General features: G+C 48.0%; 103 protein-coding genes, 3 rRNA genes and 1 riboswitch (1 of these 107 cut by a window edge). Of the genes, 83 read left to right on the forward strand and 23 right to left on the reverse strand.

Features of this window, described 5'->3' with window-relative positions:
• The 4 genes from NSQ20_RS02665 to NSQ20_RS02680 form a co-directional block, all read left to right on the forward strand.
• On the forward strand, positions 1 to 66 hold the 3' portion of the coding sequence (locus NSQ20_RS02665; protein WP_036672166.1) for a DUF1629 domain-containing protein. 753 nt of this gene lie to the left of the window's left edge; the window shows 66 of its 819 coding nt (coding positions 754–819); the start codon falls outside the window, past its left edge; its stop codon occupies positions 64 to 66.
• A gap of 28 nt (positions 67 to 94) precedes the next feature.
• Positions 95 to 523: a GNAT family N-acetyltransferase gene (locus NSQ20_RS02670; protein ID WP_036672164.1), complete on the forward strand. Its 429-nt coding sequence runs from the start codon at positions 95 to 97 to the stop codon at positions 521 to 523.
• 318 nt (positions 524 to 841) lie between these two features.
• A complete protein-coding gene (locus NSQ20_RS02675) occupies positions 842 to 1474 on the forward strand; it encodes an NAD(P)H-binding protein (protein WP_036607440.1) in 633 nt (210 codons plus the stop codon).
• 202 nt (positions 1475 to 1676) lie between these two features.
• Entirely contained in the window at positions 1677 to 3356 is a 1680-nt protein-coding gene (locus tag NSQ20_RS02680) for an NAD(P)H-hydrate dehydratase (RefSeq protein WP_340031759.1), read from the forward strand.
• Positions 3357 to 4236: 880 nt separating this feature from the next.
• Here NSQ20_RS02680 and NSQ20_RS02685 read toward each other — a convergent pair.
• The 4 genes from NSQ20_RS02685 to NSQ20_RS02700 form a co-directional block, all read right to left on the reverse strand.
• Positions 4237 to 5889 carry a methyl-accepting chemotaxis protein gene (locus NSQ20_RS02685; RefSeq protein ID WP_036607433.1) on the reverse strand — a complete coding sequence of 551 codons (1653 nt, stop codon included), beginning with the start codon at positions 5887 to 5889 and terminating at the stop codon, positions 4237 to 4239.
• A 26-nt stretch (positions 5890 to 5915) separates the two neighbouring features.
• A complete protein-coding gene (locus NSQ20_RS02690) occupies positions 5916 to 6923 on the reverse strand; it encodes a BMP family ABC transporter substrate-binding protein (protein WP_339196780.1) in 1008 nt (335 codons plus the stop codon).
• Positions 6924 to 7291: 368 nt separating this feature from the next.
• A complete protein-coding gene (locus NSQ20_RS02695; protein ID WP_340032983.1) occupies positions 7292 to 8902 on the reverse strand; it encodes a gamma-glutamyltransferase family protein in 1611 nt (536 codons plus the stop codon).
• A gap of 124 nt (positions 8903 to 9026) precedes the next feature.
• Positions 9027 to 9926 (reverse strand): glucose 1-dehydrogenase, encoded by a 900-nt coding sequence (locus NSQ20_RS02700; protein ID WP_036607429.1) that lies wholly within the window; start codon positions 9924 to 9926, stop codon positions 9027 to 9029.
• Positions 9927 to 10081: 155 nt separating this feature from the next.
• Between NSQ20_RS02700 and fosB the strand changes: the two genes are divergently transcribed.
• Both fosB and NSQ20_RS02710 read left to right on the forward strand, forming a co-directional pair.
• Positions 10082 to 10501 (forward strand): metallothiol transferase FosB, encoded by a 420-nt coding sequence (fosB, locus tag NSQ20_RS02705; RefSeq protein WP_036607427.1) that lies wholly within the window; start codon positions 10082 to 10084, stop codon positions 10499 to 10501.
• Positions 10502 to 10636: 135 nt separating this feature from the next.
• Positions 10637 to 10840, forward strand: coding sequence for a hypothetical protein (locus NSQ20_RS02710; RefSeq protein ID WP_338707659.1), 204 nt, complete (start codon positions 10637 to 10639; stop codon positions 10838 to 10840).
• A 120-nt stretch (positions 10841 to 10960) separates the two neighbouring features.
• Here the strand turns inward: NSQ20_RS02710 and NSQ20_RS02715 are convergent, their stop codons facing one another.
• The gene (locus NSQ20_RS02715; protein ID WP_340031760.1) at positions 10961 to 12211 is read right to left on the reverse strand and encodes a helix-turn-helix transcriptional regulator; all 1251 of its coding nucleotides are present in this window, start codon (positions 12209 to 12211) and stop codon (positions 10961 to 10963) included.
• 184 nt (positions 12212 to 12395) lie between these two features.
• Here NSQ20_RS02715 and NSQ20_RS02720 point away from each other — a divergent pair, with 184 nt between their 5' ends.
• The 17 genes from NSQ20_RS02720 to NSQ20_RS02800 all read left to right on the forward strand — a co-directional run bounded on the left by NSQ20_RS02720 (position 12396) and on the right by NSQ20_RS02800 (position 30231).
• On the forward strand, positions 12396 to 12590 hold the full coding sequence (locus NSQ20_RS02720; protein ID WP_340031761.1) for a hypothetical protein: 195 nt from the start codon (positions 12396 to 12398) through the stop codon (positions 12588 to 12590).
• A 121-nt stretch (positions 12591 to 12711) separates the two neighbouring features.
• Positions 12712 to 13722 (forward strand): 3-oxoacyl-[acyl-carrier-protein] synthase III C-terminal domain-containing protein, encoded by a 1011-nt coding sequence (locus NSQ20_RS02725; RefSeq protein WP_340031762.1) that lies wholly within the window; start codon positions 12712 to 12714, stop codon positions 13720 to 13722.
• Complete coding sequence (locus NSQ20_RS02730) at positions 13661 to 15049, forward strand: ATP-grasp domain-containing protein (protein ID WP_340031763.1); 1389 nt, start codon at positions 13661 to 13663, stop codon at positions 15047 to 15049. The genes NSQ20_RS02725 and NSQ20_RS02730 overlap by 62 nt, the downstream gene beginning before the upstream one ends.
• Complete coding sequence (gene lysA, locus NSQ20_RS02735) at positions 15050 to 16336, forward strand: diaminopimelate decarboxylase (RefSeq protein WP_340031764.1); 1287 nt, start codon at positions 15050 to 15052, stop codon at positions 16334 to 16336. It abuts the gene before it with no gap.
• An 18-nt stretch (positions 16337 to 16354) separates the two neighbouring features.
• A complete protein-coding gene (locus NSQ20_RS02740; RefSeq protein ID WP_036672144.1) occupies positions 16355 to 16615 on the forward strand; it encodes an acyl carrier protein in 261 nt (86 codons plus the stop codon).
• Positions 16615 to 17493 carry a hypothetical protein gene (locus NSQ20_RS02745; RefSeq protein ID WP_340031765.1) on the forward strand — a complete coding sequence of 293 codons (879 nt, stop codon included), beginning with the start codon at positions 16615 to 16617 and terminating at the stop codon, positions 17491 to 17493. The genes NSQ20_RS02740 and NSQ20_RS02745 overlap by 1 nt, the downstream gene beginning before the upstream one ends.
• 20 nt (positions 17494 to 17513) lie before the next feature.
• Entirely contained in the window at positions 17514 to 18470 is a 957-nt protein-coding gene (locus NSQ20_RS02750) for a 3-oxoacyl-[acyl-carrier-protein] synthase III C-terminal domain-containing protein (protein ID WP_340031766.1), read from the forward strand.
• Between the two features lie 15 nt (positions 18471 to 18485).
• Positions 18486 to 19208, forward strand: coding sequence for a hypothetical protein (locus NSQ20_RS02755; RefSeq protein WP_340031768.1), 723 nt, complete (start codon positions 18486 to 18488; stop codon positions 19206 to 19208).
• Positions 19208 to 20365 (forward strand): acyl-CoA dehydrogenase family protein, encoded by a 1158-nt coding sequence (locus NSQ20_RS02760; RefSeq protein ID WP_340031769.1) that lies wholly within the window; start codon positions 19208 to 19210, stop codon positions 20363 to 20365. The genes NSQ20_RS02755 and NSQ20_RS02760 overlap by 1 nt, the downstream gene beginning before the upstream one ends.
• A complete protein-coding gene (locus tag NSQ20_RS02765; protein WP_340031770.1) occupies positions 20358 to 21326 on the forward strand; it encodes a hypothetical protein in 969 nt (322 codons plus the stop codon). The genes NSQ20_RS02760 and NSQ20_RS02765 overlap by 8 nt, the downstream gene beginning before the upstream one ends.
• Positions 21327 to 21344: 18 nt before the next feature.
• Positions 21345 to 22733 (forward strand): MATE family efflux transporter, encoded by a 1389-nt coding sequence (locus NSQ20_RS02770; protein WP_036672133.1) that lies wholly within the window; start codon positions 21345 to 21347, stop codon positions 22731 to 22733.
• 27 nt (positions 22734 to 22760) lie between these two features.
• Positions 22761 to 23942: an arginase family protein gene (locus NSQ20_RS02775; RefSeq protein ID WP_340031771.1), complete on the forward strand. Its 1182-nt coding sequence runs from the start codon at positions 22761 to 22763 to the stop codon at positions 23940 to 23942.
• A 2-nt stretch (positions 23943 to 23944) separates the two neighbouring features.
• Positions 23945 to 24922, forward strand: a complete 978-nt coding sequence (locus tag NSQ20_RS02780; protein WP_211084218.1) for a hypothetical protein — start codon at positions 23945 to 23947, stop codon at positions 24920 to 24922.
• A 25-nt stretch (positions 24923 to 24947) separates the two neighbouring features.
• Positions 24948 to 26255, forward strand: a complete 1308-nt coding sequence (locus NSQ20_RS02785) for an insulinase family protein (protein ID WP_340031772.1) — start codon at positions 24948 to 24950, stop codon at positions 26253 to 26255.
• Positions 26248 to 27471: a pitrilysin family protein gene (locus tag NSQ20_RS02790; protein WP_340031773.1), complete on the forward strand. Its 1224-nt coding sequence runs from the start codon at positions 26248 to 26250 to the stop codon at positions 27469 to 27471. Before NSQ20_RS02785 ends, NSQ20_RS02790 begins: the two co-directional genes overlap by 8 nt.
• A gap of 34 nt (positions 27472 to 27505) precedes the next feature.
• On the forward strand, positions 27506 to 28312 hold the full coding sequence (locus NSQ20_RS02795; protein ID WP_036672121.1) for a 4'-phosphopantetheinyl transferase superfamily protein: 807 nt from the start codon (positions 27506 to 27508) through the stop codon (positions 28310 to 28312).
• A gap of 107 nt (positions 28313 to 28419) precedes the next feature.
• Positions 28420 to 30231: a S9 family peptidase gene (locus NSQ20_RS02800; RefSeq protein WP_340031774.1), complete on the forward strand. Its 1812-nt coding sequence runs from the start codon at positions 28420 to 28422 to the stop codon at positions 30229 to 30231.
• 128 nt (positions 30232 to 30359) lie between these two features.
• On the opposite strand, the gene NSQ20_RS02805 is transcribed toward NSQ20_RS02800, so the two are convergent.
• Together NSQ20_RS02805 and NSQ20_RS02810 are read right to left on the reverse strand one after the other, a co-directional pair.
• Positions 30360 to 31394: an aminoglycoside phosphotransferase family protein gene (locus NSQ20_RS02805; protein WP_340031775.1), complete on the reverse strand. Its 1035-nt coding sequence runs from the start codon at positions 31392 to 31394 to the stop codon at positions 30360 to 30362.
• Positions 31395 to 31415: 21 nt separating this feature from the next.
• The gene (locus NSQ20_RS02810) at positions 31416 to 32390 is read right to left on the reverse strand and encodes an SMI1/KNR4 family protein (RefSeq protein WP_340031776.1); all 975 of its coding nucleotides are present in this window, start codon (positions 32388 to 32390) and stop codon (positions 31416 to 31418) included.
• Between the two features lie 212 nt (positions 32391 to 32602).
• On the opposite strand from NSQ20_RS02810, the gene NSQ20_RS02815 reads away from it, so the two are divergent.
• Both NSQ20_RS02815 and NSQ20_RS02820 read left to right on the forward strand, forming a co-directional pair.
• On the forward strand, positions 32603 to 33310 hold the full coding sequence (locus tag NSQ20_RS02815; protein WP_100526959.1) for a helix-turn-helix domain-containing protein: 708 nt from the start codon (positions 32603 to 32605) through the stop codon (positions 33308 to 33310).
• A complete protein-coding gene (locus NSQ20_RS02820; protein ID WP_340031777.1) occupies positions 33285 to 33689 on the forward strand; it encodes a DUF6516 family protein in 405 nt (134 codons plus the stop codon). Before NSQ20_RS02815 ends, NSQ20_RS02820 begins: the two co-directional genes overlap by 26 nt.
• Before the next feature lie 112 nt (positions 33690 to 33801).
• Here the strand turns inward: NSQ20_RS02820 and NSQ20_RS02825 are convergent, their stop codons facing one another.
• Both NSQ20_RS02825 and NSQ20_RS02830 read right to left on the reverse strand, forming a co-directional pair.
• Entirely contained in the window at positions 33802 to 34833 is a 1032-nt protein-coding gene (locus NSQ20_RS02825; RefSeq protein ID WP_036607380.1) for a ribonucleotide-diphosphate reductase subunit beta, read from the reverse strand.
• A gap of 209 nt (positions 34834 to 35042) precedes the next feature.
• The gene (locus NSQ20_RS02830) at positions 35043 to 37361 is read right to left on the reverse strand and encodes a ribonucleoside-diphosphate reductase subunit alpha (protein WP_036607378.1); all 2319 of its coding nucleotides are present in this window, start codon (positions 37359 to 37361) and stop codon (positions 35043 to 35045) included.
• Positions 37362 to 38134: 773 nt separating this feature from the next.
• Between NSQ20_RS02830 and NSQ20_RS02835 the strand changes: the two genes are divergently transcribed.
• A complete protein-coding gene (locus tag NSQ20_RS02835; protein WP_036672111.1) occupies positions 38135 to 38461 on the forward strand; it encodes an MTH1187 family thiamine-binding protein in 327 nt (108 codons plus the stop codon).
• A gap of 180 nt (positions 38462 to 38641) precedes the next feature.
• Here the strand turns inward: NSQ20_RS02835 and NSQ20_RS02840 are convergent, their stop codons facing one another.
• Positions 38642 to 39685 (reverse strand): PsbP-related protein, encoded by a 1044-nt coding sequence (locus NSQ20_RS02840; RefSeq protein WP_340031778.1) that lies wholly within the window; start codon positions 39683 to 39685, stop codon positions 38642 to 38644.
• 414 nt (positions 39686 to 40099) lie between these two features.
• Between NSQ20_RS02840 and NSQ20_RS02845 the strand changes: the two genes are divergently transcribed.
• The 6 genes from NSQ20_RS02845 (at position 40100) to NSQ20_RS02870 (ending at position 45313) form a co-directional block, all read left to right on the forward strand.
• Positions 40100 to 40204: a hypothetical protein gene (locus tag NSQ20_RS02845; RefSeq protein ID WP_017690880.1), complete on the forward strand. Its 105-nt coding sequence runs from the start codon at positions 40100 to 40102 to the stop codon at positions 40202 to 40204.
• Between the two features lie 43 nt (positions 40205 to 40247).
• Positions 40248 to 40355 carry a hypothetical protein gene (locus NSQ20_RS02850; protein WP_017690879.1) on the forward strand — a complete coding sequence of 36 codons (108 nt, stop codon included), beginning with the start codon at positions 40248 to 40250 and terminating at the stop codon, positions 40353 to 40355.
• 263 nt (positions 40356 to 40618) lie between these two features.
• Positions 40619 to 40930 carry a hypothetical protein gene (locus NSQ20_RS02855; RefSeq protein ID WP_017690878.1) on the forward strand — a complete coding sequence of 104 codons (312 nt, stop codon included), beginning with the start codon at positions 40619 to 40621 and terminating at the stop codon, positions 40928 to 40930.
• 1103 nt (positions 40931 to 42033) lie between these two features.
• Entirely contained in the window at positions 42034 to 42630 is a 597-nt protein-coding gene (locus NSQ20_RS02860) for a sigma-70 family RNA polymerase sigma factor (protein WP_338707668.1), read from the forward strand.
• The gene (locus NSQ20_RS02865) at positions 42627 to 43610 is read left to right on the forward strand and encodes an anti-sigma factor (RefSeq protein ID WP_340031779.1); all 984 of its coding nucleotides are present in this window, start codon (positions 42627 to 42629) and stop codon (positions 43608 to 43610) included. The genes NSQ20_RS02860 and NSQ20_RS02865 overlap by 4 nt, the downstream gene beginning before the upstream one ends.
• A 191-nt stretch (positions 43611 to 43801) precedes the next feature.
• Complete coding sequence (locus tag NSQ20_RS02870) at positions 43802 to 45313, forward strand: HD domain-containing phosphohydrolase (RefSeq protein WP_340031780.1); 1512 nt, start codon at positions 43802 to 43804, stop codon at positions 45311 to 45313.
• A 4-nt stretch (positions 45314 to 45317) separates the two neighbouring features.
• Here NSQ20_RS02870 and NSQ20_RS02875 read toward each other — a convergent pair whose 3' ends face one another.
• Positions 45318 to 45971: a phosphatase PAP2 family protein gene (locus NSQ20_RS02875; RefSeq protein WP_036607365.1), complete on the reverse strand. Its 654-nt coding sequence runs from the start codon at positions 45969 to 45971 to the stop codon at positions 45318 to 45320.
• A 240-nt stretch (positions 45972 to 46211) separates the two neighbouring features.
• Between NSQ20_RS02875 and NSQ20_RS02880 the strand changes: the two genes are divergently transcribed.
• From NSQ20_RS02880 to NSQ20_RS02895, 4 genes are all read left to right on the forward strand, one after another.
• Positions 46212 to 47627: an ATP-binding protein gene (locus tag NSQ20_RS02880; RefSeq protein WP_340031781.1), complete on the forward strand. Its 1416-nt coding sequence runs from the start codon at positions 46212 to 46214 to the stop codon at positions 47625 to 47627.
• Positions 47628 to 47835: 208 nt separating this feature from the next.
• Positions 47836 to 48993: an MFS transporter gene (locus NSQ20_RS02885; protein WP_235193865.1), complete on the forward strand. Its 1158-nt coding sequence runs from the start codon at positions 47836 to 47838 to the stop codon at positions 48991 to 48993.
• Between the two features lie 255 nt (positions 48994 to 49248).
• Positions 49249 to 49935: an oxidoreductase gene (locus NSQ20_RS02890; RefSeq protein ID WP_340031782.1), complete on the forward strand. Its 687-nt coding sequence runs from the start codon at positions 49249 to 49251 to the stop codon at positions 49933 to 49935.
• Positions 49936 to 50083: 148 nt separating this feature from the next.
• Positions 50084 to 50458, forward strand: coding sequence for a RidA family protein (locus tag NSQ20_RS02895; protein ID WP_127551150.1), 375 nt, complete (start codon positions 50084 to 50086; stop codon positions 50456 to 50458).
• 112 nt (positions 50459 to 50570) lie between these two features.
• On the opposite strand, the gene NSQ20_RS02900 is transcribed toward NSQ20_RS02895, so the two are convergent.
• Positions 50571 to 51329 carry a tryptophan-rich sensory protein gene (locus NSQ20_RS02900; protein WP_017690869.1) on the reverse strand — a complete coding sequence of 253 codons (759 nt, stop codon included), beginning with the start codon at positions 51327 to 51329 and terminating at the stop codon, positions 50571 to 50573.
• Positions 51330 to 51556: 227 nt separating this feature from the next.
• On the opposite strand from NSQ20_RS02900, the gene NSQ20_RS02905 reads away from it, so the two are divergent.
• Together NSQ20_RS02905 and NSQ20_RS02910 are read left to right on the forward strand one after the other, a co-directional pair.
• Entirely contained in the window at positions 51557 to 52522 is a 966-nt protein-coding gene (locus NSQ20_RS02905; RefSeq protein ID WP_340019104.1) for a bile acid:sodium symporter, read from the forward strand.
• A gap of 72 nt (positions 52523 to 52594) precedes the next feature.
• Positions 52595 to 52789, forward strand: a complete 195-nt coding sequence (locus NSQ20_RS02910; RefSeq protein WP_340019105.1) for a hypothetical protein — start codon at positions 52595 to 52597, stop codon at positions 52787 to 52789.
• A 90-nt stretch (positions 52790 to 52879) separates the two neighbouring features.
• Here NSQ20_RS02910 and NSQ20_RS02915 read toward each other — a convergent pair whose 3' ends face one another.
• Complete coding sequence (locus NSQ20_RS02915) at positions 52880 to 54508, reverse strand: response regulator (RefSeq protein WP_340019106.1); 1629 nt, start codon at positions 54506 to 54508, stop codon at positions 52880 to 52882.
• Positions 54509 to 54513: 5 nt separating this feature from the next.
• Complete coding sequence (locus NSQ20_RS02920) at positions 54514 to 56343, reverse strand: sensor histidine kinase (protein WP_340019108.1); 1830 nt, start codon at positions 56341 to 56343, stop codon at positions 54514 to 54516.
• A 143-nt stretch (positions 56344 to 56486) separates the two neighbouring features.
• On the opposite strand from NSQ20_RS02920, the gene NSQ20_RS02925 reads away from it, so the two are divergent.
• From NSQ20_RS02925 to NSQ20_RS02975, 11 genes are all read left to right on the forward strand, one after another.
• Positions 56487 to 57368 carry a sugar ABC transporter permease gene (locus NSQ20_RS02925; protein WP_036607341.1) on the forward strand — a complete coding sequence of 294 codons (882 nt, stop codon included), beginning with the start codon at positions 56487 to 56489 and terminating at the stop codon, positions 57366 to 57368.
• Positions 57368 to 58204, forward strand: coding sequence for a carbohydrate ABC transporter permease (locus NSQ20_RS02930; RefSeq protein WP_340031783.1), 837 nt, complete (start codon positions 57368 to 57370; stop codon positions 58202 to 58204). The genes NSQ20_RS02925 and NSQ20_RS02930 overlap by 1 nt, the downstream gene beginning before the upstream one ends.
• Positions 58205 to 58806: 602 nt before the next feature.
• Positions 58807 to 60105: an ABC transporter substrate-binding protein gene (locus NSQ20_RS02935; RefSeq protein ID WP_036607334.1), complete on the forward strand. Its 1299-nt coding sequence runs from the start codon at positions 58807 to 58809 to the stop codon at positions 60103 to 60105.
• 434 nt (positions 60106 to 60539) lie between these two features.
• Positions 60540 to 61106, forward strand: a complete 567-nt coding sequence (locus tag NSQ20_RS02940; RefSeq protein ID WP_340032984.1) for a TetR/AcrR family transcriptional regulator — start codon at positions 60540 to 60542, stop codon at positions 61104 to 61106.
• 60 nt (positions 61107 to 61166) lie between these two features.
• Positions 61167 to 63170 (forward strand): alpha/beta fold hydrolase, encoded by a 2004-nt coding sequence (locus NSQ20_RS02945; protein ID WP_340031784.1) that lies wholly within the window; start codon positions 61167 to 61169, stop codon positions 63168 to 63170.
• A 93-nt stretch (positions 63171 to 63263) separates the two neighbouring features.
• The gene (locus tag NSQ20_RS02950) at positions 63264 to 64211 is read left to right on the forward strand and encodes an aminopeptidase (RefSeq protein WP_340031785.1); all 948 of its coding nucleotides are present in this window, start codon (positions 63264 to 63266) and stop codon (positions 64209 to 64211) included.
• A gap of 624 nt (positions 64212 to 64835) precedes the next feature.
• Positions 64836 to 65255, forward strand: a complete 420-nt coding sequence (locus NSQ20_RS02955) for a chemotaxis protein CheW (protein WP_169480758.1) — start codon at positions 64836 to 64838, stop codon at positions 65253 to 65255.
• A 227-nt stretch (positions 65256 to 65482) separates the two neighbouring features.
• Positions 65483 to 68686, forward strand: a complete 3204-nt coding sequence (locus NSQ20_RS02960) for a DEAD/DEAH box helicase (protein WP_340031786.1) — start codon at positions 65483 to 65485, stop codon at positions 68684 to 68686.
• Positions 68687 to 68732: 46 nt separating this feature from the next.
• Complete coding sequence (locus NSQ20_RS02965) at positions 68733 to 69545, forward strand: hypothetical protein (RefSeq protein WP_340031787.1); 813 nt, start codon at positions 68733 to 68735, stop codon at positions 69543 to 69545.
• Positions 69546 to 69952: 407 nt separating this feature from the next.
• Positions 69953 to 70927 (forward strand): M15 family metallopeptidase, encoded by a 975-nt coding sequence (locus tag NSQ20_RS02970; RefSeq protein ID WP_340031788.1) that lies wholly within the window; start codon positions 69953 to 69955, stop codon positions 70925 to 70927.
• Between the two features lie 234 nt (positions 70928 to 71161).
• The gene (locus NSQ20_RS02975) at positions 71162 to 71563 is read left to right on the forward strand and encodes a RidA family protein (protein ID WP_076332718.1); all 402 of its coding nucleotides are present in this window, start codon (positions 71162 to 71164) and stop codon (positions 71561 to 71563) included.
• Between the two features lie 642 nt (positions 71564 to 72205).
• Here NSQ20_RS02975 and NSQ20_RS02980 read toward each other — a convergent pair.
• Entirely contained in the window at positions 72206 to 73276 is a 1071-nt protein-coding gene (locus NSQ20_RS02980) for a copper amine oxidase N-terminal domain-containing protein (RefSeq protein ID WP_340031789.1), read from the reverse strand.
• 249 nt (positions 73277 to 73525) lie between these two features.
• Here NSQ20_RS02980 and NSQ20_RS02985 point away from each other — a divergent pair, with 249 nt between their 5' ends.
• A complete protein-coding gene (locus NSQ20_RS02985; protein WP_340031791.1) occupies positions 73526 to 74002 on the forward strand; it encodes a GNAT family N-acetyltransferase in 477 nt (158 codons plus the stop codon).
• A gap of 47 nt (positions 74003 to 74049) precedes the next feature.
• Positions 74050 to 75120 (forward strand): Gfo/Idh/MocA family oxidoreductase, encoded by a 1071-nt coding sequence (locus NSQ20_RS02990; RefSeq protein ID WP_047840275.1) that lies wholly within the window; start codon positions 74050 to 74052, stop codon positions 75118 to 75120.
• A gap of 93 nt (positions 75121 to 75213) precedes the next feature.
• On the opposite strand, the gene NSQ20_RS02995 is transcribed toward NSQ20_RS02990, so the two are convergent.
• The gene (locus NSQ20_RS02995) at positions 75214 to 75582 is read right to left on the reverse strand and encodes a hypothetical protein (protein WP_091038319.1); all 369 of its coding nucleotides are present in this window, start codon (positions 75580 to 75582) and stop codon (positions 75214 to 75216) included.
• Positions 75583 to 75679: 97 nt separating this feature from the next.
• Complete coding sequence (locus NSQ20_RS03000) at positions 75680 to 78262, reverse strand: UvrD-helicase domain-containing protein (protein ID WP_340031792.1); 2583 nt, start codon at positions 78260 to 78262, stop codon at positions 75680 to 75682.
• A gap of 349 nt (positions 78263 to 78611) precedes the next feature.
• Here NSQ20_RS03000 and NSQ20_RS03005 point away from each other — a divergent pair, with 349 nt between their 5' ends.
• Positions 78612 to 79427 carry a zinc ribbon domain-containing protein gene (locus NSQ20_RS03005; protein WP_036668598.1) on the forward strand — a complete coding sequence of 272 codons (816 nt, stop codon included), beginning with the start codon at positions 78612 to 78614 and terminating at the stop codon, positions 79425 to 79427.
• A 73-nt stretch (positions 79428 to 79500) separates the two neighbouring features.
• On the forward strand, positions 79501 to 80307 hold the full coding sequence (locus tag NSQ20_RS03010) for a TrmB family transcriptional regulator (RefSeq protein WP_036613206.1): 807 nt from the start codon (positions 79501 to 79503) through the stop codon (positions 80305 to 80307).
• A 269-nt stretch (positions 80308 to 80576) separates the two neighbouring features.
• Here the strand turns inward: NSQ20_RS03010 and NSQ20_RS03015 are convergent, their stop codons facing one another.
• The gene (locus tag NSQ20_RS03015; RefSeq protein WP_036613203.1) at positions 80577 to 81272 is read right to left on the reverse strand and encodes an NUDIX domain-containing protein; all 696 of its coding nucleotides are present in this window, start codon (positions 81270 to 81272) and stop codon (positions 80577 to 80579) included.
• A 79-nt stretch (positions 81273 to 81351) separates the two neighbouring features.
• On the opposite strand from NSQ20_RS03015, the gene NSQ20_RS03020 reads away from it, so the two are divergent.
• Positions 81352 to 81654 (forward strand): hypothetical protein, encoded by a 303-nt coding sequence (locus NSQ20_RS03020; protein WP_017690846.1) that lies wholly within the window; start codon positions 81352 to 81354, stop codon positions 81652 to 81654.
• A gap of 239 nt (positions 81655 to 81893) precedes the next feature.
• On the opposite strand, the gene mscL is transcribed toward NSQ20_RS03020, so the two are convergent.
• Positions 81894 to 82388, reverse strand: coding sequence for a large conductance mechanosensitive channel protein MscL (gene mscL / locus NSQ20_RS03025; RefSeq protein WP_036613199.1), 495 nt, complete (start codon positions 82386 to 82388; stop codon positions 81894 to 81896).
• A 271-nt stretch (positions 82389 to 82659) separates the two neighbouring features.
• Positions 82660 to 82759, forward strand: a riboswitch (purine riboswitch).
• 300 nt (positions 82760 to 83059) lie between these two features.
• On the opposite strand from mscL, the gene NSQ20_RS03030 reads away from it, so the two are divergent.
• The 3 genes from NSQ20_RS03030 to NSQ20_RS03040 all read left to right on the forward strand — a co-directional run bounded on the left by NSQ20_RS03030 (position 83060) and on the right by NSQ20_RS03040 (position 86559).
• Positions 83060 to 83647 (forward strand): xanthine phosphoribosyltransferase, encoded by a 588-nt coding sequence (locus NSQ20_RS03030; protein ID WP_036613196.1) that lies wholly within the window; start codon positions 83060 to 83062, stop codon positions 83645 to 83647.
• A 1-nt stretch (position 83648) separates the two neighbouring features.
• The gene (locus NSQ20_RS03035; protein WP_036613194.1) at positions 83649 to 85010 is read left to right on the forward strand and encodes a nucleobase:cation symporter-2 family protein; all 1362 of its coding nucleotides are present in this window, start codon (positions 83649 to 83651) and stop codon (positions 85008 to 85010) included.
• Between the two features lie 457 nt (positions 85011 to 85467).
• Positions 85468 to 86559 (forward strand): DUF418 domain-containing protein, encoded by a 1092-nt coding sequence (locus NSQ20_RS03040; protein ID WP_051447297.1) that lies wholly within the window; start codon positions 85468 to 85470, stop codon positions 86557 to 86559.
• A gap of 96 nt (positions 86560 to 86655) precedes the next feature.
• On the opposite strand, the gene NSQ20_RS03045 is transcribed toward NSQ20_RS03040, so the two are convergent.
• Together NSQ20_RS03045 and NSQ20_RS03050 are read right to left on the reverse strand one after the other, a co-directional pair.
• Entirely contained in the window at positions 86656 to 86994 is a 339-nt protein-coding gene (locus NSQ20_RS03045; protein ID WP_036613192.1) for a membrane protein, read from the reverse strand.
• 192 nt (positions 86995 to 87186) lie between these two features.
• Positions 87187 to 87462, reverse strand: a complete 276-nt coding sequence (locus NSQ20_RS03050; RefSeq protein ID WP_036613189.1) for a hypothetical protein — start codon at positions 87460 to 87462, stop codon at positions 87187 to 87189.
• 399 nt (positions 87463 to 87861) lie between these two features.
• Between NSQ20_RS03050 and NSQ20_RS03055 the strand changes: the two genes are divergently transcribed.
• From NSQ20_RS03055 to NSQ20_RS03095, 9 genes are all read left to right on the forward strand, one after another.
• Positions 87862 to 88050 carry a hypothetical protein gene (locus NSQ20_RS03055; protein ID WP_017690840.1) on the forward strand — a complete coding sequence of 63 codons (189 nt, stop codon included), beginning with the start codon at positions 87862 to 87864 and terminating at the stop codon, positions 88048 to 88050.
• A gap of 133 nt (positions 88051 to 88183) precedes the next feature.
• Positions 88184 to 88945 carry a type I methionyl aminopeptidase gene (gene map, locus NSQ20_RS03060; protein WP_100526981.1) on the forward strand — a complete coding sequence of 254 codons (762 nt, stop codon included), beginning with the start codon at positions 88184 to 88186 and terminating at the stop codon, positions 88943 to 88945.
• A gap of 565 nt (positions 88946 to 89510) precedes the next feature.
• Positions 89511 to 90563 (forward strand): cytochrome c oxidase subunit II, encoded by a 1053-nt coding sequence (gene coxB / locus NSQ20_RS03065; RefSeq protein ID WP_047840266.1) that lies wholly within the window; start codon positions 89511 to 89513, stop codon positions 90561 to 90563.
• A 32-nt stretch (positions 90564 to 90595) separates the two neighbouring features.
• On the forward strand, positions 90596 to 92485 hold the full coding sequence (ctaD, locus tag NSQ20_RS03070; RefSeq protein WP_047840265.1) for a cytochrome c oxidase subunit I: 1890 nt from the start codon (positions 90596 to 90598) through the stop codon (positions 92483 to 92485).
• Positions 92482 to 93108, forward strand: a complete 627-nt coding sequence (locus NSQ20_RS03075; RefSeq protein ID WP_047840264.1) for a cytochrome c oxidase subunit 3 — start codon at positions 92482 to 92484, stop codon at positions 93106 to 93108. The genes ctaD and NSQ20_RS03075 overlap by 4 nt, the downstream gene beginning before the upstream one ends.
• A 3-nt stretch (positions 93109 to 93111) precedes the next feature.
• Positions 93112 to 93432, forward strand: a complete 321-nt coding sequence (locus NSQ20_RS03080) for a cytochrome C oxidase subunit IV family protein (RefSeq protein WP_036613178.1) — start codon at positions 93112 to 93114, stop codon at positions 93430 to 93432.
• A gap of 108 nt (positions 93433 to 93540) precedes the next feature.
• Positions 93541 to 94464, forward strand: a complete 924-nt coding sequence (gene ctaG, locus NSQ20_RS03085; RefSeq protein ID WP_076329705.1) for a cytochrome c oxidase assembly factor CtaG — start codon at positions 93541 to 93543, stop codon at positions 94462 to 94464.
• Positions 94465 to 94498: 34 nt separating this feature from the next.
• The gene (locus NSQ20_RS03090; protein ID WP_076329706.1) at positions 94499 to 94963 is read left to right on the forward strand and encodes a DUF420 domain-containing protein; all 465 of its coding nucleotides are present in this window, start codon (positions 94499 to 94501) and stop codon (positions 94961 to 94963) included.
• 142 nt (positions 94964 to 95105) lie between these two features.
• Entirely contained in the window at positions 95106 to 95477 is a 372-nt protein-coding gene (locus tag NSQ20_RS03095; RefSeq protein ID WP_340031794.1) for a hypothetical protein, read from the forward strand.
• 110 nt (positions 95478 to 95587) lie between these two features.
• On the opposite strand, the gene NSQ20_RS03100 is transcribed toward NSQ20_RS03095, so the two are convergent.
• Positions 95588 to 95917 (reverse strand): hypothetical protein, encoded by a 330-nt coding sequence (locus NSQ20_RS03100; RefSeq protein WP_340031795.1) that lies wholly within the window; start codon positions 95915 to 95917, stop codon positions 95588 to 95590.
• A 200-nt stretch (positions 95918 to 96117) separates the two neighbouring features.
• On the opposite strand from NSQ20_RS03100, the gene NSQ20_RS03105 reads away from it, so the two are divergent.
• The 12 genes from NSQ20_RS03105 (at position 96118) to NSQ20_RS03160 (ending at position 110318) form a co-directional block, all read left to right on the forward strand.
• Positions 96118 to 96831, forward strand: a complete 714-nt coding sequence (locus tag NSQ20_RS03105; protein ID WP_036613234.1) for a hypothetical protein — start codon at positions 96118 to 96120, stop codon at positions 96829 to 96831.
• An 89-nt stretch (positions 96832 to 96920) separates the two neighbouring features.
• Complete coding sequence (locus tag NSQ20_RS03110; RefSeq protein ID WP_036613231.1) at positions 96921 to 97310, forward strand: GntR family transcriptional regulator; 390 nt, start codon at positions 96921 to 96923, stop codon at positions 97308 to 97310.
• 15 nt (positions 97311 to 97325) lie between these two features.
• Positions 97326 to 98222, forward strand: coding sequence for an ABC transporter ATP-binding protein (locus tag NSQ20_RS03115; protein WP_047840261.1), 897 nt, complete (start codon positions 97326 to 97328; stop codon positions 98220 to 98222).
• Between the two features lie 20 nt (positions 98223 to 98242).
• A complete protein-coding gene (locus tag NSQ20_RS03120; RefSeq protein ID WP_340032985.1) occupies positions 98243 to 99145 on the forward strand; it encodes an ATP-binding cassette domain-containing protein in 903 nt (300 codons plus the stop codon).
• The gene (locus NSQ20_RS03125) at positions 99138 to 100433 is read left to right on the forward strand and encodes an ABC transporter permease (RefSeq protein WP_076329709.1); all 1296 of its coding nucleotides are present in this window, start codon (positions 99138 to 99140) and stop codon (positions 100431 to 100433) included. Before NSQ20_RS03120 ends, NSQ20_RS03125 begins: the two co-directional genes overlap by 8 nt.
• A 570-nt stretch (positions 100434 to 101003) precedes the next feature.
• Positions 101004 to 101348, forward strand: a complete 345-nt coding sequence (locus NSQ20_RS03130; protein ID WP_036613160.1) for a DoxX family protein — start codon at positions 101004 to 101006, stop codon at positions 101346 to 101348.
• Positions 101349 to 101440: 92 nt separating this feature from the next.
• A complete protein-coding gene (locus NSQ20_RS03135; RefSeq protein ID WP_036613157.1) occupies positions 101441 to 101866 on the forward strand; it encodes a MarR family transcriptional regulator in 426 nt (141 codons plus the stop codon).
• 1084 nt (positions 101867 to 102950) lie between these two features.
• On the forward strand, positions 102951 to 104171 hold the full coding sequence (locus NSQ20_RS03140; protein ID WP_076319467.1) for a TraB/GumN family protein: 1221 nt from the start codon (positions 102951 to 102953) through the stop codon (positions 104169 to 104171).
• A gap of 539 nt (positions 104172 to 104710) precedes the next feature.
• Positions 104711 to 106263, forward strand: a 16S ribosomal RNA gene (locus NSQ20_RS03145).
• Positions 106264 to 106570: 307 nt separating this feature from the next.
• Positions 106571 to 109496, forward strand: a 23S ribosomal RNA gene (locus tag NSQ20_RS03150).
• 79 nt (positions 109497 to 109575) lie between these two features.
• Positions 109576 to 109692: ribosomal RNA gene (rrf, locus tag NSQ20_RS03155) — 5S ribosomal RNA — on the forward strand.
• The 16S, 23S and 5S rRNA genes sit together here, the layout of an rRNA operon.
• Before the next feature lie 272 nt (positions 109693 to 109964).
• Positions 109965 to 110318, forward strand: coding sequence for a FlxA-like family protein (locus tag NSQ20_RS03160; RefSeq protein WP_036614240.1), 354 nt, complete (start codon positions 109965 to 109967; stop codon positions 110316 to 110318).
• A 158-nt stretch (positions 110319 to 110476) separates the two neighbouring features.
• Here the strand turns inward: NSQ20_RS03160 and NSQ20_RS03165 are convergent, their stop codons facing one another.
• Complete coding sequence (locus tag NSQ20_RS03165; protein WP_340031796.1) at positions 110477 to 111829, reverse strand: MATE family efflux transporter; 1353 nt, start codon at positions 111827 to 111829, stop codon at positions 110477 to 110479.
• A gap of 162 nt (positions 111830 to 111991) precedes the next feature.
• Here NSQ20_RS03165 and NSQ20_RS03170 point away from each other — a divergent pair, with 162 nt between their 5' ends.
• The 5 genes from NSQ20_RS03170 to NSQ20_RS03190 all read left to right on the forward strand — a co-directional run bounded on the left by NSQ20_RS03170 (position 111992) and on the right by NSQ20_RS03190 (position 115332).
• Entirely contained in the window at positions 111992 to 112726 is a 735-nt protein-coding gene (locus NSQ20_RS03170; RefSeq protein ID WP_036614235.1) for a class I SAM-dependent methyltransferase, read from the forward strand.
• A 230-nt stretch (positions 112727 to 112956) separates the two neighbouring features.
• Positions 112957 to 113202 (forward strand): RNA polymerase sigma factor, encoded by a 246-nt coding sequence (locus tag NSQ20_RS03175; protein ID WP_305955709.1) that lies wholly within the window; start codon positions 112957 to 112959, stop codon positions 113200 to 113202.
• 81 nt (positions 113203 to 113283) lie between these two features.
• Complete coding sequence (locus NSQ20_RS03180; protein ID WP_305955708.1) at positions 113284 to 113535, forward strand: sigma-70 family RNA polymerase sigma factor; 252 nt, start codon at positions 113284 to 113286, stop codon at positions 113533 to 113535.
• A complete protein-coding gene (locus tag NSQ20_RS03185) occupies positions 113532 to 114815 on the forward strand; it encodes a hypothetical protein (RefSeq protein WP_036614232.1) in 1284 nt (427 codons plus the stop codon). The genes NSQ20_RS03180 and NSQ20_RS03185 overlap by 4 nt, the downstream gene beginning before the upstream one ends.
• A 58-nt stretch (positions 114816 to 114873) precedes the next feature.
• Entirely contained in the window at positions 114874 to 115332 is a 459-nt protein-coding gene (locus NSQ20_RS03190) for a DUF523 domain-containing protein (RefSeq protein WP_036614230.1), read from the forward strand.
• The last annotated feature ends 11 nt before the right edge of the window (positions 115333 to 115343 follow it).

Genomic DNA, 115343 nt, shown 5'->3' on the forward strand with positions numbered 1-115343 from the left:
CCTGTATATATCCCGCCGGTTTTGCTGTTGAAGTCTTGGCATGTGGTTGACAGAATAAAAGAATAATTTATTTTGTTGGAGAGGGGCACAATTCATGGATCATGTGAATATTGAACACACACCACCCGCAGCATTGGAGTATCTTGCCCTGCGGCAGATCGCGGGTCTTAGTCCAATGAGCAGGGAAGGGGCGGAGATTGGACTACCGAATAGTCTGTTTGCCGTATGTCTGCGTGAAGAGGATATGTTGGTAGGTATGGGGCGAGTGATTGGAGATGGCGGTTGCTTCTTTCAGGTCGTTGACATTGCCGTACACCCGGATGTTCAGGGAATGGGTTATGGAAAGCTGATCATGAGCGAGATTATGAATTATCTGCGTGACGTTGTGCCTGCTCGCGGTTTGGTCAGTCTGCTGGCGGATGTTCCGGCTGATCGTCTGTATGCTCAATTTGGATTTGAATATACCAGCCCAAAATCGGAGGGCATGTGGTGGAGGCAGGGAGAAGAAGGGCCGACTGCCTAGCGGAATGAAAACTGAATTTTGATGCGAGACTACACTTCATATGATTATGAAATCATCTCCGTATAGCCGCATTAGCGGCTTTTTTACATGAACCGTATTGCTTGATGGGGAGGAGAGGGGATGCTTCTGAATGGCGGTGTTTCCTTCGATCACGCAGTGAAGATTGTTTTTCTACATATAAGCTGTAAGAGATAGGTTTACAAGATGTCACATCCGGTTTAAGATGGCGTGAGCCGTTTAAGGTATATAACAATAGGATTAAGTATTAAAATAACGGTAAGTTGATGAAATGATATCTACAGAAAAGAGGGAATTCATATGAAAGTAGCCATTTTTGGAGCAACCGGAGCGATTGGCAAGATGATACTGTGGGAGCTGATGGATCGTGGGCATGAAGTGACAGCGGTGGTGCGTGACCCTTCGAAGGTTGAGATGGTTCATGAGCGTTTGCGTGTAGAACAGGGAGATCTGCTTAACCCGGATCAGGTGGCTGATTTTGCAGCGGGTCAAGAAGTGGTTGTGAGTGCATATGGACCGAAGTTCGGTGGAGAAGAAGAGATGCTGGAAGTGACACGTTCGTTGATCGAGGGTGTGCGCCGGGCAAAAGCAGGGCGTCTGGTTGTAGTTGGTGGAGCGGGAAGTTTGCTAACCGATTCCGGTGATATGCTGATGGATACGCCGGGATTCCCGGAAGAAGTCAAACCACTGGCAAAAGCACATGCAGAAGCATATGACCTGATTGAAGCATCAGGTATTCACTGGACCTACATGAGCCCTGCTGCGACAATCACAACAGGACGTCGTACAGGCCAGTTCCGGGTTGGCATGAACCGTGTGATTACGGATGATATCGGGGAAAGCTCGATTTCCGTTGGCGATTTTGCAGCGGCTTTGGTGGACGAACTGGACGATCCGCAATTTATCCAAGCACGGTTTACGGTAGGTTATTAAGAGTAGACAGGCTTTGGAATGGATGATTTAATCTGAAGGTCTCGTACACGGATCGATAGAGCTTCCAATGATGCATGAAGCGCATCATGGTAACTATATGAGGTAAAGGGAAAGATAGCGATACACATACAGGATACAGCGTTTAGGTGCGATGTTGTTGCTTATAGGTATGAGATGAGCTTGTCACGGGGAGGGATGAACGTTGTTTATCGTAACCGCTGAACAGATGAAAGCTGTGGACGAGTATACCATTCATCAGCTCGGTATTCCGGCAGCAAGTCTAATGGAGAATGCAGGCCGCGCCATAGCCGAGGAAGTCATCAAGCTGTGCCGGGAAGGGCAGGCAGAAGGCCGGCTTGTGGATTCAGGGCAGCTTGGCTATAGCAGCCAGACCGATGCGAGGCGGGCACACACCGGGCCCGGCGATCGGCAAGGTTATGGTGGCGACATCATCGCCGATCCGGCGCTGGTGATGGAGCGCCCGGGAGATCAGCAGTGGTACATGCTGATCGGCAAGGGCAATAATGGCGGCGATGGGCTGGTGGCCGCGCGCCATTTGGTTGAAGCAGGGCTTGGCGTGACATTAGTCTACGCCGATGCCCCTGATGCACTGCGGGGCGAAGCCGCAGTGCAACGGGATGCCGCCGCGAAGCTTGGCATCCCTGCTCTTGTCCACGGGCGCGAAGCCGTGGACTTCAGCCGGTGCACAGGCATCGTGGATGCGCTGCTGGGCACCGGCTCGCGGGGAGCGCCGCGCGGAGCTTACGCGGCGCTGATTGAGGCGGCGAACGACAGCGGCAAGCCGGTCGTGTCCGCCGATGTGCCAAGCGGGCTGGACGCCGACACCGGAGAGGTGTACAAGCCCTGCATTCAAGCCCGGGTGACCGTATGTCTCGCGCTGCTTAAGCGCGGGCTGGTGCAGTACCCGGGTGCTTCTGCTGCGGGGCGCATTGTGGTGCGCGCCATCGGCATTCCCGCGCGACTTGCGCCAGAGCATGGCCCCTCGGTCCGTCTGCTGACGGACGAGGTGCTGCGCGGTGCGCTGCGCGTGGATACAGGCCGCCTACGGGCACCGGACGGCCACAAGGGCACCTACGGCCACGTACTGTTGGCCGCAGGAAGTCTGCCGATGAGCGGCGCTGGCCTGCTCTCGGCCAAGGCCGCGCTGCGCGCAGGCTGCGGGCTCGCCACATGGGCGCTGCCCGCGGCATTGCTGCCGCATGTCATCGGCACCGTGCCCGAGCTCATGCTCGCTGCCGCCGCCGATGGCGAAAGCGGAGAGTGGAACGCGGCTTCCGCCGACGCCGTGCTGCGTCTCGCGGAGAGCCGCGACGTGCTCGCGACCGGCCCCGGCCTCGGCCGCTTCAAGTGCGACACAGACTGGCTGCGCCGTCTGTGGCAACATACGGATCGTCCGCTCGTCATCGACGCGGACGCCCTCAACATGCTGGCAGACGCTGGCCCACATGGGCCTCGCGACTGGGGCCAGCGAAGTGCGGCGACAATTCTGACGCCGCACCCTGGCGAGATGGGCCGACTGCTGGGCATGTCGACCCCAGAGGTGCAGCGTGACCGCATTGGGCACGCTGCAAAATACGCCCGCGAGCAGGGCGTGACCCTTGTGCTCAAAGGAGCACGAACGGTCATCGCAACGCCGTCCGGCGAGGCGTACATCAACACCACCGGGCACGCCGGCATGGCGACTGGCGGTGCCGGAGACGTATTGACCGGCATCATCGCCGGTCTGCTTGCCCAAGGGCTCAGCGCGGAGCAAGCCGCCGCGTTCGGCGTATATCTCCACGGACAGGCCGCTGAACGTGCAGCACTGCTGCGCGGTGACCCATCATCCCTGCTGGCCGGAGACATCATCGACGCACTGTGAGGATAGGGCAGGTGTGGGACTAGCTTATGGTTTTGGGTTACTGTCTATGACTAATCATTTCTAAACTGCAAGTGATCCAACGAACTAGCGCACCAGCGCATTAAAAGTAGATGAGTGCACGATGTCCATTGCTCAGTGCTCACTACCCAATTCCCAGTGCCCTAACGAACCTGATACACCTTATACCACGGTTTACATCGAGGAGCAAAAGCTAACGAACCTCATCCACGTTATTTCTGTGTATTTCAGATAAAACACCTGAAAAACCGGACTAAATTAGTGAATAGAGTGCCTGAGATTCGTTAGGTTTTATAACATGCAATTAATGGCCCAATAAGGTTTGCTCAGTTCGTTAAACGTTTGGATCTGAAATGTTGATGCCTTGTTATCTATATAAGTTGATCTAAAGAATATTTACACTGGACACTCCGGTGACAGAACAACCTTCCGATCGCTGTTATCCCCAGTTTTTTCTTTTATAAATTAGGAAATCCGGGGATAGCATATGCTTCCGAAGCGGCTTTCTTTCAAGAAGCTTTTAGGCGAAGTATATGCTTCTGAGGCAGCTTCTTTCAGACAACTTTTAGCTCCGCTTTTTCAGGTTCTTTCTGTCTTCTCCGTTTCGTGTAAATGTTTAGTTCAATTTATATACTTTCATATCTTTGAAACGAATTAATGGTTGGATGAAACAATGATTAGTACTGAAAAGGGGAGCCCTGTCATGATGCATGACGGAGGCTCCCCTTTATTTGTTTGTATGTTCACGCTACCTAATCCTGGCTCGGCTATAACCTGCCCATAACATGCCTATAATCTGCATCTAACCTGCATCTCAACTACATCTGAACTACGTCCAACCCAAAATTCTCCGGCATCCTGCTTACAGACGGAATCGCAGCAATTCCTGATGCATCTCTGCACTAATATCACGCAATGTCTTCACCTTGATACTTGCATCAGCGAAGGAACGTTGTTGTTCCGACGTGGAGGCGGTAATCTCTTCACTGCTGGCAGCCGACTGCTCGGTGATGGCACTGATATTTTCGATGGCTTGTTGCACCTGTGTACTGAGTTCATTGGAGTGTTGCATGTCCTCAGCAAGCTGATGGATACCCGTACTAATGCGCTCCACACTTTCACGAATAGCAGAGAAGGATTCGCGAGTCTGGCCAGTGGCTTGTTCCTGTTCGCCGAATAACTGCATGCTTTGTGCTACAGAGTTCTTCACCTTGTCCATGGAGGTTGTGATCTCGCCCACAGCCGCATAGATATGTTTGACCGATTGCGCAGATTGTTCGGCGAGTTTGTTCACCTCGCCCGCAACAACAGCGAAGCCACGTCCGGCTTCTCCAGCGCGAGCAGCCTCTATGGAGGCATTTAACGAGAGCATGGTTGTTTGTTTGGCAATCTCTGATACATATGCCGTCATCGTAGTGATTCGAACCGCGCTTTCTTCCAGTTCCCGCACCGTTTGTTCCACCTCGGCCATCGCCATACGATTCACTTCGGCCAAGCGGAGTTGCTCCGCTACAGCCTTATTACCTTCCTCAACGGTAGTTAATACTTCACGACCATCGATTACCGATTGGGAAGTGGCCTCCAGATTGCTATTGAAGGTAGACTGCATTTTGTCCACAACCATCACTGTTTCACTCAGATCCTCGGCAATCTTTTGACTGCCAATTGACAGTTCCTCCGTGGTGCGGGATACTTGCTGCACAATCGCTTGGGCTGTATCATTACCGCGGTCAATATCTTGTGCCATCAGATCGACACGATGACCCGCTTCACCAATCGACTGAATAATGCCGCGGATATTATGAGTCATGGTACCGAAGGAACGACTCAGGTCATCGAGTTCATCTTTGCCCCGAGCTTCCGGTAATTGTCCGGTCAGGTCACCGTCCGCAATTTGTCCAGCGGCGTCTTTGAGTGTTCGAATACGCTTGGCAATCTGACGTGAAGTATACATATTAAACAGCATCACGGCGACGAGCAATACGATAGCTCCTGCCAGAGCGGCTTGCCACGTTTGCTGAATGTCACGTTCCAAATCGACGGTATATTGATCATAACGATCCCGAGTCATCTCATCTAACGAATAGATATCATTCTGTATGCCCCGAACCCGAGTGCTGTAACGTTTCGCTTCCGCACTGTTCATCGCACTCATCGCTTCGGTGGCTCCCTGGTTGAGAGCTTCTAATTTTGTCTCGATGGACTGAATAAGTTGTAACTGCTGATCTGTTTCGAGCAATCCGTCCGTAAGCTCCTGAATCATCGTTTGGCCTTCATCCAGCAAGCGAAGCACGGCGTCCTGGTTTCCTGCTGTCATGGAGAATGAGTAGACATCCAGCGCTTGCTGGGTCTGAATCTGATTGGCGTTCAGTTCACTCACCTTGAGCATGGCTGGTACCAGATTTTGATTTTTGGCATTCATGTTGAGCAATTGCATGATAATATAAGCGACTAGCACAAGGCATAGAAGTAGTGAAATTAGAGCATTAAGTATCAGTTTTCCCTGTAGTTTCATATGCGTACCTCCTCGTATCCGATGGGTTATTGATCAAGCGTAATTTTGATTTGACCGGAAGAGATCTTAGCCTTCAGATCTTCGAAGGTTTGCTGTTGTTCATCACTGAGCGTGATATTATGTAGAGCAGTCAGACCCACGGCGTTCTCCGCCAGCCCCTCCACGATTTCCTTTTGAGGGAAGGTATGATTGTTTTTAACAAACGTGTTAACGGCATTGTAGATAGAGACATCCACATTTTTCAGCATGGACGTAAGAATGGATTTTTCCGCCAAAAAGAATTGATCGGTATCTACACCGATGGCGTATTTCCCTAATTTCTGAATCTCCGTCAGTGCGCCTACGCCTGTGAGACCGGCAGCAACGTAGATCACGTCAGCGCCCTTTTCCTGAATCATCTCTGCAGCCAGTTGTTCACCCAGCTCGGCATTGCCAAAGTCCCCTGCGTAGACGACATCAACGGTTGCATTCGGCTTGACAGCCAGAACACCTTGTTTAAAACCCTGCTCGAAATTACGAAGGACCGGTATCTCTATTCCACCAAGGAAGCCAACATGATCTTCCGTTGAAGCCATAGCGGCAATAACACCTGCCAGATAACTTCCTTCTTCCGCCCGGAATGAAATGGAGGCAATGTTAGGCAGTTCGGACTGACTGTCAATCATGAGGAACTGCTGGTCAGGATATTTGGCTGCAACTTTCTCCATATCCGCTTGGACAGCATCACTCAGGCCGATAACCAGATCGAATTTGGCTTGCGCAAACTCTTCAAATGCAGCTTCGGCATTGTCGCCCGGTTCACGATAGTCAAAGACAATGCTTTTCTCATTTCTGGCCTGAACCAGTCCATCAAAAGCAGCATCATTAAAAGAACGGTCACCCAGACCCACTTCCGTAAGCACGATCCCAACCTTTGTTCTTGTGTCTGTTGCCGTTGTTGTATTGTTGGCTGAACATGCCCCCAGGATCAGTACCGTCAGGATCATCATTATGGTGAGACCTAGACCTGCGCGTCTGTTCTTGTTTGTTTTCATGTGTTGGTACCCTCATTTCTGTAGTCGCATTTTTCTGTTTTGCGTGATTCCTTAGCTCCAGGGAAGTACGTGTGCATGATGACACGTATGGTGAGGATTTCCCTTTATCTATATCGGTCAGAAAGGCACTGTGATTTATGGTATGTAGTGAAAATTTACGAAAAAATAAGTATTTTTCATGAATTACACATTATTTTTACATTTCTCTGGTTAAAAGGGTACATAAATATCTACAGTATGTTGTTTACTGATGTTAGAAGTCGAAAAAAGGCACAACAGAGATGACATGAATCATCTCTGTTGTGCCTTAAAATTTCACCCTATACGGATGATAAGGTGATCATCCTATTATAAAAATGACGCGAGTTTTACCAAGCCGCAATCGAGCCATCCGCTCGGGTTTCCGTACCCCCGCATAATACGCCATTGTCCGGGTTGCGCCAGATGATCTGACCGCGTCCAAACTGGGATGGATCGAGTGCCACTTGAATATCATGTCCTTTGCGGGCGAGTGCCTGAGCGATATGCTGCGGGAAACCCGGTTCCACGAGAATTGTTTTGCCCTTCGTCCACTGCCAGCGCGGAGAATCCAAGGCGGCCTGTGGGTTCAGGTGATAATCGATCGTATTCATAACCACCTGCACATGACCCTGTGGCTGCATGAAACCACCCATGACACCGAATGGCCCAACCGCTTCGCTGCCACGGGTAAGGAACCCCGGAATGATCGTGTGATACGTTCGTTTGCCTGGCTCTAGGGCGTTCGCATGATTAGGGTCCAGTGAGAAGTTGTGTCCACGATTCTGCAAAGCAATCCCTGTTCCCGGAACAACGAGCCCAGACCCGAAGCCCATATAGTTACTCTGGATAAACGAAACCATGTTGCCTTCACCATCAGCCGTAGCCAGATACACCGTTCCACTTGCACGTGGATCACCTGCCTCAGGTGCTCGTGCGGTATCACCAATGAGTTTGCGCCGTTCTTCCGCGTATGCCTCGGACAGGAGTTCCTCCACCGTCACACCCATTTTGCGTTCTTCAGTAATATATTTCTCTCCGTCGGCAAATGCCAGCTTCATAGCTTCAAGTTGCCGATGATATGCCAGAACGGATTCTTTCTCGTCAAAATCATATCCCTTCAGGAGATTAAGCGCCGCGAGAGCAATCAATCCTTGTCCATTCGGCGGAATCTCCCATACATCGTAACCACGATAGGAGACGGAGATGGGATCAACCCACTCCGGCTGAAAAGCCTTCAGATCTTCGTGAGTCAGATAACCACCGTGCTCTGCCATAAAGGAGTGAATGCGCTCTGCCAGTTCTCCTTCGTAAAAGTCTCGCGCTTCGCTCTCGCCAATCTGGCGCAAAGTCGCCGCATGATCCGGCGAGCGCCACATCTCTCCAGCTGCGGGAACACGCCCGCCTGGAGCAAATGTCTCAAACCACGCACGCCCTGCCTCCGCATCACCCTGGCGTGCATAGATCTCGGCTGCCCTTGCCCAGTGGCGGGCCAGCCCAGGCGCAAGCGGATAACCTTCCTCCGCATAGCGGATGGCCGGTTCCAGCGCTTCCGCCAGCGTGAGCCGCCCAAAACGGCGGCTCAGCTCAGCCCAACCCGCCGGTGCGCCAGGCACCGTCACCGGAACAACCCCAAGCTTCGGCATCTCCGTATGGCCTGCCGCTTGAAGCGCCTCAATGGATATGCCCTGAGGCGCAGGGCCGCTGGCATTCAGGCCATGCAGTTTGCCCTCGGTCCAGACGAGGGCAAAAGCATCGCCTCCAATGCCATTGGACGTTGGCTCCAGCACCGTGAGTGCTGCCGCAGTTGCAATGGCGGCATCGATGGCATTGCCGCCTTTTTTCAATACATCCAGACCAGCTTGTGCAGCCAGTGGCTGTGACGTGGCGACCATGCCTTGTTTCGCATACACAGGCACGCGGTAAGAGGGATACGGTTGGTAGAGTGGATCGAAGTTCATCAGGTTGTTCAGCTCCTTGTCGCTAGATGTCAGGCTCCGGCATAACCGGATCATACTCCTAACCCTCTTCGCAACTGGACAACCGATATCCTGCCACACCTGCCAAATCCAACCTGACATCAGCCTATGTCGTTACCATATCGCCGCCATTTACATGAATGCATTCACCTGTGACGTAGGATGAATCGCGGGAAGCGAGATAAACGTAGGCTGCCGCCAGTTCGTAAGGCTGACCAGCTCGACCCATGGGTGTATCTGTTCCAAATACCTGTACATCCTCAGCGGAGAAACTGGCAGGGATGAGCGGTGTCCAGATGGGTCCCGGGGCGACGGAATTCACACGGATTCCCTGTGCAGCGAGCGATTGGGCGAGTACACGAGTCAGCGATACGACGGCTCCTTTGGTAGAAGAGTAGTCGATCAGTTGAGTGTTACCTTTATATGCTGTAATGGAAGCCGTATTGATAATGGAGGCACCTCTGCACAGATGGGGGAGAGCGGCCTGAATCAGAAAGAAATAAGCGAACACATTGGTCTGAAAGGTGTGATACAGCTGTTCTTCTGTAATATCAACGATGCTTGGCTGCACATACTGTACGCCATGATTGTTGACCAGAATATCGATCTTCCCGTAGGTTTCCATGGTTGTGCGAATGACGGCTTCACAGTTTTTCTTTAAGCGGAGATCAATCTCGATTAAGAGACAGCGCTGTCCCAGTTCTTCGATCCGTTCACGAGTCCTTTCGGCATCTGTCCGTTCATATAGATAAGCAATGACGATATCCGCACCTTCCTTGGCAAAAGCGATGGCGGCCGCCCGGCCGATTCCACTGTCACCACCCGTAATAATGGCAACTTTACCTTGGAGTTTGCAGCTACCGATATAGGCAGGATCTTCACTGATCGGTTCAGGCACCATCAGGGTTTCCAGACCAGGTTGCTGGTCCTGATGCTGGGGTGGAAACGCCAGCTTTTGCTCCTTGCATACCGTTTTCTCACCATAAAAAGGATAGACAGGATTCATTCGCTTTACATCCTCCTCGAACGTTCATTGATACGGATAACCTATGCATTCGCCCAGAAGAAGGTGCGGGGGGAAACAGCAGAGCGGTTGTTTTTTGCACAGAATATACCATAATAAGGATAGATCCTTAAATCGATGGAGGTGTCAGGAGCCACATGAATATTCAAGGAATTAATCATTTGTGTTTTTCCGTATCCAATCTGGAGCGGGCTATTACCTTTTATGAGCAGGCTCTCGGTGCCCAAATTCAGGTGAAAGGACGCAAACTGGCGTATTTTGAGCTTGCCGGTCTGTGGATTGCCCTGAATCAGGAGGATGTTATTCGCAACTATACGGAACGAACCTATACCCATATTGCATTTACCGTTACAGAAGAGGAGTTCGACGCGTCTGTGCAGCAGCTGCGAGCAGCGGGGGCAGACATTCTTCCCGGAAGGCCAAGAGATCCGCGGGATGCATTATCTGTTTATTTTACCGATCCGGATGGTCATTTGTTTGAACTGCATACAGGTACGATGAAGCAAAGGCTGGATTATTATCGCGAAGACAAAGATCATATGACCTTTTATACGTGAGTTTCATGTGCAAGTAGAGGTAAATGGTAATTAACGTATTTAAAGTCATTGCAATTATCCGTAAAATACGTCTTAGGTTGCCAGGAATCGATGGTGGACTATGCTACCCGATTATAGACATGAGGAGAGATGAGCATGGAGAGTAAAGGAAGCAAATTCGTTACAATGGCAAGTGAACTCTGCATGGTTACCATCATGCTTCTACCTTTTATTGCAGGACAGCTTCATGTTTCGGGAGCACATGCAGGATCGGCTAAGTTTAGTGGTCAGCAGGGACAAAAGCATGCCGTATCTACGGAAACGCTGCTGGAGCTGAATGATCCTGTACCTGTTCGATGAGATTGATCCTGTGCCCTTTCACCGTGGATTCCCGGAAGTGGGGTCCCTGTTCAGAGACCCTAAAATCCATCTGTTCATTTCCCTATGTCCTCAGTTGTTAGATGAAGAAGGTATCCGCTTTTATTTGATAAATGACTTATAATCTTCGTAGTTCATTTTACGCTCTTGCAGGCTTAGCAGGAGGAGTTGATGACTGATGTCAGCCTCGCGATTTGCAGAGATGCGTTTAAGCAGATCGTGACTCATTCTTAAAAAGTAATAACCTTCATTGCTGTTGTTTTTCTCATGAAATACAATACCCAGCAAGCGATACAGTTTTGCACGAAGCATCCCTTCATCTTGCTTATCCAGCAGTTGGAGGGCTTCTTTGATGATGGCCTCTGCCTGTTCTGGCTCACGCTGTTCCAAATAAACTTTACTGATTTCCTCTAATATGGAAGCCTTCTTGTGGGGAAGATTGCGTTTATCGTAAATTCGTGCGCATTCATCCAGCAAGGGGAGGGCTTCTTTTTTTTGCCCCATATGAAGCTGGATCACGGCGAGGTTGTGAAGTGCCAGAACGTAGGATTCGCTGCTCGCCTGTTTATAGGCCTGTACGGATCTCTTGGTCCAGTCATAACTTAACAGCATGTGTCCGTCCTGTTCGGACATATAATAGGCTTTGCCCAAACCCAGCGTAATCTCGCCATACAGTTCCGGTTGTCCGGCCATCTGGGCTTCCTTCTCCGCTTTGAGATAGTAGTTTAACCCCTCATTCACATTGCCTAGTCTTAAATGAGTTGTGCCAAGAAAGGTCAGCGATTGGATGTGTTCTTCCTGTAGATGTTTGAGTCTGCTGCTGTACGTATACGCCTGTTCATAATGTTTCCGGGCAGCATGAAACAGCTCTGCATGAAAAGCCGCTCTCCCCATTTCCAGATAATATTCAACAATACGTTCCCTGTCCCCCGTTCGAATGACCGTAAATGCTGCGTTTTCCCCTTCATCCAAGGCTTGTCGATAATCCCCAAGTCTGTTGTGACTTCGCAAAATGAGCAGGTAGGCTTCAGACTGATCCGATGTATCCTCCGTCAGTGTCAGCACTTTACGAGCTATGCGGATGCAGGCAGAATCATTCTGCTCGGCGTAACAGGCTTTGGCCTTTTCCAACACAGCCTCACCAATATCCGAATCTGTCGATACACTTCCTCCCAAAAAAAACTCCATGGGTGTATTGAGCCTTCTGGCAATAATTTTCAAAATACGCTGCGAGGGAACGGCCCTGCCTTTTTCGATAAGGCTGATGTAAGAACGCGTCATATCCTCACCTGCCAGTTGCTTCTGAGACAGTCCAAGCTGCTCCCGGATTTGCCGGATTTTGGGTCCGAGCATGATCGTTCACCGTCCCTTGAATATAGTTTGATTGGAATGGAGATGTGATTGGTATGTTGGGTCCATCGAACGTGCAGAAGCAGGGGTAAGGAGAGTGAGAGGTTCATTTACCTCCATTTACAGTTTAAATCCAATTTGGGAGATTATAGAATCAGAGTATCCAAGATGAAAGGAGGAGATATGAATGGTCATTAAAGCGACTCCCATTACACTGGAGCAACTGAAGCGCAAAGAAGTTGAAGCAGCACAATTGGAAACGAGTGGACTGGGCGAGGCACGTGAAGTCAGTGCACGCGCGGTATCCGCTCGCGCAGTTGAAGCACGTGCTGTTTCGGCTCGTGCTGTAGCAGCTCGTGCAGCAGCGGCGGCTCGTGCCTGATTTTTCCTACTTACTTATTGCATTACGCTAGATTCATAGATGGGAGCTTCTGCGGAAGCTCTTTATCTCCCTATATTTCAGTGAGATTCGTACGTTAGTGATAACGAGGTGTCTGAAGCCGATGCATATCAAGCAAATATGGTCTTACATTCCGGAGCACATTGTGCCGATCAGGGAACTGAACGAGGTGCTGGGACTCAATAATGCCCAGACGAAGGTACTGGAAAAAATTCATGGTTTGAAACAGGTTCGGCAAGACAGGGATGGAGATCTGGCTTCGTTGCTTGGGCGCGTATTAACCCAGGTGGTAAATAACCCGGAGATCGCTCCCAACTCGATTAAGTATATCATTTATTGCCACACAATTCAGGAAAATTTCCCCTTTCCTATGAAAGTTTTGCAAGTCCTGAAACGGGCTTACGGGTTGCAGCATGCCATCGCGTTTTCGCTTACGCAGCAGAACTGTGCATCGGGCTTAATTGCCCTGAATGTTGCCGAGACATTGCTGCCTTCATTGGAAGCGGATGATCATATTTTAATTTTGACAGGTGAAAAAACCTTTAGTCCCGTTGTGCAATTGATCCCCAATACCACCGTGATGGGAGAGGCATCAGCCGCCGTGCTGGTGGGTAACAAGGGCAACGGAAGTCGTGTCGTCGGACTCACGAGTGTTACCCTGGGCCAATTCTGTAATGTACTAACGGGAACCCCGCAGATTCTAAGGGAGTTTCAGGAAATCTACACGCCTCGGTTATGTGAAGCCATTGTTGCAGCCGTGGAGCAGGCGGGTCTGACGCTGCAGGATATTCGATACATCGTCCCACACAATGTGAATCTATCCTCGTGGAAGAAGGTGGCTATCCGTTTATCCTATCCCCTTGAACGCATATATACGTCCAACGTACAGGAGATCGGACATTGTTTTTGTTCGGACCCATTTATTAATCTGCAAGCCATTCTAGAGCAGAAGTTGTTGCAACCAGAGGAGTATTATCTGCTTGTTACAGTCGGACTTGGGGTTACATTCAGCGTAGCAGTGATGCAGTATGCAGGAATAGGAGGGGATGGCCTTGACCACCGTATTGACGGATTTTTCGAGCAAGCTCAAGTGGGCGTTAACGGGCCAGCATGACGTTTCTTTTGTGTATCTTAACAATTTTGAGGTAGAGGAGTACTGGAGTGAAACGGGCATTCTCAAGCTGCCCTCATTAAGCATAGGCTCGGCTGCGGATGTCGTTAATCGGATGGAGGAACTGGGTGTTTTCCTCGCCGGAGAGAACGATATTATCCTGCTCAAGGGGCCGCCGAATCAGGGATTCATGGCAGATGCACAGGCGCTTGGGTTTGGTCGCTCCCGATGCATAACGGTGGAGCACAATGATCCGGCACTGAACATTACCGCGAATCTTCTGAATTGTCCAAGGACAATGGACAAGCTGCGAGAGCTGTCAAAGGTTGCTGGAACGAATGTTTATCTGGTTCCCTTTGGAACCTCGGATCAGGAAGAGGAATTCTCCCGACGGACCGGCATTCAGCTGGCTGTTCCATCTTCAGATATCTTCCGCAAGGTGAATGACAAGGGGTATTCCCGCCGTCTCAACGCGGAGCTGGGCATTCGCCAGATTCCAGGTGTTGAGTGCACGTCTTTGGATGAACTGGTGTCTGGTTTCGATCAGCTAAAGGCCGTTCTAGAGCAGGGTGGACGCCTTGTGCTGAAGGATTCCATGGGTGTATCAGGCAAGGGAATTACCGTCATCACCGATGAAGCCAGGTTTCACAAATGCATGAGTATGCTGGAGAAACAGGCAAGCAAAAAGGGAATACGGCAAATCAACTACGTGCTTGAGCAATGGATTGATAAAATCTGTGACCTGAATTACCAGATTCTCATCGATCGCTCCGGCGGAGTTGAATTTCTTGGCGTCAAGGAATCGTTGGTAGAGCAAGGCGTGCATCAGGGGCATCTCATGCCTTCGCGGCTCAACGATGTTCAACTTGAGGTTATTCGTGAAGCGGCCATGCGAATTGGAGTAGCTCTGTATCGAGATGGATACTACGGCATTGCCGGCATGGACGCCATTCTGGACGAGGACGGTACAATCTGGCCCAATCTTGAGATTAATGCCAGGTTTAATATGTCTACCTATCAGACCAACATTCAGCATCAATGGCTGCCCGAAGATCAATGTGGATTGGCGAAAAAATATACGCTCCGGCTCAATCACCTGCTGGAATACGGAGTACTTCGTTCCCGGTTGGGTACGTTGATGTTCGAACCGGAACGCGGCGAAGGATTATTGATTAATAATTTTGCCACAGTCAATGCGGCATTCAGAAGTGAGGGGACCTTGTTCTCCGGACGTCTGTATGGCGTGATTATTGCGTCCTCCCCTGAACGGCTGGGAGTGATCGACGAAGCAATAGAAGCCGTCCTATCTTCCATTAACGAGGTGATGTGAGTGTCTAAGGAATATCAGATTCAGCATTTGCCTGTTTCGGACATCGCCGAGAGATTCGGGACCCCGCTGTATGTATATGACGGGGATGTGTTGCAGCAGGTGTATCAGGAGCTTAGAGGATTGCTTACGCCTCAAGTGGAGCTGTTCTATTCATTGAAGGCCAATCCCAATATTTCGATCGTACACATGCTCCGGGAGATGGGAGCACAGGCAGAGGTATGTTCCCTGGCCGAATTGCATACGGCTGTACAGGCTGGAGTAGCAGCAGAAAGCATTATTTTCCTTGGACCGGGAAAAAGCGATGACGAGATTACGGCATGCATACGTCTGGGCATATATGCGATCGTGTGTGAATCGTTTCAGGAGCTGGAGCGCATAGAGATCATCGCTGCAAGTGAGGGGCGAATCGTGCCAGTGGCGCTGCGAGTGAATCCATCTTTTTCTGTCAAAGGCTCCAGGCTGACCATGGGTGGCAAACCACGTCAGTTTGGTATGGATGAACAAAGTGTGCTCCAGGGAAAAGAGCAGTTCGAGAGCTTCTCCCATGTGGAGATCATGGGACTTCACGTGTACATGGGAACCCGCATGTTGGATGTAGAGCCGATCGTTCAGAATACCCGTCATATTCTGGAATTAGCTGATCGAATCGAGAACGAGCTGGATATCACGCTGCGTATGGTCGATGTAGGCGGGGGATTGGGCGTGCCCTACCATGAAGGTGAGCAGTTCCTATCCATAGCCGCACTGACAGAACAGTTGAATCCAATGTTCGAATCGTTTCGGCATAGTCATGCCAACACCCGGCTGTTCATGGAGCTTGGGCGATATCTGGTAGGCACCTGCGGTATGTTGGTCAGTCGAGCCCTATACGTCAAGCAATCGTATGGAGAGCACTTCGTCGTAACCGATGGTGGAACGAACTGCCATATGGCAGCGGTGGGCACAGGTTCTTACGTGAAGCGTAATTTTCCGATTGCCTCCCTGACGCGTTATGGTGAGTCCCCTGTAGCCGAATACAATATTACGGGTCCCTTATGTACGCCGAATGATGTTGTTGGGAAACGGGTATTGCTTCCTCCTGTTGAACGGGGCGATCTAATCGGTGTTTTTCATTCGGGAGCCTACGGACCAACGGCTTCTCCCACACACTTTTTGAGTCATGGAAGTCCGGCGGAAGTGCTGATTGTCGCTGGGGAGGCTCACTTGATCCGTGAGCGAGATACTCCGCAGGATCTACTGTCCAAGCAACGCTTGATTCAAATATCCCATACGGCAATAACCAATTGATGAGGAGAGATGATGATCATGACAACTGCAGTATTGCTTGAAGAGATCAAAGGTGCCCTTGCTGAAGTGTTGAATACGGAAGCCAGGGAGGATATTCAATTAAGCACATCTTTATTTGACGAACTCTATCTGGATTCGACCTCTGTTCTGGAACTGCTGATGACGCTGGAAGACCGGATTGAAGGTCTGGAGATTGACCCGGATGATCTGGAGCCCGATGTATTTGATACGGTAGGCTCCCTGGCTGCTTATATTGAGAAGCAGCTCATTGCGGCCTGATGGCTTCGCCTGTTGCCATACGGGAGATGGGAGTCAGGTTGTTCTCGGAGAAGAAGCCTCCGTTCGAACATCCGGAACTGCTGCGATTTCATCAGGATATGCTTGCAGGTACTCCGATCAAGTACGACGTTCAGCTTTTGCAGGGGCGTAACAACAATGCCTATCACGAGATGAGTGTGGAACTGCTGGAGGAAACGGGACTTGATCGGGTTATGCAGGATGTGGATGTGCTACTGCTGGCATACAATTTTCCGAATACCCGCCCAGATATATCAATTGTGAATTATTTGATGGATCGTTATCAGGCTCGCTTTATCAGTTTTGCTGTAAATGATCTTGGTTTTGGTGCTCCTTTTGCGGCGCTCCACATGCTTCAGCACTATCTGGGTAGAGAAGGTTACATGAAAGGCATGCTTCTGGTTATGGACCAGACGGCTCTCCCCTATGAAACGATGGAACTTGTTTCACCGCCTGGACCGGACACGGCTGCAGCAATATACCTTGATCGGATGACAGGCGTAGGACCTTCCCTGCTTGGGGTAGAGATGCGACATGCCGAGAATTCCATAGCCGATACTGCGGAGATGGTACTGGATCGATTATGTGCCCAGTCATCCATTCACCGGAATCAGATTAACCTGCTTATCCATCCTGATCTGGAGCAGCAGTGCAATCAGGCTGTCTGGTACAGCGAATGTGGATCGAAGAGCAATTATGATCCATCGCGCTGGAGTGCAGCGCCATTCTTCGCATTACAGGAGTTACTGGAAGAGAAGGACGGGGGCGAGTACATATGTCTTATGCATCTGGAGCAGACGGATTCGTTTGTTCACGCCTTGCTGATCCGAACTTGTGAATGGATTATGAATGGACACTAATCGCAGAAGGAGGGAGAACATTGGGGTTCGGTATTGTGGATATTGGCGTCTATTTGCCTGAACAGATTCAGCAACCGGAAGAGGTGCTGGCTGCCCTGGAGCTTGGGAAAGGCGAGCTTCAGTTTCTGCGCAAGTACCACCGCCTGGAAGGTGTGCCTGTAACGGAACCGGGCCAGATGCTTGACGATACGATCGCACAGGCTGTGGAACGACTCCAGACCAGACCTGCCCTTTCCGGAATCGACCTTGTTCTCTATGTCCATTCCTTCCAGGTGCAGACACCGAGCGATTACAGGCTTGTGCAGCGTGTCCTCCAGCGCTTCGGGCTGGAACATGTACCGTTCTATGGCATATCCCAAATGAACTGTGCATCGTCGATAGCCGCTCTTCAATGGCTTGAGCGAATCTCGCAAACGCAGCCTCACATTCGGAATGTGTTGTTGATCTGTGCGGATCAATTCAATTTTTTGCCTCCCGAATGGCGCTATCTGCGCAAATCGGCCATTCTGGGTGATTCTGCCGTAGCTGTTCTATTGAGCAGAGAGAGCTGTCAGCATGTCGTTCAGGCGGCGCATGTGCTGCGAGATACCCGGTTCCATACTGGTTATCATGCAACCGCCGATGAGATCTCGGCATTTAACCGATTGTATGTGGACCATATCATTCAAGGGATGGAAGAGCTGCTGTCAACGCAAGGCCTGAGTTTCGAAGATGTGGATCATATTTTTCCCCATAATGTGAACTGGACTACCTGGAAGGAATTCTCGCGACGTACGGGAGTTGGACTTGAACGAATATATCTGGATAACATTCAGCGAATCGGACATACCTTTTCCACAGACCCGTTCATTAACCTGAGTTCGGGATTGGAGCAGAACTGGGTGTGCAGGAAGGGGCGCTCCATCATGGTCAGTATCGGGCTCGGCAGTTTTTTTGGTTTTGCACTGGTGGAGCATGGAGGATGCGAAGAAGAATGAACAGGAGGAATGACAATGCACGTTATTGAATTCCAGGGCCCAGATGCTAAGCCCGTCGGATCAAAGGCAGCAGGCAACCCCATTGCTCCGATATCGGAAATGTTGGAGGCAAAAACCTTGCTGGTGAACAATCGTCCAGTGCTTTTGGCAACAGGTCCATACGTGCTCGCGACCGCTCATCTCATTGAACAAGATGCTTTACTTTGGCATGAAGAATCAGCTGGGCTGTATCGTTGGAACCAACTACATGCCGTTCATGTACAGGATCGGATGCTGGAGCCCTCCGGACTACTGTTATACCGGGTACAGCCGAATGAGGGTGAGAAGGCTGAGATATCAGGCGAGAAAGTGACCTCGAATGAGCTGAGAACACGCCTGCTTGAGTTCCGCGTAGAGCTGTGCAAGGCTGGATTGGAGCAGGTTCGCAAGCATTTGTCGGTGCGAATATCGGGCGGGCAATCCACGTTTCAGCACCAGCTCGTGAAAGGCATGGTCGCTGACATCCTGACAACGCTCTACATGGCGGAAACGTTGCCTGAAGACCGCTTCCTCTCGGAAAATCAAGGTCTTCCATCGGTCCGGGTCCATGCGTGGATACATCAGGAATTGGACGAAGCTTTCAGACAGATTCAACGTCTTGGCGGCGGTTTCGGTTTTTTGAGGCATGGCGTATCGGCATATACATATGCAGGCCAACTGGTGAAAAACATGCTGTTGTTAGCTAAGGAGGAATATTGATGATTACTCCATCAACGATTGCGATTTTCGAGCAAGTGATGAAGCAGTATGCTGCGGAGCTTCGTCAGATCGGCCTGATCATCGACAGGGAGCCAGACCGGCTCACCGAGTTTTTGCACACGTCTGCCCTGCAGGCCATCAATCATATGATGATTCCCCCGGAGTATGGCGGTCAGCCGATTGTAACCATAGGTCAGGATCGATATTATGGACTCTCTTCGCTGGAAAGAGTCATTACGATCGAGCAGTTGTCCGCAGGAGATGCGGGCGTTTTTCTGGGAGGACCTGGTCCTTCCATGTCCAGCATCGTCATGATTGACTTGGGCGATGAGGAACAGAAGGAGCGATTTTATAGCCACTTTCTGAAAGGTCCGGCCTGGGCTGTTTTTGCCTTGTCAGAGCCGGAGAAGGGTTCAGATGCAACCGAGATCAGCACGCGGATTACGCGACATCCGGATGGGGGAATGGAGCTAACCGGACATAAATTCTACATTGGGAACGGACACCGGGCGAGTATTGGACTGGTATTCGCTCAGACCAATCGTACGCCTCTGGGCATTCAGGTGGCTATAGTTGATCCTTCTCTGCCGGGTTTCACAGCAACGCCGCTGGACACGATGGGGCTTCGCGGTCTGCAACTCAGCCATCTGCAATTCGAGGCTTTCCCACTGGAAGAGAAAGATATTCTGGGTCGTCATTTAAGCCCAACCAAGCGTGGACTGTGGGGAGCACTGCGTACATTCCACCGGATGCGCCCTAGTGTGGCGGCATTGGCGCTTGGTGTTGCACAGGCTGCTTATGATTATGTTGTGGAGCACAGAACGATCTTCACAGAACGTGAAAAGACAGAATTGGAGCGATTGGAGATGCGTCTGCACGCGCTGCGCAGCATGATTCGGAATGCAGCAGCAGAGATTGACCATGATGCGAATAAGGGTTATCTGGCTTCCCTCAGTAAAATACGGGCTGCATCAGTTGCCGAGGAAGCGACGGAATGGGCACTGGAGATGATGGGGCCAGGTTCCATGCTGGAGCATCCTCTGTTGAACAAATGGTATCGCGATGCAAGGGCCTTTGAGTTCATGGAAGGCACAACGTCCATTCAGAAGATTAGCGTTTTTCAGGCGTATGCCAACGGGAAGATGCAGCATGTCTGATTCACTTCATGGTGATATTGGCGCACCAATCTATGTGGATCATATTTGCTGGCTTACTGCGGAGGATCATCTGTACACGCTGGATTGGCCAACACCGGATGATTATGTTTACGTATCGCCGCACATATACATGGAGGATCACTATTATGGTCGCGTGGGAACGCTGACTCGCTCCCTTATGGCAGACGGGAGACGGGTGACAGCGGGTGATCTTGCGCTTATGGTGCTGGAGCAGTTGTCCACAAAGCCGCATTGGAATTGGTTGATCCTTGCCCAGACTTGTCCCGAACGACATGCATTGAATGCTCCACTTGCCCGAATGCTTGAAACGGCTCCGTGGCGAGTTAATCATCCACTTGGTATTACCCATATGGGTGCGCTCGCAGGCACCGAGGCCATTCAGGTTGCTCTTTGGAGCATGCTTCCTAACGAACGGACTGCGATTGTTCTGGTGGAGCAGCGAATTCTCCATGACGATGGACAGATTGGATATGGTCAACCATCTGAACCTAAGGGTGATTTGGGCGACATGGCGGTGGCGCTTGAGGTAGGCCTTGGTCAAGGAGCGTTGCAGATACACTATGCGGGAAAACGGATCATTAGATCGGATAAAGCCACGGCTTTTGCATCCGAGGCACTCGGCATGATCCACGAATGGATGGACAGCCATGCAGCCGAACATGTCATTCTTCAGTCGAGACTGGGATTACGTCTCAATGGCAGTTCTGTTCTGCATATTTCCTCTTCCAAGACCATCTGCGTACCACGAACCGATTATCAGAGCGGTGATGTATGGATACAGCTGGCAGATAAGCTAGAGCGGGGGATCATCAGGCCGGATGATCGAGTCATGCTGGTCTCGTGGGATGACGATCGGATGATATCGGCTTGTTGCGTGCATGTGATACGTCTGCCGATCCTCAGCAGGCTTACAATGAATCAAGAAATCAGAACTTCATGAATTGTGGAGGTGAACCCCATGCAGGGGATCGATTATACGGCCGGCTCGATCCATCGTTTGTTATTCCGTACGGCCGTTCCGATGCTGCTCGCTTCTCTGGTTAACGTGATTACACAACTGGCCAATGTATTCTTCTTGGGTCATACGAGTCAAAGTGTATTATATGTGCTCTCATTGTATATTCCTGTCTCATTCGTCATGATTGCCATCATCGAAGCGATGCAGCTGTCTGTTCAGGTCGCGGTGGCGCGCAGTCGTGCCGGGGGCTCACGTGCATTTACCCAGCTGTTCGTGCACATGATGGGCAGTGCAATGCTGCTTGCCATTCTGACCGGGGGCATTGTGATGTTACTGACCCCTGTGCTCTCATGGTTTTACCGTGTGCCTGCCGACATTGGGCCCATGTTTACGCTGTACGTAGGGGGCATGATGGCAGTGAGCATCCCGGCTGTCCTGGCGGCGGTGACCAGTGCGGCGTTACGAGGACTGGGCCGGGCACAGGCAGCTTCGTGGAACGCGGTTGGGATGGCGATGCTAAACATTGCTCTTGTGTATACATTTGTGTCGGTCTTCGGGTTGGATCTGAAGGGCATCATCTATGCCAACCTGATCACTTCCGTCTTGTCCTTGGCCATCTCCCTGCTGATTCTGTTCATTCGTCGGGAAATGATCTTTGAACGCTTTGCTTTTGCCCAAAAACATCTGATGGCCCTCAGGCATGTCGGTATTCCTGTGTTCATCTCGTACTGCATGATTTTTCTGAGTACATTTTTTTTTAATAAAATTGTCAGTCACTTTGGCGAAGGGGCGGTTGCTGGATTTGGCGTTGGTTATCGAATTCAGACGATGGCGATTCTGCCGGGTATCGTGATTGGATCGGCCATCGGCATTATCATCAATCATAATTTGCAGTCACCACACCGGCCAAGGGCCTATGCAAGTTATCGCCAAGGTCTGTTGCAATCCTTTGTTCTGTACGTGATCATTGCCGTTGCCGTCTGGATCTGGCGAGATCCGCTTATCGCATTCCTAATCGAAGACGCAGCAACCCGAGCCGAAGCGGCAAGGTATCTGTCCATCGTGGCTCTTTCCTATATTGGCATGGGTCCCATGATGACAACGTTGCTGACGATGGAACAGAGCGGGCGCGGATACCAGGCCATACTCCTGAATGCGGTGTATTTTCTGATTATTATCGCACTTGGCTGGGGACTGACTCGGGCCTTCAATGAGGTTACTTACTTCTATGCGGTGATTGCTGGCATGAATGTGGTCGGCATGTCGTCGTTCTTGCTGCCTTTCATGCGAATGCTGAAGCGGGAATATGTGGAATCGTCTGCGGATAAGGACATCAGTACAGATGGTGAAGCGACGTTGCCGAATAAGAGCTATTCCACACAGACTTGACTCTAACTACGTACAGGAGGTTTTTGCATGACAACATCAGAACCTGCTTATCTGGTACGTCGCATTGCAGATACGTGGATCGCTGCGGATGAAACGTTCAGTCAGTTTTATGAGCTGGAACCTGCGAAAGAGCTGGAGCCACAACGCCCCCCGGATTTGCCGGGGGTGGAACCTGCGGAAGCGCCTTTTTTTTTGTATGAGCCTCTCATCGGTCATCGGGCTCCTCAACTGGGGATCTTGGGTATCCCTCATTCTGGTGGGACAAGCATGTTAAACTCCTCCGTTGCCGGACTTGCGCATGCGTTACGTGTAGAATCGTGGAAAAAGGTCATCTATCCATCGTTACAAGAGTCCGGGAATTCGAGCTTGTACGATATTGGAAGTGGGAGACGATTGCTTGAGAGCGTAGCCATGCAGGATTGGGGTACTTGTCTTATGAATGAAGCGGAGGCGGATACAGCTGTTCCTTATCAAAAGGGGCTTGCGGCCGCACTGGATCATGCGCTGGATCAACAGGCACTATTGTGCTGTATTGGCGGAGACCATTCCATTACGCATGCAGTGCTTCAGATGATGGCAAAGGCCCCGGGCAGTCGAAGAGTGCTGGTCCAGTTCGATGCCCATCATGATTGCGGTATCGATGCCATCCATCAGGAGCAACCCAGTCACTCCAATTTTGTGAGACATTTGCTAGAGCAGGATATGGTTGCTGCTGTTGTGCAGATCGGCCTGCGTGGTCTTCGCTCAGCAGATCAGATGTACAGCCATCCTGGCTTGATTCAAATATCGGCAGAGCATATGACACCCGAGAGGGTGAGCCATGTTCTGAACGAGGTAAGGCAGAAGTACGACGTTGACTCGGCTTATCTAACGTTTGATCTAGATTCCCTTGATCCGGGTAGCTTCCCCTTTGTTGATTTTCCGATTGCTGCAGGACCGACATGGCAGAATATTCGAGACTGCGTTATTGCAGCGCTGGAGGTCCCGTTATCTTATGAAGGGATGGATATGGTTGAAGGACAGGGTGTGCAATCGGATCGGCACATTCCTGGACAATATGAGCTGGCGCTTCGAATGTTGGTCTATATGATGGATGGTATCGACCGGAATCGTCGGCGGTTTGAATCGTCTTCTAGAACTAGCGCAGCCAGGGAAGGAATGCTGTCGGGAGCGGGAGTATTCATGAATCAGGGTATACAGGAGGTGTAAGGATGAAGGATTTTCGTACATTATATACGTTACATCGGGAACAGGTCAGGGAGGAGCTGTATCGGGAAAAGACAGACGGAATTCGACTGGGATTCTTCTATGCGCTAATGAATATTGTTAAGGAACTTTCGCCTCTTCAATTGGAAACGTCACCGGAGTTGATCTGGATGGATTATCTGGCTTTTTTGCGGACGGTTGATGAACACAAAAAAAACCCTTACTCCTTTATGGATTGGGATGAAGTCGAGGGGCTTGAACATCTGCAAGCGACGCTGCAGGAAGGTGGGGCCTTGTTGACCTGGCATTATGGATTCGTCCGGCATAACATGATTACCATCGGACAGGAGATTCGCGCAGGCCACATGAAGTCCGGCTTACCCTTCTATCTGGTGGCTGAACAAGGTACCGTAGAGCAGGAACAGAAGCTATCGTCCTGGAATACCCTACGGCAGTTTGCAGGTGCTGATCTGTTGAATGCCGAGGATGAGATGATTGGCATACGATTATATTCTCATTTGCGGAAGGGAGGTTCATTCAACCTTTTCGTAGATGGTCAGACTGGGTTCAACGCGGATAATCGCGCAGTGGAGCTTCCTTTCCTGAGTTCACGCATCCGGACGAGGAGCGGTATTTTTCGTATTTTAGCCAAGACACGCAAGCCTGTATGCCCCTATTTCATGACATTGACTGAAGATTTTCGTTCCAAAATTGTTTTCTTGCCGCCTTTCATTTTAGAAGGGGATATTCAAGAATCAGCAGGACGTGTATATGAGCCGTTTCGCAATCAACTGCTGAAGCAGCCTGCATTATGGAGATTCTGGGACCGTCACCATCAGCAAGTGATTCACTGGAAAGAGGATGAGACTAATCTTCATTCAGCGGAAGCTGAGAGTCAGGTGGACTGGTTCTCCAAGCCGCTGGAGGGATTCGGTCAGCTTGGACTGAACACCGCGAGTGGCATGATCTACAATTTGGGTTAACCGTCAGATAAGGGGGGAGGCAAGGATGCAGTCTTTCATTACGGAGCAGTACAATCGTCTATCGGTCCATGTGATGCCAACAAGCCAATACGCCAACTGTTATCTCCACCTTGGTATCGTTAACAAACAGGGAAGGATTCCCTCAGCGGTATTTGCAGTCATTGTGCGGCTGCTTTTCAGGCAGGATTCACTCGGCAAAAGAAAGCTACAGCAGCAACTATGGTCCATGTATGCCGATGAGCTAAGATGCGAATTGGAGCAGAAGGGGGAGACTCAACTCGCATCCATCCGGTTGCGTATCCCTGCAGGGTTGCTGCCGGGGACGGAAATGCGGACGCTGGATGCGTTGAAGCTGCTCGCAGACATGATGTTCGAACCGAGCCTTAAGGGCGGATTTGATTTTGATGAAGTGCAGATCCAGGAGGAACTTGCTTGGGCAGAACATCATGCTGGCTATGATGTTTCCAATTGGGACAAGGTGGTACAGGGGCGCAGTCTGGAGTGGCTTGGGTATGCGGAACGAAGCAGGGATGCCGACTTGGAGCAACTGCAACATTGTGTGCGTAATGGTAAATTGCAGGAATGGTACCGGGAAGTGCTTTGTAGCCCAATACATATTCATGTGATTGGTGATTTCCAATCGGATGTGATGATAGCTCAGGTCATGGAGACCTTTTTGCCTTCGATTTTCACGACTGATGGGGGAGCAACTCCATCTGTGATCGAGCAAGATCAACCTGCTGAGCACCGGGAGGAAGGCGAGATGATGCTTGAACTGATGGATGTTCAGCAATGCAAGATTAATGCGGCCTTTACCACCGAAGTGACGTATGGATCGTCGGATTATCCTGCCCTGTTTCTTTTTCATTCCCTGTTTGGCGCAACGCCAGCTTCCAGGCTTCAATCTGAGCTTCGTGAACGAAAGCAATGGGTGTATCAGATCTACAGCACGCTGGATGATTATCGGGGAATGCTTCATGTGACAACGGGAACAAACAGTGGATATGTGACAGAGGTCCTTGAAGCGATAGACGCTGAATGGCTGAGGATATGCAGGGGAGACATTCAGGAAGTGGAGCTGAATAGAGCTATTCAGAATGTGATGCATTATGTGCAAGTGGGATACGATCTGCCTGAGCAGGTGGTCAACCTTCATATCGATCGATTGCTCAACCGGGTCCAGATGACAACTCCGCAATTCCTGGAAGCCATATCCTGCGTTACTGCGGAACAAGTGGCTGAGGTAGCCTCTGGCATGAAAAAGGCTGTCACCTGGATTTTGTATCCTGAGAGTGAATATTCCGCACCAGTGCAGGAGGTGACTCATGAATAGTATTGTGAATAGCGCACCTGTCCGCAGGCGTTTATCCAATGGTCTGTCGGTCCACATTTTCCCCGAACCCCAGTTCCATCATACTTTTGTTTCGTGGTCCGTGTCCTATGGCTCAATCCATGATGGAGCCCTACCTGGCAGAGCACATTTCCTTGAGCATATGATGTTCTACAATCCGGATCAACGGCCCGTCAAGCCGTTATTTCATACTCTGGGAGCTTCGACATCTGCATTGACGCGTTACGATGTAACGACTTATCAAATGGCCTGCACAGGCGATTTGAAACGAAGTCTGGAGGTGTTCACCGGCATGCTAGCTGCTCCATATTTCACCCCGATGCATGTGGAACAGGAACGGTCCGCCATTCATCAGGAGCTGTCCATGTATGCAGACCAGCCCTCCTGGCGAGCTTTGCAGCAGTTGACTCAGATGATGTATGGCAGCAATCACCCCATCACGATGGATGTTGCAGGTACACCGGATAGTCTGTACCAAATGACAACGGATGAGCTGAAGCATGCCTACAACACTCACTATGCCACAGGGAGCATGGCGATAGCGGTTGCCGGTCCGGTTGAAACGGAGTTCATTACGGATATGCTGGAAAAATTCCCTGCGATGGAACCACTGAATGGTGCCTACCTGCCAGAAGTTACACTCGACTATTTGGGCGAGGACTCCAATAAGCAATATCGAGAGATTGAATGCGGATTGTCCTTGCCACTTGTAAGGTATGGGTTCCGTGCCGAAGATGGGATGCATTTAAAAGAGCAAGTCGCTTGCATGATCGGCATTGAAGCTTTACTGGGTGAAACTTCGGATTTCCATGCGGAATGTATGGAGTTGGGTCTGCTTCATAAAGGTGCAGAATGGGACCACTATTATCGTAAGGAATTTGCCTTTTCGAACGCTTGTGGGTATTCAGCTGATCCCGTTTCTTTATATAACCGGGTTGAAGAGATGTGTGAGCATATTCAGAACGGAACGCTGTCCCTATCTAACTTCAACTATGCACGGATGAAGTGGTTAAGCAAGTATTATGCAGACATGGATTCGTTAAAACAGCGATGCATGCACGTCTCCGAATATGAGGTGATCGGACTGGATTATATACAGCTTGGCACGTATGCACTTGAATTGACAGAAGAAGAGGTTAGGAGTGGTCTTAGAACTATTGCAACGTCTACTCGTCTGCGGATGGTTGTTATACGTTAGCATGTATGTAACCCCGCATAGGGAGGAGGGCCTTATGGATTCCAGAACCGGAACAATCAGCAGCCTTCTGGCAATGAGGGCACAAGGGAATGATACGTCCATGCCGTTTTCAGGAGAACCAGAGGTCCACATTTGGACACAGACTTTGCCCATAAGGGAGGATCAACTGCAGACAGCGGCTGCCATGGACTCCGATGCAATGACTTCAGAAGAACATGAACGTATGGTCAGAATCAGCAAAACCTCACGTCTAAAGGCTCATTGCTGGATGATTTCAAGGGTTTTCTTGCGAAGAGTACTGGCACAGTACATGCAGCTTCAGGTAAGGGATATTCGATTTGAATACGGCACTTCCGGAAAGCCTTATCTCGTGGGAGGTCCGCAATTCAGCCTTTCGCATACGAATGGGCTATGTGTACTGGCGGTTACATCCACTAACAACGAGCTTGGCGTGGATGTGGAATGGGTACGTCCACTACTGCGAGAGAAAGCCATCATCCAACGTTTCCTGACGGAAGAAGAGCGGGATCATGTGCTGGAAGCCATATGTTCCGGTGAGGATTCTTCTTCCCTGCTGTGGAAAGTCCTCACAGGCAAGGAGGCCTGGATCAAGGCTTCAGGTCAATCTTTATGTGGACAGTGGAGAAATTTAAATACGATACAAGCGATACGAAATCATGAGCAATTGCTGGAATGGGCCGGACAGAAGTATGTGCTGCAGTCTTTGAAAATGGGCAAAAGCTACTCCGCATCATTATGCGTGACAGGGAGGGAGATACCACTGATACGCTGGATGAATGTGGATAATCATATACAAAGCTACGAGGGAATTGGTAATTAAATCTTACATATCTATTGTCTAAACATTGGCATTACCTATAATATGGACAAATGGTACCTTAATTTACCAATGTTAAATTCATTGGTTCAATTCCAAGGAGGTTTGTCATGATTCAGTTCCCTAAACCGGATGTCGAGCAATATTTTCAGACGTACCGTATTTCGCATTTTGCCGTATCGGCAGACGAGAAACGTTTGTTCATGGACAGCAATCTGAACGGTCAGCCGAATATTTGGGCGATGGATTTGCCAGGAGGATACCCGTATCCTTTAACGTACTTGAATCAGAGCAGTCAATTTATCAAAGCAGACCCGCAGGGGCGTCATCTTCTTACCGCGTTTGATCGGGATGGAGATGAGAACTATCATCTATATGCACTCCCACCCGAGGGTGGTGTTCCACTGCCTGTGGTTCCGGCGGAACCAAATGATCGCTGTTATTTCGCTGAGTTGTCCGAGGATGGACAGCGTCTCTATTATGTTACCAGCGCGGGTAATCCGAATTATCTGAATTCACGCCGCATCGATCTGGAGACAGGGGAAGATGAACTGTTATACAGTGGAGAAGAGGTTACGAGCAGCCTGGTTGCTGTAAGTCCTGACGAGAAGAGTTATGTTATTTTAAAAATGTACTCCAATACGTATCAGACGGCGCATCTGTATCGTAACAATGAAGAAATGGTGATTCTGCCAGCTTCAGAACGTTATAGTCAGGTATCTGATCTGATTTTTGCAGATGATAATCGTCTTCTGTTCATTACCAATGATGACTCCGCATACGCCTATGTGGCTGAATACCGTATCGATACCCGCGAATTCCGCTTATTGTGCAGAATCGAAGGGGAAGATGTGGAGTTCGTCCGCTGGCATCAGGCTTCCGAGACCTTATATTTCTGGACACTTACAGGGCCAGAGAATCGTATGTACGTATTGGGCAAAAATGCCGATGAGCCTCGGCGCATAGAGATGCCGCTGGATACGATAGAGCAGGTGAACGTTACAAAGGCTGGCAATGTGTATATCCTCGGACGTGGAGCGATCCAACCGCATAACATTTATCGCAAAATAGCAGGTGCTGATTCCTGGGAGCCGCTGACTGCCAATCGGGTAACCGGACTGGACCCAAGTGATCTCGTGTACCCTGACGTTATTCAGTATAACTCCTACGACGGACTGGAGATTGAAGCTCTCTTGTTCAAAGCAAAACCAGAGCAGGCCAATGGTTACACCGTATTTTGGCCTCATGGTGGGCCGCAATCTTCCGAAGCAAAGTTTTTTCGGCCGATGTTCCAGATGATGCTCGCTCAGGGCTATCATATCTTTGCACCTAACTTCCGGGGCAGTACCGGGTATGGTGCGGAATTCGTCAAATTGGTTGAGCGGGATTGGGGAGAAGGCCCAAGACTGGACTGTGTTGCCGGCATCAACTGGTTGTTTGATCAGGGAATTACCTCGCCAGAGCGGTTGTTTGTGGTAGGTGGAAGTTATGGGGGATATATGACCCTGTTATTGGCAGGTCGCCATCCGGAACTGTTTCGGGCAGCGGTCGATATTTTTGGGCCAAGTAACTTGTTCACATTCCTGGAATCCGTACCGGAAGACTGGAAACCGATGATGGATAACTGGCTGGGTGATCCGGTCCGTGACCGCGAACGTTTAACGAAGGATTCACCGATTACGTATCTCGATCAGATGGTGAACCCAATGTTGGTCATTCAGGGTGCTAATGATCCAAGGGTCGTGAAGGCCGAATCCGATCAGATCGTGGCCGCGCTCCAGTCGAAGGGACTTGATGTGGAATACATCGTTTTGGATGATGAAGGTCATGGCTTCTCCAGGAAAACAAACGAGATTCTTGTGTACCGCCGGATGCTGGAGTTTTTGCAGAAACATCAGGAGTCACCCGTTGCACAAGCTTAAGTTGAGAGATTTCATCGTTGACTTAAATATAGTGAGATGAGGAAAACCGCCAAAGATCAAGGATGATCTCTGGCGGTTTTATACGTGCGCCCGCATGTTGGGCGACATATATGGAACGATACATTCTACTAATCTAACAATGCGACAATCGAATTAATGGACTGCTGCGCCCACTGTGCAAAAGGCAGGTCGGCTGCCCAAGTCACTTGTCCTGTGGCGTTGGCTTCCCCCCACCACAAGATACGTTGATAGAGCAGATGCATGCGGAGACGTGTGCGGAAGTGTTGGCATTTCTCCTCATCTGCTGCACAGACCAGATCCCGGTAGCAACGAAGGAACTGTGCGGCCAGTTCTGGTTGACCCTCACGAACATACCTGGTGGATATTTTGGTGAGGTCGGCTGTTCCGTCTCCGAAATAGGCCGTTGTAAAATCGAACAAACCACTAATCTGCCACCCTGAAGAACGGCCGTCCAGATTTTGTATCAGAATATTCTCGACCTTGAAATCTCCCATAACAAAACACGGAACAGCTCTGGACCGAAATGCCGGTTCAGCATTCTTGAATTGCTCGTCCACCCATTGAACATCTTCATCCGTAATCACTGAGTACTGTTCAGCATCATGTAACCAGTGACGAATGGTTCCGTACAACCAGTCCAGATAATCGCCTGCAAAGGAAACAATCTGCTGTGCTACAGGATCATATTCCCCGGCATCAGGCACCTTCCAGCGGTGCAGTTCAGCCAAAGTATGGGCAAACATACAGGCAATCTCTTCCTGATCTTGCTGTGACAGCGAAGCTTGGAATGCTGGATCATACAGGTGATTCCCGGGCAGGCGTGGCATTATGGCATAACTCCAGCCTAGCAGATGGGTATCTTCATGTAATAAATATGGATCAGGGACAGGAATGGACGTATGTTTTGCCAGTTGTTCTACAAAGAACTTTTCTTCCTGTAACTGTCCTGCATATAAAGGATTGCCTTTGAGAATATACTCTCCACGAGAAGAGCGAATGAGCAGTGTCTGACCCATAACACCTTTATCCGTTCGTCGATAATCTTCAAGAGTTCCCAGGTCAAGCTCATTCAGCGCATCCTGCAATGAAACTGCGGCCACTTCGTCAAGTTGATTGGAACCAAAATATATACGGGTTGTCATATGGCCAGACCCTCCTGGGTGTTAGTCATCATTCTCTTCGTCAGACAGGTCATACGTATCCTCATCGACCAATCCACGGATGAAAGCTTCAAAATTGGGCGCAAGATATGTAATCTCATAATCATTTTCCTGATCGACATGAACTACACAGGGTTCACCTTCAGGGCCACAGAAGCGATAATCCAGCATAACAACATCATGACCAGCGGATGGACAATCACAGATCACAATCCCCAGGTCGGGATATCCCCAATCCTCGATCATGAACCGACTTCCCAGCTCACCAGCGAGTGCGTATATTTTATCGTGCCCAATTCCCATAATGCTTGAAATGGCAATGTGATCCTCAGCCCAGGAAGTCGCTTCTTTGGTGGGAAATACAGTGAGCGCAGGGATACCGCCGTTTTGCGTATTCATCAGTTGAATATAGGAAGCGGGCAGCTTGTAACCCAATTCCTTCTCAATAGACACAATCTCTTCTTCATCAAAAGGTTCTGATACATGATTGTCCTGCGCATAATCACTCTGTACCCAGAACGTTGCGGGATCATAAGTCCCTGAAGCGGCTCTTAGATGGTTCTGTATACCGCTCTGCTCGAATGCGGCAAGTTCCTCTTCATGACGCTGGCGATCTTGACGCATCTTGTCCGCTTCGGGACGAATCTCGCGAAGGAATTCAAGGGTAGATTCATCATGGGGCAGAAGTTCATCAGCTCTCTCAAAAGCCAGTAATGCCTGTTCATAACTCGCTATATGACAGTATGCATAACCCAAACGGTATTGCCAGAGCGGGTCGTTTACTCCACGCTCCTGGACAGACAACAAATGTTGAATGGCTTCGCGGTAACGTGCGTCATTGTTATAGGCTCTGGCGAGTTGACCAATCAGATCATAATCCCGCTCTGAGACGGGGATTCGTTCAATATGTTCAATAATGAGACTGAATTGGTCCTGCTCATGCCACAAGTTGATTTGATCCAGCAGTTCTCTTTCCATGAATAGGCCTCACTTCCGTAGGAGGGGTATGAATCTCTTTCATTATATAATAAGTATGTGTTGGTTGGAGAATGTATAAATCAAGCTCTTCGTAGCATACTGTTTAAGTATACTTTAAGTTTAATCTATAAAGTTTAAGTTGTGTTTAACTTTGTTTAAGTATGATGTTGAAAGTTAAACTTTACTATCCTATACTAGGAGTGTGAGGTGAGATGGATATGGGAATCACAAGAGTTGAGAAGAATATATTTAGTCAGAACACGGATGAGATTGCTTCTGAGTTAGTTCAGAGCTTAAGTAATTCGGATAATAGCATTTTACTGTTCAAAGTGCTGGCATTTGCAGTCAAAAATAATGCTGAATTTGTCCGTAACCTGGATGAATCTATCTTTGAAGATGCTGATATTTTTAGAGAAAAGTATGTTACGCTTCTCAAACATGCGTTAAGTCAAGCAGTAGATGTACCGACAGGAATTACAGACAGTGGTATTCCTTCTATTGAAGCTGTACGTTCTTATACTCCTAAAGAATTATCTGTATTTTTTGGAGTAAGTATTACGACGATTTTTAACTGGATTGATCAAGGCCGTTTTATGGGAATTCAAAGAGCCGGGTCCAACAAACATAATCTCATCCCAGACAATACTACATATGTGTATGGATCAGGTAAGAGAACGACGATTAAAGAGATTGTGACTATGTGGAAAAAGGAAGAGGCAGAACACCAATCTACAATAGGAGTCAGTGACCTGGATTACCACACAGGGCAAATTGCCTTATATGAAGATAAATACAAAGGGGAATTCGAACGGACACTCGGAACTAAATTGAACTTAACACCTGAAGAAGAAACCGATGCACAAGTTTGGAAACACCATTTGGGGAGGCAGCGTCTTGGCTTTAAAGATACCGAAAAGTAATTTTCGTTTTATTGAGAATGATTTTTCAGATATTATTATGGATATTCGAGATGGTGCCCAGGGTCTTCCAAGCAGTGCTAGAACTATTCGTAAAACAATTGTCTTTAATGATTTATCGAAGATGTACTGTGTAGAGGAGATAGATCGAAACGGGGGATTCATCGAGTTATATTGGTATGATTGGTATGATGATCAAAAAGAGTTGATTATGAAATTCCATGCTCTTTATCATCCTGATGAAACACCTGCTAATATCACGATGTATGACCCGTTTCATATTCATACGGCAAATGAAAGAAGATTGAATAATGAAAAATTTCAAGAATTATATACGATTCTTGAATTTATTAGATTAAGAAATATCTCTATTAAATTATAATAGTTCAACGCTGATATGATGTTTGTACATACGAATTAAACAACACTTCCTGAACTTAGGCATGATAGCCACCATTCAGGGAGTGTTGTTTTTATTTATAATCTATTCTTTATTACAAATCGTCAAATCCATTATCGTCGCCAACTTTACCGTAGTTACGGGATTTAGCTTCGAAGAAGTCTGTTTTGGTTGCATTCAGTGCTTCATCGGAGAATGGCTTAATCCAAGGCATGCAGTTTACATCCACACCTTCATATGCTTTTTCCATACCCATCAGACGCAGACGTTTGTTGGCGATGTACTTGATGTAATCTTCCAACTCGTTCAGGTCAATACCACGTACGTTGCTGAGTGTGTAGTGTGCCCAGTTGGTTTCAAGCTCAACGGCACGATGGATTGTTGTGTATACGTAGTCCATGTTCTCAGGTGTGTTCAGTTCAGGGAAGTCCACCAGCAACTGTTTGTACACTTCAGCGAAGAAGTAACAGTGTTGGTTTTCATCCCGCTGGATATACGAGATCATCTGGCTGGTTGCCATCATTTTCTGGTCACGGGCCAGGTTGTAGAAGAAGGCAAACGTACTATAGAAGAAGATACCTTCGAGTACCAGATCGGCTACCATGGCCTGGAAGAACGTCTGTGGAGACGGCTCGTCCCGGAATGTTTGGTAAATGTCTGCGATGAAACGGTTACGGTCAAGCAGGACTGGATCATGTTTCCAGTATTCAAAAATTTCCTTTTGCTCCCGATCAGATACGATCGAAGACAGGACGTAGGAGTACGATTGGTTATGAACGACTTCCTGTTGTCCGATAATGGCCGAGATCGCTTCGAGTGAAGAATCGGTAAAGTAACGTTTTACGTCACCAACAAACATCGTCTGCATGGAATCAAGTACCGCGAGCAGGGAGATGTTGATTTTAAACGTACGTTGCTCTTCCTCGTCCAGTTGAGCAAACTGGGAAGCATCTTTGGACATTGGAATCTCGTCTGCGATCCAGTGGTTAAGCAGCAGTACTTTGTACAATTTGTACATATGAGGCATGCGAATGTCGTTCCAGTTCAGGATACCGGAGCATTCACCTTCAATAATACGGGTTGATTGGTTAGGGGCTTCGGTGTTGAAAATTTTCTGTACTTGCATTGTTCCGTTCACTCCTTGAAATTTCATAATGTTCTGCCGACAGAACTTTGGGAAATCATCTATATCAACATCTTGCGATGCTGTGATCATTTTTTAGGCGAAAAAGAACCAGGGCAACGCCATTTTGCAATCAAAACAGGATGCCCTGGTGGTCACCTCGAATCTAGTAAATCTTTTCTATCATGGATAAAGCGTAACTTGCGCAAAAATCAAGATTCTTCAATTGTTAATGCCCGGCTACGAACATAATAAGTTGATTTCATGCCGGCTCTCCAGGCGTGCAGATGCAATTCCAGGAATTCTGTTGCTTTAATATCTGGTCGAACGTAGAAGTTGAAACTTTGTCCCTGATCGACGTGGCGCTGACGGGCAGCCGCCATATTAATGGAAGCATGTTGGTCCACCTGGAACGCCGTTTGGTAATAAGGGCTTGTTTTTTCGGACAGATCCGGAGCCGGATTGGCAATTTTGTAAGTTGTTTTCTCTTCATAAGATAACAGCTCATAGAGCGGATCAATACTAGCCGTTGAACCGGCAATAATGGACGTGGAACCGTTAGGTGCAATGGCGAACAACCAGGCATTACGTACACCGTTTTGTCGTACTTCGGCTTGCAGTTCTTTCCACTGTTCGGTTGTCACGAACTCGCCTACGCGCTCACCTGATGTGTACTCGCGTTGGTCGAAGTAATGACCACTTTCCCAATCGGAACCTTTGAATTTCGGATAATGTCCTTTTTCTTTGGACAGCTCCATACTGGATTTCACGAGCAGGTAGTTAATTTTTTCATACAGATTATCGTTATACGTTACAGCTTCTTCAGACTCCCAATGAATGCCTTCGAGAGCAAGCAGGTGGTGAAGTCCAAACGTTCCCAGACCGACTGCGCGATATTGGCTGTTGGTATATTGGGCTTGCAACACTTCAATGTTGTTAATGTCGATAACGTTGTCCAGCATGCGCACCTGAATTGGAACAAGACGCTCCAATACATTATGAGGTATAGCACGTGCCAGATGGATGGAGTTCAGGTTGCAGACAACAAAGTCGCCAGGCACTTTGGAAATCACGATGCGAGTTTGTCCATCCTTGGTTACGAGTTCTTCCTTTTCAATTACAGTGGCAGACTGGTTCTGCATAATTTCGGTACACAGGTTGGAGGAGTATACCATACCGTGTGCACGGTTAGGATTGGAGCGGTTAACCGTATCGCGGTAGAACATGTATGGCGTACCTGTCTCCAGTTGGGATTTCAGTACACGCTTCATGATGTCAATCGCCTGTACTGTAATCCGGGACAGCAGTGGGTGATTCACCGCTTCTTCGTATTTATCACGGAACGCACCTTCGCCAAAGGACTCATCATAGAAATCTTCCAGTCCGAGTGCACGACCATTCTCGTCCTTCCAGCCCATCACTTTCTTCGTTTCGTGCGGACAGAACAGGCTCCATTCGCCACGGGTGGATACCCGCTCCATGAACAAGTCAGGCAGACAGATGCCGTGGAATACGTCATGCGCACGCATACGCTCGTCACCGTTGTTCAGCTTCAGATCGAGGAAAGCCAGAATGTCTTTGTGGAAAACGTCCAGGTACACGGCAATGGCACCTTTACGCGTACCGAGCTGGTCTACGCTGACCGCTGTATTGTTTAGTTGGCGAATCCAAGGGATTACACCGGAACTTGTATTTTGGTGACCACGGATATCCGAACCACGAGCTCTGACTTTGCCGAGGTAAACGCCGATGCCGCCCCCCATTTTGCTCAGACGAGCTACATCCGTGTTGGAATCGAAGATACCTTCGAGTGAGTCGTCCACCGTATCAATGAAGCAGCTGGAGAGTTGACCGGCTACTTTTTTACCTGCATTGGACATCGTAGGAGTAGCTGCAGTCATGTACATGTTGCTCATGGCCCAGTATGCTTCCTTGACGAGATCCATACGTCTCTCGGCAGGCTCTTGGTGCATTAGGAACATGGCGATAACCATGTAACGCTCTTGCGGCAATTCCATTACTTTTCCGTCAAAATCGTGAGCGAGGTAACGTTCTGCCAGTGTGAGCAAGCCGATATAATCGAAGAGCAGATCGTTGCGGTAGTCAATGCACTCAGCAAGTTCGTCGATCTGTTCTTTGGTGTAACATTCCAGTAATTCTTCGCGGTAGATACCTTTCTTCACGAGATCTACAAGAAGAGGGTGAAATGCGCCATAAGGCTCGTCCGGGTAAGACTTGTATCTGCGGTTGGTAGCCGCTTTTTTGTAAAGGGAAGTGAGCAGGGAGCGCGCCGCTGCAAATTTCCAATTAGGCTCCTCTTTAGTTACCAGTTCCAGTGCGCTCATGATAAAAGCGTTGCTGATTTCGTCTCCGGTAACTTCATCACGGCGGAGCTTGCTGTTTACCCCACGTACCAGACGTTCCTTGTCCAGCATTTCCAGTCCTTCTAGAGTACGGTCGGCATATACCGAGATGCGCATATCATCAAAGGCAAGCTGGCGGTTGTTCGGCTTGGTCACAACTTGTGGCATGAATATTCCTCGCTTTCGCATGTTAAAGATATAAATTGGAGAAATTCTTTATATAAAGAATTGAGTGTTGTCTTACGGTGAGAAAAAGGTAAAGGTTGCTTTTGGCAGACTGAAACGGCGGTGACAAGTTCATGTCTTAAATCGCTCAACTTGAGGAGCACAAAACAGCACAATTCAGAACATGCTCATATAAAAAGCATTCTCCCGCCTCGCGGCTGAAAATGCCCATGGATGCTCTGGCTTCCTTACTGTCTTAGAAGTTCTGGATATCGACAGAAAAGGGTGCTTATGTAAGCTTTGGTCTATTGCAGATGTGCCTGTAGTTTGAGGATACCGGATGCAGTCCAAACAGCCCCGTTAACCTCCATGTCAACTCTGTTTCGAGAAAGCGATTTACACCTACAGGGACGTGCCTTTGGAGGTGATTTCATCCTGTTTTTCGCGAGAATGCAGAAGGTGACTAATAGAAGCGGAGAAATCTAGTGTTACTACATTTTGTAGCTGTCAACATACTGTAACCCAACATATTGTGTTTGTAAAGTGGGCCGATACAGTAAAACGTAATTCCGAGTATACCATTTAAGCCAGGAATCCGCAAAGGAAAAGGACTGGAAGATTTGAAGATTTATCAAAAAAATTTTTTGACCAATTTGAATGACGTCTTCACGTCAGTTTGAATTGTAACGCATTCAACTGGTAGAATAAAAATAGTCAAAAATCAACTAAAATTAGCGGCAGCGGTTGTTCACGGGGCCCAGAGGAGGCGGAGCAAAATGGCAATAGCAGAAGTGACTGTAATTCCAATCGGAACGGGTACAACCAGTCTAAGCAGTTATGTGGCGGACATGCAAAAGGTATTGGAACATCAACGGGGCATTACATATCAGTTAACTTCGATGAGCACCATTATTGAGGGACCGCTTAACGAGATCTTTACAGCAATTGCGGCTCTGCATGAAGCGCCGTTTCTGTCAGGAGCTCAGCGTGTTTCCACATCCGTCAAAATTGACGACCGTCGTGATAAACCGGATGCCTCAAGTATACAGAAGTTACAATCGGTTCAGGATAAACTGACGTCACATCAGGCGAGACCTAATTAATGGATTAGTGTAAACATCCGTATATTCGGTTATTCAGTATGTTATAAGTCATTAATTAAAGCTTAGATTGTGTATATTGTGTAGCTAACGTGAATTTCTGACATTTATAAACTGAAAGACAAAAAAGGACCAGCTTAGCGTTCATAAGCTGGTCCTTTGTGTACACACATTTATCATCAATTAATCTGCAACTACCAATGAGGCTCCAATCAAAGTGGCGTTGGTGTAACCACCGCCAACATTTTCAAAAGAGAAGTTGGTAATTGGTGCACCGATAACCGTGGCGTAATCACCATCAAGCAAATCTCCGGTCGTTGCAGGATATAACGCTATAATATCGTTTCCGTTCTCATCCATGACATGAACGATAGAGAAGGTTGCTCCGAGCGAGCTATCTTCCTCAACTGAAATGACTTCACCGCTAACTTGCACGAATTGATCATAATAGTTAGCCACATTTTTATTCAGATGACGGGTCGTTACATTGGAGTCAACGAGCCCCTGTACCTTTTTGCTTAGTTCTGCCGTAATGGCAGGGAATACATCGTTATGTTTACCAAAGAAATCATAAGATGCCTGCTCCATAAAGGCTGTGTCTTCTGTAATGTACGGAGTCAACTCATTAAAGAAATCCGCAGCTGATGCTGTGGCAGATGAATTTCCAGTTGTTGCAGTTGGTGCTGTTTGCTCCAGAGAAGTAGTAATGCTTAGGGAATCAAGGATATCTTTGATCTCATCCTGATTATAAGTATCCTTGGCGTAGGTTAACGTCATGGTATAGAGTTCTGTATTGGTCGGAATCAGATACTGCACAAGGATAACATCTGTACCCGAGGAATGCTTATAGGCTCCTTCCAAGACACCAGCGCTATATTCTTTATAAGGCTTGTTTGTGTAGCTGGTTTTTTTATAATCGGAAATGCCGATGCTTGAACCGCTTTGTGTGTAATAATCCACTATATTATTGGCGTATTCTTCAGGATTAATTGAACCGGTTGAGCTGGCCTCAATCGTCAGATTCATATTATCTGCAAATGTGACTGATGAAGATTGGTCTGAAAAAGCAGCTTTAATGGATGGAGCATTCATTTGACTTGTATCTACGCTTTTCCAGGATTCAGGATATGCAAAAGAAAATCCTTCTCCACTATATGTAGTGTATTTCGTACCAAAATCGTAATAAGTTTCTTCATTATGTCTAATTTCTCCTAATGTGCTTCCCATCGGTTGGGTTCTTTTCTAAGGTCATCATTTCGTTTGGGATAATCTGGATTAGGTGGTGGGCATGGAAACTCCTTTCTATTTTATTAGTAAAATAATAACATAAATAAAGATTTCAGTATTCATAATTACTAAAAAGATAATTTATCTGTATTTAACAAGTTAAAAGCTAATAATATACCGTATGGGTATCCATTTTGAGTGATAGTACATACATTTGGTTGATATAACCGTGGGATTTATTTATGACTTAAACATATATGAACATAACATTCCGGCTTAAGAACTAACCCTTTATGTAGGTGCAATTAGCGAATAGTCGGTGGAAAAAAAACAGCCCATTTTCGACCTGAGCCCGGTCCCATGTGTGATTGGTGCATATAGTGAACTGTACCTCAAATCAAAGGAGGGGTTTACATGAGTGGAGTAGTAGGTGGATACGGCGGCGCATGGACATCGACTGGCGCGATCTTGGTTCTCTTTATCTTGTTGGTCATCATCTCTAAAGCATTCTTGATCTAATAAACCGCTTGGACCCTAATATATTTGTAAAGGAGGGTTCTGCATGAGCAACGTAGTTGAAGGCGTAGGATACGGCGGCTGGACATCGACTGGAGCAATCCTGGTTCTGTTCATTCTTCTCGTAATCATCACTAAATCTTTCTGGGTATAATATGGCGAGCTCTGCCGGGCAACCGGTGGGGTTTTTTTTCTAGAGGACAAGCATGGTGGAGAGCCAGGCAGATAAGATAGCTTGTGGTTGAATGGAAGAATTGGTGGAATTCAAGAAATGGAAGGACGGCGTATGCTTCGAAAATGGGGAAGGTACCTCATGGCTAAACGCCCATTTTGTCAAAATGAGGGCGATAGCCCGGTCCAGAGGTAGGCTGAATACATAGCTTAGGGGTGTAGGCAAATGTTAAGGAGGAATGAACAATGAGCGAAGTAAAACCGAATTCACCGAACGGACAGGGACACGTATACGGACATATGGGAGGTTATGAGCATATGCAAGGATACCAATACACAGGTCATGAAATGCATGGGTATGGATATGGTTGTGGAACAATGCCAATGGGATATGGCTATGGATACGGACACCATGCCAATCAGGCTCCAATGATGCACGGTTATCAACAGGGTTGTGGAGTATCCTATGGTCATGGCGGCGGAAGCTGGGGTTCCATGGGTACGATCCTTGTACTGTTCATCTTGCTGGTCATCATCTCCAAAACGATGTTTATCTAAGTCTTTGGGAGTGCAAGGAGACTTTGCTGATCGTAGATCGTTGCGTTGGGTGCTCTAAATAAACTCCGAGTCTGAGTTCCATGTTGGGGCATAACGTACCTATGATTCAGAGCGGGACAGCGTAGGATTCCATCCTGCGGTGTCCCTTTTTTATTTAGAAGTGAAGGAGCGTTGGGATTACTTTCTTTAACGAACTCCACAGACGCTATTCCATGCATTTTTGCCATTTCAAAAGTTTAACGAATCGTAGACGTCTTATTTCCTCAATTTGGGCATGTTTGGAGCTTATATTCATGAAGTGACATGGATTAACGTGGCTGAGATTCGTTAGATTTTACATAGCACAGAAATCCCCAATATAAGGTGTGCAGGATTCGTTAGCGTCTGGTGAGCGTAAACATTTGCTTTAGAGGCCGAAGTTATTTGCACAATTGGAGAAGTAAGGAAGTATCCAGGAGTGCAGTCAGTGGGAGAATGGAAAAGTTTTTAAAGCATATCCGAATTTATCTGATTATCTGATAAGTGGAAGGAAGACTTTTCTCAATGAAGAGGGGAGCAATTGCCTGTAGATGGTGCTAAATTGGATATGTAGACATGGATAAACACCCGGAACCCAATTCCGGGTGCTTTGTGTATGTTTTCAATCTTCTCAAGAATAAGTGATATCCAAAACAACAAAAGCCCTACCTCTCTTTTGTCCTTGCGGCTCCGATGACCGCGCCAGTGTGAATGGGAACATCTTGTGAAACTCTGTACTACCGGGTTATTGTGATTCAGGTTCTTCAATCTTCATAGGTTAATTGTGCTTATAGTTCGCTGCGGTCGCAGCATGAAGAAAATATTCCGGGGTTTAAAGAAGACAGAAATCATATGAGGTTGTTTACTACAACTCTTATAGTATACCACAGGTTGTAATTATCTGCAATAAAAAGGAAAGCGTGACCAGAGCAGCATGTTTTCGGACTGCTTTTAAGTTGGAAAGTGAAAGGTTAGTTTGAAAAGATACAGAAAATTTTTCAAACTATTTCTTCATAGGGGTAATCCTCTTCAAAAGATTCTGCGTAGGTTATAATAAGAGGGAAGAAACAGAAAGGGGCCCTCGCATGACTGAATCGATGGAGGACAGCAGGTTAATGCGGCAGATCGCGGAACGTGATGCCTCCGCACTGGAGCTTTTATATGACCGTTATGAGCGAGCGGTGTATTCTTTTGCCTACCGGATCGTTGGTGATCCCATGACGGCAGAAGAGACCGTTCAGGAACTTTTTATGCGGGTCTGGAATAATGCTGAGCGTTACGATGCCTCACAGGGGAAGCTGACCACATGGATGTTTGCGATTACGCGTAACATTGCAGTGGACATGCTGAGGCGGAAATCAAAAGGGGCAGCGACTACTTCAGTTGAACACGAGACACTGGCGGCCTATGCCGATGAACATACGAACACGGAAGAAGAAGTGCAGCGTAAATGGGAAGGTACCCGGATTAAAGAGGCGTTGTCCCAATTAAACGGTGATCAGCAACAAGTTATAGAATCGATTTATTATGCGGGATTAACCCAGCAGGAAGTATCCAGCCAATTCGGGATTCCGCTGGGTACAGTAAAGAGCCGTGTCAGGCTTGCCATGCGACAGCTCCAAAAGTTGCTGGCCGATGCTGAATTGCATCCGGACGCGGGAAGGGAGGGCATACATCCATGATAGAACGACATGAGGAGTGGTCTGATCTGGCACCGATGTATGTGCTGGGCGGACTGGAAGCAGAGGAAGTGGCGGCGTTTGAAGCGCATATGGCAACTTGCGAACCTTGCCGCCAGGAGGTAAGGGAATTGCAGGAAGTGACTGGCTTCCTGCCACTTGCGGCGGAACCTGTAGCACCGCCGCAAGGCATGCGAGCACGTGTGCTGGGCAACGTGCTCGGACATGGGCAGGAGAGCGCCGAGGCGAAGCCAGCGGCTACTCCTGCAGAGCCTGAAGCACCCGTGGTGCTTCAGGAGGATCTTGCGCCGCAGCACAAACGTGCGGCGCAGCCCGGGCCAGGCTTGCCGCCGGTAACGGCTGTGCCTGCGGCCCGGGTGGAAGAGGCTGCCCAGGCACAGCCATGGCAGCCACAAGCGCGCGCGCGTGCGCGCAGCAGCAGCGCCTGGCGCATAGCTAGTGCCGGCCTTGCGGCCGCGGCACTGTTGCTGGGCGTGTACACGGCGCAGCTGCGGAGCCAGATCGACTCGCTGACGCAGCAAGCGGCGGGCTCGTCGGCTACACAAGAGCAACTGGTGCAGGCACAGGCGCAGAATGCACAGCTGCAAGAGCAGCTGGCATCAGCTCTGGAACCTGCACAGGGCATGCAGACTGGCGAGGCAGTGAAGCTGAATCCTGCAACGCAGGACATTGTAGCTCAGGGTCTCGCAACCATCGTTATTGACAGCAAAGGCACTCACCTGGTTGTGCAGGCTGAGAACCTGCCGAACCTGGAAGGCAACGAGGCTTTTCAGGTCTGGTTGATCAAAGGAGATACCCCTCAGAATGCGGGTACTTTCCTTAGTCGTGACGGAACGGGAGCAGTATACTACACATTGGATTCGGCCAACGACTATGATACGGTTGCCATCACGCTTGAACCGGATGCAATGGGGGATGAGCCGCGCGGTACAATGATTCTGGCTGCCAAGATTAAAGGATAAATATAGGATAAAACACCGAAGGCTGCTCCGTCGTGGAGCAGCCTTTTTGTGTTTTCCAGTTCTGATGCCCATCCATTGGATTTTATTAATTTTTTTAGTCGGAGCAACCGATAAACAAATAGAAGGCAATACCCTTAATCTCCCTGTATCTCAAGGGAGAACTGGTTGCACATAGAGAGTGAGGGGTTCAGTTGGAAGCATACCGTTCATTTATCTTTCGCCTGATACGCAATTATCTGATCGGTTCACTGGCAGCTGTTTTTGTTGTCGGTACAGTAGTTATGGTATCTACTCTGCAAATACCCAATATTCAATTTGTTCGGCTCATCTTCATTGTACTGATTTCACTCTTGTTCATGCTGGTTGCAGAATTAATTACGCTGTGGGTGCAGCTTGGCCCCATAAGACAATTTTTCAATTCCGAGCACCACGAGAGAGACGAATTGAACCACATGTATGAGAAAATTCATCGTTTCCCGGGACAGACCATATATCGGATCATGGGTCCGCACATGCTTGGTTTCTCACTTCCGGCAGCCGGATTAACATTATGGATGATATCCACAGGGTGGCTTGAATTTCCTTACTTCTATACTGTCGTGGCCGCTGCGTGTGCCTTTCTGATTGCCATCATGCATGCGCTGATTGAGTATTACCTAACGGTGCGGGCGATTAGACCCCTGTTACTTGAGATTCGACATCGAGGCAAAGTCCAATACGGGATGGAACCTTCACTGGGAGGGCGCATCCTGGTATCGATCCAGCGTAAATTTCAGTTAAGTACGGCACTGATTGGATTATTTCCTCTATTTCTATTTTTCCTGGCTACATATATCCGACTTCAGTATATGGACAGTGAATTTGCGAAAGAGTACATACTGTGGGGAATTCTCATCGTTGTTCTGGGCGCGGGGTTTGCGCTGGTGGGAAGCTGGCTGTTGATTCGTGATGTTCGTGATCCAGTTGCTGAACTGACGCATGAGATGAACCGAATTCAGGGGGGAGATCTTGGCAGACGAGCTCCGGATCTATATGCGGATGAGTTTTCGGCACTGATCTCCGGTTTTAATATGATGATTAATCGGCTGGAGATGAGACAGGAACGCAATCGACAGTTGTTGCAAAGTTATTTTTCTACGCTGGCTGCTGCTTTAGACGCCCGAGATAAGTACACGGCAGGACATTCCATGCGTGTGGCAGAGTATTCGCTGATGATTGGTAAGCTGAGCGGAATGAGTGAGGAACAGGCGGATTTATTGTACAAATCAGCCCTGCTTCATGATATCGGGAAAATCGGCATACCTGATGAGGTGTTGCTGAAGGATGGAAAACTAAGCGATGAGGAATTCGCAATTATTCGGACACATCCCGTGCAGGGAGAGAGTATATTGTTACAGATAGAACCCATCGATGCCATGGCTGACTTTCTGCCTGGTGTACGATCTCACCATGAGAGATATGATGGCAAAGGATACCCGGATGGGATGGCTGGTGATGATATTCCCCTTTTTGGCCGCATCATTGCGGTAGCGGATGCCTTTGATGCCATGACGTCTGATCGACCCTATCGGAATGGGATGAGTCACGAGAAAGCGTTAACGATTTTGGAAGAAGGAAAAGGGACCCAATGGGACCCCTATTTTGCAGGTTTGTTTATTGATGAATGGAGACGTCAACAGCATCTTCAGAAACCATCGAAGTGAGGGATCAGCTGATTCCCTCTGTCCACTTCGATTCTTTTCTGCGTCTCCGGTGTAGAGCGAGGCCAGTTATGATGGTGAGAACACATTCACCGAGTATGACTGCACCCAAGGCGTCATAGATCACATGTTGTTTGATCATTAGCGTGGATACTATAATGGTTGCTGCCCCGGCGGCCACCAAAATCTTGATGGGTTTGCGGATGCTTGGAACCGAGAGAACAGCACGCATAACCAGATAAGAGTGAAGAGAATGAATACTTGGAAAACAATTATAAGGACGATCCTGGCTATAGAGCCATCCGAGGACAGATGCTCCCAGGCCTGTACCCGTAAGTTCCGGGCGCGGTACCATGGTCTGAAAGTTGAAGTAGATCAGATAACATATCCAGACACAGATATTCATGGATAACAAGACACGGTAATACGTCAGGCGATCCTTGGCACACAGGTAAGCGAGCACACCGAATACAAACGGGTACCAGCCCAAATATGGAATGGACATGCCAGGCACGTAAGGAATGATCCGGTCAAGCGGCGAATCAAGCACTACGAACCCGCGTTCTGGACTATTAAGAATATCATAGAAGAGCCCCATGACGGCCAAAGACAGCATTAAACTCAATGACAGCCAATAGGATTTGCTTTTTAACAATTGCACAACACCTTACTCCTTTCATTCATGCTCCCTAGGAGCATGACCCCAGCAAATAACTAATTCAAATTTAAACAACAATATATTCTACTACGACCAGCGCACAAATTGAATCCTGATTTGTGTATTTTTGTGTATTTTTTTGACGAAGAAGGAATGCGGAAGTTTCAATGGGCATGATATGATAGAGACACATACGGACGAAGGCACTTTGGCCAGTAAAGTCGGTACAACAGGAGTGAGTGAATGCAATTTTCAAAAATGTTCGTATTGAATATGGGGATGCTTATTACCATTGCATATCTTGCCAGTGTGTTCTATAAATATGTCGTAATACGTACCTCTTCCCGAGTGAAGCAGATCAGCTCCGTGCTTGTCCTTATTTTTGCAGGTTGGATCAGTACGGTTTTTGGGTTTCAACTCACCGATGAAGTGGTCTTTGATCTTCGATATGTTCCTTTAATTGTTGCCGTTCTAACGTATAGACAACCCTATAGCGTAATTATCGTGGGTATTGGAATTGGGCTGTCGAGGCTGACTTTTGGCATCACGGATGCTACATTGGCGGCAGTACTTAACATGTCTATTTTGGGCATGATATGTGCAGGTCTGAATATATGGATGAGACGCAGCAACTACAGGCTGATTATTAAAGGAATCCTTGTTACAGTTATCGTCAATGTGGTCAATAGTGTAAACATTGCTATCGTTGGTGTGATCCCGGCTACATACTTCTTTTCACATATTATGCCTTATACACTCCCTACAGGTATTTTGCTGAGCCTTATTTTTGCATTTATTTTACGTGATTTTCAGAATGAACAGAATCGTATTTTGCTGATCCAGAGTACAAACCGGCTTTTATCTGTGCAAAAGGAAGAGTTACAGAAAGCACAGATTGTACTGGAGGATCGAGCGAAACAATTGATGATTGCCTCACAGTACAAATCCGAATTTCTCGCCAATATGTCCCATGAACTGCGTACACCACTGAACAGTGTCATTAATTTTGCCCAGATGATCAGCGAGAATGCCGACACGATGGATCAGGAGGATATTGTACGTTTTGCCAATATGATCGACCACTCCGGCCAGGAACTGCTTACGCTCATTAACGATATTCTGGATCTTTCCAAAGTAGAAGCGGGGCGGCTGGATATTGTACTCGAGGATATCAGTGTCGCACAACTTACAGAAGATGCCATGAGCCACTTTCAACTCGTTGCCGAGAAAAAGGGAATTCAGTTGGTTCTGGACAAAAAACAGGGACTGCCTGAGACGCTCTGGTCTGATCCCCAGCGGGTTCAACAGATTTTGCGGAATCTGATGTCCAATGCCATCAAGTTCACTCACCGGGGAAAGGTCACGCTGACCGTAAGCACTAAGCAGATTAAGAATGCAGGTATTCAGAATCGATGGCTTATTTTCTCCGTTCAGGACACAGGCATTGGTATTTCGGAGGACAAGCATCATTCCATATTTGAAGCATTTCAGCAGGCTGACGGGTCGATTAGTCGAAAATTTGGCGGTACCGGACTTGGCCTGTCAATCAGTCGGGATTTAGCGAGATTACTGGGGGGATCGATTGAACTGGAGAGCGCTGAAGGTAAAGGAAGCACCTTCCATCTCTATCTCCCGTTGGACCGTGAAAAAATGAGTTGACAACCTTCGCGCCGTGAGTAGAATTTGGGATGACAACTAGCATCGACCGGCTTTTGAGACCCGGTCTAAGGAGTGTATCCCCATACAGAAGACGGTCAACGTTAACCCTCCCCCGTTAGCAAGCAAACCACGGCGCAAGGGTTCGACACAACGCACGAATTTATCGATTGCAACATGGGAGGGTGTACCGGCAATTATTTTACAGACCTTGCTGGGAGGCCCATTTTTAACCGGATTTCTGCTGTACCTTGGGGCCGGGTCGAGACATATCGGCTTTGTGCTCGCGATTACGACGTTTGTGAACATTGCCCAGATCGGAGCAGCTTACTGGATGCAGCGTATTCGCAGCCGTAAACGCATGCTGCTGTTATTTGTGGGCACACATCGTATCTTGTGGAGTGCAACGGGACTGATTCCGTTTATATTCCCCAAAGAGTGGTGGGTAAGTGTATATATTGGCGTGTATACGGTTGCTTTTATATCAAATACCATCGGCGGTATGATCTGGACTTCACTGATTGGCGATATCGTACCTGCCAAGGTGAGAGGGCGTTATTTTGGAATTCGAAATACGATTCTGAATGCTCTTGGAAGCGTATGCTTATTTGCAGGCGGTATTGTTTTGGACCGTTACCCTGGAGAAATGGGCTTTCTGATCCTGTTTATTCCGGTGTGGATCTGTGCTATTGCCAATACAGTCATCTATTTTTTCTATCCGGACGTTCCCTTTGAACGTTCTACCGAAAAGGTTTTCTGGCGCATGTTCATCAAGCCGTTCCAGGATCGTTCTTTCCTGAAAGCAACGCTGTTCCTGGCTTCATGGTTATTGATCCAGACCTTGATTGTTCCGCTTTATTCCTATGTTATGCTCGATTTATTGAACATCAATTATCAGACGGTATCCCTGATCACGGTAGTCCAGACGCTGGTTATGATGGCCGGTTTCTATGTTTGGGGTAATCTGAATGCCAGATTCAGCAACAAAACCCTCCTATTTTGGACATTGCCAGTCATTGCACTCTCCTGTTTGTCGTGGGGGTTAATGTCGTTCATGCCCGTATTGATCGCACTATTTCTATCTCATATCTTCCTTGGGATCGGTGTAGGTGGATTCAACCAGCTGGCATTTAACTTTACGATTGGAGACACACCCAAAAGTGAAAGACCGATGTTTGTCGCGGTGTATTCGGCTCTGACCGGAGTCACTTCGTTTCTCGGGCCGTTGTTGGGTGGCTGGTTGTATGAAAAGATGGAAACCTGGTCCGATGCGCTGGCCTGGATCTCAGCCTATGGATTTCAGATGGGGGTTGGTGTCGTGATGCTGATTCTGACATTTACCCTTGGACGTCGTGTACTGTTAAAATAGATATTGAATATTTACACGGGCACTTCGATGACAGAACAACCTTCCGATCGCTGTTATCCCCAGATTTTTTGATTCCTTTTAGAAAAGGGAAAATCCGGGGATAAAGGCGAAGCGTATGCTTCCGATGAAGCTTTCTTTCAGAAAGCTTTTAGCTCCGCTTCTTCAGGTTATTTCTGTCCTCTCCGTTATCGTGTAAATCATTAGGTTGATCATATGTATCTGGTATGACTTCAAAAAAGATGGCGAAGTGGAGGGATGTATTTGAATCGTCTCGAACGGAAAGCCATGGTGATTGGAGCCACCGGGCTTGTAGGCGAATTACTGGTTCAGAATCTGCTGGAGCACCCGGCATACAGCCTGGTTCGCGTTCTGGTTAGACGTCCGCTTGAGCTGCAACATCCCAAATTGGAACAGCATGTAGTGGACTGGGAACAGCTGGAGAGGCAAGACCACTTATTCGATGGAATCGATGACCTGTACTGTTGTTTGGGTACAACGATCAAAAAAGCAGGCAGTCAGGACAATTTCCGTCAGGTAGATTATCATTACCCGGTTCGTGCAGCTACTATTGCGAAGCAACATGGTGTATTACAGATGCTGGTGATCTCCTCCATGGGAGCGAGTGCAGGTTCTCGGGTCTTTTACAGTCGGACCAAAGGGGAAATGGAGGATGCATTGTCCGATATCGGTTTTCCGTCATTGCATATCTTCCGCCCTTCCTTAATTCTGGGAGATCGAAACGAGAAGCGGTTTGGTGAGCAGATGGCTGCCTATGCCATGAAGTTTCTGGATCGCTGGATGAAAGGCAGAGCGGACAAATACCGGGCGGTCCACGCCGCAACCATTGCACAGGCCATGGCAAATATTGCTCTCGTGCAAACCCAGGGAAACCATGTGTATTCAAATGAAGTCATTCATGTCCTTGGTGTGGACGGGGGCTAAGAAACCTTTGAACGAGCTGTTTACTTCATGTGGCTAGTTAGGAGCGTTTCTCGCTTGAGGTAGATCGTGGTATAATAGGCAACAAAAATGAGTTCGAACCCTGACTCCATGCGGCAGCAGGATAACGAACACAAAGGAGAACTCGTCCATGAAAAAACCAATCTCTACCGATCATGCGCCAGGCGCCATTGGTCCATACAGTCAAGCCGTTGATGCAGGCGATTTCATCTACACTTCCGGACAGCTTGGTCTGAATCCCCAAACAGGAGAGTTCGGCGCAGATGTACAGGAGCAGACACGTCTGTCTTTGAGCAATGTGAAGGCTATCCTTGAAGCAGCAGGTACAAGTATGGATAAAATCGTGAAAACGACGGTGTTCCTGAAAGACATGAACGACTTCGTTCCTGTGAATGAAGTGTACAGCACGTTCTTCGAACAGCCTTATCCTGCACGTAGTGCAGTGGAAGTGGCTCGTTTGCCAAAAGATGCACTGGTGGAGATTGAGGTAATTGCCCTGAAATAGGACAACCTTCACTCGCGCCGATATACATAAAAAGCCGATTCAGGTCGAATGACCAGAATCGGCTTTTTGCATTTTTGCATTATATTTAAGCGCTATATAGAAGGGGGAAATCTTAATCACGATCCTGATTACGGGCGAAGAACAGCCATACCGCGTAGATGGCCAGTACGATCGCAATGATGATTGCCGTATAATATACGGAAGTGACATCCTTCTGTTTAAGTGCAATGGCGATATATGCCCATGTGAATACAAGTGGGTATATGCTATCGCGATAACGGAAGCTAACGAGAACAGCCAGCACCATACCGACAATCAGCATAATGATCGTCCAGGTTGGTTCGCTGATACCAAAACCATCCCAGCCAATTTTATATAACAGTACAGCTGCATTGACAATCGTTGCCACGCTAATCCATCCAAGATAGATGCTGAATGGCAGCTTCACAAGCCAGATCTCAGCAGTGGTTGGAACCGTAATGGTACGTGTTTTTACATACAGCATGATCAGGCACAACAGAAGCAGTACAATAATCAGTAAAGCGAGACCGGTCTGCAAGTTTTGAAAAGCAAAAATCCAGGCTACGTTGAAAGCACAGCTTGCCAGGAACCAATACCCGAGACGGGTAATCGAATCCCTTTTCCAGGAAGCGGGCACGAACTGATAGATCACAAACCCTGCTAATAGCAGGTAGATCAAACCCCATATAGAGAAGGCATAGCCAGAAGGTGTGAGTAGCACAGGATACATATCCGATACTTCTTTATTGGTCTTGCCCCCGATCGGCAGAGCGTTGGAGAGGTAGTTCACGATAATTACAGCGATAAAACCAATGGCGTTTAACCACTTGTACGGATTGTTACGTGACATTGTGTTTCCTCCTTGGTTTAACGAATGAATGAACCACGGGTCAGTCTACAATGAATATACCCAGTTCTTGCACATTCTAATAACAGCCGCAAAAAATTCACAAGTTGATCCTTCAGATCCTTGTGCTCTGCCGCTTATGTTGGAACGGCACTCTGTCCCAATGTACGCGAAACGAAGCAGAAATATGTCCATGCCCACGATGTCCCACTAGAAGAGGAGGAAGAGAAATGCTCACAAGAGAAACGATGGAGCAACAGCAAACCTGGTTCTATGTAGTTGCACTGTTCGTAGGGGCAGCGATAGGGCTGAGTAATCCGGTATGGGGGAATGTTTTACACTACACTGTGTCCCCGGTTCTTGCAGTTCTGTTATACAGCATGTTTGTACAGATTCCCTTTTTACAGTTAAAAGAGTCCTGGTCGAATCTTCGATTTATGGTGGCGCTACTGGTGGCTAATTTTATCGTAGTACCTGTAGTTGTATGGTTGCTCACACTTGTCTTTCCGCAATCACCAGGCGTTCTGATCGGAGTCTATCTGGTACTGTTAACTCCCTGTATTGATTACGTCATTGTGTTCACACAGCTCGGCCGGGGCAATGAGAAGCTGATGCTCGCCGCAACACCTTTTTTATTTGTTATACAAATGATACTGTTGCCGTTTTATTTATGGTTATTGATGGGTACCGAGGTGGCACAGATCATGCAGGTTGGGCCGTTTGTGGAGGCTTTTCTGTTCCTGATCGTTATTCCACTGCTGCTCGCTGTTGTTACACAATTTCTCTCAAGAGGTAAAGCGAGCGGGGAGCGGGTCATAAATGCAACGGCATGGCTCCCGGTTCCGATGATGGCACTTGCGCTGATCGTGGTTGTCGCTTCCCAGATTGGCAAAGTCTACAATGATATGGCGATTATCGTGAACGTGATCCCGATCTACATTGCTTTTCTGATCATTATGCCTTGGATATCTCTGCTTATTGCTACTTGGTTTGGATTGAATCCAGGCGCAGGGCGTGCGTTAATTTTCAGTTCAGCCACAAGGAATTCGCTGGTTGTTCTGCCGCTGGCGCTGGCACTCCCGCCAGAATGGGCAACTATAGCTGCGGCAGTCATCGTTACACAGACGATGGTGGAGCTTGCAGGGGAGCTAATCTACATTCGACTTGTACCTGCGGTGATTTTGCGGGATCGGTGAGCGGACTAGGACGTATCTATGTTATGATTTAATATAATTAATAAAACCATTTTTGGTAAATCAAAGGGGGAGATGAGAGTTCTTACTTATCGGAAGATCATGTTCTACCTGGATATTGCACTGGTTCCGTTCATCGTTGTCTTTTTTCCTATAGCGGCTCATACATCGGGAAATAACATTTATTATCTCTACTTGGGTATAGCTGTAGCTGCAATCTTTCGGATCGTATCCTATCTGAGAAAAGAAAGAGCCAACAAATCGTCATGATATAGGTTATTTTCTGTAAAAGTAAAAGTAAAAAGAGTACTTCCGATGGGTCATGCCGGGAGTACTCTTTTTGATTCGATCAGGTACTCGTTACGTGCCAGCCTCCAATAATGTTTTACGATATTCCGCTGGCGTGATGCCCTCCATTTTTTTGAACACTTTGCTGAAATACTTTTCGTCCTGGAATCCAACCATCTCCGAGATTTTGGCAACTCGCAGGGAAGGGTTTTGCAATAGCAGCTTGGCGTTATTGATTCGCAGTTTGCCCAAATATTCCGACCAGTTCAGGCCAAATTGCTGTTTGAATTTACGGGAAATATACTCCCGGCTCAGATAGAAACGCGCGGCAATCTGCTGTAAGGACAGGTCCTCCTGATAATGGGCGTCCATATAACGTGCAATCTCACTCATGGGATCAGGATTGGCGTGGTGATGAGCGGTGAGTGCCTTACCGGCCGCAAGCAGCCGTTGTTCCAACAATGAACGAAGCAGGGGGAAGGATAACAGTCCTTCAGCGTCCAAAGGTAACTCGGCAAAGGGAATAGACTGTTCCTCCGTCATTTCTTCCTCATGGAATGACGAACCTGCCGTATCATCAAGCCAGCGGCTCAGCATCCATTCCAGCTCATCGATCCATTGCTGGATCTGCTCAGCACTGACAACCTCAAGATCAGTAATCGGGTCAAGCCACTCGGCGACCGCAGCAGATACACTGGAAGCCCGGCAGCTCATGGCTGCCATACGCAGGGGTTCTTCATGGGCGGTTAAACGCCTCATTTTATTCCCAATTGATGATTCCACTGAGGCATGGATTCGCTGTTTAATTTGCACAACATTACGTCGCCACAACCTTGAACTTGCTTCCAGATAGGCCGCTGAGATTCCGCCAGGGTAAGACTCACAGGTGGAGATGCCAAAATGAAGCCGGCGCTGAATCGTCTGCTCCAATCCCTGATTGACCTTGTCCAGAATATGTTCCAATGAAGTGGATGGACCCCAATGCAGCAGAACAATCTCGTCCGGTTGATCCAACTGACGAAACATTACGCCTTCGTCTGGTGTGGATAACATCTCGGCACAGATATTGAGCACCGAGAACACAAGCAGGTCCGGTTGACTGCGGTATTTTGCCAGACAATCTGCATCCAGATGGGACAGGCTGGTGACAGCGACACTACAGACAGAGATTAGACGGGGGAGATTTAACTCATCCTGCAATCGCTGCATGTGTGATGGGCTGCTGCCTCTTCCGACGGCAAGTTCGGTGAGTAGACGATCCTGGTAGTGTGGGCGCATTCGATTAACAACAATGGATTGCCTGGTGGATTGTATTCGAATGGCGTCTTCCTCTTCCCAAGCTGTAACGGCCTTTAATAGAGATGCATTCAGCTCATCTGCTTCCACAGGTTTCAGGAGGTAGTCCATGCCACCATGCCTGATTGCATGCCTCACAAGTTCAAAATCATCATATCCGCTGATAACCAGCACCTTGCTGTGCGGGGTATGAGCCGATATCCATTCAAGCAATGCCATACCGTCCTTGCCCGGCATACGCATGTCACTGAGTATGATTTGAGGTTGATGTGCCGTGATGGCGGCGATGGCTTCATCCCCGTCTGCTGCTTCAAGTAATGTATCAATGCCAAACTCTTCCCAATGACCAAGCAACCTTATGGCATCGCGGACATGTTTTTCATCATCTACAAGCAGTGCCTTCATGTTGTTCACTCTCCCGCGTATAGTTTAACCGTGATCTTCACACCATTGGGTTCCCGATTGTTGATCTCAAGCCTGGCTGAGTGACCGGGATGTGAGTTCAATTGAAGTCGGCGTATTACATTTCGTAGACCGATGGATTCAGACTCGTCGGATTCTTGTGTGGATAACCCGGTTGTTGTATGACTTTGATGTAGCCATCCGCAGATCTCCAGTAATTTTTCTTCAGGTATGGAGGGACCGTTATTATTCAGTTCTATTTCAATCCAATGATCGTTGATCCGGCGGCTGGATAGGGATATGTGACCTTTGCCAGGCTGAATATCTGCCCCATGTTTGAAGTAGTTCTCAATTAAAGGTTGTAACGTCATTCTTGGCATTTCGACAGACAGTGTATCTTCGGCAAAATCCAAATCCACCTCAAGGCGGTCACCAAACCGCTCCTGCTGCAGTTCCAGATATAATCGGGCATGCTCCGCCTCTTCGCGTAAGGTCACGCAGGTCTGATCCCGCATGCTGTAGCGCAGCATTTTGGACAGGCTAGAGAGTAGTGTATACGCCCGTTGTCCTTGCTGTTGAAGGGCAAGTGTACCGATCGATTGCAGTGTATTATACAGAAAATGCGGATGAATCTGCGCTTGCAACGCTTTGAGCTGATTGGTCTTATTGGCGATTTCCAGTCGATATTCCCGCAAAATCAGGTTATTTACCGTATCCATCATATCCCGGAAATGACGAGCGAGCACCCCAAATTCATCTCGGCTGGATAGATGGATATCCACATGCAGACGCCCGGCTTGAATCTGGTTCATATACCGCATGAGTTGCTTGAGTGGACCGGTGATTCGGATGGAGATGAACAAGGTTGCAACAATGACTAATACAAGTGCCGCAATGGCAATCATCGCGTTATTCCACGTAAGTGTGGTGGCTCTGGCATATAACGTCTCATTTGGGATCTGTTTGACGATGGTCCAATCGGCGTAAGTGCTACCAAGTTGCTGGTATACATACATGGAACGATCCTGTTCAAAATGCCCTGCAACGTTCTGGGCTGTACCTGCGCTAGATCGCGCGATATTCAGTTCACTAGCCGTTTCCTCTCGTAGTGCATCCGTATGATTGACCTCGGAACGTCCTTGGTAAATGATCTGATTCTGACCATCCACCACATAGATCTGTTCCTTAGCCGGATCATACAGCCTGCCACAGATTGCTGCAATGGTATTCATATTCAGATCAATGGCGAGTACACCCAGACGCTCGGTGGACGGAATATCCTTGATCACCCGATGCAGGGTAATGACCGTTCTGGCAGGGTCATCGGGGGAGGCAGCCTTGAATCCGTACGTGTGACTCATGTGGGCCGATTCCACCCAGATATCCGGGCTGTCACCGCCTGTTTTTCCATGAAGCGAGCCGGAATAGGCCTGTTTTCGTTCCTCCCGCTTCGGAAAGGGATTTGTAATTAAGGTGGATTGATTAGCGGCAAAAGAGTGCAAATACAGCTGGAATACATCCGGCACAGCCGCGCGTATTGTCTGCAAAGTGGTGTACACTTCGGCCACCGCACGATAATCTCCAGGAATCTTCGCCAGGTTACGTAGAAAGTTCGGGTCGTTATACACAGCGAGCGACGCTCTGGCCACGTTATCCACATAGTTATTGAGATTGGTGGACGCTTGGTAGATCAGGCGATTGTTCTCTTCAACAGCCTGTTCCCGCAGAGCCGTCTTGGTCTGGATAAACGTCATGCTGATCGACGCGAGTAGCGGAAGGGTGGTAGCAATGAGCATAAAGGCAATCAATTTGGTGCGTATACTGTAGTATTTGGACATCGGAACACCCCTTCTGGTTGCAGGTTTAGAGAGGACAATATTTTACCCCCAACTGTTCACAAGGGTCGGTGTTTCCCTCGGCGATAATGGGGTTTAATAGAAAAAGAGACCAATTTCATCCATCTATAGAAGGGGAGAACGATATGAAGCATCGCAAATCTTCACAGCTGTTACAGCAGCTTGTGTTCGTGGGTCCCTCCATCGTGTTTTTTATTCTCATCATCGTGGTCCCTTTCCTGCTTGGCATGGTGTATTCCTTCACGGATTGGAACGGGGTATCCGAGAACATTAATTGGGTAGGGTTTGACAACTTCGTGCATGTTTTTGCGAATGATCCCAAGTTCCAAACGGCGTTTTGGTTTACGGTGCGCTTCACCGTGGTTGGTGTAGTACTAACCAATGTGATTGGCTTTTTCCTGGCGTATTTTCTGACCAAACCGCTTAAGACGAGAAACATTCTGCGTACGATCTTTTTTATGCCTAACGTGATCGGTGGGTTGTTGCTCGGCTTTATCTGGCAGTTCATATTTGTGAAAGGGTTTTCAGCAGTAGGCGATGTAACCGGCTGGTCCTTCTTCAACCTTCCTTGGCTGGGAGACGAACCAACCGCCTTCTGGGGAATCGTGATCGTGTTTGTATGGCAGACCGCAGGATATCTGATGGTCATCTACATCTCATCTCTGACAAATGTATCCCCTGATCTGCTGGAAGCTGCCGAGATTGATGGCGCAAGTCGCTGGCAGGTACTGCGGAGCATCATTCTTCCGCTCATTATGCCGGGTGTAACGATCTGTCTGTTCCTGGCGATCTCCTGGTCGTTCAAAATGTTCGATCTCAATCTGTCACTGACCAAAGGTGGACCGTTCGGATCAACAGAGTCGGTTGCACTTAATATTTACAATGAAGCCTTTGTGAATAACAGATATGGCATCGGAACCGCCAAAGCGCTCGTGTTCTTCGTAATCGTTGCCATCATCACCATGATTCAGGTACGTCTGACGAAGAGCAAGGAGGTAGAAGCCTAATGGAGACGACGAAAAATTACCGCTTCAGTACCATTTTAACCGAGATTGTCATGGTACTCCTTGGACTTTTATTCCTGGTTCCGTTTTACTTCCTGTTTGTGAATTCGGTCAAAACCTTCGGTGATCTGCTCACCAATTCGGCTGCATGGCCGGAAGTATTTCAGTGGGGCAACTATGCGAACGCCTGGGAGAAAATTAACTTCCCGTCGGCGCTGATGAACTCGCTTATCGTTACGGTGGTCAGCAATCTGTTGCTTGTGCTGATCAGTTCCATGGCCGCGTACCGAATGGTCCGCAGCGATACCCGGTTCAACCGTATTTTGTTCGGCATGTTCATTGCCGCGATGGTGATTCCGTTCCAGTCTATCATGATTCCACTCGTTACTGTAACCAGTAATCTGGGATTGATCGACAGCCTTGGCGGCCTCATTATCTGTTATCTCGGTTTCGGGGCACCGATGTCTGTCTTCCTGTTCCACGGATTCGTAAAATCCGTCCCACTGGAGATTGAGGAAGCAGCACGGGTGGATGGAAGCTCGGTCTACGGAGTATTCTTCCGGATCGTATTTCCACTCATGAAACCGATGTATGTAACCGTCATCATTCTGAACACACTCTGGATCTGGAATGATTATCTGCTTCCATCGCTGATCCTGCAAAGCTCCAACCTGCGTACGATTCCGATTGCGACCTTTGCACTCTTCGGACAATATACGAAGCAATGGGATCTGGCCTTGCCAGCACTTGTGCTCGGCATCATGCCGATCATTATCTTCTTCCTGCTGATGCAGAAGTACATCATTCAGGGGATTACGGCTGGATCAGTTAAAGGGTGAGTGCGAGGGCAGGGGTCGCTGCCGGGATCAAGTTGCGCTTTTGGTCGCTGTTGCTCCTCGGTGGCCTGAATGGATTGGGGCAAGGAAGCCACCGAGTATCAAAGGCGAACGCTCCGCTCCTACATCGCATCCTGATCCCTTTGCTCCCACCTCGCATGGAGGTGTGCAAAGGGAGTCATGCCCGCACGGCTTGGGCATGACACCTGAAGAGAAAGCGTCGATAAAGAGAAATGACCAAGAAAGAAGCTTGTATAGCTAGAACTTCTTCTACAGAGTGATGGTATGCTCCTTGTTCAAAGCGCTAACGAATCCACCGCATCTTAATAGGTGGATAATCAAGGAATACAAATTGTAACGAATCTCTGAAACGTTATTCGGGTACAAAACGGCATCAGAGCCCTAAAAATTGACCAAATCGACGGAATAACATCGCTGTGATTCGTTAGAATGGGGAACCTGTGCAAATAGGTGCGAATAACGTGCGCTCGGTTCGTTAGAATGAAAACACGCTTCAAGGGAAGGTTATTCTGTCATCGGAGTGCCAGTGTAAATATTCATTAGTGGAACGGTTATACTGAAACTACTATAGGGAGAGTGTATGTATGAAAAGAATGACAAAGTTGACGTTGCTTATGCTGATTGCTTTTTCGGTAATGCTCGCGGGTTGTGGCAATGGGGACAAGAGTGGCAGTCCGGTCAACACGGATGCTCAAGGTGGTGGCGAGGCTGCTGCTGGAGATAAAACCATTAAGATCTTCCAATTCAAAGTCGAAATTGCGGAAGCGCTCAATCGTCTCAAAGCGGAATATGAATCCTCCCATCCAGGCGTCAAACTGGACATTCAAACTGTAGGTGGCGGCAGTGACTACGGTGCTGCATTAAAAGCCAAGTTTGCCGCTGGCGAACAACCGGACATTTTTAACGTAGGTGGTTATCGTGAATTGGATACATGGCTTGAATATCTGGAAGATCTGTCTGGAGAATCATGGGCCAAGGATGCACTCGAAGTAGCCAAAGAGCCAATGACCAAAGACGGCAAGCTCTATGGACAGCCGCTCGCGCTGGAGGGTTATGGTTTCATTTATAACAAAGACCTCTTCCAAAAAGCAGGTATTACCGAAATTCCAACGACACTGGAACAATTGGATCAAGCGGCACAGAAGCTTCAAGCCGCAGGCATTACCCCATTCTCTAACGGGTATCAGGAGTGGTGGGTGCTGGGCAATCATAACGTAAACGTCGCATTTGCAAATCAGGCAGATCCGGTGAAATTCATCCAAGGACTCAACGAAAGTACGGAGAAGATTCCTGGCAACCAAGTGTTCGCCGACTGGATCAACTTGCTCGACTTAACGCTGAAATACAGCAACAAAAACCCGCTGACAACCGACTACAATACGCAAGTTACGTTGTTTGCGAGTGGAGAAGCGGCGATGATGCAACAAGGAAACTGGACTCAAGTACAGATCGATGGAATCGATCCAGATCTGAATCTGGGTATCCTCCCAATGCCAATTAACAATGAACCCAATGACAAATTGTTTGTCGGCGTGCCGAACTATTGGGTTGTGAACAAGAATTCCCAAGTGAAACCGGAAGCAAAAGAGTTTTTGGAGTGGCTCGTAACTTCGGATATCGGGAAACAATACATGACGAAAGAATTCAAATTCATTCCGGCGTTCAGTTCCATCACGGCATCCGAAGAGGATCTGGGTGACCTCGCCACAGAGATCATGAAGTATAGCCAAGAAAATAAAACACTCAGCTGGAACTTCAACCGTTTCCCTGAAGGGGTTCCACAAGAGTATGGCAGCACAATTCAGGCTTACGTTGCAGGCAAATCGGATAAAGCCGGATTGCTCGACGCATTGCAACAGAACTGGGATAGTCTGAAAAAATAATCCGGATCATGGACGGTATCCACAGGTTACCAAAAACGGTTCAGAAATTTTTGGATAGAAAAGTTAGTCTCTCGGATATATAAGTTAATTGAAACGGGCCAACCAGAAATCTTATTCTGGTTGGCCTGTTTTTGTTTTTCCAAGGAGTCAAAAAGTACTCGCTGGAAAAATGATAGATGGGAATATTCCTGAAATGTGGATAACCCAAAAGTAGTTTAACGATCTAATGACATATTTAACACAGAGTTAATACTATATGTGGATATCCTGTGTGTATAACACTCTAAATGTGGACAAGTATGGAGTAGCTGGATTGGGAGGTCCTCTTTTGTTAACAGAAATACTTGTTTCCAACTGATTAGTACTGTATAGTTCTAAATATGACAAATCCAAAAATGAATACGGGACCCGCCAAATCCAAAAGTTCCAATCCGGTGAACCGGACCAAGGCAGTTGAAGTGGCGGCACAATTATTTCTGCGTCAGGGGTACAGCTACGTCAGCATGGATGAAGTCGTGCGCGTGAGTGGGGTATCCAAGTCAAATATTTATTATCATTTTAAAAACAAGGAGGAGCTGCTCCAGGCCGTGGTACAATACTGGATTGCCCAGTATGAGTCGGAGCTGTATCTGCTGCTCAGTCAGCGTGAGCGAGGAGTGGAGGAGCGTATCTACTCATTCATGGCATTGTTGTCGGCAGGCATTGAGGGCCGAAATTACGAAGGGAGCTGTCCTTTTGTTACGTTATATATGCAGACACCGGACAGTGCACCCCAAGTGAAGGAAAGCATATCCAGATTCTTTCGTGAGCTTAGACCGATGGTGGAGAAGTTGTTTCAGCAAGGTTTGGATCGCGGTGAATTTCGCAAAGAGATCAAGCCGGGACCGGCTGCGTTGTTGTTTATTGCCGCATTGGAAGGTTCGCTAATCCTAGCGGGAACTGCCCGTGATGTTGGGATTATAGAACAATCGGCACGTACGTTTTGTCAGATGCTTCGTTAATCGAAGCTCTTTTTTTGAATATAACTAGTACTGTATGGTACTAAAAGGAGCCGAAACAGAATGGTTGTACATACTAACCGTGTATCCAATGAAGAAAACACAGCAGCAAATTCAACAAACATGAATCAGGTAATAAGCAAGTCTGATATTGCAGCCAAGACCATTTTTATGACAGGTAGTACAGGTTTTATTGGCAAAGAAACGGTCAAACAACTCACGCAGGGAGAGGCACAATTGCTCTTGCTGGTTCGTTCGGAACAGCGAGCCAGAACTGTGCTGAAGGCTTATGGAGTGAAGGATTTCAAGCGGATTACCTTTATTACAGGTGATTTATCCATGTCGGGTCTTGGCCTTACCGCAGTAGATCGGGAGCGTGCTCTTGAAGCAAATGTGATCATTCACGCGGGTGGAACGATGGACGTCACTTTGGAACGAAAAGTAGCCGAGCAGATATTCATGAACGGGGCCAGAGAAGTGGCACAGCTAGCGCAGGAAATCCACGGTACTCATGGATTGAGACACTTTATCCACGTTGTTGGTTATATGAGTCCTTATGGAGAGCGGAATGAACAGGGGAATTATCTACAGGTTGAGCATGTGGACAACAATGAAAGTGCGTATGAAGAGATGAAGTTTCATGCGGATCTACATATTCGCGAGCATGCAGAACAGCATCACTATCCCTTATCCGTTGTAAATCCGAGTACAGTGGTTGGACCACGCCCCACCGGTGAAACCGAGCAAACGGGTGGGATTGGGCTGCTCATTCAGGCGATTCAGAAAGGACTTATGCCGGTAGTGCCGGGAGGTTCATCCTATTGGTTACCGCTTGTGGAGAATGACATTGTTGCACAGACGCTTGTTTTTCTATCCAGGGAAGCTACTCCAGTCGGAGGAACTTATCCGCTATTGGCGCGGAGGGAAGACAGTCCCAATATGAAGGAACTGCTGCAACTCTTGGCGCAGCAATTGGACGTACCCAAGCCGAAAGGGGCTGTGCCATTACCGTGGATTCAATGGATCATGAAATCAGGTGGTTCACGCATCAGTGGTGTTCCAGCGGAGTCGGTTGCTTTTATTACCAACAGGTCATTCCCGGTTGAAGAGACAGAGGCTCTGTTCACACGTATGGGGCAATCCTGGCCGGACATCCGGGAACAGCTTCCGCTGGTTACAGCCGATCTGGACTATCGTTTTCGGTATACGCCGTTACCTGAGGGTTTTCCGACAGATTATATTCGGTCTCGAAGTGGAAATATGGCTATGCTTGGTTGGGAGGGTGAGGGTGAGGGTGAGGGAGAGCCTTGGATTATTGTACATGGTTTGCTTCAATCTGCGGATGAGATGTTACCTTTAGGAAAACAGCTTAGGGACCGGACCGGGAACCCGGTATGGTTAATCGATCTCGCTGGATTCGGACGGTCCCCGGTACATCAGGGGGATGAAGCGTTTGAAGGTCAGGTGGATGCACTGCTTACGGCTCTTGGTGAGTTTGAAGGTCCGGTGAAGCTGGTTGGTCATTCGATCGGGGCTGCTATTGTAGCTGCGGCACAGATGCGTAGCGGGCGGACAGACATTCGACTGGGGTTGCTCCAGCCAGTTGCCAACAATTCAAATCCGAATGTCCTAAGATGGGTTTCCCGTTTACCAAGAGGGGTGATACGCTCCCTGCTGCGTGGCAGATCGGAGAAAAGTTGGAATCAAATGTTCAGTTCACATAGCGGCGTAGGCGACAGCAGTGTTATGGCCCATACCATGGGCAAGAGAATACGTTCCAGTCTCCAATCCCCTCGAATTGCGGGAGCGAATGCGGAATTGTTGCGGTGGATCCACTCGGGTCAGAGGAAAGGCGCCAGATCAACGTTGTGGGCGAAAATGGAAAGTCAGCATTATGCCAAGAATACATTAGTTGTATGGGCCAATCAAGATCGGGAATATCACTATCCCCAGGATATGAACTCACAGGTCAAACGAATAGATGTACCCTATGGACATTACTTTCCGACGTTTCAGTATAAGGAAACAGCTGCAATCCTCGCCGAATGGGCCGATACCTTGAGGTGAGTTCAGGTTTGGACATGCAGGAATCCCGTGCCAATTGTCGAAAGGGTCAAGTCGACTCTTGAGAGCTGAACCAAAGACAGGAGAGATGAATGTATGAGCAAGCAACGTGTGGAAATCAGTAAAAATGTGCTAACGGAATGTCTCGGACTGCGCAGCGGAGAGAATCTGGTAGTTGTCGCAGACGATATGAAACGGGATCTGGCTGAATCCATCTATGAGGCAGGCAAAGCACTTGGTGCAGAATCAGTCCTGTTAATCATGGAGGAACGCAGCAGATCCGGCGAAGAGCCACCTGCACCAATTGCAGAGGCCATGATTCGAGCAGATGTAGCCGTGTGTGTAACGCGATATTCATTAACACATACCCAAGCACGCAAAAAAGCCGCTGCTTCAGGGACCCGAGTGGCAACCATGCCTGGCATGACAGAGGATATGTTTATGAACGGAGCCATTACAGCTGAATATTCGCAAGTAAAGGCGTTGACCGAGAAGGTAACGGCTCTATTAACCGCAGGTCGCCATGTGCGAATAGAGAAGCAGGGCTATAGTCTGTCCTTTTCCATTGAAGATCGTAACGGTGTACCAAGCACAGGTATGTATTTGAACCCTGGTGAATCGGGCAACTTGCCGTCAGGAGAAGCTTATATTGCTCCCGTTGAGGGCAAGGGTGAGGGCAGTATTGTTGTAGATGGTTCCGTTGCTGGAATTGGGGCACTCCGTGAACCGATGTTATTGACCGTTAGTGAAGGACGGTTGGTGTCAGCTGAAGGACCAGATGGGGCTCAATTACTGGAAACGCTTGGTGAGGGCGATGGTCGTTTTCTCGGCGAATTCGGGATCGGTACCAATAACAAGGCGCGAATCACGGGTGTGGTGCTGGAAGATGAGAAGGTGTACGGCACAATTCATGTGGCCTTTGGCAGCAATAACACATTTGGTGGAACGATTGCTGCAGGTGTTCATATTGATGCAGTTGTACAAAAGCCGGACGTGTACATCGATGACAAGCTGATCATGCGTCAGGGTGAATTGGTACAATAACTACAGCGAAGGAAATTGGGCATGTCCACAACGTGTCCACAGTAATGGATAACTGAAGCGGAAATTCGGATTTTACGTCAGATTTACAAACAAATACACAACATGTCCACATTAAATTAATGAATATCCACATGAAACGCTAAAGATATCCACAGCATGTGTGCAATATGTGCACAACTTATCCACAAATCAGGTATAACTCGTGTTTTCATCCGATAAAACAGTCGTTTTGGAGTAATGAAACAAGTTATCCACAGGAATATCGCTTTTTTGTTCCAAGTATTTGAAAACATAGAAACAGATCCATAATATATGGGGATAAAAAAGACCAAAAATCGGCATAAAGCTGATCTTTGGTCTTTTTTTGAATATAATTTTTCAATCCGATGTCAGGTTACTTACGCTCAATATTAAAACGACTGATTTCCACCACCCTCCACAGCAGGGCAAATGAGCAGAGCGGAGACAGCAACCGTAATGCAACGTCTGTTGAAGTTGGCAAAATTGATCTGAAGCCTAAACATTTGATCAAAAATAACCGATACACCAAAGTAACATCTAATGGGACGAAAGTAGTCTGATTATACGGAATGAGAGGATATGGGGATAACTATGGACGAGGGAATGCAATATATTAATTTTTCGGTAGGAGACCAGATCTTTGCACTACGAATTGATGAAGTTCATGAGATCATCAGAATGGTACAGGTAACAACAGTTCCATTTGGAAGCCCGGAGATCCGAGGTTTTGCTTCGCTGTACGGTAAGGTCGTTTCGGTGGTGAGTCTTCGTGTATTGTTAGGCATGCCAGACCAGGAGGATACCACTTCTACACGTATTATTGTGGTGCCTTACAAAGGTGGATTTGTACCGCTGATCGTAGATATGGTCGATTCTGTCGTAAGTTATGATCGTTTCGAGGAACCAGCTGAGGAACACCGCCGTTTCATGCTTGGCGTTTTTGACAAGATCGGGTTCTGTGAAGATCATCGTGCAGGTATTTTGAACCTGGATGTATTGCTGGGCAGCTTGATCAGATCATAGGAGTATAACAATCCGTAATTCTTTCAATATTCAGTATTATCCTTCGGTTTACCCAAATGTTCCTCATCCGCTTTTAGGGTGAAGGGACATTTTTTTGTGCCGCTAGGGCGTTTTGAGACACCCCCTAACCATCAGAATAACCACTTTTTATGGGCAAAGGTTTTTAAATCCGGTCATTTTCGTATATGATGGAGAGTAACAATGCGAAGGGATGACGGGAGACTTTAATGATGCAATCGCTGTATGGAGTATGGCTTGGTGACGTATTTTTTTGTTTTTCGGGTGAAACATCGGAACCGCGTGTGGATGCATGGAGCCACGTGGTAAGAAGGTTGAATTTTGGCGACGGGGGTCGTCTGTTTCAGCCTGCCGCTCTGCGTCTTGCGGAGCTGCGCTGGCCGAATCCGCTGAGGAACACGGCTGAAGCGAAGAACACGAAGCGGCGTCAACTGCTGGGACGCACATTGGAAGGATTGGCAGTCTCGCCTAAGGATGCCTTCAGGTTGCTGCTGCAATGGGATGACCGTTTGTTAAATGCAGCCGGAATTCAGGTTGGAGAAGAGATGCGTTACTGGATCAAAGCAGCGCAGTTCACACAGGAGCTGCTGTTGCGGGGAGCAATTGCTCCATCGGCTGAATTCGCAGCAAAGACCGGAGCACGGCGACGGACCGGGCAAGAGACATTAACAGGCGTATGGCGGCCACGCTTGCAGCAGGAGGAGGACATCGAACGCTTCCGCGATCTTGCTGAAGCGATGCCTCCAATTGGATTGGCTGCTCCTGGAGCTTATGCTTCATTGGAACCGGAAACGCGTGAAGAAGCAGGGGCTGCGGTATTATTTTCATTCATGAGTGGCATGATTCATGCTGTAGTGACAAGTGAACTGGAGGGCATGGACAGTGAACTGTCCCGTTACCGCACCCCATATCGACGCGGATCTTCGCCAGTAGCCGAACTCTGGTGGAACAGTCTGATCTCGATGTTCCGTCCTGTGACGGTGCAAGGGCCGACGGACGATATGACAGCGTTTATTCATACGCTGCAAGAAGTTGGTGGAACGTCAATGCCAATCGTGGGAGCAGAAGAGATGGCACCTGCTGAAGGCCAATTGAAGCTGGTGCTCCGCTTGGAGCCACCGCTGGGCGAACATGAAACGATCTGGGGGATCAGCTTTTGGGCGGACAGTGAGCAGGAACCAAGCTTGAGGTTGCCTGCACGGACTATCTGGGCACATCCAGAGCGAGATCTGGACCGGGGGAAGGTATTATATACCTCGGCGGCAGAGCAATTATTGATGGCACTCGGGCAAGCAGCAGAAATGGCACCTGAACTGGAGACAGCGCTGCTTACCGCTCGTCCGGAGGAAATTAAGCTGGAGCAGCAGGGTTTCTTTGAGTTTCTCACGCATGCGGTTCCACGTTTGCAGAAGGCCGGGATAACCGTTCTCATGCCTTCAAGGTGGAGTCGAGCCGGGAAACGTCGTGCGGGACTGCGTCTGCAGATGTTGAATCGGGGAACAGAGCGGTTGCCTGGAGCCACATCGGCACTGGGCATGGAACAATTGGTTGCTTTCAAAGCGGAGCCTATGCTAGATGGTAAACCGGTCACGGCGGAGGAACTGGCAGCATTGGCTGAATCCACAGTTCCGTATGTCATGTTCCGTGGTGAATGGATTGAAGTGGATACAAAAGAGATTCGCCAAGTCCTGCGTTATATGAAAAAAGAAGAAGAACAATATATGCCTCTCTCCGAATGGCTGCATCTGGCAGCAGATGAAGGGGAGGATTCCGCATGGAAGGGCCTCTCCGTCTTTGGTGCCGAATCTGATGGGATGCTTGCTTTCCTGCTCGATGGACAGGTGCTTCGCAGCATTGAGCCTCGTCAGGTTCCGGCAGAATTGCATGGTGAACTCAGACCTTATCAGGAACGAGGTTACCAATGGTTATCCGCGATGCGTGAGCTGGGCTTTGGCGTATGTCTCGCGGACGATATGGGACTTGGGAAGACGATTCAGGTAATTACCTGTCTGCTGGACCACAAACACGAGGAACGCCAGGCGGCTGAAGAGGAAGCCCGTGAGAATGAGCTGTTGAATGGATCAGATCATTCTTTCCCGGCGGATCAGCACACGCATGAGCAGCCTGTTCATCTGCCTGCACTTATTGTGTGTCCTACCTCGCTGCTTGGAAACTGGCAGCGTGAGCTGAAGCGGTTTGCCCCGGATCTGTCGCTGTACATTCATCATGGCGGACAACGGTTGCACGGGAATGATTTTCAGGCAGAAGCGCAGACGCATGACATTGTACTGACGACCTATCATCTGGCAGGCAGAGATGGCCCGGATCTGGCTTCGTTGCACTGGTCCACCATTGTGCTGGATGAGGCACAATATATTAAGAATTACCGTACCAAACAAGCGCAAAGCGTGATGCGACTGTCTACACTTCATCGTATTGCGATGACGGGAACGCCTGTAGAGAACCGGCTGAGCGAACTTTGGTCGATTTTCCAGTTTCTCAATCCGGGGTATCTGGGCACAGCTTCATCGTTCCGCCAGCGGTATACAGGACTGGGGCCATCCGAAGAAAATGCAGCATCCTTGCGTGAGCTTCATCGACTGGTATCTCCATTCATGCTGCGCAGGCTGAAAAGTGATCCGGATATTCGCAAGGATCTGCCAGAGAAGCTTGAACTGAAATCCTATTGTTCCCTGACGCCGGAGCAGACGGTGTTGTACCAGCGTGTGGTGGATGATCTGATGGGGGGGCTGGACGGCAGAAATGGCATTGCCCGTAAGGGGATTGTGCTGTCCTCCCTGACCAAGCTCAAGCAGATCTGTGATCATCCGGTGCTGGCGGACAGCAATCGGAAAGACCACGGCAAGGCTGAGGCATCTGGTAAGATGGAACGTTTGCTTGAACTGCTGGACGCCATCCGTGATAACGGGGAATCTGCCTTGATTTTCACGCAGTATGTTGCCATGGGAGATCTATTAGTGTCGAGGTTGAAACAGCGATACGAGGAAGAACCTTATTTCCTGCATGGCGGTGTATCGAAGTCGCAAAGAGACGATATGGTGGAGACTTTCCAAAAAGGAGAGGGGCCGTCCATGTTTGTTCTATCTCTTCGTGCCGGAGGTGTGGGTCTGAATCTGACACGGGCGAGTCATGTCGTTCACTATGATCGGTGGTGGAATCCCGCGGTTGAGAATCAGGCAACGGACCGTGTATTCCGAATCGGGCAGAATCGCAATGTGCAGGTGCATAAGCTGATCTGTCAGGGAACGCTGGAGGAACGGATTGATGAGCTGATTGAGAGCAAGAAGGCACTCTCCGAGCAGGTCGTTGGTTCGGGTGAGAATTGGCTGACCGAGATGTCGGATGATGAGCTGCGTGGCCTGATTTCTCTTCAGGGTGAGACGTGGCTGTGACCTTGAACATTCAGGGGAATATAGATGTTGAGAAAGGGGGATTATTGTGAGCGAAAAATGGAAGATCGAGCTGCATATGTCCCCCGGTGGATGGACAGCAGAAGTAAATACAGCAGCGGATGCGGACCAGGAAGTTTCCGTTTCCGCTTCCGCTGCTGAGGGCAAGACCGGATCAGCCGCAGGCATGTTCACGGTCACGGGAACGCCGGCGCGACTGAGCGAAGTCCAGCGCGAGGCTGTGCTGGCTCAGCTGCGCAAGCGCCCGCTGACGCTGTACGCCCTGCTGCGCGGCGGCCCGGCGTCCGAGGAGCTCGCCGGGCTGCTGCCGGCTACGCAAGCGCCCGATGGCTCGCCAGGCGCAGCAACGGCCAGCGCGGCCGTGGCATGCACCTGCGGCCGCCCGGGCTGCGCGCATGCCGCGGCCGCTGAGCGCGCCGTAGCCGCGCGCCTCGCGGCCGAGCCGCTGCTGCAGCTGGCGCACGCCGGCCTGCCGCGCGAAGCGCTGCTCGCCGGCGTGCTGGGGGCATGGGCGGAGGAACTCGCCCATGATCCCAGCGGCCCCGGCCGCGCAGCGGAAACGGCTGGCCGCCCGCAAGTGCGGGGCGGCGAAGGCGGCGCTGCCGTCGGCGAGTGGATCGCCGAGGCCGCCGCGGACGGCGCCATGCACCAGCCGGGGCCGGGCTTTGGCGCCGTTGAGGTGCGCCTCGCGCAGCCGGGCAAGCCGCCGGCCTTGCCGGAGCTGACGGCGCTGCTGCCGGGCGTGCCGGCCACCGCAGGGCTGGATTTGATCCGCGAGCGTGTAGCCGCGCGGATGTGGCAGGCTGTCCAGAAGAAGACGGACAGCCCAGCAACCAAATGATGCACCCATCAGAGCGGGGGAGATCTCAGATCACCCCTGCTTGTTTTTATTGCAGCATGTTGCATTATTCGAATTACATCATTTCCCGGTACAAGATGAATTTTGTCTTTATCCAACAATGTTAATGCTCATTAGTAAAGTGCATCTCGGTATAATCAATTTTTTGCATATTGGATATATGAAGGTATATTCCCATTTCAATTCTATTGTGTACAGCACGGGGATGTTGCTCTAAAAGTCCAAAAAACGATCATACAGGCTGTACAGCCCGTATAAGTTCATTCGGATCTCTTCTAAAGGAGGTCTTTACCGGTGGAGCTTCGCTCCCAATTAAGGTATACTGTCGCAGGGAACATTGCACGCTGAGAACTATATAACATTTATATTATTGCGATAGGAGTTTTTACATGAAATCAACTACAGGAAGACAGCGCCGCATGGTGGTTATGCTGTCCTCATTGATGATATGCGGAGCATTGCTTACCGCGTGCCAGAACGGTTCAGGCACAGAGGAAAGCCAGAATCCGAATGGAACAGGTAACACACAACAGGAGACGGACGGCACAACGGTTCATTTTAAGGAGGATAAAGGAACGGATGGCGACAATGCTGGCGGGGATGACACATCATCTTCTGGCAACAGCGGTGAAGGCACGGATAGCGAGTCTGGGAATGCTTCAGCGGGCGGAGAGCAGGGCTCTTCGGACAATGGTAACGGGGCGACAGCGGAAGACCCATTGCTGGAGAAACGCAGTATCAGCGCACTGCAAACGACGATTGATGCACAATCTGTGGTGACCAATGCCGAGTCTATGACCGTCATTGTGAACAAACAACGGAGTCTGCCTGACGGTTACGAGCCGAACGATCTGGTAGAGCCGAATGTACCGTTCTCCTTCGACGAACCACACGAGAAGCGGCATATGCGCAAGGAAGCTGCGGAGGCGCTGGAGAAGTTGTTTGCAGGTGCAAAAGCGGATGGCATTGAGCTTCGTGCGGTGTCCGGTTATCGTTCATATCAGCGTCAGGTATCCATCTATAACAATAATGTCAAAACCAAAGGTCAAGAATACACAGATCGTGTGAGTTCTGTGCCAGGCCGAAGCGAACATCAGACGGGTCTTGCCATCGATGTATCGAGTCCGAGTGTGGGCAATGTGCTGGAAGAGGTATTTGGCACATCGAAGGAAGGCCAGTGGTTGGCTGAACATGCTGCAGAATACGGATATGTCATCCGTTATCTGCAAGGTGAAGAAGATACCACAGGTTACGTCTATGAGCCTTGGCATATCCGGTACATCGGTACAGATTTGGCACCGGATGTGGCGAAGAGTGGGTTAACTCTGGAAGAATACTTCGATGAGGCTAATATCAAGTTGTAATTTGGATGTTTCATCCTTAAAGAAAAAGACAAGATACTAATTCTCATAAATCTCCGAATGAAGCGTCCTTGATCTAACCAATGGGCAGTCATTCAGGGGATTTTTTTCTGTGCGAAAATGTTAATGGAGTTAAGATAGAATTAAACTTGATTCCATTGTCTGAGATGATGGGGGACTGATATAATTCATGTTTAATCTGAAGAGACAAATACAACCAAAGCGAGGGACGAGAGAATGAGCAGACAGCAGGTTTTTACCGGCTCCCCATGGGAACCGTTGGTGGGATATTGCCGTGCCATCCGGGTAGGGAACCGAATTGAAGTGGCGGGTACAACCGCGATGCAAGATGGTGTAGTTGTTGGGGCAGGTGATCCGTATGCACAGACAAGGTTCGTTTTGCAGACGATCGAGAATGCGCTGAAAGAACTGGGGGCTGACATGTCGCATGTGGTGAGAACCCGGATGTTTGTGACCGATATCTCCAGATGGGAGGAAGTTGGCAAGGCGCACGGTGAATTTTTTGGACAGATCCAGCCTGTAGCCACCATGGTTGAAGTTAGCGCACTCATTGATCCCTTGTTGATGGTTGAGATTGAAGTGGAAGCGATCGTTGAAGATGAAACCCAAGCCGGTTGATTCTGACCGTTACCCAGAAGATATCTAAGGAACACAGGACGTCTTATTTGGCCATCAGGTCCTCTTGCTAAAATGTAAAGAACTTTAGACACGTTATTTCCCAAATTACTCTGATAAAAATGCTATAAACAGCTATTAATTCAAATTAGCGTGCCTGAGATTCCTTAGATTTCTGCGGGTACTTCAAATCCTTGAATAAGATGCCTCAGATTCCTTAGCGTTAACTCCGCTTGCTCTTACATTCGGTAAGCAATGTATTTCGTATGCAGTGCACATCGCACGTGTCTGCTCCGGACAAGTTTCAGGTACGCTTCAGTTTGAAGCAGTTTGTAGACACACTCTAAAAAACCAAAACCAAAACCAAAACCAAAACCAAAACAAAAACAAAAACAAAAACAAAAAAACAACCTTATCCATGCCTGTCAAAAGACAAGCGGATAAGGTTGTTTTGAATTGACTTCGCCGCCTGGCCGCACGGCTGAGCTCTTGATGCGCCAAACTCATGACACTGCGCGCTTGGAGCTACATGCGGATGGCTGGTCATTATGATGCTCCACACTCATGACCCCGCGCTAAGCGATGTACGCGGTCGTCTGCAACAACATATAACATGTGTTTCAGCCAGACGTTTCGCTAACCGTATTATTTCGCTTCCAGCTCTGTTGCAGGTGTTTCAACAACCACTTTCCAAGCTGTTCCGATTGGAGGCAGGCTACGCGTCAACACAGGGCTGTAGAACCCAATGACTTTAGCGCCTTTGGTCAGTTCTTCAGCTTTCACCGTCTCACCTTCGTGGTTCACGAGCAGCGTGTCTTTAGCAATGTTCAGCACGACATGGTCAGGAGCGGTTTCTGTTAACCGTGTACCTGTAATCTCAATCTGTGAGATGCTGCCTTCAGCTGATGTTACATTTTCAATTGTACCCGCTGTACCCAGAAGCTCTTTAGGTTGTGCCTCAGATGCTGTAGCCGCATCCAACACAGTGACTGTATAGGTCGGCGTTTGTGGTGGCAGACTGAGGGTGGTGATCAGGGAATGCTCAGCTTCCACGTTCATGCCAATGGCGAGATCAGTCAGTGCAATCTCTTTCCCCTCAACTGAGATGAATTTTGTCTCATCGCTCAGATTGAGCACAATACCATCCGTACCTGCACCGCCAATCTGGATGGACTTATATTTATCTTGGTTCGAGATTCTGGTAATTACACCACGTTCTGTAACCGTCTTCACGTCCTCTTTACTGGAGATAGTCACTTGATTCCCCGTTGTGTTCACTTGTCCATGCAGTGCTTTCTCAGCAAAAGAAACCGGTACATACAATTTGCCGCCTGTGATTTCGGGCGCTGTACCCAGCGTGAGTGACATTTTATTCACAGAATATTGGTCCTTGCCTGTAATTACCTGTGTCCAGAGAGCACCACGAGTCAGCTCTGCAGTTTTAGTTTCTTTATTCCATTCCAGTTCAATACCCAGTGCGTCGGTAAGATCACGCAGCGGGATCATGGCTACTTTGCCATCTTTGTTCCAATAACCATCAGAGATGGCTGCACCATTCACGGATACGTTTACTACACTCGCTGCGTTACTATCTGCTGAAACGGATGTTTGATGGACTGGTTTTGTGTTGTCCAGTGTTGCTGCATAAGCGGCTCCACCACCCAATGCCATGGATAGGGCCATCAGTGCACTTACTTTTTTCATGTTGTTGTTCATCAATATTCATCCCTTCTAATCTGTGTACTGACGCGGTAAAATCTTCCTTAGGGCCGCGCTTCAAGTTAATAGACGGGACAAATCGTCTAAGTGTTGCAGTTGAAATGCAATGAATGTAAGCGGTAGGTTACTTTAAATTAGAAATATCGCTTGTATTGCAGGTTATCCGCAGCAGGATCAGGTTAATTTCAGGTAAGTGGCCAAACCTTTGTCCTATTTCACATTCAAGTACGAGGAGGAACGGATTAGATGAGTGATATGTTGATAGCGCTCTATCGTTTGCCGGAGCAAGAGAGTGGACTGAGAGCGTTGGAGGAATCCTCCATTGTGATTCGAAGAGCCATTGCCCCAGAGAAACAGCTTGTACTGGATTGGGTGAGGTCACATTTTAGTCAGGCTTGGGTGGATGAATGTGAGGTCGCTTTTGCGCGTCAGCCGGTGTCCTGTTATATTGCGGTTGAGCATGGGAAAATGATTGGATTTGCCTGTTACGAAGCGACATGTCGCAACTTCTTCGGACCGACCGGTGTGAGCCAGGATGCACGAGGCAAAGGTGTAGGCACAGCCTTGTTACTGGCCTGTATGCATGCGATGAAGGCTGACGGTTACGGGTATGCGATTATCGGATCAGCGGGACCTGTGGATTTCTATGCCCGGACGCTGGGTGCCGTGAAGATTGAAAATTCAACGCCGGGTATTTACGAAGGCATGCTGCGGGCAGACTAGAAAATAATGATGTTATGGAAGTTGTGGAAAAGGAAGGGAGGACGATGATGAGCACGAAACAAATGTTACACATCGGAATGATCGGTACAGGATCAATTTCGGATCTTCATATGAGGTGTTATGCCAAAAACGAGGATGCCGTCATCTATGCCATCTGTGATCTGAACGAAGAGCGGGCTAAAGCTGCTGCGCAGAAGTATGATGCTCAATCCGTATACACTGATTATCGGGAGATGCTGGAGGACCCGCATGTGGATGCTGTCAGTATCTGTACCTGGAATAATACACATGCGGAATTTGCCATTGCTGCACTGGAGGCAGGCAAGCATGTATTGCTTGAGAAACCGGTCGCAACCAATGTGGAAGATGCGCTCCGGATTGAAGAAGCGGTTAAGAAGAGTGGCCGTACCTTTATCGTTGGATTTGTGCGTCGATATGATAACAATATGCAGATGATGCGCAGATTCATTGATGCCGGGGAGTTTGGTGAACTGTATTATGCCAAAGCTTCCATTCTGCGGCGTCATGGCAATCCAGGCGGTTGGTTTGCTGACAAAAGCCGTTCCGGCGGCGGTCCCCTGATTGATCTCGGCGTACATATTATCGACCAATGTTGGTACCTCATGGGCAGGCCGAAACCTGTTTCGGTCAGTGGTAATACGTATCGGAAGTTGGGCAATCGTGCCCATATCGAACATCTTTCTTTTTACAAAGCAGCCGACTACAGCGCAGCTGTGAATGACGTGGAAGATATGGCGAATGCACTTATTCGGTTTGAAAACGGGGCTTCGCTGGCGGTAGATGTGAGCTTTACCCTGCATGCACGCGGAGATGAATCTTCTGTGAAATTATACGGCGAGCGTGGTGGGTTCGAACTGGAGCCGGAGACGCTGATCGTCACGGAGAAAAATAATACCATCCTGAATATTGAACCCCAGACGGACAATACGGGTCTCCATATTCATAGTGCATTCCAGAACCAGATTGACCACTTTGTGGATTGTTGTCTGAACGGTACAGAGCCGATCAGCCCAATTGCGGATGGTGTGGCTTCCACGCGCATGTTGTGCGGAATCTACGAATCCGCTGAGAAAGGGCAGGAAATTCGTCTGGATTGAGTTCATTTTACACATGGCAGTTGTCCTTCATCATATTTAAAAAGCATGCGTCTTCCGCGTGATCTGCGGTTACGCATGCTTTTTGGCATCAGGTCATTTATTCAGTGGTGAATTCTCGTATCCAGGGTCATCATAATCCGTATCCTGCAGCCTTGGAAGCACGTTCATGCTCTCAATTGCCTGCCGGGTATCCGGCGTACCATGGTCATACAGAAAGGTATACAGCAAGGTCATGCCATCCGAAAATTGCTCTGTTGCCTCATCGTGGTCTGCCGACTTGTAGGGTACGGGAGCCCGTTGCAATGTATAGGCATCGTCATCCTCCAGCACCTTCATCAGATCTTTTAATCGGCCCAACTGTTCGTCATCCACCAACACCTCAAAGGGTGTAGATTCGTTCTTTGTTTGCTCAATAAGATTATGTGTTACCGATACATACAGCTGTTGTTTGCCGTCCTGCATAATCCAACCCCCATTCTGAAATGGAAAAAAGACGCTTCTACTGTTAATAAACAGCAAAAAGCGCCCTGAAACGAGCTATAACGGTATCCCGTTTCGTTTATTTCCCAAATCTCCCCGTTACGGGAACCTGGCGGGTACTGGCCTCCATCGATCCTGAACACAGGGGACAGGCGGGAGGGCCCGAGGATGCCTTCTTGGTTGCTTTTGAAGGCACAGCAGGCTTCTGTCTTAGCCACGCTTTACAGGTGGACGAACTGCATTTCCAGACCGCAACGGTCTCCGTACGCTCAGCATTCCCTGAACCTGAAGTGTGCGACTGTGAACTGGAGGAATTCGCAGCTGTCGGTCTCACACCAGTGGTGCTGAACGCCTTATGGTTGCGAATCTCCCCACTGCCACGTCGTTCACCGAGGCGATCCTCATCACGTTCGTTGTGGACCTCGTAGTCACGACGGTCACTGTGGCTGATGGTACGACGCTGTGCCACATCCCGACCTTCTGAACGGGCACCTGAGCCGGACGAGCGGGCATACTGTCCGTTGCCTTTACCATATGAAGCCTGACTGCTCGTCCGGCTCTCCTCACGAGGTTTGCGTTTGTCCGGTACTTCCATGCCGAAGGCTTCAAGCAGGAAACGGGACACATCCGCTGGTTTTCCGTGATGGCTCGCCGGTGAGGTGACATACAAGTACTGCTTGGCCCGTGTGATGGCAACATAGGCGAGTCTGCGTTCTTCTTCCAGCGCCATGTCCAGCTCGGCGTCTGTCTGCTGCATAGCAAGTGCAGCTTTCTGATCCTCAGGAATATCCTGACGCAGTGCTGTACTGTGAGGCACAATGCCTTCACTGGCTCCGATCCAGTACACACAAGGGAACTCCAGTCCTTTGGCCCGGTGGATCGTCATCAGTTGTACCGCGTCACTATCCTGTGCACGGCGCAAAGATTCCATCTCACGGTGTCTGCGGGACAGCTCATCCGCGAATTGGATGAACTCTTCTACCGTTTCGAATTTTTTGACAGCAGCTTCGAATTCATCCAGGGTTTCCAGCATCGTTTCCTTATAATGGGTGAAGATGCTGGGATCACCACTTTCCATGTACTTGTCGTAGAACTGCCTGCGCATCTCCTGAATGGCGATGATGGGTTTCAGTTTGTGCAGTGATTTGATCAGTTTGATGCGTTCTTTGACCTGTTCCTGCTGAAATGGTTTCAGCTTTTCCCATTTCACCAGATGGATGAGCGGATATTTCTTCGCCTGTTGTTGTTCACAACGCTGTATCCATTCCAGACCCGCATCGCGTGAGACGTAGAGCGGACCCAGTGCACTTGGAAGAGCATCCATGGCTCGTGGGTCAAGGGACAGACGCAGATGATCCATCAGGGGTCTGATGAGAGACTGGTCATAGAACACCGGAGAAGCACCATGCTGTACAAAAGGCACATCTTTCAACACAAGCTGCTCAAATACAGCCCGGCTGCTGCTGGCTGTCCGGTGAAGAATCGCAATATCACGATAGGTGTGTTGTCCTTCTTCAACCTGCTGGCACAGCTGGTTTACAACCCACGCCGCTTCTTCCTCTGCATTGGAAGGTGTAGCGAAGCGAGGGGCATCGCCGCGGTTTCCAGCGGCACGTAGCCGTTTGTCACGTCTGCGTTTATTGCGGGCGACCAGTTCACTTCCGAGTCCCAGAATGCGTGCATCACTACGATAATTGATATCCAGCGTCACGATGCGTGCACCGGGGTATACTTTATCGAATTCCAAAATTGATTCCTGGCGTGCGCCGTTAAAGGTATAGATCGTCTGGTCATCGTCTCCCACAACCATCAGATTGCGGTGAGCGGAAGCCAGTTTTTGCACAATTTCATACTGCAGATGGTTGGTATCCTGGAACTCATCCACCATAATGTACTGGAAACGCTTCTGAAGCGGCCCCAGAACAGCAGGATCACGAAGCAGCGCGGCTGCCCGTAGTAAAATATCATCAAAATCCATTTTGCCGCGATCCTGCTTCCAGGCTTCGTAACCAAGCAGAACACGCTTGGCATCGCGTTCTTCCTGTGATTTTTCAGGCAGATCGGTTGTTTCCGATCCTTGCATCTTCCATGCGGACAGCATAGCCAGTAGACTTTCAGGCTGGAAGGCTTCACTCATGCCATTTTGGCGAAGAAGCATCTTCAGCACCGTATGCTGGGCTCTCGACTCGCCAAAGATCTCTTCCTGCACACCGTAATGACGCAATAATGTCAGCGCAAAAGAGTGGAAGGTGCGAGCCTGTACGGCCCTCGCGGCTGCCGGGCGTATGCCTGGCAATGCGGCGATCCGGTCTTTCATCTCGGTGGCGGCTTTGTTCGTGAACGTCACCAGCAGGATACTGCCTGCATGTACGCCACTGACCTCTATGAGGTAGCCGGCTCTTGCAGCCAGTACAGTTGTTTTGCCACAACCGGCTCCGGCGAGCGTCAGAATCGGTCCTCTGCCGTGACGGACTGCCGAGATTTGTGGTGCGTTTAACTTGATGCCGGCCTCTTCCAGAGAACGAAAATAAAAGGCATCCTGTTGCTCATTACCCACGAGTTGCCGACTGGTCTCCAGCGGAGCAGACGGGGACTGGGGCAGGGACGCCGCCGGGGTAACCCCGAGCGGACGGGGGTAGAACGTTGAGTTCGGACTTAACATGTTTCATCCACCTCTGTATGCATTCAGGGATAGGACTATCCCGGCTAAAAGTAAACCATTTGCCCTTTTCACAATCGCATTGTAAATTGGTATGATAGAGTTAGTCGCCTAATCAGGCGGTTAAGTATGGTCAAAGCTTCATTATACCCGAACATATGGTCTTGACGAAAGCCCCCGATTTCATCCAGTATCGGTATAAAACGGGCACCTGCACGAGATTACGCAACTTTTTGGCATGATATCGTATAAGTTATATGCCTGAGCATTTTGCATGAAAGATGTAATATGCTAATTTACTACTAAATAGAAATGATAATATTGGTTTTGACGGGACAGAGGAGGAATGGTCATGAAACTGCTTCAGCGCATCAAAGACGGAGCGAACAAAGCAACAGAGCGTGCCCAACACGCCGTTGAGATTGGGAAACTGAACAACCAGATTGTGGGCTTGCAACAGGAACAGGAAGTCCATTTTACAGATATGGGTCGCATCTTCTATGAGGGTTATCGGGCACAGGATATGACGCGTGCGGAAAAAGAGATGGTGGATCTGTCGCAGCTCTGCGACGAATTGCAGGACGAGATTGATGGTCTGCGCAACAAGATTGCACAACTCAAGAACGAACGGTTGTGCGAGTGTGGACACGTCGCTTCCCTGGATGCCAACTTCTGCCCTAAATGCGGACGCAAGTTGGGTGAACTCAAGACAGCAGCGCCTAAAGTAGCAGCAGCAGGAGTTGCAGGAGCGACCACAGCCGCGAGACAGGAGGCAGCTGTAACTCAGACCCCAACTCCAGAGCCGGACTTCTACGATGCGCCACCTGAGTTGGAACTGGAGGAAGACGAGCCGTATCATACGGTCATTCCGTCCATAGCAGATCTGGAAACGGAATCGGAATATAACAGTACGGAATTTACCCAGGAAGAAAAGGAAGCGTTTGATGCGGAGTGGGAACGTCGCAGAGATGAAGAGATGCAACGGGAACGTGAGCGTCAGCAGGAACTGGACGAACGCATCCGCTACTGGAAAGAAAACAACCCGATCGTGAACACGGTGGACGTACAGACCGAAGTATCACGTGAAATGGTGAATTGTCAGATTTGTGCAGCCGAGCTGCCCAAAGGGTCGAAGTGGTGCCCGCGCTGTGGTGCCGAACAGATCTGATCTGATGCAGTAGAAGCACTGCCGCATCAGTGTGAGGCAGTGCGGGTTGCTGACAGCATGGGGGGACGGGAATATGGACCAACTGCTGCATCATTTGCGTCATCTCGGGTTTACCGAGATGGAATCTAAAATTATGGTGGAACTCGCCCGTCAGGGATCAGCCTCTGGATATGAGGTTGCGAAGCGGCTGGGCGTGTCCCGTTCCAATGTATATGCGACCCTGCAACGGCTGGAGCAGCGTGGGTTCTTGCGGTGTAGTCCGGGGGAACCAGCGAAGTATAGTGTGCTGAAGCCGGAGGAGATGACACGTATGATCTCCGATCAAATGCGTACCTCGCTGGATTATGTCCAGAGCAGCATGCCCAAGAGTGAACCGGAGAAGCCTGTCTTCTATAACGTCGAAGGTGACAAAAATGTGTTTGAGAATCTGAGCCGTGAATTGGCCGAGGCTCAGCATGAGATTGTCGTAGACGTTTGGCGTGAAGAAGCAGAGTTGCTACGTAATGACTTACAGCAGGCTGAAGCTCGGGGTGTGCGGCTGTTATGGTCGTGTGATGGTGGCGAAGGCATGCTTGATCAGCCTGTCCCTTGGCCGGGTTTGCCTATGTATGGTACAGGTAATGGTCGGAAATTTTCCCTGGTGGTCGATCGCCGCTGGTGCATGTTAGGCATGCGCGGTGAATCATGCGCCACACAGGCACTAGTTACGGAGCATCCGGTAATGACCGGGCTGCTGCTGAATCATTTTGCTCAAGAGCTGGTGTTGTACGAATTGGAACAGGATATGGGGGAGGAACTGGAGTCCCGCTATGGGCACCGGTACGAAGAACTCTCTGCGCGTTATTGGTCTTCTCCTTCAGGAGAGGTTGACCAGAGCTAGACAGATCGGCGACTAATTCACCTCTGATGGAGTGAACATGCCAGCACATAGGTACCTATCTTGACGAAACGAATACGTGTGTACATAAAGCAGGCGCTGCCCGAAGGCAGACGCCTGTTTGTGCTGGTTTGAGATATGACAGTGATGTTCGTCACAGCATCTGTTCCTAGTCAAGTCGATAGTAAAGGTATGAAGTTATGCTATTTTTGAGAAAATGAAGCTATGAACATTCGATTGAACTGGATCGGGTTGAACAGGATTGTACACGATCATTCTTTGGGCACGTGATACAGAGCTTCCAGCACGTCCGTATAATAAGCTGTACCATGGGGTACGAATTCCGTTGCCCGAATCTCGCGAACGATACGTTCCGGTTCATCAGCTGCATGATCACTGCTTGACGGGTCCTTATGACCGATGGAATGTGGCGGTGATATCAACGGCTGAGTCTGAACTCCGGTAGCTTGAATGACTTCGATCTCATTACGAAACAAAGCGAGTAGATCATCCAGCGGCACTTCATACAGGCTATCCACCTCGCTAGGCTGCAGAACGTAGGCTTCGAGCGGCTGGTTCAGACATAATCCATAGACGGCGCTGAATTCCCGATCTATGAATGGGACACCACGCACCTCTCCTTGGAGCTGCTGTGTAGCCGTGAGTAGATAGGTTAGTGCCTCGAATGGAGTATAAACACCCAGTTCTTCCTCCAGCTCACGACTGGCGTCTTGCAGTTGTTCACCTGCGGTAAGATGACCTGCTGCTGTAATGTCGTAACATCCGGGGAAGGTATCCTTAATATCACGCCGCCGCTGAAAAAGGACCCGTCGCTGCTCGCCTTCGTCACGCACGATCCAGCAGTGGAATGAACGGTGCCAATATCCTTTGGCATGGACCTCGCTGCGGAGTGAAGTGCCGATCCAATTTTGCTGATCGTCATAAATGTCGAAACGTTCTGGGGTCATGAAACGTATCTCCTTATATAGCAGATTTTAAAGTTCAAAATTTCACAAAGTATGTTTTAAACGAAAGGGGAACCATCGTATGGAATGCATTGTACACTTTCAGGTGATTTATCCGCAACCTCAGGAACGTAAAAGTCTTAGAGGACTTATATTTGTAGGGCAAGGTCAGGAACCGGCTAACAGTCAGTTAAGCAGCATGTTTAAGGATATGGGATTTAATGTACGTTTGGAAGATGAGGCCCAGTTGTTGTTCAAGCCAGTGGATGCTTCGGCCAACTTTGAATATATTCGTGTGACAGAGCTTGATACTGGGGAAGAAGTTTACAAAGAAGATAAAGATCTGAAGTCGATCCTGGAGCATTTGCTGCCACGCCGTTTCTAATTCATGAGCATGGCCGCAAATGAAATTCATGGGGGAGCATATGTAATACATGTATGATAGGCACAAAAAAGGCCCCACCTTTACGGTGGAACCTTCAAACCTTTAAGCTACGCAACCCATAGTTAATGAAGCCCATATGGCTAGCTTTTCATACATAAACCCTAGCAAGTAAGAGGTTGTCCCCCACATCAGGATTTATCCGTAATTCAACTCGGTGCGTCTTTAAACGTTCATTGTAATTATGCTAGAGCGCCGGTGCCTTCAGCTTCGAGCTCTGAAGTACAGTGCGAGCAGCGGGTAGCTGCGGCTGGAATTTCCGATAGGCAATACTTGCAAGCCTTGGTCGTTTTTTGCGGCTCGGGCTTTTTGTGTTCTTTGCTTTTCAGATAGTTAATGCCCTTCACAAGCATGAAGATACAGAACGCAACGATAAGAAAATCAATCATGACGTTGATGAACTGTCCATAAGCAATCACGGTAGCCCCAGCTTCGTTGGCTTGAGCGAGGGTGGTGATGTCCTGTCCGTTTGCTGTTTTGATATCCCGGTCCAGGTTGATGATTTTCTGACTGAAGTCGATTCCACCCATCAGTTTTCCAACCGGGGGCATGATGATATCATTCACAAGGGATGTGACGATTTTACCAAAAGCAGCCCCGATAATGACACCGACCGCCAGATCGATGACGTTGCCGCGGACGGCAAATTCCTTGAATTCGTTAAGTACGCCTTTCATGTTTACATATCTCCTTTGATCATTCGATTCAAAATCTAGGCCGCGTTTCCATCCATTCTCCGTTCAGATCCGCGCTTCCGTTCTCATATTGTACATAAAAAATAGATTCCAATCACCCCCTGTTTGCAAATTAAGACAAGTTTCCGCAACTTCCATGAAAATACTTCTTTATTTCACGGCGTCGATTCGGTATACTTCTAACATTGTCAGTTATGTTTAACCTTTTACATTCAGGTTCGCGATCATACATTGTAACGAATCATGGAGCCAAAAAATTAAATATGCCGTTACTCGTATATGTGCAGGAATAGGCCTGCATGTCTCTACCTGATCACCGGAATGATCGGACTACGGGAAAGATGTTGCAATGTTTTGTAGGGTTGGCATGAGATCATTCTCAGACAGTTTGACTGAAGAGCAGGTTCAAGTGGCTTTTATCTGTTTCTGATTACACTGTTTGAGGTTTCTCACAGCAGGATTGAACTCCTGTCATTCTGTCCAACCAGTACACTTGCAGCATCCATACGGCTTGTCCATATACGTACAAGTCCGTCTTTCCCGTCTCCGGTTATTCCGCAGCGTGTGAAAAGGCGGGCTTTTTGCTTTTTTACCATGCGATTGGAAGAGCATGTGAGCTTCTGTGCGGAGGGCATTCAGGGGGAAGAATTACAATGCAATTGTTAAAAGACAAGGTGAGACAGGAAGGTATTGTCCTGTCCGAGCAAGTACTCAAAGTGGATTCATTCCTGAACCACCAGATGGACCCGGTTTTGATGAAGGAAGTAGGTAAAGAATTCATTCGCCGCTTTGAAGGCGAGAATATTACTCGCGTGCTGACGATTGAGTCGTCAGGGATCGCCCCAGGTATCATGACTGCGTTGGAGCTGAACGTGCCGCTGATCTTTGCACGGAAGCAGAAGTCCCTCACACTGACGGAAGACATTCTGGTAGAGAAGGTCTACTCCTTCACGAAGCAGGAGACCAATGAAATTACCGTTGCCAAGAAGTTCATGAAGCCTGGTGATCGCGTGCTGATCATTGATGATTTTCTGGCGAATGGCGAAGCAGCATTTGGTCTGGCTCGCATTGTGGAGCAGGTTGGAGCTGAAGTGGTGGGTATCGGTATTGTGATTGAAAAAGCATTCCAGCCGGGAGGTCGCTTGCTGAAAGAAGCAGGATACCGTGTGGAATCATTGGTTCGCATCGGGGCACTGTCGGATGGACAGGTTACATTTGCGGACGAGGAGGGCACGAACTAATATGGCACGCGAACGTATCTTTCAACGGCATCGGCATCCAATCAAAACGTTCTCCCTCGGACTACAGCATGTGCTTGCGATGTATGCAGGAGCTGTTGTCGTTCCATTGATCGTCAGTAACGCATTGGGTTTTACACAGGAACAACTAACCTATCTCATTGCCATTGACTTGCTCGCATGTGGTGTGGCTACACTGCTTCAGGTATGGGGAAATAAATATTTCGGCGTAGGGCTGCCTGTCATGCTCGGCTGTGCATTTCAGGCTGTGTCTCCGATGATCCTAATCGGGATGAACAGTGGAGTATCTGCCATTTACGGAGCGATTATTGCCTCAGGGCTGTTCGTATTGATCTTCTCCGGAATCTTTGGGAAGCTTATTCGGCTCTTTCCACCAGTGGTTACGGGTTCGGTGGTTACGATCATCGGTTTAACCTTGATTCCGGTTGCTTTCCACGATCTGGGCGGCGGTCAGGGATCAGAAGATTTTGGCAGCGGAGTTAATCTCATGCTCGGTTTTGGCGTGCTGCTCTTTATCATTCTAATGACTCGTTTTACAACCGGTTTTATCCGTTCCATCTCAGTATTGATTGGTCTGCTTGTAGGTACGATTGCGGCAGGGTTTATGGGCGAGGTTAATTTTGCTCCTATCCGCGATGCAAGTTGGTTCCACGTTGTTCAGCCGTTTTACTTCGGCAGACCGACATTTGAGATTGTACCGATCCTGACGATGATTCTGGTGGCGATTGTCAGCGTGGCCGAGTCCACAGGTGTATTTATGGCTCTGGGCAAAATTCTGGACAAGGACCTGTCGTCCAAGGATCTGGCGCGCGGTTATCGCGCAGAGGGTCTAGCCATTGTGTTAGGCGGGATTTTCAACTCGTTCCCGTATACAACGTATTCGCAAAATGTAGGACTTGTACAGATGACACGTGTGAAGACACGTGATGTCATTGTAGTAGCTGGTGGAATCCTGGTGGTCATTGGATTTGTACCAAAAATTGCAGCCCTCGCACAGCTCGTTCCAGGGGCAGTACTTGGCGGAGCCATGGTGGCCTTGTTTGGCATGGTGGTATCATCAGGCATTCGGATTATCGGCAGTCAGGTTGATCTGAACCGACATGAAAATCTGTTTGTCATCGCTTGTTCTGTAGGTATGGGGCTTGGGGTTACCGTTGTACCTGAGTTGTTCGCAGGTGCACCGGCCTGGGCTCAGATTATGCTCGGTAATGGTATCATTGCAGGCAGCTTCACGGCGATCTTCATGAACCTGCTGTTTAATGGTCTGGGTACCAAGGAAACGGCTGCCAAGATGGCTGAACAACAGGCAGATGCCATCCTTGGAGAGACGGGCAAGTCAGCTTAAATAGCCGAATTAGGCTAGGATTATTATCCAGCAGTATTGTTATGTTAACTGTTATAAATAGACGATTCACAAGATAAATAATGAATCAGGTTAATCATGGTGATATACAGCATGAATGGTTTATGACATACATCGTTTATGCTATGAATATTCAATCCCATGAATAAATGAAAGAGACACTTTTATATGTGAAACACCGAAGATACAGACTCAGCAGAGTCGTGTTTTCGGTGTTTTTTTGCTTTGTTTATCATCAGCATAGCGTCCAATGTGCTGCTGTACAGGAACAATACAGGAACAAGACCTTATGCCGGATGTAAGAAGTTATTCACCTAATTCGATGGCAAGCCATGTTGTATGAAGGATAGACTGTTATCATGCATGGGGATATACACCAAAGAGATAAGCGATCCAATCGCTTTTTGATTACATAACAATAATTTCACTGGGAGGAACGATGAATTATCAACCTGTATTAAAACAAGATCGAATGAAGTTTCTGGATTTGTTTCGAGGGTTTTCCTTGATAGGCCTACCATTCGTAAATGTATTGGCATTGTGGGTTATGTTGAAGCCGGATACTCGTGTAGATTTTTGGATCCAACGAGCATTATATTTTTTGGTGGAGGCACGTTTTTACGATATCTTCTGTTTTTTATTTGGCCTTGGATTTTATCTTTTTCTAAGCCGGTCAGCTCCCAAAGGTCATACCAAGCTGTTTCTCTATATCCGCAGGATGCTTATTTTATTAGCGCTGGGATATATTCATCAACAGTATCAGGCTGGAGAAGCTTTATTTCTTTATGCTATCATAGGGCTGATTGTCATTCCGTTATATTGGGCACCTCGAACTGTGAATTTGGTGATCGGTGTGGTGGGATTTATTGCAGCCGCCGCGATAGGTGTCAAAATGCTAACGATTCCTTTTTTAATTATACTGGGATTGTCAGCAGGTCAATATCAACTGATGGAGAAGATCCAGAAAGGACTCCCGTATCTGGGCAGAATCTGGTTCATTTCATTCATCGCTTCTACGGTGGGGATCGGTATCATGTGGTGGGTTGCTCCTCCGGATGCGATGAGTCCGTTTCTATACGAAGTGATTGGTGCGAGCCTGCCTGTTGCTGAGCAAGCCAATATGGATGCTGCTTTTCGATTAGAACATATCGGTGTGGCAATTGGTCCGGTGGTATCCATCTTTTATCTAAGTACATTACTGAGATTGAACCAGAACATGACCTTTTCCAAAATGTTAAGTCCCCTGCATGCATTCGGACGAATGGCCCTGACCAATTATATTGCACAGACCATCATTTTGTTAGTGGTATACCAACTCATATTTGCAGATGCTGCTGTGTCGTATACGGTGTCTACCCTTGTGTGCATTGGCATGGTTATTGTACAAGTCATCGCGAGTAATCTGTGGATGCGCTGGTTCCAGTATGGGCCGCTGGAATGGGTATGGAGATGTGGTACTTATCTAAGTTTCATTCCGATCCGTAAAAAGCATTCTGAGCCACGTGTTCATGATACGGGGGTGAGAGGTTGACTCGTTTCCCTCGTTATAATCAAAGACGATCCACATCCGGTTGAACGGAAATGGATCGTCTTTTCTTTTTGGAACACGTATACCTTCTGCCTGAAGTTACAGATGACGCAGCTGTTTTTCTGCAAAATCGCCAACCCACGGTAGCTTCAACCATTTCCCCTGCAGGCTGGAAACGACCATAATAAGCCAGACCACTACACCAAGCAGGGATAACAGCGATGCCACCAGTGGTCCGAACAACGGAAGGAAAGCCGATAATACATGCCCAACCATAATGATGCCAAAGACCGTTACAGATTGCAGCGCATGAAATAACACGAACCGGCTCCGCTTCTCCACAGCGAGAAAGACAATCCCACCTACAAAGGTAAACAGATAACAAAGCATGCCGGCAATATTTTCATCCAGACCGCTAGACGATTTCATGGGGGACATCGGTCCAGCCTCCTTTGACCTTTTTAACTAGGTTATGAGAGAGGTGGACAGAACTGAACCGATGAATTTATTTGCCTGTGACGGATGGGGATCAACACATAGGAAAAAGAAAACAGGGGTAGAACAAGCCATTGTACAGCTTACTCTGCCCCTGTTATCGTTTACGATTAAACGTTGCTTTAAACGAAATCGTTATCCGCCCTCGATCTGTCTGCGAGGGTTTGTAATCTTGCCCATTTTATCGGTGTCGTTTTCTTTGGGAACCAACCGCTCATCGGTTCTTCCTTCGTGATGATTATCATATGCATATTCGGTCAGTTTCCATTCCGACTTGCCAAGAACGGGATCGGCCGGGAAATGTTGCCCCCGGTGCAGATGTTCCTCACGTCCGGCTTCATTGATGTAAACTCCGTCTACTTCCACCTTTTCATGAGAAAGGGGCAGCATATCTTGTTCTTTGCGGTCCATGAGACGACGCCTCCTTTGGATACCAGTAATTTAACTGTATGGGTTGTCCGTGATAATATCCCCCGAATAGTTCGGTGTTATGCTGGATATATTAATTCCGTATAGAATGGTGGCAATCTTAACATATGATTCGGAATTAAACTTTTTGGGCATGAAAACCGTTATATTTATTAGAGGAAATCGTCAAGTCGTAAGATACTTCCGAATATGCTACAATAAGATTATGATTCATTCCGAATCATATCGGGTATTTATAGTGTCAGGTACTTGCTTTCTAGCGAGGTTCCCGACCTAAAGCTTGCTTTAAGCCGCGCACACAACTTCATGGATGGCATTTAAGACTTATTCGGCATTCTCTAAACGGAGCATTCACTTTCAACGTTTTGGGAGGGAATTACAATGGCAACGAAAGGTCACAATGAGGTCAAAGAAAGTTTGAGGGAAATGACTCGGATTTTCCGTCCTAAGGATCCAAAAAAATTCGTGAAGGAGTACGTGAGAAAATACCGGATTACGGGTGGATATGAGGAAGAATTGACTTCTGTGGTTGAGCATGAGCTTGTCAAGATGGATTCTTCCGTGTCCTGAAACAACACACAACTCTGATTATACTGTTCCGATAATGAATAGAACCGTCTCTCGGGCGTTAAGCTCCGGAAGGCGGTTTTTTTTGCGTTCCTGCTGCATATATATGGGAGTACACCTACAGCGGGAAGGATGAATGCATGTGGACCCTATTTTGAAAACCAAAGAAGAGATTGGCTACATGCGGGAAGCTGGACGAATTTTGCGAAGTTGTCACCAGCATATTGAGCAGTGGATGATCCCCGGTATCACGACAGCAGCGATTAATGAGCGGGTGGAAGAGTTTCTGGCAGCACGAGGAGCCACACCGGAGCAAAAAGGGTATAAAGGATATCCTTACGCGACGTGTGCCTCTGTTAATGAAGTGGTCTGCCACGGATTTCCGGGGGAAGAGGAGCTGGCGAGCGGGGATGTAGTGACCATCGATATGGTGGTGAACAAAGACGGCTGGCTTGCTGACTCGGCCTGGACATATGGAATTGGTGAAACAAGCAGATCCATTCGCAAGCTGATGAGACGCACGGAGAAAGCACTTGAGCGGGCGATTGCTCAGGCAGTTCCGGGGAATACACTCGGAGATATTGGAAGTGCCATTGAAAGAACAGCCAGACTGTTTCGGTACGGGATTGTGAAGCCTCTTATCGGTCATGGGATTGGTCAATATATTCATGAACCCCCAAATGTTCTGCCTTATGGCAAACGTAGAACGGGCACGATGCTCACCGAGGGCATGGTTATTACGATTGAACCAATCTTTACAAAAGGCAGTTCTGGGGCCGTTGTGTGGGATGAAGATGGATGGACGGTAAGGACGGTAGATGGCAGCTGGGGGGTCCAGTATGAGCATACGGTTGCGATTACTGGGAATGGCCCCTTGATTCTGACCGATGGCACGTGAGATGAAATCAGAGAAGAAGAGGACTTGAGTTGAACTTTCTCCCAAATGCTCCATGCTGTTTTGAGCTTAAAGATAGCGGTATGGAGCGGTAGGCATGTCTTCTGAATGGATATGGAAGAGGTTTTCCATATATTCTGATCATTCTTTTGCATAATAGCACATGTTTTCAATGTGAGAAAAATCACCAATAAATCGAGTTTTATCACCGAAATTTGGCAAAAATTTTCAAATGTAGAGTGTAATACTTTTAACTGAAATCGTTTGCAAATCAAGTTGTAGAGCGGTTTTTTACATAAAGTGAACAATTTGTGAACATGTGTCCAAAGATTGACAAAATCATACCCTCAACTTATATTTAATAAGTGATTGAAGCATATAGAATGAATTGGAAGAATGCGCAGACATGCCCTGAGCAGGAAATCACGGGAGTACTGGAAGCGTTATTTTTCTAAGCGTTCTGTATGATGAAGAGGATTATGCGTATCGTGCTGAAACGTACCTTTTGTTGCCTTTCTACCGAACGACAACGGTAATCTACGAAAACGTAAAAAAGTGGGGTAGATCAATGATGAAACAGTGGCAGGTTGCAAAGCGAATTCTCCCCTTGCTGGCGGTGTTCTCTTTGCTGCTATCCGCATGCGGGCGGGAAGACTTGTCGGTAATGAAACCTCAGGGTCCTGTAGCGCAAGGCCAATATGATCTGATGAAGTTATCCATCGCGATTATGATCGTGGTGCTCATCATTGTATTTGCCATAGCAGCCTATGTTCTGATCCGGTTTCGTAGACGAGCCGGGCAGACTGAGATGCCCGAACAGGTTGAAGGTAATTTCAAGCTGGAAGTAATCTGGACAGCCATTCCGTTATTGCTGGTTATTGTTCTGGCAGTACCGACGGTCCAAACGATTTTTGCCCAAGGCGAAGATCTGTCCAATGACAAAAATGCACTTAAGGTCCAAGTCACCTCGCATCAGTACTGGTGGGAATTCACTTATCCTCAATATGACGTAACCACCGCTCAAGATCTCATCATCCCGACCGGAACAAAAATTGCATTCGAATTAAAAACCGCTGACGTGCTTCACTCCTTCTGGGTGCCGTCACTTGCGGGCAAAATGGACACAAACCCGGATGGAACACTTAACAAGTTCAGTTTCTCTGCACCGAATGAAGGCGTTTACCGTGGTAAATGTGCCGAATTATGTGGCAGATCGCATGCTTTCATGGAGTTTAAGGTAAAAGCAGTGAGTCAGGAATCCTTTGACAGATGGGTGAACCAGATGAAAGCACCCGCAGTCCTTCCTGAAGACACTCAATTGGCTGAAAAGTTCAAAACAAACTGCCTTTCTTGCCACGCTGTTGGTGATCAAGGTGGACCGGTTGCACCTAACCTGACGGGAATCGGCGGCAAGGAATCTGTCGCAGGCATTTTGCTGAATTCTCGCGAGGGACAGGAAGAAGGTAGTCCGGTACTGGATAACATGAAAGAATGGCTCCATGATCCACAATCCGTGAAGCCGGGCAATACCATGCCGAATCCCAAAGATCTTGGGTTGACGGATGAAGAAATCGACGGAATTGCCGAATATCTGGCCAACTACAAATTGGACTATGAATAGAACAGCAAGGACGAAGAAGGGGGTACACAACCTTGGCTCATGCGCATAGCGTCAAGAGGTACAGGGGCTTGATGGATTGGATCACCACCGTCGATCACAAAAAAATCGCCATTCTCTATTTGGTTGCGGGTGGATTTTTCTTTGGAATCGGCGGCATTGAAGCCATTTTGATTCGGATTCAACTGATGAAGCCTATGAATGATTTTGTATCGGCACAGGTCTTCAATGAATTGATTACAATGCATGGAACAACGATGATTTTCCTTGGTGTCATGCCACTTATTTTTGCCATTATGAATGCTGTCGTGCCTTTGCAGATCGGGGCACGGGACGTTGCTTTCCCGTTTCTTAACGCGCTGGGTTTCTGGACATTCCTCTTTGGTGGATTGTTGCTGAACCTGAGCTGGGTTATGGGCGGAGCACCGGATGCGGGTTGGACCTCATATACGCCGCTTTCGGGCAGTGAGTATAGTGGAACGCATGGTGTGGATTTTTACACCATCGGCCTTCAGATCGCGGGTCTGGGAACGCTCATCGGGGGCATTAACTTTCTCGCAACGATTATTACAATGCGTGCTCCAGGCATGTCTTACATGCGGATGCCGATGTTTACATGGACGACATTTATTACATCTGCCATTATCCTTTTTGCTTTTCCTGCCATCACGGTAGGGCTTGTACTTTTGACGTTTGACCGTATACTGGGAGCGAATTTCTTCGATGTAGCAGGTGGCGGTAACCCGGTACTCTGGCAGCACATCTTCTGGATCTTCGGGCACCCGGAAGTATACATTCTGATTTTGCCGGCATTTGGTATTATCTCGGAGGTTATTCCGACCTTCTCGCGTAAACGGTTGTTCGGATACAGCTCCATGGTATTTGCCACCATCCTGATTGCCTTTCTGGGCTTCATGGTATGGGCGCATCACATGTTTACAACAGGTCTGGGTAATGTAGCCAACGCGCTTTTCTCCATCTCCACGATGTTGATTGCCGTACCTACCGGGATCAAAATCTTTAACTGGCTCTTTACGATGTGGGGTGGACAGATCCGTTTTACAGCGGCAAACCTGTTTGCTGTTGGATTCGTCCCAACCTTCGTTATGGGTGGTGTTACAGGCGTTATGCTGGCATCTGCTCCAGCAGACTTCCAGTTCCATGATACGTACTTTGTTGTAGCCCACTTCCACTACGTTATTGTTGGGGGACTCGTACTTGGATTGTTCTCGGGACTACATTACTGGTGGCCGAAGATGTTCGGACGTATTCTCAGCGAAACACTGGGCAAATGGACGTTCTGGACATTTATGATCGGTTTCCAATTAACGTTCTTTGTACAGCATTTCCTCGGTCTGATGGGGATGCAGCGCCGGATCGTTACATACTTGCCGAATCAGGACTTTGACCTGCTCAATCTGGTCAGCTCCGTCGGTGCGTTTCTAATGGGTGTTGGGGTTATCATGTTCCTCGTGAATATTGTAATCACAATGAGAAAACCGGCTGGCGCGCCAAACGATCCGTGGGAAGACGGCCGTACACTGGAATGGTCTATTCCATCTCCGCCGCCGGAATATAATTTCAAGCAGACGCCGCTGGTACGCGGAATTGATGCATATTGGAAGGAAAAAATGGCAGGACATACGGAGATGACACCGGCAGAACCTGTAGGTTCGATTCATATGCCTTCAGCAACGCCGTTGCCGTTTGTAATGTCAGTAGGTATCTTTATCGCCGGACTTGGCTTGATGTTCAGCAATGATGAATTTGGTAATGCATTTATGAATGTCATTTTCAACAATTATATTGTAGTTATTATTGGTCTCGTAATCACATTTGGAGCAATGGCACTTCGTTCACTTTATGATGATCATGGCTGGCATATTGAACCGGAGGATCAGGATGAGAAGGGGGCTAGAACATGACAACCTCACATGCCGAACCGGTGAACGACAAATTGCCGCATGAACCGGAGAAAGCAACGCTGGAAGGCCGTAACAAGCTTATCGCCTTCTGGTTGTTCCTTGGCGGCGAAACGGTACTGTTCGGTACACTCTTTGCTACCTTCCTGGCTCTTCGTGGCCAAACCAATGATGGACCTACGGCGAATGAACTGTTCCACCTGCCACTTGTGGCCGCTGCAACGTTCATTCTCCTGGTCAGTAGTTTGACGAGTGTATTTGCGATTCAGGCCATGCATAAGGGCAAGCGAGATGCACTAGCGTTGTGGCTTGGCATCACGGTAGTACTGGGTATGGGATTTCTCGCACTGGAAATTTACGAGTTCTACGAGTATGTGAAACATAAAGAGTTTGGCATGACCACGAGTGCATTCAGTTCAGCATTCTATACACTGGTCGGGTTCCACGGAGCCCACGTTGCTTTTGGTATTGTGTGGATCGGAATCATTATCGGTCAGCTGTTCAAAAAAGGATTGACGGTCGTAACCGCACCTAAAGTATACGTCTCCGCAATGTACTGGCACTTTATTGACGTGGTATGGGTGTTCATCTTTACGGTCGTGTACCTGCTCGGAAAGGTGGGGTAGCACATGTCGGCACAGGATAAGACAGATCAACAGCCTGTGAAACACCGTCACCGGACGGAAGGGCCACAGAAACACGTCGTGGTGTTTATCTTCTCCATTATTCTTACGCTGATTGCGTTTGCGGCTGCTTCTGCCGGAGGGGTCAACACAACCTTTATCATTATTATTTTGCTCGTCATGGCTATTCTTCAAGTATTCGTTCAATTGGGTTATTGGATGCACTTGAAGGACAAAGGGCACTTGATGCCGATTCTGTTCATGGCCTTTGGCTTTTTCGTAGCCTTTACGTGCATCATTATGGCACTCTATTGGGTCTGGTGGTAAAAGAGATGGCGGCGGCGCATTGCCGCCGTCTTTTCCCCTTTTTGCCGAATGAATCTTCACAAAGTAATGAAGGCAACAATCAAATCAGGTCACGGGGAGGTTTCCCGTATGCTCGGGTTGCAATATTTTAGCTTTAACGACTTATGGAGTCCGCTTATATTGGCTTTATTTCTGATCATTGCTGCGGCTTATCTGGTGCTTGTGGGACCGTTAAGCGAACAAATAAAGGATGCAGAACCTGCGACTGCTGCACAGAAAATCATGTTTATTACAGGGCTATTTGTCCTATATCTGGCTCAAGCTGGACCCTTTAATCTGCTTGGTCACGTGATGTTTAGCTTCCACATGGTAAGTATGGCGTTCTCCTATCTGGTAGCTCCGCCGCTGATGATGAAAGGTTTGCCGATCTGGGTATGGCGCAAAATCGTACGCTGGTTGCCTACACGCCAGCTATCGTTCCTGGCTCATCCGATCGTTGCGGCAGTGCTCTTTAACGGGCTGTTCTCGCTGTATCACCTACCGATTGTACATGATTACGTCATGCTGAATTTTACCGTTCACCGGTTGTATTATATTGCACTGTTCATCACCTCGATGCTCATGTGGTGGACATTGCTGAATCCGTTGCCAGAAGGCAGACAAGCATCGGGGTTATCCAAGATCGGTTTTATTTTTCTGAATATGGTACTGCTTACGCCTGCGTGTGGATTGATTATTTTTGCGTCCGAGCCGTTGTATCAGACGTACAGCAACCCGGCAGTATGGGCTGAAGCCATGCGGTATTGTGTGTCTGGAGATTCTACGGCGTTACTTCGCTCATTCGGTGGGCCTGCGTTCTTCAACTTCCTGTCTTCCGCGAAGGAAGATCAGCAGGTCGGTGGCATTGTAATGAAGTTTATTCAGGAAGGAATCTTCGCCTCGATGTTAGCCTATGTCTTTTTCCAATGGTATCGGAAAGAGAAGCAGGAAGATGATGATGATTCTTATCCTGCAGGAGGCGCAGGGGGGCCGCTCAATCCGGCTGCCAAATAATGAAGTAATGTTCTGACAAGAGGGGGAACACACGATGGATATGTATTTTTGGCTACCAACGATCAGTACTTCTTTCATTGTGATTAGTGCAGTACTGGTGGGGATTGGATGGGTACTGATTATTCGGGGGAAACGTGAGGCTCATCAGTCCGCCATGGTAGCAGGTGCGATTGCAGCTCTAATCTTCTTTGTGATCTATATGTCTCGTACAGTGTTCGTGGGCAATACAGCTTGGGGCGGGGACCCGGATCTGGAGATCTTTTATCGGATATTTCTGATCTTTCATATTATCCTGGCTACCGTGGCAGCGATATTTGGCATCTCCACACTAGTGCTGGGGTTCAAAAAGAAGTTCGGAAAACATCGCCGCTGGGGTAAGTTCACGTCCATGATCTGGTTCGGGTCAGCGCTAACAGGTGTTATCGTGTATGTTCTTCTATATCTCTTATATCCTGGTGGTCATACACGTCCGGTGTGGGAAGTTATCCTCGGCGTATAGAAGTAGAGATATAACCTCCGGTTACTCGGACGTGCTTCACTACTCTCTTCTGAAAATATGAAAATGGACGAATCTAGCAGATCATTCGTCCACGCTTCCTCTCTCATTCATTCATAGAATGAGTTCGAGAGGGGGAAACAAAATGAAAAAAACAGTCAACGTCAGTCAGACGTATCCACGTCTTACCGTGTATTCAGAAGAGAACTACAGAGGGAGAAGCCGCATCTATCGTGGCAACACGGGTCTTCGTAACCTTGACAATATTTTGGATGGGGTGGAGAGCCTGCGCTTTTTCTCAACAAGTTCCAATGCAATACTGGTTGTGTTTACACGTCCTAACTTCCAAGGTGGATTCCGAGTCTTCCGAGGCAACACCAACTTGAGAGATTTGGATGATCTGATCCGTGGCAATGATGTGGAATCCCTGATCTCCACCAATCAACGGTTAACGCTGGCTCAGATTCGCGCAATCCGCAGGGATCGCAGTCTGCCTAGTGGTTATAACCTCGTTTAATCGTAAGTCCTCTTCTTCTAACAGGTGCTAGAGAGCGGCAAAGGGCTGTACCCGAATTGTGTTTACACAATAACGGGTACAGCCCTTCTTTTGTGATTGGGGAATGATGTTTAATCCCCGCTACCCCCACTGTCTCCGCCGCCACTATCTCCACCGCTGTCATTGCTGCTACCACTATCGCTGTTGTGATGAGAATGTGTGCCTCCTGAAGAATCCGAATCATGATGTTTGTGATCCGGTGTGTGTCTAGCATGTCGATCGTAGGAGTCATCTCCCATAATGACCGGATATCCCGAAGCAGAGTCGGTATAACCGTTGTTACGGCGGATGCGGTGTCTGCCTTTTTTGGCAGAATGACGATGAGGCTCATCCCGGAGGACCAACCAGATTACGACGATAAGGAAAAGGAGGACAAATCCGATCTCTACCAGCCAATCCATAGCTGTAACCTTCCTTTCTAGGGTTCGTTACTATAATTTATTTTAACGTAAATTCGTACTGTGTCCCATCCCGTCTTCCTGATTCAGGAAAATTAGGGGTTGACGGGATGAGAAATAGGTCTGTATACTGTGTATATTGATATATACAGTAATCACAGTAAGCAACATGAGTGAATGACAGGTGAAAGGCAGGCATGCATATGAACGAATGGAAGCAGGCGTGGTGGTTGACCCGCAGCCAGATGAGTAAGGATAGGCTCCAATGGCTATGGTCTGCATTATTCATGATATACACTGGCGGTATGAGCGGTGTGATGTTTTTAGGACAACAACAGACAGATATTATTAATCCAGTAGTGGATTCCTTCTTTTTAATCATGTTGCCATTTCAAGGGTTTATGTTCTGCAGGCGCTCCTTCCGTTACATACAGGAAGATTCTTATACGCAGATGCTGGCCTACTATCGTAGAATTCCCATTCCTGAACAAGTGGTGATGTGGTCCAGGCTACAGCAGTCTCTGATGGCGTTTACGTACAATGGAATCTTTTTCTACGGATCGTTATACGTGGTTAACCTTCATGTCGAAGGATTCCGATGGGATCAGTATCTGGCCTTTAGCCTTACCTGTACAGGTTATGGCCTTTTGGTAACAGGGTTCTATATTTACGGAGAGTTTCTGAACAGTGGCAAGAAATACTTGCTTCTCAGTATGCTTTTTATACCATTCGCCATTGGCATATCCATACTGATTCGAATATCAGGCAGTTACGGATTGCGGATTGTAATGGATGGAAGTAAATCATGGGGGCTGCTTTCCCCGATCATGTGGATTTCTCTGGTGGCTGGCGTAGCGGGATTATGGCTGTCTAGTCGTTTTACGCTGAAGAAGCTGGTTCATCGGGATTTGAATTAAAATGAGAATTGAGCTTATGTACGAATACAGGATGAAACCGGCACGGTCAGGTAACAGACTGGAGTGTACCGGAGGGCGAGGTGCAAGATGTGAAAATACCCATTCAAATTAATGAAAATAGCGCTGAACCTTTATACCACCAAATTGAAAATCAGTTAAGATCGTTAATTATTACGGGTCAGTTGGGGGAGGGAACACATTTGCCGTCCATTCGTGAGTTCGCCGGAGCACTGAATTGCAGTGTTATTACGGTTAGACGGGTCTATCAGGATCTGGAGAATGAAGGCTTGCTTCGTACGAAGCAGGGGACAGGTACATTTGTGGCCCAGGTAGAAGCCGGTGACAGAGAAAATTATAGATTAAAGGCCGCACAGGAAGCGATGCAGGCAGCGGTGCAGTCCGGGAAATCGGTAGGCTGTACGGAAGAAGAGATGGAGAGCCTATTCCGGGAAGTCCTGAAGGCTATTTACGTGAAGTAAGGGAGTGATTCATACGTGGAACCCATAGCAATCCAGTTGAACGGCGTATCCAAAATGCGAAAACGCAGAGTTATCGGCCCAATTGATCTGACCATCCCGGAAGGGTATATAGTGGCTATTCTCGGTCACAACGGTTCAGGCAAAAGCACCCTTCTTAACATGTTACAGCAAGTGGTGCTGCCAGATGCTGGGCAGATTATATGGTTTGGTCAGGAACATGATGGGCCACTTCCCATTGAACTGAGACAACAGATTGGTTTTGTGGCAGATAACGCTGGTTCAGAAGAGAACCGGATAACAGCACAAGAAGCGGCCCATTTCCGGGCGTACTGGTACCCACGTTGGGATATGAAGTTGTTCGACCAACTGATTCAGGATATGGAAGTACCTGTTGATGTGAAGCTGAACAAGATGTCCAAGGGAGAAAGGCGAAAATTTGAGATTGCAGCTGCAATTGCAGCTCGCCCAAGACTATTGCTTTTGGATGAGCCTTCATCAGGATTGGACCCTTTTGCCTGGAAAGTGATGGTTGAGCAGTTCCGTACCTTCATGGCGGGGGGAGACACCACGATTCTGATTGCCACACATATTGCAGACGAAGTCAAAAGGCTTGCGGATTACATCGTATTGATGCACCGTGGTCAGTCACTGGGGATGGCCGAGAAAGATATGGTGCTCGATCAGTGGAAAGAAGTCTGGTATGAAGGAGATTTAAGGCCAGAAAGTATTCCTGGTGTTGTGGAATCTTCTATAGAAGAGGGAGGTCTGGTTCGCGTAATTACAACCCGGGTCAGCGAGGCGCAGGAGAGGCTGGAGCTGTCCAATAACCGGGTATTGAGAATCCGTAACTTGGAATTGGATGAAGTGCTGGCATTCTGGATTGCCGGGTATGCACCCGTACAGTGGAAATAACCGAAGGGAGACGATAAATGATGAACCGATTGGAATTGAAGCAAGTCGTCAAGCAATATGCAGACAAAACAGCCGTTAATGGAGTCACGCTCAATGTAAAAGAGGGGGAGATTTACGGACTGCTCGGAGCCAATGGTGCAGGTAAAACAACCACAATGCGTATGGTGCTTGGACTGATTCACCCGGACGGAGGGAATATCCTGTACAACGGCAAGCCCTATAATACGGAGCTGCAACAGATTATGGGTTATCTTCCGGAAGAGCGCGGATTGTACCCGAAGGTGAAAGTCAGCGAACAGATTAATTATCTGGCACGACTTCGTGGCATGAATGGTAAGGACGCAGATCAGAGCCTCAAGTATTGGCTGAATCGGTTTGAGGTACCTGAGTATTACGATAAGAAGATTGAGGAGTTATCCAAAGGTAATCAGCAGAAAATGGGCTTTATCGCGGCTGTAGTGCATAGACCGCAGATTCTCATTCTGGATGAAGCGTTCAGTGGACTGGATCCTGTGAACGTGGAATTACTCAAGTCCACTGTTAAAGAATTGCGTGACGAAGGCACGGCCATTCTGTTCTCAACACACCGTATGGAGCACGTTGAAGAGTTGTGTCGTCAGATCACCATTCTGCATCGTGCCAACACGGTGGTACAAGGAGAGATCAAGGAGATCAAGGGCCGGTATCCGCGTGAACAGGTATTCCTGGGTACGATTGGTAGTGTGGAAGGACTTGAACAGTTGTCTGGTGTGAAGAAAGTCGAGCGGAATGAGCGTGGGTACCTGATACATATTAGTCAGGTGGAAGCGGCTCAAGAGATTCTCAGAACAGCCATGACCCAGACGACAGTGGAACACTTTGAATTGAAGGAACCAACGCTTAACCAAATCTTTATTCGTGAGGTAGGTGAGTCGAATGAATAAAATGGGAACGATTACGGGTTTTACATTTAAAAACAAAGTTAAAACGAAATCATTTATGGTAACGACCATTGTACTTGCACTTTTAATTTCAATTGGACTCAATGTCCCATATTTCATTACCTTATTTAATGGGGGTTCCATTGGTGGAGCTTCAAGCAGTAATCCTGTAAATATTGGTCTTTTGAGTACAGGGCAGCCTGAAGTTTCCGAGAAACTGGAGAGCTTCTCTGCGGCTCAAGGAGATCAGGCCTATCGATTCATTGCCAGTGGTGACAAAGATGAGGCTGCTCTTGCGGCGGATGTGGAAGCTGGGCTTACCGATGGTTATCTGAAGTTTGAAGCAGTTTCCGGGCAAGAGTTCCCGCAGCCCATTCTATATTCAGCAGAAGACGTATCACCTCAGATCATTGCATCCATTGAAGCAGCGTTGCAGAGTGTGAAGCTGGATGTGGTTGTGAAGGATGTACTCACAGCGGAGCAGAAGGAACTGATTACAACACCTGTGAAGCTCACTGAGCAAAGTTTGAGTACAGATGAGAGCGGAGCAGGTACTGAGTCTGAAGGTAAAATGAGCCCGATTAACTATATTGTGGTGTACTTGCTGATCATCCTGCTGTTTACCTCAACGATGATGACAGGTAACATGATTGCCTCTGAGATCACAGCTGAGAAGAGCTCACGTATTATGGAGATTCTGATTACGAGTGTATCACCGCTCAGTCAGATGTTTGGTAAAATCATCGGGATTTTCATGGTGGGGATGCTGCAAATCGGGATCTTCGGAGCGGTGGTTGCCGGAAATATCTTGTTGCCGCATAATCGTGCAGTATTAGGTGATTTCAATATGAGTGTAAGTGATGTGAATATTGCGGTTATTGTGTACGGACTCATATTCTACATTCTGGGTTACTTCCTGTATGCCGTGTTGTTCGCTGCCATTGGTTCAATGGTAAGCCGTACTGAAGAACTCGGTCAGGCTGTTCTGCCGATTACGATGTTGTCGCTTGTTTCCTTCTATATTGCGATCTTCAGTATTTCTACACCGAACATTCTGTTGTTGAAAATCGCAAGCTTCATTCCATTCACGTCGCCGACCGCGATTCTGGTACGAATCGGCGCAGGAGTTGCGCCAACTTGGGAGATTCTAACGTCCTTAGCGATTCTCATTGTATCCATTATCATCTTCGGATGGCTTGCAGCCAAAATTTATCGCACAGGTGTGTTGATGTACGGTAAACGTCCAACCTTTAAGGAATTGTTTAAAGCCATGAAGGCATATAAGATCTAGGTTGAGTGTTTGAAGGTGTGTGTGTTGTCATAATTAGCGAGATATGCATATTTATCCATAAATATGCATATCTCTATTTGAAATTAGCTTGCAGCCATTGGTGGCCAATTTAATGTTGAACGCGCTACATGTTGTTTAATGGTGTTCGATACAAACAGTCAAGAACGAATAATTACTTAGAAGTTATATTTAATTTGGGATGGTTGATTTTTGTATAAACAAGCTAAATTACATTCCGTAGGTGGAATTGACAATAAGTTAAGTAAATTACCTTTGTTTGTTACTAAATTTATTGAAAGTGAGAAGCATAGGCTTTTAATTGGCTGATTACAGAGAAATTTACGACAGTTCAACAAAGAACAGAAATTGAATTCCATGCTAGAAATATTAACGATATGTGAAAAAGAAAGCTCCTTTGGAACGATAATCTAAGAAAAATTAAAAGGACATAAGAGGGCTATAATCTATAAAGCTTTATTTTAGGGTTGACAATATATAAAATTTCAAACAAAATACATGCTATAGCATGTATTAAATTCATATGCATAACTTTATGAAAGAAGGGTAGATATGTTCATTTTTATCACAGTTTTACAGGTTCTATTAGGTGTGTTTTTCCTTTTTACAGGAAGCAAAATTATTTCCGGTAAAATGGCCAATGAGTTTAAACGTTTTGGACTGCCATCGTTCTTTAATGTTTTGACTGGTTCGTTCGAGATTGTGGGGGCAGCTGGTATGATCGTTGGCATCTGGATGCCTGTCGCAGCAATTTTAGCTGGTTTGCTTCTAGCCGGAACAATGCTTGCTGGAGCGTTTACTTTAATAGTCTTAGCTAAAGATCCGATTCAGAAGGCCATTCCAGCACTCATTTTGTTCATACTTAGCTTGATTGTATCCATGTATCATTTTTTCTGAACGAAATTAACGAATTTTTGACGGATTTCATGTGTAACCTTTGAGAGATCGACTATATTTGATTTAAGAAAATGATAAATGAGGGTACTGCAATGGACTTATATAATATTACCGGCTTCTTGATCCATCGTACAGATGTCAAGCTTACAAACTATTTTACGAAACAATTAAAGCCCTACAAGGTGACACCGGAGCAGTGGAGCATTATCTCCTGTCTTGATATAGATAAAGCTATGACTCAAAAAGAGCTGGCGGAGGCCATCGATCGGGATCAAACAACGGTAGTGAGAATGATACATTCTTTAGAACGCAAGGGCATGGTTCGACGTATTGTTCATGATCAAGATAAGCGCTCACATTATTTATATTTGTCCTCTAAAGGTCAAGAAGTTAAAGGAAAGCTGTTGTTAACAGTTAAAAACGCGCATGACTATGTTACACGAGGTTTGGAACACGATGAATTAAATCAGTTAAAAACGATATTAGATAAACTGTACCGAAATGTGCAAGAAGATTAGTTAGACTCTATACCAGAGGATGAATCATGACAACTACATGCCGAAGCACAAAATTTGTGAGATTCTTTCCGAATGAAGCAGCAAGAATAAGGATCCAGCTTCTACTTACTTTAGAAGGAGCTATCAGAAATATATGGTCGAATATCATCGTTCACTGAATATTTAATTCCATCAATTCGATTATCCCAGCAATATTTTTAGTTGTACTCAAGCTGATAGGAGCTGCTTGATGTTTTCCTGAACATATTACTAGAGAAAGAAGGGGAGGAAAGATCACTGGATTATGATTCTAACTGGTTTTGAGATAGCGGCAATTCGCATACGATTAAGTATTTATGTTTCTGTAGAAGAATAGAAGACGGAAGTATTCTAAAATGAGACTGTTATCTAATACTAGATAGTGGTCTTTTTGCTATGTATAATTAAGATAAAATATCGAAAAAATCCGTATACATTATCATTTATGAAGATGCAAAATGAGTTTTGCGCTTTTTCCTACTTATCATGAAAATATGTCCTGATAGATAAACTTTATTGATGACTTTTTCTCACTAATTATGACAAGTGGTGTGCTGTGTCGGTGGTCATATTAAATCGAGTTCAGGAGAGGGTCGATGATCATGCAGCAGTTAAAAGGGTTCTATATACAGTTTTTGAGGGAACCTCTGTGGTTTAAAGCATTGATCGATCCTGACTACACTACTACTTTCAATTGTATTTAGCAGTTCAGCCTTTTCAGAGCAGGGCAACTACCAAAGCATCTCTAAATTAGCTATCGCTATTTTCTTCGTCGCATATGGAGTGAAGCTGTGGGGCAATCCGAAGGTTTCTATAGCATTCTTTTTCCTGGCTCTGATCAGTATCTATTTATCTTGGCATAGCTTGGATTTTGCGAATATCTAGCATTAAACCTATACGACGGTTTCGTTTTTATTGTTTCTTATCTAATGAGAGTAATGAAGGGAGAAAGTGCTGCTCCGTTTTGGAGTGGCACCAATTCCCATCTTTAACCGTAGTATCTAAGTATGTCTATTCTATTAAAAAATGGATTGGCAACTATATTCAATAAAGGAGATTACATAATATGAAGAATTGGAAACGCATGCTCTTATCTCTTACCATCTCAGTAGGGTTGCTCGCATCTGCAGTACCAGCTATGGCTGCTCCACAAGGAACTTCCGTCAAGGTTAATGACGAAGCTGTGAAATATGCTACAGGAGCGCCGATCCTGGAGAAAGGTACAACATTGGTTCCACTGCGGACTACGCTGGAAGCTATGGATGTGATGCTAACAACTGCGACAGATGATACGATCACGGCTGTAGTAGATGGCAAAACGATTACACTCAAAAGCAAGCTTACACGTATCAATGGTGTAACGTATGCTCCAATTCGCATCGTTGGTGATGCAGCAGGTTACGAAGTTCGCTGGGATGCTGCAACGCGCACGGTGCTGTTGGTATCCAAAGGTGGAGCAACCGAAACTGCTCAAACCGGTGGACGTGGATTCATGTGGGAAGTTGAAAGCAATGGCAACACGGTCTATCTGGTAGGGTCCATGCATATTGCGGATGAGAGCTTCTATCCATTGCGTCCGGAGTTTGAAGAAGCCTTTGCGGAAGCTGACTATCTCGGGGTAGAGATTGATATTAGCAAAGCCGCTGATGAAGAGCAGCAAAAGCTGGTTCTAAGTCTGGGTTCGTATCAAGATGGAACAACACTGAAAGATCACATCTCCAGTGAAACGTATACTAAGCTGGGTGATGTATTGAAGAAAAATGGTCTGGAGTCTAACGCCTTGGATGCATTTAAGCCTTGGGTAGTAGAGAGCACACTTGCAAGTTTGAAGTCCACAACGGCAGGATACGAAGCGTCAGCAGGAGTGGATCTGTATTTCATCCAGAAAGCGATCGAGCGCAAACTTCCAGTTATCGAGTTGGAGAGTTATCAATCTCAACTTGGCATGTTTAACGACTTTTCCAAAGAAACACAAGAGGAAACACTGAAAGCGACAATCGAAAACTTCGACGTGTTGGATAACAGTGTGAAAGAAATGGCTGAGATGTGGAAAACGGGTAATGACGAGCAACTGCTTGAACTGACAAACAGCTTCTCCACTAACGAGGAATATAACAAAGCAATGCTGGTTGATCGTAACATTGGTATGGCGGACAAAATCGATGGTTACTTGAAAAACGGCAAAGGTGAGGAATATTTCATTGTTGTTGGTGCGGCACACTACTTGGGCGATCACGGCATCGTGAAACTGCTTGAGGATAAAGGATATAAAGTAGAACGTAAATAAATATAGATTACTATAGAAGGTAACCCTTTTGTCTCGAATATAAGAGTTGAGAGGGTTGCCTTCTTATATATAGAAGAAAGACAGATTTAAATAAAGAAGATTAAGCTGCAGGATAATAAAATTGAACCTGAGAGTTCATGGTAGATTGAAGGTCCTTAATATGGTTAGATCGTGGATTTGATAAGTTTTGAAATTAACTCTTTACAAGTGTGTGTTCTACATGGTATATTCTATTTCCGGCCAAAAAAACACGAGATACACGGTGCGGCAAGCGAATGAAATAAGCTTCGAAAGAAACTTAAAAAAAAGAGCTTGCAAAGTTGGTTCGGACATGATATTATATAAGAGTTGCTGAATAGAACGACATTCGGTAACGAAACAAGTTTGATCTTTGAAAACTGAACAACGAGTGAGTAAACATTCTGCTTGCAGAATGAACGCGAAAGTTTGAGACAAGCCTTGGCTTGAATCGACTGGAGCACAAATGAGATTTTTAATCTCGTCAGATTCAAAATGAGCTTATCGCTCTTTTCAATACTTTATTGGAGAGTTTGATCCTGGCTCAGGACGAACGCTGGCGGCATGCCTAATACATGCAAGTCGAGCGGACTTGAAGAGAAGCTTGCTTCTCGGATGGTTAGCGGCGGACGGGTGAGTAACACGTAGGCAACCTGCCCTCAAGTTTGGGACAACTACCGGAAACGGTAGCTAATACCGAATAATTGTTTTCTTCGCCTGAAGAGAACTGGAAAGACGGAGCAATCTGTCACTTGGGGATGGGCCTGCGGCGCATTAGCTAGTTGGTGAGGTAACGGCTCACCAAGGCGACGATGCGTAGCCGACCTGAGAGGGTGATCGGCCACACTGGGACTGAGACACGGCCCAGACTCCTACGGGAGGCAGCAGTAGGGAATCTTCCGCAATGGGCGAAAGCCTGACGGAGCAATGCCGCGTGAGTGATGAAGGTTTTCGGATCGTAAAGCTCTGTTGCCAGGGAAGAACGCTTGGGAGAGTAACTGCTCTCAAGGTGACGGTACCTGAGAAGAAAGCCCCGGCTAACTACGTGCCAGCAGCCGCGGTAATACGTAGGGGGCAAGCGTTGTCCGGAATTATTGGGCGTAAAGCGCGCGCAGGCGGTCATTTAAGTCTGGTGTTTAATCCCGGGGCTCAACCCCGGATCGCACTGGAAACTGGGTGACTTGAGTGCAGAAGAGGAGAGTGGAATTCCACGTGTAGCGGTGAAATGCGTAGATATGTGGAGGAACACCAGTGGCGAAGGCGACTCTCTGGGCTGTAACTGACGCTGAGGCGCGAAAGCGTGGGGAGCAAACAGGATTAGATACCCTGGTAGTCCACGCCGTAAACGATGAGTGCTAGGTGTTAGGGGTTTCGATACCCTTGGTGCCGAAGTTAACACATTAAGCACTCCGCCTGGGGAGTACGGTCGCAAGACTGAAACTCAAAGGAATTGACGGGGACCCGCACAAGCAGTGGAGTATGTGGTTTAATTCGAAGCAACGCGAAGAACCTTACCAGGTCTTGACATCTGAATGACCGGTGCAGAGATGTACCTTTTCTTCGGAACATTCAAGACAGGTGGTGCATGGTTGTCGTCAGCTCGTGTCGTGAGATGTTGGGTTAAGTCCCGCAACGAGCGCAACCCTTATATTTAGTTGCCAGCACTTCGGGTGGGCACTCTAGATAGACTGCCGGTGACAAACCGGAGGAAGGTGGGGATGACGTCAAATCATCATGCCCCTTATGACCTGGGCTACACACGTACTACAATGGCCGGTACAACGGGCTGCGAAATCGCGAGATGGAGCCAATCCCAACAAAGCCGGTCTCAGTTCGGATTGCAGGCTGCAACTCGCCTGCATGAAGTCGGAATTGCTAGTAATCGCGGATCAGCATGCCGCGGTGAATACGTTCCCGGGTCTTGTACACACCGCCCGTCACACCACGAGAGTTTATAACACCCGAAGTCGGTGGGGTAACCGCAAGGAGCCAGCCGCCGAAGGTGGGATAGATGATTGGGGTGAAGTCGTAACAAGGTAGCCGTATCGGAAGGTGCGGCTGGATCACCTCCTTTCTATGGAGAATCGTTTCCTGCAACGGAAACATTCAAATATGCAGCTTAGCTGCAAAACACTCACTCGTTGTTCGGTTTTGAGAGCTCAAACTCTCAAAACAGCTTGCTTTTGCATGGAGCTTGTTCTTTGAAAACTAGATATCGAAACGAAACAAACGCGAATTAGAACATTCCTTTTTAGCTGAACTTGTGTTAAACAAGTTTCAATAAAAACGGTAGATTGCACGTACGATGGTATCGAATGGGAGCGACTTTTGGCTTTGCGCAAGCAAAACAAGGGAAGCGAGCAGTCGAAACCGGAGCACGAGGTTAAGCTACTAAGAGCACACGGAGGATGCCTAGGCGCTAGGAGCCGATGAAGGACGTGGCGAACAACGAAACTGCCTCGGGGAGCTGTAAGCAAGCTTTGATCCGGGGGTGTCCGAATGGGGAAACCCAGCTGGGGTAATTTCCAGTTACTCATAACTGAATACATAGGTTGTGTAGAGGCATACCAGGGGAACTGAAACATCTAAGTACCCTGAGGAAGAGAAAACAATAGTGATTCCGTCAGTAGCGGCGAGCGAACGCGGAGAAGCCCAAACCAGAGAGCTTGCTCTTTGGGGTTGTGGGACGTCTCACATGGAGTTACAAAGGAACCGGTTAAGCGAAGAGGTCTGGAAAGGCCCGCCAAAGAAGGTAAAAGCCCTGTAGTTGAAAGTTGGTTCCCTCCGAGACGGATCCCGAGTAGTGCGGGGCACGTGAAACCCCGTATGAATCCGGCAGGACCATCTGCCAAGGCTAAATACTTCCTAGCGACCGATAGTGAAGCAGTACCGTGAGGGAAAGGTGAAAAGCACCCCGGAAGGGGAGTGAAATAGAACCTGAAACCGTGTGCTTACAAAAAGTCAGAGCCCGTTTTAGGGGTGATGGCGTGCCTTTTGTAGAATGAACCGGCGAGTTACGTTCCCGTGCAAGGTTAAGGTGAAGAGCCGGAGCCGCAGCGAAAGCGAGTCTGAATAGGGCGACTTAGTACGTGGACGTAGACCCGAAACCGGGTGATCTACCCCTGTCCAGGGTGAAGGTGCGGTAACACGCACTGGAGGCCCGAACCCACGCATGTTGAAAAATGCGGGGATGAGGTGGGGGTAGCGGAGAAATTCCAATCGAACTCGGAGATAGCTGGTTCTCCCCGAAATAGCTTTAGGGCTAGCCTCGGAAAACAGAGTCGTGGAGGTAGAGCACTGATTGGGTGCGGGGCCCGCAAGGGTTACCAAGCTCAGTCAAACTCCGAATGCCATAGACTTACTTCCGGGAGTCAGACAGTGAGTGCTAAGATCCATTGTCAAAAGGGAAACAGCCCAGACCATCAGCTAAGGTCCCCAAGTGTGTGTTAAGTGGGAAAGGATGTGGAGTTGCACAGACAACCAGGATGTTGGCTTAGAAGCAGCCACCATTGAAAGAGTGCGTAATAGCTCACTGGTCGAGTGACTCTGCGCCGAAAATGTAACGGGGCTAAACACACCACCGAAGCTATGGCTTGATGCTTTGCATCAGGGGTAGGGGAGCGTTGTATAAGGGTTGAAGGTGTACCGTAAGGAGCGCTGGACATTATACAAGTGAGAATGCCGGTATGAGTAACGAAAAGATCAGTGAGAATCTGATCCGCCGAAAGCCTAAGGGTTCCTGAGGAAGGCTCGTCCGCTCAGGGTAAGTCGGGACCTAAGGCGAGGCCGAAAGGCGTAGTCGAAGGACAACAGGTCGAAATTCCTGTACCACCGTAAGCCGTTATGAGCAATGGGGGGACGCAGTAGGGTAGTGACGCGGACTGATGGATGTCCGTCTAAGCAGTAAGGCTGATGTGTAGGCAAATCCGCACATTGTAAGGCTGAGCTGTGATGGGGAGCGAAAATTATAGTAGCGAAGGTCATGATCTCACACTGCCAAGAAAAGCCTCTAGCCAGGTGATGGTGCCCGTACCGCAAACCGACACAGGTAGGCGAGAAGAGTATTCTAAGGCGCGCGGAAGAACTCTCGTTAAGGAACTCGGCAAAATGACCCCGTAACTTCGGGAGAAGGGGTGCCCCGGTAGTGTGAATAGCACGAGGGGGCCGCAGTGAAAAGGCCCAAGCGACTGTTTAGCAAAAACACAGGTCTGTGCGAAGCCGTAAGGCGAAGTATACGGGCTGACGCCTGCCCGGTGCTGGAAGGTTAAGGGGAGTGGTTAGGAGCAATCCGAAGCTGTGAACCGAAGCCCCAGTAAACGGCGGCCGTAACTATAACGGTCCTAAGGTAGCGAAATTCCTTGTCAGGTAAATTCTGACCCGCACGAATGGCGTAACGACTTGGGCGCTGTCTCAACGAGAGATCCGGTGAAATTTTAATACCTGTGAAGATGCAGGTTACCCGCGACAAGACGGAAAGACCCCATGGAGCTTTACTGCAGCTTGATATTGAATTTGGGTACGATCTGTACAGGATAGGTGGGAGCCTTTGAAGTGTGAGCGCCAGCTTGCATGGAGGCAACGTTGGGATACCACCCTGATCGTATCTAGGTTCTAACCTGGTACCGTAATCCGGTGCGGGGACAGTGTCAGGTGGGCAGTTTGACTGGGGCGGTCGCCTCCTAAAGAGTAACGGAGGCGCCCAAAGGTTCCCTCAGAATGGTTGGAAATCATTCGAAGAGTGCAAAGGCATAAGGGAGCTTGACTGCGAGACCTACAAGTCGAGCAGGGACGAAAGTCGGGCTTAGTGATCCGGTGGTACCGCATGGAAGGGCCATCGCTCAACGGATAAAAGCTACCCTGGGGATAACAGGCTTATCTCCCCCAAGAGTCCACATCGACGGGGAGGTTTGGCACCTCGATGTCGGCTCATCGCATCCTGGGGCTGAAGTAGGTCCCAAGGGTTGGGCTGTTCGCCCATTAAAGCGGTACGCGAGCTGGGTTCAGAACGTCGTGAGACAGTTCGGTCCCTATCTGTCGTGGGCGTAGGAAATTTGAGAGGAGCTGTCCTTAGTACGAGAGGACCGGGATGGACGTACCGCTGGTGTACCAGTTGTTCCGCCAGGAGCACCGCTGGGTAGCTATGTACGGACGGGATAAACGCTGAAAGCATCTAAGCGTGAAGCCCCCCTCAAGATGAGATTTCCCAGTATGTAAGACCCCTTGAAGACGACGAGGTAGATAGGCTGGGGGTGGAAGTGCAGCAATGCATGGAGCTGACCAGTACTAATCGGTCGAGGGCTTATCCAATAGCAAGTTGTAATTCGCGTGTTTCGTTTCGAATCTAGTTTTCAGAGAACGATCTCTGAAATGTAAGCTAAGCTATGCGTTTGGTGGCGATGGCGGAGGGGTTCCACACGTACCCATCCCGAACACGACCGTTAAGCCCTCTAGCGCCGATGGTACTTGGACCGCAGGGTCCTGGGAGAGTAGGACGCCGCCAAGCAATCTAAAGACACACTTGATGATATCGAGTGTGTCTTTTTGTTTTACTATTTTACACTGGCAAACAACTAACTTACAGATGAGACGAAATTAAGATTCTTCACTTATATGAAGACTTTCAATATTATTGATCAGACTATTAATGCTGGTAGGTATATTTCCATCTGTTCGACTTCTGATTCTTAGCTCCTTCAGCAACCTTTCAGTTGAATTTAACGTACGTTTCAGTGGGATAGGGTATAGTGAAGCCAAGTAAAGAGGGGGAAAATCATAATGAATATATCTTCTACATCCAGCTCCACTACATCATACATATCGACATCTTCGAGTTCGGACAATTCAAGTAGCTTGGAGAAACAAAAGACGAAGCTTGAGGCTCAACTGGAGAAAGTGCAATCCAGCAAGGATGATGAGCAAACCAAGGAGACTAAGACCAAACAACTTGAACAGCAGATCAAGCAGATTGAGGCACAGATTGCACAGCAAAGCTCTCAAGGAGCCGGTACAACTGCTACGAAGGAGGCACCACCTGCCCAACCACCATCCAATGGAATGGGCGTAGCTACCCCTAAGGAGATTGCGAACGCAACAACAGATAGTAATGGCCGATTTGATATACGCATCTAATGACATCTGATTTAGGATAAAACAAAGCCCTGAGCGATCTATATTGATCGTGCAGGGCTTTTGTTTATTTTTCTGTTAGATTATTATGAGGTCTACCTACATTCCATCTACGTTCCATTTATTTGCTATCTGTTGCTGTTATTATCTGTTAACGTTACTCAAGACTGCAACGCGTGTACTTGATCCGTTAGGGATCGTTTTCTATAGTACAAGGCTATGGTTGCGAGAACCAGCATTTCGGACAGCGGTACGGCAAGCCACACACCCGTGACACCAAAGAATGAAGGCAGGACTGCAATCAACGCAATCATGATGATCATTTCACGCGCAGCTGTAATCCAGATGGCCATTTTGGCATTACCCACAGATTGGAAATAGGTGCTCATGACAAAGTTAACACCCATAAACACATAGGCAAATGTAAATATACGTAATCCGTAAACGGCATTATCCGTTACGCCACTACTGAAGTTTCCAAAGATTTGCACGAAATAAGGTGCACCGATCTGAACAACAACCAGTAATAATAGACCGCATGCCAGAGCTGTTTTAGTGGCTAAACGTATCGTTTGTTGTACCCGTATAATCTGATTGGCACCGTGATAATAGCTGATCAGAGGTTGGGCAGCGGATGCCAGACCCAGGAAAGCCAACAATACAACACCATGAATATAGTTCAACACGGTAAAGGATGCTACACCATCCGTGCCTGCAATGCGGTCCATGGAGATATTGTGAGAGACAGAGAAGACCGACATGCCAAGTTCAGCCAGAAAGCTGGGGAAACCAATGAGCAGCAGGGAAGCCAGCAGTTTGTTGTTCCACTTGAACCGGGTGAACGTGAGATTATTTGTTTTTTTGAAAAAGTGAGTGAACAGAACAAGTAGCGCAAGAGACGCCGATACAATTGTACCGAGGGCCACACCGCGTACACCCCATTCGAGTACATACAATGTTATATAATTGATAATGATATTGGCAACAGCAAACGTAATCTGAGCGTACATGGACGTATTGGGATTCCCATCGTTTCGTACAAAGATAGAGAGTGCATTCTCAATGGTGAAAACAAACCCGAACAATAACATGATATTCATATAGTCTGAAGCAAACGGGAAGGTCTCGGCGTTTGCACCGAGGGAGTATACCAATTTGTCTTTGAATGTAAATGCAACATATCCAATGGCTACCGTAACTAACATAATGAGCATAATGGATTTGGTGAAAATTTGTTTGGCTGAAGTGATATCTTTTCTACCCATAGCGTTGGAGTACAACGTTGCCCCGCCCATACCAATCCACAGTGACATGGCAACAAAGAGCGTGTAGACAGGTGAGGCAATGCCGATCCCGGCCATGGCGGTAGAACCCAGTTTGTGTCCAACCATAATGCCGTCGATAATAAAATTAAAAGCAACTACCAGCATCCCCAATACAGAAGGCACGAGGTAACTTATAAAAGCTTTACCTACAGATTGCCCTTCCAATGGATGCGTCCAATTCGTATTCATAATGACCTCCGTTAGTAAACTGAATGTTCATTCTGTATTTAATAATACTGAACGTTCGTTCTGTATGATAACACGCCATGAATTCTCTTGGCAACTTTTGCGTTTAAATATCGTTTATGTGATAGAGTAGGTGGATATTTATAAGGCGGGAGGAATCTCTTGATGAAACAAAATAAATACGATGAAGCTGAATTTTTCGACAACTATAGTAAGATGGCTCGTTCCGTTCAAGGGCTGGATGCAGCCGGGGAGTGGTATGAACTGCAGACTCTTTTGCCTGATTTGAAGGACAAGCGTGTGCTGGATTTGGGATGTGGTTTTGGGTGGCACTGCCGGTATGCGCGAGAGCAGCAAGCGAGTTCAGTGATCGGTGTAGATCTGTCTGAAAATATGCTTCAGCGTGCTCGTGAAATGACGGACGACCCGCAGATCCAGTACAAGCAGCTGGCGATTGAAGATATTGATTTTGCACCGGGACAATTCGACATTGTGATTAGTTCACTTGCCTTGCATTATATTGAAAGATTAGACACGGTGTACGCTAAGATCAATGATTGTCTCGTAGAAGGTGGCACATTTGTACTATCTTCCGAACATCCGATCTTCACCGCTCGCGCTGCGCAGGATTGGCATTACGGACCCGAAGGTGAAATCCTGCACTGGCCCGTGGATGATTACCATGATGAAGGGAAACGTGTGGCGAACTTTCTGAATCAGGATGTGGTTAAATATCATCGCACTCTGGCAACACATCTCAATGAACTGATTAAGGCAGGGTTTGCTATTCAAAAGGTGGCTGAATCCAAACCATCACCAGAGATGATCGAACAGGTTCCAGGCATGCGAGACGAAAATCGAAGACCGATGTTTCTGATGATTGCTGCTGTGAAAGTATAACGATGAAAATGATATGATAGACCAGAGGGCAGAAAGAAACTGAGGAAGTGGAGCGTTCGCTTAAAAGCTTTCTGATAGAGATTTCTAACTAAGCAAACTTGAAGGAATCAGCGTGTCCAGCGATGTTGAACATGCTGTTTTTTTATTTTGCTACAATAATAAGAAATAATGTCCAAAACAGGGAACCAAATCACATTAGACTCAGTCATATTAAGTGAGGTGAACAACAGTTGGATGATCAATTACTGGCACAGGCTCAGACCATAGACAATTACACACTTAGTAGCATAATGGATGACTACGGAAATGACGTCTGGAATTACGCTTATTTTCTGACCAAAAGTGCCGAACAGGCAGATGAATTGTCACAGGAGGTATTTATTCGGGCGTATTCGGGGATTGCTCATTATCGTGGAGATTGCTCACTGAAAACCTGGCTGTTGACGATTACTAGGAACACGACTTTTACATATTGAAAATCCAGATTTTTTCGTAACAGTCTGTGGGGAGAGACGTTACCCATTGAGACAGAGCATGGGGGTTCGAACCAAAGAGTCATGATTGCAGAGCAGCCTGCACATCCTTCGGCCGAGATGGAAGTGATGCGTAAGGAGCATATCCATGAAATCTGGGATATTGTTCTGGCGTTGCCAAAGAAGTTTCGGGAGATTCTTTTGCTGAATCTGAAATATGAGCTTACGACGAGTGAGATTGCTGCGATGTTGAAAATCAGCTTAGGCACAGTAAAATCCAGACTATCCCGAGGTAAGGATAAGGTACGGAAACAATGGGAGGAGCGAAGCAAATGAGACACAAGGATGAGCAGTGGGAAAAGGAAATCCGGAAGGGACCGTTTGCTTTGTCTCCTTTTACAGAGGATCACAAGCGAAAGGTGCTTCAACAGGTGGAGTGGATGAAGAAGTCGGAAGAGGAAAGCAAGGGAGATAGGTTAGAGGACAGTTCCAGGTTATCCAGGCCGTTTAGACCGCAAGTGAAAAATGCGTCACACAAGCGTCGCCTTAGAAGAGGGCCTCTTGTTGCCGGCACGGGTGCGTTGGTTATTGCTGCTGGATTGTTCCTATGGATCTGGGATGATGGACAGCTGGTGAGACCCGTGATCGAGCAGGTCTATCCGACAGCAACGTTACAGTTATCCGATGGTTTGAACACAAATCTGCTAACCGACAAAATGAAAAGAAATGTTGCAACTACGATGCGAGATGATCTGGGTAAACAGCTGAAGATTAAGAAAGTGGAAGACCTGCCTGTGTCCGGCAGAATATATGTAGAGGCTGGAAATGAAAGCGAGAAGGAGTATGCGCAGATATGGCTCGATGCGACAACAGGAAATCTGCGTGAAGTACAGATGAGACGAGAGATGCAGCCAAGTGAGCTGGAACACCGTTATCTGCGTCAAGTTCCATCCCTCTTGCAAAGTATAGGCAGCACTCCAACGCTTAAACCTGCATCAGTCCAACGTTTTGTGAGTATGAAGCAAGGGGAGTCGGAGCCAATATCGCATACGACATTAGCGTTAGAGAATGAGACTGGCGATGGTTATGGGGAGATTGTATGGCAGCAGGACAAGGCTGTCTCGATCACAGGTGACCTTAGACCTGATCAAGTATCCCAGGCAGCGCTGACGGATGCCAGAAACGCGATTGAGGCTCTGTCTGGTAAAGCCAATCTTGATCTGGTAAGAGCAAGCCGAAGCAAAGATGATGAACTTGGTAAGGATACAGTCTTTTTTTCCTTTAAAGATAACTACTTTGTACAGATGACCGAAGGAAAAGCGGGCATGGGTTATACGGTTGGGGATGCTAATCACTATGAGCAAGACTTTGCAGACTGGGAAGAAATAGAGGCTTATTATCAGGAACTATATAACATACAGGAGTCTCTTCTTAGAGGAGAAGTAGAACCTATAATTAAAAAAATATTTAAAATGGATCTTCAAGCGTATAAACTTCACCGTAATCCTGACCATCCAGGCATGGTCACATTTGAACTGGAGTCGAGCAAGGATGTTTTTCAGGTTGAATATAGGGAAGATGGACGGATCAAGATGATCACCAGAGGCGAGTTATAGGGCTGATCTTATATGTTACAATTTACTTCATAGATGGAATGTGTATAAGGAGATAACGATGAAATATTTGGTGAGTTCATGTCTGGCAGGGGTAGCTTGCCGTTACAACGGAACAGCGAGTCTGGAAGAGAAGATTCAGGAGCTGGTGGAGCAGGAGCAGGCTAAGATGGTATGTCCGGAGCTGCTTGGCGGATTCTCCACTCCACGGGAAGCGGCTGAAATTATCGGTGGCACGGGCAAGGACGTGCTGGCAGGCACTGCAAAAGTGATCGAGAAAAGCGGCAAGGATGTCACAGAGTTGTATATTAAGGGAGCCTATCAGACGCTCGAATGGGCGCGAGAAATGAATGTATCGTGTGTGGTACTGAAGGAGTTTAGTCCGTCCTGTGGTACAAAGATGATCTATGATGGGAATTTTGCCAATCACAAGGTAACTGGAGAAGGTGTCACCTCAGCATTGCTGCGACAAGAAGGATATACCGTCATTTCTGAAAATGAATGGATGGAGCAACTATAGGTCGAACAGAT

The sequence above is a fragment of the Paenibacillus sp. FSL K6-1122 genome (assembly GCF_037977015.1).
GTDB classification, from domain to species: domain Bacteria; phylum Bacillota; class Bacilli; order Paenibacillales; family Paenibacillaceae; genus Paenibacillus; species Paenibacillus amylolyticus.

Coding starts and splice junctions, on each gene's coding strand:
- NSQ20_RS02795 (WP_036672121.1), top strand. CDS start 27,506: ATGGATTCCAGAACCGGAACAATCAGCAGCCTTCTGGCAATGAGGGCA.
- NSQ20_RS03015 (WP_036613203.1), bottom strand. CDS start 81,272: ATGACCCCAGAACGTTTCGACATTTATGACGATCAGCAAAATTGGATC.
- NSQ20_RS03125 (WP_076329709.1), top strand. CDS start 99,138: ATGAATAAAATGGGAACGATTACGGGTTTTACATTTAAAAACAAAGTT.
- NSQ20_RS02860 (WP_338707668.1), top strand. CDS start 42,034: ATGACTGAATCGATGGAGGACAGCAGGTTAATGCGGCAGATCGCGGAA.
- NSQ20_RS02995 (WP_091038319.1), bottom strand. CDS start 75,582: ATGCAGGACGGCAAACAACAGCTGTATGTATCGGTAACACATAATCTT.
- NSQ20_RS02945 (WP_340031784.1), top strand. CDS start 61,167: ATGGTTGTACATACTAACCGTGTATCCAATGAAGAAAACACAGCAGCA.
- NSQ20_RS02980 (WP_340031789.1), bottom strand. CDS start 73,276: ATGAACAACAACATGAAAAAAGTAAGTGCACTGATGGCCCTATCCATG.
- NSQ20_RS03045 (WP_036613192.1), bottom strand. CDS start 86,994: ATGTCCCCCATGAAATCGTCTAGCGGTCTGGATGAAAATATTGCCGGC.
- ctaG (WP_076329705.1), top strand. CDS start 93,541: ATGCTCGGGTTGCAATATTTTAGCTTTAACGACTTATGGAGTCCGCTT.
- NSQ20_RS02765 (WP_340031770.1), top strand. CDS start 20,358: ATGTCTGATTCACTTCATGGTGATATTGGCGCACCAATCTATGTGGAT.
- NSQ20_RS03055 (WP_017690840.1), top strand. CDS start 87,862: ATGGCAACGAAAGGTCACAATGAGGTCAAAGAAAGTTTGAGGGAAATG.
- NSQ20_RS03130 (WP_036613160.1), top strand. CDS start 101,004: ATGTTCATTTTTATCACAGTTTTACAGGTTCTATTAGGTGTGTTTTTC.
- NSQ20_RS02865 (WP_340031779.1), top strand. CDS start 42,627: ATGATAGAACGACATGAGGAGTGGTCTGATCTGGCACCGATGTATGTG.
- NSQ20_RS03005 (WP_036668598.1), top strand. CDS start 78,612: ATGAAACTGCTTCAGCGCATCAAAGACGGAGCGAACAAAGCAACAGAG.
- coxB (WP_047840266.1), top strand. CDS start 89,511: ATGATGAAACAGTGGCAGGTTGCAAAGCGAATTCTCCCCTTGCTGGCG.
- NSQ20_RS02805 (WP_340031775.1), bottom strand. CDS start 31,394: ATGACAACCCGTATATATTTTGGTTCCAATCAACTTGACGAAGTGGCC.
- NSQ20_RS02835 (WP_036672111.1), top strand. CDS start 38,135: ATGGCAATAGCAGAAGTGACTGTAATTCCAATCGGAACGGGTACAACC.
- NSQ20_RS02715 (WP_340031760.1), bottom strand. CDS start 12,211: ATGCTCGGACCCAAAATCCGGCAAATCCGGGAGCAGCTTGGACTGTCT.
- NSQ20_RS02890 (WP_340031782.1), top strand. CDS start 49,249: ATGTATTTGAATCGTCTCGAACGGAAAGCCATGGTGATTGGAGCCACC.
- NSQ20_RS02900 (WP_017690869.1), bottom strand. CDS start 51,329: ATGTCACGTAACAATCCGTACAAGTGGTTAAACGCCATTGGTTTTATC.
- NSQ20_RS02960 (WP_340031786.1), top strand. CDS start 65,483: ATGATGCAATCGCTGTATGGAGTATGGCTTGGTGACGTATTTTTTTGT.
- NSQ20_RS02725 (WP_340031762.1), top strand. CDS start 12,712: ATGCATATCAAGCAAATATGGTCTTACATTCCGGAGCACATTGTGCCG.
- NSQ20_RS02675 (WP_036607440.1), top strand. CDS start 842: ATGAAAGTAGCCATTTTTGGAGCAACCGGAGCGATTGGCAAGATGATA.
- NSQ20_RS02810 (WP_340031776.1), bottom strand. CDS start 32,390: ATGGAAAGAGAACTGCTGGATCAAATCAACTTGTGGCATGAGCAGGAC.
- NSQ20_RS02775 (WP_340031771.1), top strand. CDS start 22,761: ATGACAACATCAGAACCTGCTTATCTGGTACGTCGCATTGCAGATACG.
- NSQ20_RS03020 (WP_017690846.1), top strand. CDS start 81,352: ATGGAATGCATTGTACACTTTCAGGTGATTTATCCGCAACCTCAGGAA.
- NSQ20_RS02975 (WP_076332718.1), top strand. CDS start 71,162: ATGAGCAGACAGCAGGTTTTTACCGGCTCCCCATGGGAACCGTTGGTG.
- NSQ20_RS02855 (WP_017690878.1), top strand. CDS start 40,619: ATGAGCGAAGTAAAACCGAATTCACCGAACGGACAGGGACACGTATAC.
- NSQ20_RS03105 (WP_036613234.1), top strand. CDS start 96,118: ATGAACGAATGGAAGCAGGCGTGGTGGTTGACCCGCAGCCAGATGAGT.
- NSQ20_RS03095 (WP_340031794.1), top strand. CDS start 95,106: ATGAAAAAAACAGTCAACGTCAGTCAGACGTATCCACGTCTTACCGTG.
- NSQ20_RS02915 (WP_340019106.1), bottom strand. CDS start 54,508: ATGAAGGCACTGCTTGTAGATGATGAAAAACATGTCCGCGATGCCATA.
- NSQ20_RS03180 (WP_305955708.1), top strand. CDS start 113,284: ATGATTGCAGAGCAGCCTGCACATCCTTCGGCCGAGATGGAAGTGATG.
- NSQ20_RS02880 (WP_340031781.1), top strand. CDS start 46,212: ATGCAATTTTCAAAAATGTTCGTATTGAATATGGGGATGCTTATTACC.
- NSQ20_RS02695 (WP_340032983.1), bottom strand. CDS start 8,902: ATGAACTTCGATCCACTCTACCAACCGTATCCCTCTTACCGCGTGCCT.
- NSQ20_RS02985 (WP_340031791.1), top strand. CDS start 73,526: ATGAGTGATATGTTGATAGCGCTCTATCGTTTGCCGGAGCAAGAGAGT.
- NSQ20_RS02800 (WP_340031774.1), top strand. CDS start 28,420: ATGATTCAGTTCCCTAAACCGGATGTCGAGCAATATTTTCAGACGTAC.
- NSQ20_RS02955 (WP_169480758.1), top strand. CDS start 64,836: ATGCAATATATTAATTTTTCGGTAGGAGACCAGATCTTTGCACTACGA.
- NSQ20_RS02830 (WP_036607378.1), bottom strand. CDS start 37,361: ATGCCACAAGTTGTGACCAAGCCGAACAACCGCCAGCTTGCCTTTGAT.
- NSQ20_RS02720 (WP_340031761.1), top strand. CDS start 12,396: ATGGTCATTAAAGCGACTCCCATTACACTGGAGCAACTGAAGCGCAAA.
- NSQ20_RS03190 (WP_036614230.1), top strand. CDS start 114,874: ATGAAATATTTGGTGAGTTCATGTCTGGCAGGGGTAGCTTGCCGTTAC.
- NSQ20_RS03135 (WP_036613157.1), top strand. CDS start 101,441: ATGGACTTATATAATATTACCGGCTTCTTGATCCATCGTACAGATGTC.
- NSQ20_RS02745 (WP_340031765.1), top strand. CDS start 16,615: ATGGCTTCGCCTGTTGCCATACGGGAGATGGGAGTCAGGTTGTTCTCG.
- NSQ20_RS02685 (WP_036607433.1), bottom strand. CDS start 5,889: ATGAAACTACAGGGAAAACTGATACTTAATGCTCTAATTTCACTACTT.
- NSQ20_RS02930 (WP_340031783.1), top strand. CDS start 57,368: ATGGAGACGACGAAAAATTACCGCTTCAGTACCATTTTAACCGAGATT.
- NSQ20_RS02700 (WP_036607429.1), bottom strand. CDS start 9,926: ATGAATCCTGTCTATCCTTTTTATGGTGAGAAAACGGTATGCAAGGAG.
- NSQ20_RS02840 (WP_340031778.1), bottom strand. CDS start 39,685: ATGGGAAGCACATTAGGAGAAATTAGACATAATGAAGAAACTTATTAC.
- NSQ20_RS03100 (WP_340031795.1), bottom strand. CDS start 95,917: ATGGATTGGCTGGTAGAGATCGGATTTGTCCTCCTTTTCCTTATCGTC.
- NSQ20_RS03140 (WP_076319467.1), top strand. CDS start 102,951: ATGAAGAATTGGAAACGCATGCTCTTATCTCTTACCATCTCAGTAGGG.
- NSQ20_RS02990 (WP_047840275.1), top strand. CDS start 74,050: ATGAGCACGAAACAAATGTTACACATCGGAATGATCGGTACAGGATCA.
- NSQ20_RS03050 (WP_036613189.1), bottom strand. CDS start 87,462: ATGGACCGCAAAGAACAAGATATGCTGCCCCTTTCTCATGAAAAGGTG.
- NSQ20_RS02780 (WP_211084218.1), top strand. CDS start 23,945: ATGAAGGATTTTCGTACATTATATACGTTACATCGGGAACAGGTCAGG.
- NSQ20_RS02740 (WP_036672144.1), top strand. CDS start 16,355: ATGACAACTGCAGTATTGCTTGAAGAGATCAAAGGTGCCCTTGCTGAA.
- NSQ20_RS02920 (WP_340019108.1), bottom strand. CDS start 56,343: ATGTCCAAATACTACAGTATACGCACCAAATTGATTGCCTTTATGCTC.
- NSQ20_RS03010 (WP_036613206.1), top strand. CDS start 79,501: ATGGACCAACTGCTGCATCATTTGCGTCATCTCGGGTTTACCGAGATG.
- NSQ20_RS02760 (WP_340031769.1), top strand. CDS start 19,208: ATGATTACTCCATCAACGATTGCGATTTTCGAGCAAGTGATGAAGCAG.
- NSQ20_RS02790 (WP_340031773.1), top strand. CDS start 26,248: ATGAATAGTATTGTGAATAGCGCACCTGTCCGCAGGCGTTTATCCAAT.
- NSQ20_RS03185 (WP_036614232.1), top strand. CDS start 113,532: ATGAGACACAAGGATGAGCAGTGGGAAAAGGAAATCCGGAAGGGACCG.
- NSQ20_RS02910 (WP_340019105.1), top strand. CDS start 52,595: ATGAGAGTTCTTACTTATCGGAAGATCATGTTCTACCTGGATATTGCA.
- NSQ20_RS03080 (WP_036613178.1), top strand. CDS start 93,112: ATGTCGGCACAGGATAAGACAGATCAACAGCCTGTGAAACACCGTCAC.
- NSQ20_RS03040 (WP_051447297.1), top strand. CDS start 85,468: ATGAATTATCAACCTGTATTAAAACAAGATCGAATGAAGTTTCTGGAT.
- NSQ20_RS03170 (WP_036614235.1), top strand. CDS start 111,992: ATGAAACAAAATAAATACGATGAAGCTGAATTTTTCGACAACTATAGT.
- NSQ20_RS02785 (WP_340031772.1), top strand. CDS start 24,948: ATGCAGTCTTTCATTACGGAGCAGTACAATCGTCTATCGGTCCATGTG.
- NSQ20_RS03030 (WP_036613196.1), top strand. CDS start 83,060: ATGCAATTGTTAAAAGACAAGGTGAGACAGGAAGGTATTGTCCTGTCC.
- NSQ20_RS02670 (WP_036672164.1), top strand. CDS start 95: ATGGATCATGTGAATATTGAACACACACCACCCGCAGCATTGGAGTAT.
- NSQ20_RS03075 (WP_047840264.1), top strand. CDS start 92,482: ATGACAACCTCACATGCCGAACCGGTGAACGACAAATTGCCGCATGAA.
- NSQ20_RS02970 (WP_340031788.1), top strand. CDS start 69,953: ATGAAATCAACTACAGGAAGACAGCGCCGCATGGTGGTTATGCTGTCC.
- NSQ20_RS02950 (WP_340031785.1), top strand. CDS start 63,264: ATGAGCAAGCAACGTGTGGAAATCAGTAAAAATGTGCTAACGGAATGT.
- NSQ20_RS03000 (WP_340031792.1), bottom strand. CDS start 78,262: ATGTTAAGTCCGAACTCAACGTTCTACCCCCGTCCGCTCGGGGTTACC.
- map (WP_100526981.1), top strand. CDS start 88,184: ATGCATGTGGACCCTATTTTGAAAACCAAAGAAGAGATTGGCTACATG.
- NSQ20_RS03160 (WP_036614240.1), top strand. CDS start 109,965: ATGAATATATCTTCTACATCCAGCTCCACTACATCATACATATCGACA.
- fosB (WP_036607427.1), top strand. CDS start 10,082: ATGAATATTCAAGGAATTAATCATTTGTGTTTTTCCGTATCCAATCTG.
- NSQ20_RS02895 (WP_127551150.1), top strand. CDS start 50,084: ATGAAAAAACCAATCTCTACCGATCATGCGCCAGGCGCCATTGGTCCA.
- NSQ20_RS03090 (WP_076329706.1), top strand. CDS start 94,499: ATGGATATGTATTTTTGGCTACCAACGATCAGTACTTCTTTCATTGTG.
- NSQ20_RS03165 (WP_340031796.1), bottom strand. CDS start 111,829: ATGAATACGAATTGGACGCATCCATTGGAAGGGCAATCTGTAGGTAAA.
- NSQ20_RS02815 (WP_100526959.1), top strand. CDS start 32,603: ATGGATATGGGAATCACAAGAGTTGAGAAGAATATATTTAGTCAGAAC.
- NSQ20_RS02925 (WP_036607341.1), top strand. CDS start 56,487: ATGAAGCATCGCAAATCTTCACAGCTGTTACAGCAGCTTGTGTTCGTG.
- NSQ20_RS02935 (WP_036607334.1), top strand. CDS start 58,807: ATGAAAAGAATGACAAAGTTGACGTTGCTTATGCTGATTGCTTTTTCG.
- NSQ20_RS02755 (WP_340031768.1), top strand. CDS start 18,486: ATGCACGTTATTGAATTCCAGGGCCCAGATGCTAAGCCCGTCGGATCA.
- NSQ20_RS02710 (WP_338707659.1), top strand. CDS start 10,637: ATGGAGAGTAAAGGAAGCAAATTCGTTACAATGGCAAGTGAACTCTGC.
- NSQ20_RS02845 (WP_017690880.1), top strand. CDS start 40,100: ATGAGTGGAGTAGTAGGTGGATACGGCGGCGCATGGACATCGACTGGC.
- NSQ20_RS02770 (WP_036672133.1), top strand. CDS start 21,345: ATGCAGGGGATCGATTATACGGCCGGCTCGATCCATCGTTTGTTATTC.
- mscL (WP_036613199.1), bottom strand. CDS start 82,388: ATGAAAGGCGTACTTAACGAATTCAAGGAATTTGCCGTCCGCGGCAAC.
- NSQ20_RS03120 (WP_340032985.1), top strand. CDS start 98,243: ATGAACCGATTGGAATTGAAGCAAGTCGTCAAGCAATATGCAGACAAA.
- NSQ20_RS02690 (WP_339196780.1), bottom strand. CDS start 6,923: ATGAAAACAAACAAGAACAGACGCGCAGGTCTAGGTCTCACCATAATG.
- NSQ20_RS02825 (WP_036607380.1), bottom strand. CDS start 34,833: ATGCAAGTACAGAAAATTTTCAACACCGAAGCCCCTAACCAATCAACC.
- NSQ20_RS03035 (WP_036613194.1), top strand. CDS start 83,649: ATGGCACGCGAACGTATCTTTCAACGGCATCGGCATCCAATCAAAACG.
- NSQ20_RS02905 (WP_340019104.1), top strand. CDS start 51,557: ATGCTCACAAGAGAAACGATGGAGCAACAGCAAACCTGGTTCTATGTA.
- NSQ20_RS02850 (WP_017690879.1), top strand. CDS start 40,248: ATGAGCAACGTAGTTGAAGGCGTAGGATACGGCGGCTGGACATCGACT.